103 protein-coding genes (2 of these 103 running past the window's edge) are annotated in these 112,564 nt (G+C 63.6%); 47 read left to right on the forward strand and 56 right to left on the reverse strand.

From position 1 onward, the window contains the following. The 3 genes in view from NUH88_RS04490 to rsmA are tightly spaced (at most 12 nt apart) and all read left to right on the forward strand, a layout consistent with a single transcriptional unit that may run on beyond the window. On the forward strand, window positions 1–319 hold the final stretch of the coding sequence (locus tag NUH88_RS04490; protein WP_257770212.1) for a peptidylprolyl isomerase. Its footprint begins 962 nt before the window's first position; 319 of the gene's 1,281 nt are visible here — the last part of the coding sequence; the start codon falls outside the window, past its left edge; the stop codon is at window positions 317–319. 12 nt (window positions 320–331) lie between these two features. After that, window positions 332–1,348: a 4-hydroxythreonine-4-phosphate dehydrogenase PdxA gene (gene pdxA, locus NUH88_RS04495; RefSeq protein WP_257770213.1), complete on the forward strand. Its 1,017-nt coding sequence runs from the start codon at window positions 332–334 to the stop codon at window positions 1,346–1,348. After that, complete coding sequence (gene rsmA / locus NUH88_RS04500) at window positions 1,345–2,190, forward strand: 16S rRNA (adenine(1518)-N(6)/adenine(1519)-N(6))-dimethyltransferase RsmA (protein ID WP_257770214.1); 846 nt, start codon at window positions 1,345–1,347, stop codon at window positions 2,188–2,190. Before pdxA ends, rsmA begins: the two co-directional genes overlap by 4 nt. Before the next feature lie 68 nt (window positions 2,191–2,258). On the opposite strand, the gene NUH88_RS04505 is transcribed toward rsmA, so the two are convergent. Further along, entirely contained in the window at window positions 2,259–4,847 is a 2,589-nt protein-coding gene (locus tag NUH88_RS04505; RefSeq protein WP_257770215.1) for an Rne/Rng family ribonuclease, read from the reverse strand. 544 nt (window positions 4,848–5,391) lie between these two features. Here NUH88_RS04505 and NUH88_RS04510 point away from each other — a divergent pair. From NUH88_RS04510 to NUH88_RS04525, 4 genes are all read left to right on the forward strand, one after another. Further along, on the forward strand, window positions 5,392–6,666 hold the full coding sequence (locus NUH88_RS04510; protein WP_257770216.1) for an N-acetylmuramoyl-L-alanine amidase: 1,275 nt from the start codon (window positions 5,392–5,394) through the stop codon (window positions 6,664–6,666). A gap of 133 nt (window positions 6,667–6,799) precedes the next feature. Then, on the forward strand, window positions 6,800–9,241 hold the full coding sequence (locus NUH88_RS04515; RefSeq protein WP_257770217.1) for a penicillin-binding protein 1A: 2,442 nt from the start codon (window positions 6,800–6,802) through the stop codon (window positions 9,239–9,241). Between the two features lie 44 nt (window positions 9,242–9,285). Beyond that, a protein-coding gene (gene prfB / locus NUH88_RS04520) for a peptide chain release factor 2 (RefSeq protein WP_257770218.1) occupies window positions 9,286–10,411 on the forward strand; the annotation gives its coding sequence in 2 pieces (ribosomal slippage) (window positions 9,286–9,354 and window positions 9,356–10,411; 1,125 coding nt in all). 153 nt (window positions 10,412–10,564) lie between these two features. Continuing rightward, window positions 10,565–11,287, forward strand: a complete 723-nt coding sequence (locus tag NUH88_RS04525) for a spermine/spermidine synthase domain-containing protein (protein ID WP_257770220.1) — start codon at window positions 10,565–10,567, stop codon at window positions 11,285–11,287. A gap of 21 nt (window positions 11,288–11,308) precedes the next feature. Here NUH88_RS04525 and NUH88_RS04530 read toward each other — a convergent pair whose 3' ends face one another. The 3 genes from NUH88_RS04530 to NUH88_RS04540 are packed head-to-tail and all read right to left on the reverse strand — an operon-like array spanning window position 11,309 to window position 14,086. After that, window positions 11,309–12,154 (reverse strand): CDP-alcohol phosphatidyltransferase family protein, encoded by an 846-nt coding sequence (locus tag NUH88_RS04530; RefSeq protein WP_257770222.1) that lies wholly within the window; start codon window positions 12,152–12,154, stop codon window positions 11,309–11,311. Window positions 12,155–12,191: 37 nt separating this feature from the next. Beyond that, window positions 12,192–12,902 (reverse strand): phosphatidylserine decarboxylase, encoded by a 711-nt coding sequence (locus NUH88_RS04535; RefSeq protein WP_257770223.1) that lies wholly within the window; start codon window positions 12,900–12,902, stop codon window positions 12,192–12,194. A gap of 32 nt (window positions 12,903–12,934) precedes the next feature. Then, window positions 12,935–14,086, reverse strand: a complete 1,152-nt coding sequence (locus NUH88_RS04540) for a LysM peptidoglycan-binding domain-containing protein (RefSeq protein WP_257770224.1) — start codon at window positions 14,084–14,086, stop codon at window positions 12,935–12,937. A gap of 122 nt (window positions 14,087–14,208) precedes the next feature. On the opposite strand from NUH88_RS04540, the gene NUH88_RS04545 reads away from it, so the two are divergent. From NUH88_RS04545 to NUH88_RS04555, 3 genes are all read left to right on the forward strand, one after another. Continuing rightward, complete coding sequence (locus NUH88_RS04545) at window positions 14,209–14,793, forward strand: LOG family protein (protein WP_257770225.1); 585 nt, start codon at window positions 14,209–14,211, stop codon at window positions 14,791–14,793. 129 nt (window positions 14,794–14,922) lie between these two features. Then, the gene (locus NUH88_RS04550) at window positions 14,923–16,137 is read left to right on the forward strand and encodes an NADP-dependent isocitrate dehydrogenase (protein ID WP_257770226.1); all 1,215 of its coding nucleotides are present in this window, start codon (window positions 14,923–14,925) and stop codon (window positions 16,135–16,137) included. Window positions 16,138–16,248: 111 nt separating this feature from the next. Further along, on the forward strand, window positions 16,249–16,599 hold the full coding sequence (locus NUH88_RS04555) for a DUF6614 family protein (RefSeq protein WP_257770227.1): 351 nt from the start codon (window positions 16,249–16,251) through the stop codon (window positions 16,597–16,599). Here NUH88_RS04555 and NUH88_RS04560 read toward each other — a convergent pair whose 3' ends face one another. From NUH88_RS04560 to NUH88_RS04580, 5 genes are all read right to left on the reverse strand, one after another. Then, on the reverse strand, window positions 16,600–18,924 hold the full coding sequence (locus NUH88_RS04560; RefSeq protein ID WP_257770228.1) for a DUF3604 domain-containing protein: 2,325 nt from the start codon (window positions 18,922–18,924) through the stop codon (window positions 16,600–16,602). It lies immediately after the preceding gene. A gap of 55 nt (window positions 18,925–18,979) precedes the next feature. Beyond that, window positions 18,980–20,251 carry a TRAP transporter large permease gene (locus NUH88_RS04565; RefSeq protein WP_257770229.1) on the reverse strand — a complete coding sequence of 424 codons (1,272 nt, stop codon included), beginning with the start codon at window positions 20,249–20,251 and terminating at the stop codon, window positions 18,980–18,982. 24 nt (window positions 20,252–20,275) lie between these two features. Continuing rightward, window positions 20,276–20,776: a TRAP transporter small permease gene (locus NUH88_RS04570; RefSeq protein WP_257770230.1), complete on the reverse strand. Its 501-nt coding sequence runs from the start codon at window positions 20,774–20,776 to the stop codon at window positions 20,276–20,278. Between the two features lie 40 nt (window positions 20,777–20,816). Then, window positions 20,817–21,854, reverse strand: a complete 1,038-nt coding sequence (locus NUH88_RS04575; RefSeq protein WP_257770231.1) for a TRAP transporter substrate-binding protein — start codon at window positions 21,852–21,854, stop codon at window positions 20,817–20,819. Between the two features lie 112 nt (window positions 21,855–21,966). Continuing rightward, window positions 21,967–22,749 (reverse strand): GntR family transcriptional regulator, encoded by a 783-nt coding sequence (locus NUH88_RS04580; RefSeq protein WP_257770233.1) that lies wholly within the window; start codon window positions 22,747–22,749, stop codon window positions 21,967–21,969. Between the two features lie 295 nt (window positions 22,750–23,044). Here NUH88_RS04580 and NUH88_RS04585 point away from each other — a divergent pair, with 295 nt between their 5' ends. Next, a complete protein-coding gene (locus tag NUH88_RS04585; protein WP_257770235.1) occupies window positions 23,045–23,785 on the forward strand; it encodes a sulfite exporter TauE/SafE family protein in 741 nt (246 codons plus the stop codon). Here NUH88_RS04585 and NUH88_RS04590 read toward each other — a convergent pair. Then, complete coding sequence (locus NUH88_RS04590) at window positions 23,782–24,207, reverse strand: VOC family protein (protein ID WP_257770236.1); 426 nt, start codon at window positions 24,205–24,207, stop codon at window positions 23,782–23,784. The two genes, NUH88_RS04585 and NUH88_RS04590, sit on opposite strands and share 4 nt — an antisense overlap. A 67-nt stretch (window positions 24,208–24,274) precedes the next feature. On the opposite strand from NUH88_RS04590, the gene NUH88_RS04595 reads away from it, so the two are divergent. Beyond that, on the forward strand, window positions 24,275–24,895 hold the full coding sequence (locus tag NUH88_RS04595; RefSeq protein WP_257770237.1) for a TetR/AcrR family transcriptional regulator: 621 nt from the start codon (window positions 24,275–24,277) through the stop codon (window positions 24,893–24,895). Here the strand turns inward: NUH88_RS04595 and NUH88_RS04600 are convergent. From NUH88_RS04600 to NUH88_RS04615, 4 genes are all read right to left on the reverse strand, one after another. Continuing rightward, window positions 24,876–28,214: an error-prone DNA polymerase gene (locus NUH88_RS04600; RefSeq protein WP_257770238.1), complete on the reverse strand. Its 3,339-nt coding sequence runs from the start codon at window positions 28,212–28,214 to the stop codon at window positions 24,876–24,878. The two genes, NUH88_RS04595 and NUH88_RS04600, sit on opposite strands and share 20 nt — an antisense overlap. Before the next feature lie 30 nt (window positions 28,215–28,244). Beyond that, on the reverse strand, window positions 28,245–29,855 hold the full coding sequence (locus NUH88_RS04605) for a DUF6504 family protein (protein WP_257770239.1): 1,611 nt from the start codon (window positions 29,853–29,855) through the stop codon (window positions 28,245–28,247). A gap of 103 nt (window positions 29,856–29,958) precedes the next feature. Further along, complete coding sequence (locus NUH88_RS04610) at window positions 29,959–30,441, reverse strand: PilZ domain-containing protein (RefSeq protein ID WP_257770240.1); 483 nt, start codon at window positions 30,439–30,441, stop codon at window positions 29,959–29,961. A 158-nt stretch (window positions 30,442–30,599) separates the two neighbouring features. Beyond that, window positions 30,600–31,406, reverse strand: a complete 807-nt coding sequence (locus tag NUH88_RS04615; protein ID WP_257770241.1) for an ImuA family protein — start codon at window positions 31,404–31,406, stop codon at window positions 30,600–30,602. A gap of 46 nt (window positions 31,407–31,452) precedes the next feature. Here NUH88_RS04615 and NUH88_RS04620 point away from each other — a divergent pair, with 46 nt between their 5' ends. Continuing rightward, the gene (locus NUH88_RS04620; protein ID WP_257770242.1) at window positions 31,453–31,887 is read left to right on the forward strand and encodes a PaaI family thioesterase; all 435 of its coding nucleotides are present in this window, start codon (window positions 31,453–31,455) and stop codon (window positions 31,885–31,887) included. A gap of 209 nt (window positions 31,888–32,096) precedes the next feature. Here NUH88_RS04620 and argC read toward each other — a convergent pair whose 3' ends face one another. Both argC and NUH88_RS04630 read right to left on the reverse strand, forming a co-directional pair. Then, entirely contained in the window at window positions 32,097–33,074 is a 978-nt protein-coding gene (gene argC, locus NUH88_RS04625) for an N-acetyl-gamma-glutamyl-phosphate reductase (RefSeq protein ID WP_257770243.1), read from the reverse strand. A gap of 127 nt (window positions 33,075–33,201) precedes the next feature. Then, window positions 33,202–34,107: a LysR family transcriptional regulator gene (locus NUH88_RS04630; protein WP_257770244.1), complete on the reverse strand. Its 906-nt coding sequence runs from the start codon at window positions 34,105–34,107 to the stop codon at window positions 33,202–33,204. A gap of 94 nt (window positions 34,108–34,201) precedes the next feature. Here NUH88_RS04630 and NUH88_RS04635 point away from each other — a divergent pair, with 94 nt between their 5' ends. Beyond that, the gene (locus NUH88_RS04635) at window positions 34,202–35,101 is read left to right on the forward strand and encodes a DMT family transporter (protein WP_257770245.1); all 900 of its coding nucleotides are present in this window, start codon (window positions 34,202–34,204) and stop codon (window positions 35,099–35,101) included. On the opposite strand, the gene NUH88_RS04640 is transcribed toward NUH88_RS04635, so the two are convergent. The 7 genes from NUH88_RS04640 to NUH88_RS04670 form a co-directional block, all read right to left on the reverse strand. Continuing rightward, a complete protein-coding gene (locus tag NUH88_RS04640) occupies window positions 35,011–36,195 on the reverse strand; it encodes a tryptophan 7-halogenase (protein ID WP_257770246.1) in 1,185 nt (394 codons plus the stop codon). The two genes, NUH88_RS04635 and NUH88_RS04640, sit on opposite strands and share 91 nt — an antisense overlap. Window positions 36,196–36,210: 15 nt before the next feature. After that, window positions 36,211–39,222: a LodA/GoxA family CTQ-dependent oxidase gene (locus NUH88_RS04645; protein WP_257770248.1), complete on the reverse strand. Its 3,012-nt coding sequence runs from the start codon at window positions 39,220–39,222 to the stop codon at window positions 36,211–36,213. A 220-nt stretch (window positions 39,223–39,442) separates the two neighbouring features. Continuing rightward, window positions 39,443–41,059, reverse strand: a complete 1,617-nt coding sequence (locus NUH88_RS04650; protein ID WP_257770249.1) for an ABC transporter ATP-binding protein — start codon at window positions 41,057–41,059, stop codon at window positions 39,443–39,445. Next, window positions 41,056–41,949 carry an ABC transporter permease gene (locus tag NUH88_RS04655; protein WP_257770250.1) on the reverse strand — a complete coding sequence of 298 codons (894 nt, stop codon included), beginning with the start codon at window positions 41,947–41,949 and terminating at the stop codon, window positions 41,056–41,058. Before NUH88_RS04655 ends, NUH88_RS04650 begins: the two co-directional genes overlap by 4 nt. Beyond that, window positions 41,949–42,893 (reverse strand): ABC transporter permease, encoded by a 945-nt coding sequence (locus tag NUH88_RS04660; RefSeq protein WP_257770252.1) that lies wholly within the window; start codon window positions 42,891–42,893, stop codon window positions 41,949–41,951. The genes NUH88_RS04655 and NUH88_RS04660 overlap by 1 nt, the downstream gene beginning before the upstream one ends. 117 nt (window positions 42,894–43,010) lie before the next feature. Next, window positions 43,011–44,591 (reverse strand): ABC transporter substrate-binding protein, encoded by a 1,581-nt coding sequence (locus NUH88_RS04665; RefSeq protein WP_257770254.1) that lies wholly within the window; start codon window positions 44,589–44,591, stop codon window positions 43,011–43,013. 172 nt (window positions 44,592–44,763) lie between these two features. After that, complete coding sequence (locus NUH88_RS04670) at window positions 44,764–45,390, reverse strand: cation efflux transmembrane domain-containing protein (protein ID WP_257770255.1); 627 nt, start codon at window positions 45,388–45,390, stop codon at window positions 44,764–44,766. A gap of 82 nt (window positions 45,391–45,472) precedes the next feature. Here NUH88_RS04670 and NUH88_RS04675 point away from each other — a divergent pair, with 82 nt between their 5' ends. Continuing rightward, window positions 45,473–45,943 (forward strand): MerR family transcriptional regulator, encoded by a 471-nt coding sequence (locus NUH88_RS04675; RefSeq protein ID WP_257770256.1) that lies wholly within the window; start codon window positions 45,473–45,475, stop codon window positions 45,941–45,943. On the opposite strand, the gene NUH88_RS04680 is transcribed toward NUH88_RS04675, so the two are convergent. After that, entirely contained in the window at window positions 45,940–46,179 is a 240-nt protein-coding gene (locus tag NUH88_RS04680; protein ID WP_257770257.1) for a hypothetical protein, read from the reverse strand. The two genes, NUH88_RS04675 and NUH88_RS04680, sit on opposite strands and share 4 nt — an antisense overlap. A gap of 79 nt (window positions 46,180–46,258) precedes the next feature. Between NUH88_RS04680 and NUH88_RS04685 the strand changes: the two genes are divergently transcribed. Continuing rightward, complete coding sequence (locus NUH88_RS04685; RefSeq protein WP_257770258.1) at window positions 46,259–46,963, forward strand: DUF1028 domain-containing protein; 705 nt, start codon at window positions 46,259–46,261, stop codon at window positions 46,961–46,963. A 9-nt stretch (window positions 46,964–46,972) separates the two neighbouring features. Here the strand turns inward: NUH88_RS04685 and NUH88_RS04690 are convergent, their stop codons facing one another. The 3 genes from NUH88_RS04690 to NUH88_RS04700 form a co-directional block, all read right to left on the reverse strand. After that, window positions 46,973–47,752, reverse strand: coding sequence for a hypothetical protein (locus tag NUH88_RS04690; RefSeq protein WP_257770259.1), 780 nt, complete (start codon window positions 47,750–47,752; stop codon window positions 46,973–46,975). Window positions 47,753–47,798: 46 nt separating this feature from the next. Then, the gene (locus NUH88_RS04695; RefSeq protein WP_257770260.1) at window positions 47,799–49,094 is read right to left on the reverse strand and encodes a DUF1835 domain-containing protein; all 1,296 of its coding nucleotides are present in this window, start codon (window positions 49,092–49,094) and stop codon (window positions 47,799–47,801) included. A 206-nt stretch (window positions 49,095–49,300) separates the two neighbouring features. Beyond that, complete coding sequence (locus NUH88_RS04700) at window positions 49,301–50,233, reverse strand: LysR family transcriptional regulator (RefSeq protein ID WP_257770261.1); 933 nt, start codon at window positions 50,231–50,233, stop codon at window positions 49,301–49,303. A gap of 145 nt (window positions 50,234–50,378) precedes the next feature. Between NUH88_RS04700 and NUH88_RS04705 the strand changes: the two genes are divergently transcribed. Then, window positions 50,379–51,350, forward strand: coding sequence for an MBL fold metallo-hydrolase (locus NUH88_RS04705; RefSeq protein ID WP_257770262.1), 972 nt, complete (start codon window positions 50,379–50,381; stop codon window positions 51,348–51,350). Window positions 51,351–51,357: 7 nt separating this feature from the next. Here NUH88_RS04705 and NUH88_RS04710 read toward each other — a convergent pair whose 3' ends face one another. Both NUH88_RS04710 and NUH88_RS04715 read right to left on the reverse strand, forming a co-directional pair. Then, a complete protein-coding gene (locus NUH88_RS04710) occupies window positions 51,358–52,413 on the reverse strand; it encodes a D-cysteine desulfhydrase family protein (protein ID WP_257770263.1) in 1,056 nt (351 codons plus the stop codon). Continuing rightward, window positions 52,413–54,197: a M3 family oligoendopeptidase gene (locus tag NUH88_RS04715; RefSeq protein ID WP_257770264.1), complete on the reverse strand. Its 1,785-nt coding sequence runs from the start codon at window positions 54,195–54,197 to the stop codon at window positions 52,413–52,415. Before NUH88_RS04715 ends, NUH88_RS04710 begins: the two co-directional genes overlap by 1 nt. A gap of 114 nt (window positions 54,198–54,311) precedes the next feature. Here NUH88_RS04715 and NUH88_RS04720 point away from each other — a divergent pair, with 114 nt between their 5' ends. Continuing rightward, window positions 54,312–56,105 (forward strand): AMP-dependent synthetase/ligase, encoded by a 1,794-nt coding sequence (locus tag NUH88_RS04720; protein WP_257770265.1) that lies wholly within the window; start codon window positions 54,312–54,314, stop codon window positions 56,103–56,105. A 10-nt stretch (window positions 56,106–56,115) separates the two neighbouring features. On the opposite strand, the gene NUH88_RS04725 is transcribed toward NUH88_RS04720, so the two are convergent. Together NUH88_RS04725 and purE are read right to left on the reverse strand one after the other, a co-directional pair. After that, complete coding sequence (locus tag NUH88_RS04725; protein ID WP_257770267.1) at window positions 56,116–57,189, reverse strand: 5-(carboxyamino)imidazole ribonucleotide synthase; 1,074 nt, start codon at window positions 57,187–57,189, stop codon at window positions 56,116–56,118. Then, a complete protein-coding gene (gene purE / locus NUH88_RS04730) occupies window positions 57,189–57,686 on the reverse strand; it encodes a 5-(carboxyamino)imidazole ribonucleotide mutase (RefSeq protein ID WP_257772139.1) in 498 nt (165 codons plus the stop codon). The genes NUH88_RS04725 and purE overlap by 1 nt, the downstream gene beginning before the upstream one ends. Before the next feature lie 162 nt (window positions 57,687–57,848). On the opposite strand from purE, the gene NUH88_RS04735 reads away from it, so the two are divergent. Then, window positions 57,849–59,078: an aminotransferase class III-fold pyridoxal phosphate-dependent enzyme gene (locus NUH88_RS04735; protein ID WP_257770269.1), complete on the forward strand. Its 1,230-nt coding sequence runs from the start codon at window positions 57,849–57,851 to the stop codon at window positions 59,076–59,078. Window positions 59,079–59,085: 7 nt separating this feature from the next. On the opposite strand, the gene NUH88_RS04740 is transcribed toward NUH88_RS04735, so the two are convergent. Beyond that, on the reverse strand, window positions 59,086–59,298 hold the full coding sequence (locus NUH88_RS04740; RefSeq protein ID WP_444329691.1) for a YdcH family protein: 213 nt from the start codon (window positions 59,296–59,298) through the stop codon (window positions 59,086–59,088). An 86-nt stretch (window positions 59,299–59,384) separates the two neighbouring features. On the opposite strand from NUH88_RS04740, the gene NUH88_RS04745 reads away from it, so the two are divergent. The 3 genes from NUH88_RS04745 to NUH88_RS04755 are packed head-to-tail and all read left to right on the forward strand — an operon-like array spanning window position 59,385 to window position 61,988. Then, on the forward strand, window positions 59,385–59,927 hold the full coding sequence (locus NUH88_RS04745) for a TIGR02444 family protein (protein ID WP_257770272.1): 543 nt from the start codon (window positions 59,385–59,387) through the stop codon (window positions 59,925–59,927). A 20-nt stretch (window positions 59,928–59,947) separates the two neighbouring features. Continuing rightward, window positions 59,948–60,637: a DUF2848 domain-containing protein gene (locus NUH88_RS04750; RefSeq protein ID WP_257770273.1), complete on the forward strand. Its 690-nt coding sequence runs from the start codon at window positions 59,948–59,950 to the stop codon at window positions 60,635–60,637. Between the two features lie 4 nt (window positions 60,638–60,641). Next, a complete protein-coding gene (locus tag NUH88_RS04755) occupies window positions 60,642–61,988 on the forward strand; it encodes an amidase (RefSeq protein WP_257770274.1) in 1,347 nt (448 codons plus the stop codon). 6 nt (window positions 61,989–61,994) lie between these two features. Here NUH88_RS04755 and NUH88_RS04760 read toward each other — a convergent pair whose 3' ends face one another. After that, window positions 61,995–62,675, reverse strand: coding sequence for a COQ9 family protein (locus NUH88_RS04760; protein WP_257770275.1), 681 nt, complete (start codon window positions 62,673–62,675; stop codon window positions 61,995–61,997). Further along, a complete protein-coding gene (def, locus tag NUH88_RS04765; protein WP_372743545.1) occupies window positions 62,672–63,235 on the reverse strand; it encodes a peptide deformylase in 564 nt (187 codons plus the stop codon). Before def ends, NUH88_RS04760 begins: the two co-directional genes overlap by 4 nt. A 238-nt stretch (window positions 63,236–63,473) precedes the next feature. Between def and rpsU the strand changes: the two genes are divergently transcribed. Then, window positions 63,474–63,677 (forward strand): 30S ribosomal protein S21, encoded by a 204-nt coding sequence (gene rpsU, locus NUH88_RS04770; protein ID WP_028467376.1) that lies wholly within the window; start codon window positions 63,474–63,476, stop codon window positions 63,675–63,677. A 95-nt stretch (window positions 63,678–63,772) separates the two neighbouring features. On the opposite strand, the gene NUH88_RS04775 is transcribed toward rpsU, so the two are convergent. Continuing rightward, window positions 63,773–64,477, reverse strand: a complete 705-nt coding sequence (locus tag NUH88_RS04775; protein ID WP_257770277.1) for a TIGR00266 family protein — start codon at window positions 64,475–64,477, stop codon at window positions 63,773–63,775. Between the two features lie 136 nt (window positions 64,478–64,613). Between NUH88_RS04775 and bmt the strand changes: the two genes are divergently transcribed. The 4 genes from bmt to NUH88_RS04795 all read left to right on the forward strand — a co-directional run bounded on the left by bmt (window position 64,614) and on the right by NUH88_RS04795 (window position 68,551). Next, a complete protein-coding gene (gene bmt, locus NUH88_RS04780) occupies window positions 64,614–65,639 on the forward strand; it encodes a betaine--homocysteine S-methyltransferase (RefSeq protein ID WP_257770278.1) in 1,026 nt (341 codons plus the stop codon). Between the two features lie 328 nt (window positions 65,640–65,967). Next, window positions 65,968–66,762 carry a phosphoadenylyl-sulfate reductase gene (locus NUH88_RS04785; protein ID WP_257770279.1) on the forward strand — a complete coding sequence of 265 codons (795 nt, stop codon included), beginning with the start codon at window positions 65,968–65,970 and terminating at the stop codon, window positions 66,760–66,762. Window positions 66,763–66,957: 195 nt separating this feature from the next. After that, entirely contained in the window at window positions 66,958–67,794 is an 837-nt protein-coding gene (locus tag NUH88_RS04790; protein ID WP_257772141.1) for a ferredoxin--NADP reductase, read from the forward strand. A 205-nt stretch (window positions 67,795–67,999) separates the two neighbouring features. Beyond that, window positions 68,000–68,551: a response regulator gene (locus tag NUH88_RS04795; protein WP_257770280.1), complete on the forward strand. Its 552-nt coding sequence runs from the start codon at window positions 68,000–68,002 to the stop codon at window positions 68,549–68,551. A 59-nt stretch (window positions 68,552–68,610) separates the two neighbouring features. On the opposite strand, the gene NUH88_RS04800 is transcribed toward NUH88_RS04795, so the two are convergent. After that, entirely contained in the window at window positions 68,611–70,359 is a 1,749-nt protein-coding gene (locus NUH88_RS04800; RefSeq protein WP_257770281.1) for a phosphatase PAP2 family protein, read from the reverse strand. A 429-nt stretch (window positions 70,360–70,788) separates the two neighbouring features. On the opposite strand from NUH88_RS04800, the gene NUH88_RS04805 reads away from it, so the two are divergent. Genes NUH88_RS04805 through NUH88_RS04820 form a run of 4 tightly spaced genes read left to right on the forward strand, consistent with a single transcriptional unit; the run spans window position 70,789 to window position 74,692 of the window. Further along, window positions 70,789–72,186, forward strand: coding sequence for a circularly permuted type 2 ATP-grasp protein (locus tag NUH88_RS04805; protein ID WP_257770282.1), 1,398 nt, complete (start codon window positions 70,789–70,791; stop codon window positions 72,184–72,186). Then, complete coding sequence (locus NUH88_RS04810; RefSeq protein ID WP_257770283.1) at window positions 72,186–73,127, forward strand: alpha-E domain-containing protein; 942 nt, start codon at window positions 72,186–72,188, stop codon at window positions 73,125–73,127. Before NUH88_RS04805 ends, NUH88_RS04810 begins: the two co-directional genes overlap by 1 nt. Before the next feature lie 2 nt (window positions 73,128–73,129). Next, on the forward strand, window positions 73,130–73,933 hold the full coding sequence (locus NUH88_RS04815) for a transglutaminase family protein (RefSeq protein WP_257770284.1): 804 nt from the start codon (window positions 73,130–73,132) through the stop codon (window positions 73,931–73,933). A 27-nt stretch (window positions 73,934–73,960) separates the two neighbouring features. Next, window positions 73,961–74,692 (forward strand): proteasome-type protease, encoded by a 732-nt coding sequence (locus NUH88_RS04820; protein ID WP_257770286.1) that lies wholly within the window; start codon window positions 73,961–73,963, stop codon window positions 74,690–74,692. Here NUH88_RS04820 and NUH88_RS04825 read toward each other — a convergent pair. The 5 genes from NUH88_RS04825 to NUH88_RS04845 all read right to left on the reverse strand — a co-directional run bounded on the left by NUH88_RS04825 (window position 74,664) and on the right by NUH88_RS04845 (window position 79,421). Next, entirely contained in the window at window positions 74,664–75,710 is a 1,047-nt protein-coding gene (locus NUH88_RS04825) for a hypothetical protein (RefSeq protein ID WP_257770287.1), read from the reverse strand. The two genes, NUH88_RS04820 and NUH88_RS04825, sit on opposite strands and share 29 nt — an antisense overlap. Next, the gene (locus tag NUH88_RS04830) at window positions 75,710–76,060 is read right to left on the reverse strand and encodes a VOC family protein (protein WP_257770288.1); all 351 of its coding nucleotides are present in this window, start codon (window positions 76,058–76,060) and stop codon (window positions 75,710–75,712) included. The genes NUH88_RS04825 and NUH88_RS04830 overlap by 1 nt, the downstream gene beginning before the upstream one ends. Before the next feature lie 14 nt (window positions 76,061–76,074). Continuing rightward, window positions 76,075–76,545: an MOSC domain-containing protein gene (locus NUH88_RS04835; protein WP_257770289.1), complete on the reverse strand. Its 471-nt coding sequence runs from the start codon at window positions 76,543–76,545 to the stop codon at window positions 76,075–76,077. Between the two features lie 206 nt (window positions 76,546–76,751). Beyond that, window positions 76,752–78,959, reverse strand: coding sequence for a xanthine dehydrogenase family protein molybdopterin-binding subunit (locus tag NUH88_RS04840; protein ID WP_257770290.1), 2,208 nt, complete (start codon window positions 78,957–78,959; stop codon window positions 76,752–76,754). A 3-nt stretch (window positions 78,960–78,962) separates the two neighbouring features. Continuing rightward, window positions 78,963–79,421, reverse strand: coding sequence for a (2Fe-2S)-binding protein (locus NUH88_RS04845; RefSeq protein ID WP_257770291.1), 459 nt, complete (start codon window positions 79,419–79,421; stop codon window positions 78,963–78,965). Window positions 79,422–79,560: 139 nt separating this feature from the next. Here NUH88_RS04845 and NUH88_RS04850 point away from each other — a divergent pair, with 139 nt between their 5' ends. Further along, window positions 79,561–80,523: a LysR substrate-binding domain-containing protein gene (locus NUH88_RS04850; protein WP_257770292.1), complete on the forward strand. Its 963-nt coding sequence runs from the start codon at window positions 79,561–79,563 to the stop codon at window positions 80,521–80,523. Here the strand turns inward: NUH88_RS04850 and NUH88_RS04855 are convergent. Both NUH88_RS04855 and NUH88_RS04860 read right to left on the reverse strand, forming a co-directional pair. Next, window positions 80,481–81,077: a histidine phosphatase family protein gene (locus NUH88_RS04855; RefSeq protein ID WP_257770293.1), complete on the reverse strand. Its 597-nt coding sequence runs from the start codon at window positions 81,075–81,077 to the stop codon at window positions 80,481–80,483. The genes NUH88_RS04850 and NUH88_RS04855 overlap by 43 nt on opposite strands. A gap of 39 nt (window positions 81,078–81,116) precedes the next feature. Then, the gene (locus NUH88_RS04860; RefSeq protein WP_257770295.1) at window positions 81,117–82,334 is read right to left on the reverse strand and encodes a winged helix-turn-helix domain-containing protein; all 1,218 of its coding nucleotides are present in this window, start codon (window positions 82,332–82,334) and stop codon (window positions 81,117–81,119) included. A 61-nt stretch (window positions 82,335–82,395) separates the two neighbouring features. Here NUH88_RS04860 and NUH88_RS04865 point away from each other — a divergent pair, with 61 nt between their 5' ends. Beyond that, on the forward strand, window positions 82,396–82,803 hold the full coding sequence (locus tag NUH88_RS04865; RefSeq protein ID WP_257770296.1) for a VOC family protein: 408 nt from the start codon (window positions 82,396–82,398) through the stop codon (window positions 82,801–82,803). A 102-nt stretch (window positions 82,804–82,905) separates the two neighbouring features. Here NUH88_RS04865 and NUH88_RS04870 read toward each other — a convergent pair whose 3' ends face one another. Together NUH88_RS04870 and NUH88_RS04875 are read right to left on the reverse strand one after the other, a co-directional pair. Further along, a complete protein-coding gene (locus NUH88_RS04870; protein ID WP_257770297.1) occupies window positions 82,906–83,169 on the reverse strand; it encodes a ribbon-helix-helix domain-containing protein in 264 nt (87 codons plus the stop codon). 157 nt (window positions 83,170–83,326) lie between these two features. Continuing rightward, complete coding sequence (locus tag NUH88_RS04875; protein ID WP_257770298.1) at window positions 83,327–84,964, reverse strand: GMC family oxidoreductase; 1,638 nt, start codon at window positions 84,962–84,964, stop codon at window positions 83,327–83,329. A gap of 160 nt (window positions 84,965–85,124) precedes the next feature. Here NUH88_RS04875 and NUH88_RS04880 point away from each other — a divergent pair, with 160 nt between their 5' ends. From NUH88_RS04880 to NUH88_RS04890, 3 genes are read left to right on the forward strand one after another with little or no spacing between them, the layout of a single operon-like run. Next, the gene (locus tag NUH88_RS04880) at window positions 85,125–86,147 is read left to right on the forward strand and encodes an ABC transporter substrate-binding protein (protein ID WP_257770299.1); all 1,023 of its coding nucleotides are present in this window, start codon (window positions 85,125–85,127) and stop codon (window positions 86,145–86,147) included. Between the two features lie 49 nt (window positions 86,148–86,196). Next, on the forward strand, window positions 86,197–86,964 hold the full coding sequence (locus NUH88_RS04885) for an ABC transporter ATP-binding protein (protein WP_257770300.1): 768 nt from the start codon (window positions 86,197–86,199) through the stop codon (window positions 86,962–86,964). Then, window positions 86,957–87,757: an ABC transporter permease gene (locus NUH88_RS04890; RefSeq protein WP_257770301.1), complete on the forward strand. Its 801-nt coding sequence runs from the start codon at window positions 86,957–86,959 to the stop codon at window positions 87,755–87,757. The genes NUH88_RS04885 and NUH88_RS04890 overlap by 8 nt, the downstream gene beginning before the upstream one ends. A gap of 2 nt (window positions 87,758–87,759) precedes the next feature. Here the strand turns inward: NUH88_RS04890 and NUH88_RS04895 are convergent, their stop codons facing one another. Further along, a complete protein-coding gene (locus NUH88_RS04895) occupies window positions 87,760–88,590 on the reverse strand; it encodes a DUF547 domain-containing protein (RefSeq protein WP_257770302.1) in 831 nt (276 codons plus the stop codon). A gap of 172 nt (window positions 88,591–88,762) precedes the next feature. Here NUH88_RS04895 and NUH88_RS04900 point away from each other — a divergent pair, with 172 nt between their 5' ends. The 4 genes from NUH88_RS04900 (at window position 88,763) to chrA (ending at window position 92,792) form a co-directional block, all read left to right on the forward strand. Continuing rightward, window positions 88,763–89,788, forward strand: a complete 1,026-nt coding sequence (locus NUH88_RS04900) for a C45 family autoproteolytic acyltransferase/hydrolase (RefSeq protein ID WP_257770303.1) — start codon at window positions 88,763–88,765, stop codon at window positions 89,786–89,788. A 10-nt stretch (window positions 89,789–89,798) separates the two neighbouring features. Then, window positions 89,799–90,995, forward strand: coding sequence for an MFS transporter (locus NUH88_RS04905; protein WP_257770304.1), 1,197 nt, complete (start codon window positions 89,799–89,801; stop codon window positions 90,993–90,995). A gap of 70 nt (window positions 90,996–91,065) precedes the next feature. After that, window positions 91,066–91,581, forward strand: coding sequence for a disulfide bond formation protein B (locus NUH88_RS04910; RefSeq protein ID WP_257770305.1), 516 nt, complete (start codon window positions 91,066–91,068; stop codon window positions 91,579–91,581). Beyond that, window positions 91,578–92,792, forward strand: a complete 1,215-nt coding sequence (chrA, locus tag NUH88_RS04915) for a chromate efflux transporter (RefSeq protein WP_257770306.1) — start codon at window positions 91,578–91,580, stop codon at window positions 92,790–92,792. Before NUH88_RS04910 ends, chrA begins: the two co-directional genes overlap by 4 nt. Window positions 92,793–92,857: 65 nt before the next feature. Here the strand turns inward: chrA and NUH88_RS04920 are convergent, their stop codons facing one another. The 3 genes from NUH88_RS04920 to NUH88_RS04930 form a co-directional block, all read right to left on the reverse strand. Beyond that, window positions 92,858–94,468: a methyl-accepting chemotaxis protein gene (locus NUH88_RS04920; RefSeq protein WP_257770307.1), complete on the reverse strand. Its 1,611-nt coding sequence runs from the start codon at window positions 94,466–94,468 to the stop codon at window positions 92,858–92,860. A 217-nt stretch (window positions 94,469–94,685) separates the two neighbouring features. After that, on the reverse strand, window positions 94,686–95,279 hold the full coding sequence (locus tag NUH88_RS04925) for an HNH endonuclease (protein WP_257770308.1): 594 nt from the start codon (window positions 95,277–95,279) through the stop codon (window positions 94,686–94,688). 240 nt (window positions 95,280–95,519) lie between these two features. Next, complete coding sequence (locus NUH88_RS04930; RefSeq protein WP_257770309.1) at window positions 95,520–96,173, reverse strand: alpha/beta hydrolase; 654 nt, start codon at window positions 96,171–96,173, stop codon at window positions 95,520–95,522. 177 nt (window positions 96,174–96,350) lie between these two features. Between NUH88_RS04930 and gluQRS the strand changes: the two genes are divergently transcribed. The 4 genes from gluQRS (at window position 96,351) to NUH88_RS04950 (ending at window position 100,605) form a co-directional block, all read left to right on the forward strand. After that, complete coding sequence (gluQRS, locus tag NUH88_RS04935; protein ID WP_372743561.1) at window positions 96,351–97,142, forward strand: tRNA glutamyl-Q(34) synthetase GluQRS; 792 nt, start codon at window positions 96,351–96,353, stop codon at window positions 97,140–97,142. 81 nt (window positions 97,143–97,223) lie between these two features. Next, window positions 97,224–98,078, forward strand: a complete 855-nt coding sequence (locus NUH88_RS04940) for a TauD/TfdA dioxygenase family protein (RefSeq protein ID WP_257770310.1) — start codon at window positions 97,224–97,226, stop codon at window positions 98,076–98,078. Window positions 98,079–98,352: 274 nt separating this feature from the next. After that, complete coding sequence (locus tag NUH88_RS04945; RefSeq protein WP_257770311.1) at window positions 98,353–99,477, forward strand: PAS domain-containing sensor histidine kinase; 1,125 nt, start codon at window positions 98,353–98,355, stop codon at window positions 99,475–99,477. Between the two features lie 6 nt (window positions 99,478–99,483). After that, entirely contained in the window at window positions 99,484–100,605 is a 1,122-nt protein-coding gene (locus NUH88_RS04950) for a 2-methylaconitate cis-trans isomerase PrpF family protein (protein ID WP_257770312.1), read from the forward strand. Here NUH88_RS04950 and NUH88_RS04955 read toward each other — a convergent pair. The 5 genes from NUH88_RS04955 to NUH88_RS04975 all read right to left on the reverse strand — a co-directional run bounded on the left by NUH88_RS04955 (window position 100,602) and on the right by NUH88_RS04975 (window position 105,855). Further along, on the reverse strand, window positions 100,602–101,474 hold the full coding sequence (locus NUH88_RS04955) for an EamA family transporter (RefSeq protein ID WP_257770313.1): 873 nt from the start codon (window positions 101,472–101,474) through the stop codon (window positions 100,602–100,604). The genes NUH88_RS04950 and NUH88_RS04955 overlap by 4 nt on opposite strands. Window positions 101,475–101,581: 107 nt before the next feature. Further along, complete coding sequence (locus NUH88_RS04960) at window positions 101,582–102,508, reverse strand: bifunctional helix-turn-helix transcriptional regulator/GNAT family N-acetyltransferase (protein ID WP_257770314.1); 927 nt, start codon at window positions 102,506–102,508, stop codon at window positions 101,582–101,584. A 72-nt stretch (window positions 102,509–102,580) separates the two neighbouring features. Further along, a complete protein-coding gene (locus tag NUH88_RS04965) occupies window positions 102,581–103,738 on the reverse strand; it encodes an acyl-CoA dehydrogenase family protein (RefSeq protein ID WP_257770316.1) in 1,158 nt (385 codons plus the stop codon). Between the two features lie 21 nt (window positions 103,739–103,759). Then, a complete protein-coding gene (locus NUH88_RS04970) occupies window positions 103,760–105,136 on the reverse strand; it encodes an MmgE/PrpD family protein (RefSeq protein ID WP_257770317.1) in 1,377 nt (458 codons plus the stop codon). A 17-nt stretch (window positions 105,137–105,153) separates the two neighbouring features. Continuing rightward, window positions 105,154–105,855 (reverse strand): haloacid dehalogenase type II, encoded by a 702-nt coding sequence (locus NUH88_RS04975; RefSeq protein WP_257770318.1) that lies wholly within the window; start codon window positions 105,853–105,855, stop codon window positions 105,154–105,156. A gap of 296 nt (window positions 105,856–106,151) precedes the next feature. Between NUH88_RS04975 and NUH88_RS04980 the strand changes: the two genes are divergently transcribed. The 3 genes from NUH88_RS04980 (at window position 106,152) to NUH88_RS04990 (ending at window position 109,752) form a co-directional block, all read left to right on the forward strand. Further along, entirely contained in the window at window positions 106,152–107,792 is a 1,641-nt protein-coding gene (locus NUH88_RS04980; protein WP_257770319.1) for an ABC transporter substrate-binding protein, read from the forward strand. 78 nt (window positions 107,793–107,870) lie between these two features. After that, the gene (locus NUH88_RS04985) at window positions 107,871–108,842 is read left to right on the forward strand and encodes an ABC transporter permease (RefSeq protein ID WP_257770320.1); all 972 of its coding nucleotides are present in this window, start codon (window positions 107,871–107,873) and stop codon (window positions 108,840–108,842) included. Between the two features lie 16 nt (window positions 108,843–108,858). Beyond that, the gene (locus NUH88_RS04990) at window positions 108,859–109,752 is read left to right on the forward strand and encodes an ABC transporter permease (RefSeq protein WP_257770321.1); all 894 of its coding nucleotides are present in this window, start codon (window positions 108,859–108,861) and stop codon (window positions 109,750–109,752) included. A gap of 73 nt (window positions 109,753–109,825) precedes the next feature. Here the strand turns inward: NUH88_RS04990 and NUH88_RS04995 are convergent, their stop codons facing one another. Together NUH88_RS04995 and NUH88_RS05000 are read right to left on the reverse strand one after the other, a co-directional pair. Next, window positions 109,826–111,448 (reverse strand): cytidine/deoxycytidylate deaminase family protein, encoded by a 1,623-nt coding sequence (locus NUH88_RS04995; RefSeq protein ID WP_257770322.1) that lies wholly within the window; start codon window positions 111,446–111,448, stop codon window positions 109,826–109,828. A gap of 227 nt (window positions 111,449–111,675) precedes the next feature. Then, window positions 111,676–112,564 carry the end of an ABC transporter ATP-binding protein gene (locus tag NUH88_RS05000; protein WP_257770323.1) on the reverse strand. Its footprint extends 971 nt past the window's final position, so the window shows 889 of its 1,860 coding nt (coding positions 972–1,860); the start codon falls outside the window, past its right edge; it ends in the stop codon at window positions 111,676–111,678.

Below are 112,564 nucleotides of genomic sequence, written 5' to 3' on the forward strand. Positions count from 1 at the left end.
GAGCTGCGATGACATGGATGTGCTGGCCACGGAACTGGATTCTCCGGCCGGCACCGATCTCGGCACCGTCCAGGTCGGCGAGCTTTCTCCAACGCTTCGCGAAGCGGTCGCGGGGCTGAAGGAAGGCGAACTGACCAAGCCGATCCGTCTTCCGTCCGGCTTCAGTACCATCATGATCTGCCAGCGCGAGGAACCGGAAAGCGATCTCCCCGGGCGGGACGAGATTGCCAACCGCCTCAGGGCAATCAAGTTCGAAACTTTCGCTCAGCGCTATTTGCGCGACATACGCCGCGACGCGTTCATCGACACCCGCATCTAAGGCAATGCCGTCATGCCTCTCGACGCCGCCAACGCCCCGCTTGCCTTAACCCCGGGCGAACCGGCGGGAACCGGCGCCGAGATTGCCCTGAAAGCATGGGCGGACGCCCGCTCGACCCTGCCCCCATTCTTCCTGCTTGAAGAACCGGAGCGCATGAGCCGTCTCGCGGAAAGTCTCGGCATCGGGACACCGGTGATCGAGATCGAGACGCCAAACGCCGCGCGCGAAGCCTTCCATGAGGGACTTCCGGTCCTGCCCATGGCCTTCGCGGCACCACCCGAGCCGGGCAGGCTGGATCCCGCCAACGGACCGGCCGTGATCGGGGCGATAGAACGGGCCGTGGAACTGATCCGGGCGGGCGACGCCTCGGGCGTCGTGACCCTGCCGATCCATAAGAGCGTCCTCTACGAAGCCGGTTTCAGGCACCCCGGTCATACGGAGTTTCTTGCCGCGCTTGCAGGACCGGACGTCACCCCGGTCATGATGCTGGCGGCGCCCGAGCTTCGCGTCGTGCCGATCACCATCCACATTCCGCTGAAGCAGGTCCCCGAGCTGCTCACGACCGAGATGATCGTGGAAAAGTCGAGGATCACCGCAGAGGCGCTGCGCCGGGACTTTGGCTGCCCCCGGCCGCGGCTGGCGCTTGCCGGTCTCAATCCGCACGCCGGAGAGAACGCGACGATCGGCACCGAGGACCGCGACGTCGTGGCCCCGGCGGTCGCCGCCCTGCGCGCGGAGGGGATTGACGCGGTCGGCCCGCTCTCCGCCGACACCATGTTCCACGCGGAGGCCCGCGCAACCTACGACGCTGCGATCTGCATGTATCACGACCAGGCGCTGATCCCGATCAAGACCGTGAATTTCTGGGGCGGCGTGAACGTGACCCTGGGCCTCCCCTTCATCCGCACGTCGCCGGATCATGGCACCGCGCTCGAACTTGCAGGTACGGGCAAGGCCCATGCGAGCAGCCTGATCGCCGCGCTCAGGATGGCCGGCGATATGGCTGCGGCACGGGCTGGATCGTCATGACCGACCCGGTGATCGCGGCGATCGAGGCCCTGCCGCCGTTGCGCGACGTGATCGGCCGCTACCAGCTCTCCGCCCGCAAATCGCTTGGCCAGAACTTCCTCTTCGATCTCAACCTGACCCGGCGCATCGCCCGGGCGGCCGGCAACCTCTCTTCGGGAACCTGCATCGAGGTCGGGCCCGGCCCCGGCGGCCTGACCCGCGCCCTTCTGCTCGAAGGCGCCCGCAAGGTGATCGCGATAGAGCGCGACCGGCGCGCCATCGAGGCCATCCAGGACCTCGTGGAAGCGGCGGACGGGCGGCTTGAGATCATAGAGGCGGACGCACTCAACATAGATCTGGCGAGCCTCGGCGAGGGTCCAAGGCGGGTGGTGGCCAACCTGCCCTATAATGTCGGCACGCCGATGCTGCTGGCCTGGCTTAAACAGGCCGAGGCGTTCGAAAGTTTCACCCTGATGTTCCAGAAGGAGGTGGCGGAACGCATCGCCGCCTCACCCGGAACGGAACATTACGGGCGGCTCAGCATCGCGGCGCGCTGGCGCGCGGAAATCTTCCCGCTCTTCGACATCCCGCCGCGCGCCTTCACACCGCCGCCGAAAGTCACCTCCCAGGTGATCCAGCTCCGGCCGCGCGCCGAGCCGCTCGCGGAAGCCGACCCGGAACTGCTTGAGAAGGTCACCGCCGCAGCCTTTTCCCAGCGACGGAAAATGCTGCGCGCCTCGCTCAAGAGCTTCGGCGGTGCGGAGTTCCTGGAAACGGCCGGGATCGATCCGACCGCGCGCCCCGAAACGCTCAGTATCGAGCAATTCTGCGCCCTCGCGCGCGCCCTCGACGCCCGGCGCTAGAAACATTTCGTCAAAACAAAACGGGGCGGCTAATGCCGCCCCGCTCACTATGTCGTTTTCGTTACCGATCAGGACGGGATCAGCCGGTTCCACCAGCCACCGCGCCGCGGCTTACTTTCGCCGCCATCGTCGCCGACATTGACCACCGTGCTGCCGTCATCCGGTTGCGGCTTGCTCTCGGTCGCGGCCTTTTCCTCGACCTTGTCGGCGCCGCTCTCGGAGGAAACCTCCTCGGGCGCTTCCTGAGCGGGTGCAGGTGCGGCCTCTTCGACTGCCACTTCAGGCTCCGCGGCCTTCTTCGCCCGGCTGCGGCGGCGCGGTTTCGGCGCCGGCGCCTCTTCGGCGGCCGGAGCCTCCTCGCCAGTTGCGTCGGCCTCCTTAACCTCGGCATCCGCCACGGCCGGCGCCTCGCCTTCGGCTTCGGCGGTCTTCTTGCGGCGGCTCCGCGGCTTGCGCTTCGGCTTCGGCGCTTCCTCTGCGGTCTCTTCGGGCTGCCCGTCGGCCGGAGCGGCCTCCGCTTCCGGAGCTATCTCGGCTGCGGGCTGCTCGTCCGGCACCGTTTCGCTCGCTACGGCATCCTCGGCGGGCTGCTCGGCACCTTCGGCGCCTTCCTGCGCCACGGTCTCCTCGCCGCCGCGCCGGGACCGCCGCCGGCCGCCACGCTTGCCACGGCGGCGGCGCTTGCGGCCACCTTCATCGTCGTCTCCACCGGAGGACGCGCCATCGGCCGCAGCCGAACCTTCTTCGGCTTCCGCTTCCTCGGAGACGCTCTCGCCCTGATCCTGCTGCTCGGCCGCACGCTTGTCGCCGCCACGGCGACGGCGGCGGCGGGAACGGCGGGAGCGGCGCTCGTCATCGCGTTCCTCGCCGGCCTCGTCCTCGTCTTCCTCGACGCGCGGCGCCGAGACGATCGGGGCCGCGAGGTCGAGCCGTTCGCTGGCCGGTTTCGGTATCATGCGCTCGATCCGCATGTCCGGCGGAATGAGGCTCTCGTCGGCTTCGAGGAAGACCTTGAAGCCATAACGCTCCTCGATCGCCGCGAGCGCGTCGCGTTTCTTGTTCAGGATGTAGAACCCGACATCGGACGGCACGAAAACGGCGATTTCCTTTGCCTTCTGCTTAATGCCCTCTTCCTCGACGGCGCGCAGCACGTGCAATGCCGTCGAGTCGGTCGAGCGCACCCGGCCGCTGCCGCTACACTGGGAGCAGACTTGGGTCGAAGCCTCGAAGACGCTCGGACGCAGGCGCTGACGCGACAGTTCCATCAGCCCGAAATGGCTGATCCGCCCAAGCTGGATCCGCGCCCGGTCGTTCTTCATCGCCTCTTTCATGCGACGTTCGACGGCATGCTGGTTGCGTGGCTCGTCCATGTCGATGAAGTCGATGACCACGAGACCGGCCATGTCGCGCAGCCGGAGCTGGCGCGCGACCTCGTCGGCCGCCTCGAGGTTGGTCTTGAGCGCCGTCTCCTCGATATTACGCTCGCGCGTCGCGCGGCCGGAGTTGACGTCGATCGCGACCAGCGCCTCGGTCTGGTTCATCACCAGATAGCCGCCGGATTTCAGCTGCACGACCGGATTGTGGATCGCGTCGAGCTGGCCCTCGATCTGGTAGCGGTGGAACAGCGGAACGGTCTGCTCCTTGTAAGGCTGCACGCGCTTGGCATGGCTCGGCACCAGCGTGCGCATGAAGTCCTTGGCGACCCGGTAACCGTCCTCGCCCTCGACCAGCACCTCGCCGATATCGCTCGTATAGAGGTCGCGGATCGAGCGCTTGATCAGATTGGCTTCCTCGTAAATCAGGCACGGCGCCGACGAGGTCAGCGTCTTCTCGCGGATCTGGCTCCAGAGCCGGAGCAGATATTCATAGTCGCGCTTGATCTCGGTCTTGGTGCGCTGGCTGCCCGCGGTGCGGACGATGACCGCCATGCCTTCCGGCACGTCGAGCCCCTCCACAACCTGCTTCAGGCGCTTGCGGTCGGCCACGTTGGTGATCTTGCGGGACACACCGCCGCCGCGCGCGGTGTTCGGCATCAGCACGCAGTAGCGGCCGGCGAGAGAAAGATAGGTGGTGAGCGCCGCGCCCTTGTTGCCGCGCTCTTCCTTGACGACCTGCACCAGCATGATCTGGCGCCGGGTGATGACCTCCTGGATCTTATAGCGGCGATGCAGGTTCTTCCGCGGGCGGTCGTCGTCGCTGTCGTCGGTATCGTCGCCGCCGACGCTCTCGGGAGGCGGGGCCGGAGGGCCGTCTTCCTCATCGTCGCTGTCGGCATCGTCTGAGACGGCTTCCGGCGCCTCGACATCGTCCGGCTGTTCCGCAACGGACTCTTCGCCGGGCTCTTCCGGCGCGTCTTCGGAAACCGCGTCGCCGGACCGCTCTTCGGCGAGCAACGCCTCGCGGTCTTCAACCGGGATCCGGTAATAATCGGGATGGATTTCGCTGAAGGCGAGGAAACCGTGCCGGTTCCCGCCATATTCAACGAAGGCCGCCTGCAGCGAGGGTTCTACCCGGGTCACCCGGGCGAGGTAGATGTTTCCCTTAAGCTGCTTGCGCGACTCTGTCTCGAAGTCGAAATCTTCGACACGATTGCCGCTCAGAAGGACGACCCGGGTCTCTTCCTCCTGAGTGGCATCTATCAGCATACGTTTGGACATTAAAAGCTGGCTCCTGGGCCGCGCGGGTCGCGCGCCGCACCGCGGGACTCAAACTCCCGATCGGTTTCGGCGCCGCGTTCGCGGGCATGTTCTGTTGGGGTGAAACGCATTGCGGAGCTTCGTTCACTCCGACATCGCGCTTCCGTTCGGTAATCGAAACCGTGTCCGTTCGGCCCAGTCCACAATCCCCGTATCCGATATCCCCCGCCGGGGCCGTGAGGCGGCGCCGCGCTGAATGGATCGGATTAGAACGAGTGTGTCTCACGGTCGGAACAGGTCCCGTTGTGTAGAATAGAGGCGCATTCCCGCGCCGTCAGGGAAGCCCCATACTCGCGTTTCCGAGATGTGTGAGGCAAAAATTTCGCGCGGACCGCAACGGTCCAGCACTCGCGTAACATAGTCACTTTGGAATCCCGGAACAATGTTTTCCTGCACCTGCGAGTAAATTCATGTGACGCTCAAAAACCCTCCTGCAATTGGCTGATTTCGAGGGATTTTATTGCATTGACCGCAAACCGCCGGTAAAAATAGTGGGAATTGGGGCATGACCGCGAAGCGGCGGCGGACCGCCAACCCGGGACAGATCGTGATTCAACGGATTGCACTCCTTCTGACACTCCTTATCGGTGCGCTTTCCGCAACGACACCGGCGAGCGCTATCGACGGTATCGTCGAAGACATCCGAATCGGCCAACACCCCGACAAGATCCGCTTCGTGATGGATCTTTCCCAGCCAGTCGATTTCACGGTGTTCAGCCTCGCCGATCCGTATCGCGTGGTCATCGACCTTCCGGAGCTCAGCTTCGCGCCCGGGGCACGTCTCGACGCAAAACATCCGAAAGCAATCAAGGGGTTCCGTTTTGGCCTGTTCCGCCCGGGCACCTCGCGTGTCGTAATCGACACCGCGTCTCCCTATTCCGTCGCCTCCGCCTTCAGGCTGCCGGCAAAAGCGGGCTACGGGCCTCGGATCGTGCTCGACCTGAAGCCGACAAGCCGTGCCGCTTTCATCGAGGAATCCCAGCGTTCGGTCGCCGCCTTCCAGGCAAAACGCCAGCCCCGCCTTACCGCACCGAAACCTGCTGCGCCCCCGCTGTTGACGCGTCCGCCCCGCAAGGCGCACGAGAAAATCCTGGTCGCCATCGATGCGGGACATGGCGGCGTCGATCCGGGCGCTATCGGCGTTTCCGGGATTTACGAAAAGAACATCGTGCTGAACGCCGCCCGTATCCTGAAGGCGGAACTCGAGAGCACCGGACGCTACGAGGTACTCCTGACCCGCGACCGGGACGTCTTCCTGCGGCTACGGGAACGCATTGCCATCGCCCGCCGTGCCGGGGCCGACCTGTTTCTCTCGCTGCATGCGGATTCGATCCCGAACCGGAAGCTTCGGGGTGCCTCGATCTATACGCTCTCCGAGACCGCGTCCGATAAGGAAGCCAACCTGTTGGCCGAGAACGAAAACAAGTCGGACATTATCGCCGGCATGGATTTCGGCACCGAGACACCGGAAGTCACCAGCATCCTGATCGACCTTGCGCAACGCGAGACGATGAACCACTCCGCCCGTTTCGCCGGCATGCTGGTGCGGGAGATGCGCGGCGAGGTCAAACTGCTCAAGACCGCACACCGTTTCGCGGGATTCGCGGTCCTCAAGGCGCCGGACATTCCCTCGGTGCTGATCGAGCTCGGCTTTCTCTCGAACAATCACGACGAGAAGCTGCTGCGCTCCCCCGCGCATCTGCGCAAGGTTTCCGTCTCGCTCAGGCGGGCCATCGACGGCTATTTCGACCTCGTGCAGTCGGCGGCCCGCGCGAACTGAACAACATCCCGTGTTCAGGCGTTATCCCGCCAAGAACCACATGACATTGCGCACAATCATGTCACACTGCTGATGATACTGTATGCGCGTCCCGCGGCCCTCACGCCGCGCAACCGGAGTTTCGCATCGGCCAATGCGCTGGGTATTGATCCTCTTCTCGACCGTCCTGCTAGTGGGCCTCATCGCCGTCGGTGGCGTCCTATGGGGGCTGCACCATTACGGCCGCGGTCTGCCGGACTATAAGCAGCTCGCCGATTACGAGCCGCCGGTGATGACCCGCGTGCATGCCGGCGACGGCCGCCTGCTCAGCGAATATGCCCGTCAGCGCCGTGTCTTCGTGCCGATCGAGGCAATGCCCCGCCGGGTGATCAAGGCCTTCCTTTCCGCCGAGGACAAGAATTTCTACAGCCATCCGGGCATCGATTTCCTCGGTCTCGCCAAGGCGATGCTCGACAATGTGAGGAACTACGCCCAGAACCGCCGTCCGCGCGGCGCCTCGACGATCACGCAACAGGTGGCGAAGAATTTCCTACTGACCAACGAGGTCTCGATCGAACGCAAGGCAAAGGAAGCGATCCTCGCGCTCCGCATCGAACGGGCGATCAGCAAGGACCGGATCCTCGAGCTTTATTTGAATGAGATCTATCTCGGCCTGCGCTCCTACGGCGTGGCCGCCGCTGCGCTGAACTATTTCGACAAGAGCCTCGACGAGCTCACCATCGCGGAGGCGGCCTATCTGGCCGCCCTTCCGAAAGCACCGAACAACTACCACCCGGTGCGCAGGCACGACGCCGCCGTCACCCGCCGCAATTGGGTAATCGCCCAGATGCAGGAAAACGGCTTCATCACCGCCGAAGAGGTGGAGAAAGCGCAGGCCGAACCGCTGGTGGTGCACCAACGCTCGGTTACCGAAGTCGCGGAGGCGGACTATTTCGCCGAGGAGGTCCGGCGCTGGCTCGTCGACCGGTTCGGCGAGGACGGCCTCTACGAGGGCGGCCTCTCGGTTCGCACCACGCTCGATCCGAAGCTGCAGCGCATAGCCGACGCCTCCCTGCAATGGGGCCTGATCTACTATGACCGCCGGCACGGCTGGCGCGGCCCGCTCGGACGGATCGAGATCGTTGCCGGCTGGGGCGACGCGCTCGCAGACTTCAAGATTCCGACCACGGCTCCGAAGGAATGGCGCAAGGCTCTCGCCCTTATCGCCGAGGACAAGCGCATCCAGATCGGCTTCGAGGACGGCTCCTTCGGGGAGATCCCGCGGGCCGAACTGAAATGGGCCCGGGAATGGCGCGAGAAACAGCGGCTTGGCCCCAGCGTCAAGAAAGCCTCCGACGTGCTTTCTCCCGGCGACGTGATCTTCGTCGAACCGGTCGAGAAGGACGACGACGGCAAGACCTACCCGGCAAACACCTATACGCTCCGGCAGATCCCCGATGTCGACGGCGGTATCGTCGCGATGGACCCGCATACCGGCCGCGTGCTGGCCCTATCCGGCGGCTGGAGCTTCAAGGAAAGCCAGTTCAACCGGGCAACCCAGGCCGAGCGCCAGCCCGGCTCCTCCTTCAAGCCCTTCGTCTATCTCGCAGCGCTCGACAACGGCTTCACACCGGCGACGCGGATCCTCGACGCACCTTTCGTGATCGACCAGGGCCCGGGGCTCGGCAAGTGGAAGCCGGCGAACTACACGAAGAAATTCTACGGCCCGAGCCCGATGCGGCTCGGCATCGAGAAGTCGCGCAACCTGATGACGGTGCGCCTCGCTCAGACCATTGGCATGGATCTGGTCACCGACTATGCCCGGCGCTTCGGCATCGATGACGACATGCCGAAACATCTCTCCATGTCGCTCGGCGCCGGCGAGACCACCCTGCTCAAGATGACCACCGCCTATTCCATGCTGGTCAATGGCGGAAAGCGGGTGGAACCGAGCCTGATCGACCGGGTTCAGGACCGCAACGGCCATACGATCTACGAGCACGATACCCGAGACTGCGCGGGTTGCGTCGCCCATCGCTGGCGCGGCGAGCCGGTGCCGTCGGTGCCGGACACCCGCGAGCGCGTCGCCGATCCGGCCTCGGCCTATCAGATGGTCAGCATGCTTGAAGGCGTGGTGAAGCGCGGCACCGGCCGGCGGATCTCGACCATCGGCAAGCCGCTCGCCGGCAAGACCGGTACCACCAACGACAATGTCGATACCTGGTTCGTCGGCTTCACACCCGATCTCGCGGTCGGTGCCTTTGTAGGCTTCGACCAGCCGAAGACGCTCGGGCCGCGCGATACCGGCTCCAACGTCGCGGCGCCGATCTTCAAGAAGTTCATGGAACAGGCGCTGGTCGACGAGCCCTCGATCCCGTTCCGGATTCCGCCGGGAGTCCGCAATGTTCGCATCAATATCGCCACCGGCGCGCTGGCCCAACCCGGCGAGAAGGAGGTGATGGTCGAGGCCTTCAAGGCAGGGACCGAGCCGACGGGCGAGAGCGAGATCGTCTTCGGCGGCGATGCCGCAGGCTGGGATGCGCAGGGTCCCGGCAATACCGCGCCTGTTGCGGGACGCGGCTCCGGGCTTTATTAAGAGCGCCCACGAATTTTCCAATCCGTTCAAGGAGTGCGTCGGCCATGCGCGCCGAGATCACCGCAACCGCCGAAGAGATCAAGCAGTCGATCGAGCTGCTGAGGAGGCATCTTTGACTGGGATGCGTCCCATGTCCGCCTGTCCGAACTGAACGCCCTCGTCGAGGACCAGAGCCTCTGGGAGGATGCCGACCGCGCGCAGAAACTGATGCGCGAGCGCACCCAGCTCGAAAAGAGCCTTAACGACGTCAAGCAGCTCGAACAGGATCTGGCCGATGCGCTGGAACTGATCGAACTCGGCGAGATGGAAGAGGATGCCGACGTCGTTGCCGAGGCCGAGCAGACCCTCTTTTCCCTGAAGGAGATCTGCGAGAAGCGGCAGATCGAGAGCCTGCTCTCGGGAGAGGCCGACGGTTTCGACTGCTATCTCGAAGTGCATGCCGGCGCCGGCGGCACAGAGGCGCAGGACTGGGCCTCCATGCTGCTGCGTATGTATACCCGCTGGTGCGACGCGCACGGCTACAAGGTCGACTGGCTGGAAGAGAGCGCCGGCGAAGAGGCCGGGCTCAAATCCGCGACCATCAAGGTCAACGGCCACAACGCCTATGGCTGGCTGAAGACCGAGAGCGGCGTGCACCGTTTGGTGCGGATCTCGCCCTATGACAGCGCCGCACGCCGCCATACGAGCTTTTCCAGCATCTGGGTCTATCCGGTGATCGACGACAGCATCGACATCGTCATCGAGGAAAAGGACCTGCGCGTCGATACCTACCGCGCCTCCGGCGCCGGTGGTCAGCACGTCAACCGGACGGACAGCGCGGTGCGCATCACCCATATCCCGACCGGGATCGTGGTGCAGTGCCAGAACGACCGCTCCCAGCACCGCAACCGTGCCACCGCGATGGACATGCTGAAGGCGCGTCTCTACGAGGCGGAACTGCAGCGCCGCGAGGAAGAGGCGAACGCGGTCGAGGCGACCAAGTCGGATATCGGCTGGGGCCACCAGATCCGCTCCTACGTCCTGCAGCCCTATCAGATGGTGAAAGACCTGCGGACCAACGTGGAGACCTCCGCGACCCAGGCGGTTCTGGACGGCGATATCGACCAGTTCCTGGAAGCCTCTCTGGCCCAGAAGCTGGGCGACGGGGAACAGGACGCGGCTGCGGGGTAAGCGGGCGCCGGCGCCTGCATTTAACCTCGCATACCCGCCGTCATCCCCACGCAAGTGGGGACCCAGTGAACGCAGGGCGGCGACCGGGACCCTGGGTCCCCGCTTTCGCGGGAATGACGACCTTTTTGGGGCAATAAAGATGCGGATCATCCCATGAGCGCATTCTTCGAGGAACTGGACTACCAGCCGACCCCGATCGGCCCCGTCAGCCTCCGGCGCCGCCGCGAGCTCCGGCTGGATGTCGACGTGTTCGAGATCATGCTCGGCGACGAGCACCTCATGTCGAGCCTGTTCACCGCCTCCGAGGTCGCCCTCGCCCGCCTCGGTCTCGCGGCGCTGGATGGTGACGGGCTTGAGGTTCTCGTCGGCGGCCTCGGGCTTGGCTACACCGCGGAGGCCGTACTGGAGCAAGACAAAGTCGGCTCACTTCTCGTCGTGGACTATCTGCAGCCGGTCATCGACTGGCACCGCACCGGCCTCGTGCCGATGGGCACGGCACTCGCGGACGATCCGCGCTGCCGCTTGGTGCAGGAAGATTTCTTTGCGGCCGCGGCCAGCGAGAGCGGCTTCGATCCCGAGGCTCCCGGCCGCACCTTCGATGCCATCCTGGTCGATATCGACCATTCTCCCGACGCCCTGCTCGACGCGCGCAGCGAAAGCTTTTACGGGGCCGAGGGCCTGGCGAAGCTGGCAAGGCACCTGAAACCCGGCGGTATCTTCGGCCTCTGGTCTGACTACGAGCCGGACGAGGCCTTCACAGAGCGGCTTTCAGGTGTGTTCGCAAAAGCCTGGGCCGAGCCGGTGACCTTCCACAACCCGCTGCAGGACCGGCCTTTTACGCAGACTGTCTATTTGGCGCGCACGACGACTGCCTGAAAACCTGCGAACTAGGGAACCTCAGTTTTCGCCCTTGGCCTTGCCGAACGGCGTGACATTACCGTCAGCATCGGACGTGCCGTCTTCCGGCTCGCCATCACCCTCTTCTTCCACTTCCACCGTCCGCTGCAGCCGCAGGTAGGACCGGTAGCTGAAGGGCAGCGACACCAGATAGGAGAACAGCAGCGCCGAGAAGAACTGCCAGGGCGCGCTGACCAGCCAGGCGACGCAGAGGCCCATGACGATCAGAAGCGGCAGGGCGAGCTTCTGCGGCACCCGGGCGCCCTTGAAGCTGTAGGTCGGGATCTGCGAGACCATCAGCAGGCCGACCACGACCTGCCAGCCGGCGAGGAAATGCGGCTGGTGCAGGAAGCCGAGATCGACCTCGAAGCTGAGGATCAGCGGCAGCAGGCCGAGCCCGGCAGCGGCCGGCGCGGGCACGCCGGTAAAGAAACGGTAGGTGAAGGGCGGCAGGGTCGGATCGTCGGTCTTTGTGTTGAACCGGGCGAGACGCAGAGCCATGCAGGTGGAGAAGAAGAGCGCGGCCATCCAACCGAAGCTCTTCAGGTCCTGGGTCGACCAGAGAAAGAGGATCAGCGCCGGAGAGACGCCGAAGCTGATGAAATCGCCGAGCGAGTCGAGCTCGGCGCCGAACTTGCTCTGCCCTTTCAGCAGACGCGCCATGCTGCCGTCCAGGGTGTCGAGAATGGCGGCGACCGCGATGGCACCGACCGCCAGCGTCCACTGCTCGTTCAGTGCGAAGCGCACGCCCGATAGGCCGGCGCAGAGCGCCATGACCGTGATCATGTTCGGGATCAGCTTGCTGATCGAGATCACCGGTAGCCGGCGCCGTCTGCCCTTGATCATCCTGATATCCGTTTCCCGTTGCCGGACCAGAAAGCCCTCAGCGGATCTCGCCCTTGCGTGCCGCTTCGCTCGCATTCAGGTCGGCGATCACTGTCTCGCCCGCCACCGCGAGCTGACCGACCGCGACCAGCGGATTGACGCCCTGCGGCAGATAGACGTCGACCCGGCTGCCGAAGCGGATCAGGCCGAACCGCTCGCCAGCCTGCACCGCCTGACCTTCCTGAAGGTAACAGATGATACGGCGCGCCACCAAACCGGCGATCTGCACGAAGGCGACTTTGCGGCCGTCCTTCATCTCGACGGAGACCAGCTGGCGCTCGTTCTCCTCGCTCGCCTTGTCGAAGGCGGCATTGACGAACTTGCCCGGCACGTAGGCGAGCTTGGCGACCTGGCCGTCCACCGGAATCCGGTTCACGTGACAGTCGAACACGTTCATGAAGATGGAAACGCGGCACATCGGCTCGTCGCCCATCTCAAGCTGCTTCGGCGGCGGCGCGTCGACGATCATCTGCACCACCCCATCCGCCGGGGTGATCACGAGTCCTTCGCGGCTCGGCGTCACCCGGTCCGGGTTGCGGAAGAAATAAACGCACCAAAGCGTCAGCACGATACCAACGAAGCCGAGCGGCTCCCAGACCGCATAGAGCAGCAGCGTCAGGACCGCGAAGGCGGCGATGAAGGGATATCCCTCGCGCGCGACCGGGACCAGAACGCCCTTCAGAACGCCGTCGTCCTGCTGATTCAACATGTCATGTCCGTCCGTATGGGTTTAGAGGCGGCTCAATTGACGGCCGGAAGCCCGAAGACCTGCCCCGGATAGATCAGATCCGGATCGCGGATCTGATCGCTGTTCGCCTGGTAGATCTCCGTATAGCGGAAGCCGGAACCGTAGACCCGGCTGGCAATCCGCCAGAGATTGTTGCCGGGCTGTATAATGACAACCGAGTCTTCCGGCAATCCCGTGAAGGGGACGGCGCGCACGAAAGGCAGCTCGATCCGGGCCAGCACCTTGCCGCCATTGGAGATCTTGTCCACCCGCACCTGGTGCGTCCCCGCTTCGATCCTAGTTTCCGGCTTGGCCGACCAGTTGCCCGCAGCGTCCGACGTCGCCCGCGCGACCAGTTTGTTGTCGACATAGACTTGAACTTCTGTGTCTGGCTCGGTCTTGCCGCTGAAAACGACTTCGCCCTTGTCGTCATAGTCGATCACGTCCAGCGAGACACCGCTTTCGGCAGTGGACGCGTCCACTGCCGGTGTCTCCGGAAAGGACTGCGCCTTCGGAGCTTCCGACGGCGGTGCGGCGCTGGCAACCTTCGGCACCTGAAGGACTTTTGTCGGTGCGCTCGGCGCTTCCTCGCGCGGCACAACCATGGCCAGTGGCTTCTGCGGCGCCTGGCTCTGTTGCCCTGCGATGTCCTTGCCCTTCTCAGGAATGACCACGACGACCGCGTTGCCGGACTTCTTCGGCGCCTCGCCGCTCTCGGACGGCGTCTCCAGCGTCAGAACGCTGCTCCCGGACGGAAGTTTCTCTTCCGGCAGGAAGACCCAGTCGCCCTTGTCATCCGCCTGCACCTCTCCGATCTGCCGATCGCCGTCCATGATCCGGACGGTTGCGTTCGGCAGAGCCTTTCCGGCGATCACCGTGTTGCCCTCGGGGTCGACACGGACCACATCGAAGCTCGGCTGCGAGAGGTCCGGCTTGTCACTGCCGCCTTCCGACGCCGCTTTCGGCTCCGGCGCGGTGCTCGCCGCCGCGGGTGCCGGCGCCTCGACGGTCTTCGACGGCGCGGGCGCAGGAGTTTCCGCAGGTACCGTCGCGGTTTCGGCGGGGACCGGCAGCACGTCCTCCTCGGACGTCACGTAGAGCAACCCGCCCGCCACTGCGAGCACCAGGGCTCCGGCGGCGCCAATGAGGTACGGCTTCGTCAACATGATCTGGGGGCTCCTACACGCATTCGGCTGACAATAAACCCTTACAAACGCGGGTGCAATGCGAGCCGCACCGCCGTTTTAAGCCGCTTGACCGGACTCAAACGGGGTGGGATAGACGATCCATGAGCGAGAAAAAATCCATCTGTGTCTTCTGCGGTTCCTCCGGCAAGGTCGACGAGACCTACCGCACCGCCGCAACGCGTTTCGGAACCCTGATCGGGGAGCGCGGCTACAACCTCGTCTATGGCGGGGGACGCGTCGGCCTCATGGGACTGACGGCGGACGCCGCACTGGCCGCCGGGGCCGACGTCGTGGGCGTGATCCCGAAATTCCTGGAGGACTACGAGGTCGGTCACCAGGGCCTGAACGAGCTGATCATTACGGACAACATGCATGACCGTAAAAGGCTCATGTACGAGAAGTCGGACGCCTTCGTGATCCTGCCCGGCGGCCTCGGCACCATGGACGAGACCTTCGAGGTGGTGACCTGGACCCAGCTCGGCCTGTCGCGCAAGCCCGTGGTCGTGGTGAATGTGAACGGCTTTTGGGACCCTCTGGTCGCGCTGTTCGACCACATGGTCGCGACCGGTTTCGCGCGGCCCGAGAACCGCACCATCCTGCAGGTCGCCGAGAGTGTCGAGGACGTCTTCCCGCTGCTGACCGGCGTCGCCGTGACCCACGGCAAGGTCGAATCCAAGTGGGTCTGACCGCCTGAAATCGGTTAACCATCCGGCGGCGCCCGGTACCTTGGGCGCGCGCGCGTCTTGCATTGCAGCGCCCACCTGATATTTTGCCGCCGCTGCTCACAAGATCCCACCCACAAAGGAGCCAGGAAGATGGCCAAGATCAAGGTCAAGAATCCTATCGTCGAGCTCGACGGTGACGAGATGACGCGGATCATCTGGGAGATGATCAAGGACAAGCTCATCCTCCCGTACCTCGATGTCGATCTCAAATACTACGACCTCGGCATGCAGAAGCGCGATGAGACGGATGACCAGATCACCATCGACTCCGCGAACGCGATCAAGGAATACGGCGTCGGCGTCAAATGCGCGACCATCACGCCGGACGAGGCCCGCGTCGAGGAATTCGGCCTGAAGAAGATGTGGCGCTCGCCGAACGGCACGATCCGCAACATCCTCGGCGGCACCGTGTTCCGCCAGCCGATCATCTGCAACAACGTCCCGCGCCTGGTGCCGGGCTGGACCCAGCCGATCGTCATCGGCCGTCACGCCTTCGGCGACCAGTACCGCGCCACCGACATGGTGGTGAAGGGCCCGGGCAAGCTGACCATGACCTTCCAGCCGGCCGACGGCGGCGAGCCGATCACCCACGAGGTGTTCGATTTCCCGGGCGGCGGCGTGGCGATGTCCATGTACAACCTCGACGATTCCATCCGCGGTTTCGCCCGGGCCTGCATGAACTACGGTCTCGACCTCGGCTGGCCGGTCTATCTCTCGACCAAGAACACCATCCTCAAGGCCTACGACGGCCGCTTCAAGGACCTGTTCCAGGAAGTCTTCGACGATGAGTTCAAGTCCAAGTTCGAAGCCAAAGGCATCATCTACGAGCACCGCCTGATCGACGACATGGTCGCGGCCGCGATGAAGTGGTCCGGCGGTTTCGTCTGGGCCTGTAAGAACTATGACGGCGACGTGCAGTCCGACACCGTGGCGCAGGGCTTCGGCTCGCTCGGCCTGATGACCTCCGTGCTGATGACCCCGGACGGGAAGACGGTCGAGGCGGAAGCCGCCCACGGCACCGTCACCCGTCACTACCGCCAGCACCAGCAGGGCAAGGAAACCTCGACCAACCCGATCGCCTCGATCTTCGCCTGGACCCGCGGCCTTTCCTACCGCGCCAAGTTCGACGAGACGCCGGAAGTGCTGAAGTTCGCCGAGACCCTGGAAAAGGTCTGCGTCGACACCGTCGAGGACGGCGACATGACCAAGGATCTGGCGCTGCTGATCAGCCCGGACCAGCCTTGGCTCACCACCCAGCAGTTCCTGTCCAAGCTGGACGAGAACCTGCAGAAGGCGATGAGCTGAGCCACGGTTTGACTGTGGATGCAGAGCGGGCCGCCTTCGGGCGGCCCGTTTTCGTTTCGGATAGCCTTATGAAAGCCGGGCAAACCGGCGCCGACAGGAGAGAATGAGAATATGGATTTCTACCACATCTATTGCGACCTGAAGCCGGGTGTGAAGGACATGGACTTCGCCGAGTCCGTTCAGCGCTATTTCTCTTATCTGAAGGATCAGAGCCTGATCGAGGGCTCCCGCATCACCCGCCGCAAGCTCGGACTCGGTCCCGATGACGGCACCGAGTTCCATATGTGGCTGGAGACCCGCGACCTGGCCCAGCTCGACGCTGCCTTCAACCACGTCTCGAGCCGCAGCGAGCCGGTCGAGAGCTTCCATCACGCCGTGAACTCGAAGGTCCAGAACGTGCGCTTCACGCTCTACCGCGACTTCCCCGACCCGGAGCGCAAGCGCGGCGAGGAAAAGTTCTAGTCAGCGGTATACATAGATCGGGCTGGTCCAGGCGCGCGTGCCGTCCTCCTGCTCGACCCGGATGAAGATCGGGTTGTCGCCTTCCGGTTTCAGCCCGATTTTCCGGCTGAAGGAGAAGGACGTGTGCGGGTTCGTGTCCGGAAGCCGCGTAAGTTTCAGGAAACGCGGCAGCTCGCCGGACGCGTCGAAGACCATGTCCTCGCAGCCGATCCGCGCGATCTCCACCTCGGTTGAAACGAGCGGCGTCTCCACGGCGAGACTGCCTGCGTCCCGTTCCGCGAGGTGAATATCCGCACCTCCGAAATTGCCCGTGGTCAGAGCCTTCCAGGCCAGTTCGGTTCCGCTTACATGATCGAGTGTCTTGTCCCGGTTGAGGAAATTGACCGGCACCGCGCGCTCAACCGCATTTCCGGTGAGCCGCGCCGTCCCGTCCCAGATCACCTCGCGGAAACGGCCGCGATATTCCGCGCCCTCCCAATGCAACCGAATGCGGGATCCGAGATCGTTCTCGGCGTAGGGCCGCACCGTCTCGACCAGATCGAGCCCGTTGAAGATATCGACCCGGAGGATCGGCGAGTTTGTGTCGACCGAGACGGAGAGCTCCATTCCGCCCTGGGGCAGATGAACGATATCGCCCATCGACGCCTCGTGGGTGAGGTTTGGCGTACTGTCCATAATGAGCGGGTCGTCGTGATATAGTGCGCCCTCCCCTTCAAAACGCGCGCCGAGCCGGATCACCATGCGTCCGCCGTCGCCACCCGTGGTCCCGTAATGCCGGCGCTTGCGCATACAGTCGAGCAGTGCCGCGCGGCTGAGTTCTTCCGTGTTGAAGCAGGTGAGCCCGCCGATCGCGCCGAACTTGCCCGCGCCGGGATAACTCGCCCCCGGCCGCCCCTTGTGGCCGTCGGAATTGCAGACCACGCCTACCCGGTAGCCGAGCCTAAAGGCATCCTCCAGCAGCCACTCGAAGGTGCCCCAGGAGGAATGCACCTCGACCGACTTCTCGAACCGGCCGTCATGGGCAACCGCGATGTCGGCATAGCGGCCGCCGCAATGGGCGTAGCAGACGACGTCATGCTCCCCGTGTTCGTGGAACGCCTCGAACAGTTTTCCGGCCGTCGTACAGTCTGTATGGGCGGTGCTGCGATCCTCTATCAGCGCATGTGACGACCGGCGGATGGTCCGTCCCTCGCTCGGAAAGAAGACGTTACGGTCGCCGCCGAGCGCGGTGTTGCCGGACCATTCATAGCCCGGCATGGCGACGAAGCGGCCCGGCTCGTCGAACTCGGCCGTGATGCGGTTCAGCTCCCCCCAGAACTCGTCGGTGATCTGGAAATCGTTGCCCTGATGGCCACAGGCATCGACCCAGGCCTTGTCGCGCGCAAAGGCGAAATAGTCCCGCGCGCTGCCGGTGCCGATGGTCTCCTCCGACTGGCCATGCATGTCGGCCCAGTAATGCACGAGCTCGGTCTGCTCGACGATCAGCGGATTCGTGCGGGCGACCACCTCGCCTTCCGCGTTTTTCACAGCGACGGAGACCCGGCCGGGCGCGGTCGCGCAAAGATCCGCGACCGTGGTGGTGAAGCAGCCTTCAGTCATCTCGACCGTTGCCGGCAGCCCTTCTATGGCGCCCTCGGCTTCAAGATGGAACGTCCCGGAACATTTGTCCGACGGATTGCCCCATTTGTCGTTGCCTTTGATCTTCAGATCGAAGCGCTCGCCCGGGCGGCGCAGGGTCGGCAGGGCGGCGGAGTAGCTTTCCGGCTTGCCGGGCACGATCGCGATCTCCGGCTGCACCGGAAGGGTCTGGAAATTGAAGGTCGCGATCGGGTCCACCAGCACACGGAACTCGAAACTTTTCTCGCAGAAGGTCTGCAGCCGCATTCCCGGCCCGCCATGGTCGGTGACGCCGAAGCGGATGGTGATGGTGTCGCCTTTCTCCAGGAACCCCTTCACCACCTTGATCCAGAGCGTGCGGTCCCAGGGCCGGACATTCGCCTTCGGATCCCAGCGCACCTGCAGCACCGCGCCGTTGGAAGCCTCGACTGTGCAGTAATTCGCGCCTTTCGGATCGTCGAATTGCGGATTGCCCTGGTCGGAGGCGAAACGGAAGCAGACGCGCAAGCTGCCGGAATCGTCGATGCCGAAGGTGCCTGCGGTATAGACGAGCGTGAAGGAGGCGTAGGAACCGGCCTCGAAGTTTCCGCGCGGCGTGATCGCGGCACTGCCGAGATCGCTGTCGGCGATCGGCGCGAGGATCACGCCGCTGTTCATGTCCTCCCACGGGCGGTCCTGGGTTCCGGTGTTTTTTGTCTGCTCAGTCATTGGACGCCTTCTTGTTTCTGGGCCCTCTCGGGGGCGGAGCGGTTCGGCTCGAAGCCTAGCGGAAAATCTGGACGAGGAAGGTAGAGATCGGCGGCACGTAGGTGATCAGCAGCAGGTCGGCGATCAGCACCAGAATGTAGGGCCAGATCATCACCACGATGCGCTCGATCGAGACCTTGGTCACCGCGGAGGCGATGAAAAGGTCGACGCCGAGCGGCGGGGTCACCGTGCCGATGCTGAGATTAACCGCCATCACGATGCCGAACAGCACCGGATCGATGCCGAAACTCATCGCGGCGGGATAAAGGATCGAGGTGAAGATCACGATCGCCGCAGCCGCGTTCATGATACAGCCGACGAACAGCAGGAAGATGTTCACCAGCAGCAGATAGAAAACGGGGTTGCCGGCCGTCTCGGCGAGGTATGCCGAGATGCTCTGCGGGATCTGGTTGATGGTGATCAGCCAGGCGAAGACACCGGCGCAGTTCATGATGAACATGACAACCGCGGAGGAGATCACCGCGCGCCTGAAAGCCCGGAGCAGATCGGCGAAGGTCAGCTCCCGGTAGGCCATGCCGACGATGAGGCCGTAAAGCACCGCGACGATGGCCGCCTCGGTCGGCGTGAAGACGCCGCCATAGATCCCGGACAGGATGATGACTGGCATCAGCAGGGGCCAGAAAGCCTCCCGGAAGCTGCGCCAGATTTCCGAAACACCCTGGAACTCGGTCCGCGGAATCCCCTCGCGGCGGACCAGCGCCCAGTTGAGCACCAGCATGCTGATGCAGATGACGATGCCGGGAAGCAAACCCGCGAGAAAAAGGTCGGCGATCGAAACGCCAGTCACCACCCCATAGAGGATCAGCAGGATGCTCGGCGGGATAATCATGCCGGTGACGCCCGCGGCGGCGATGGTGGCAGCTGTATATTGCGGCCGGTACCCCTTCTCCTCCATCGGGGCGTTCATCACGCCGCCGATGGCCGCGACCGTGGCCGCGTTGGAGCCGGACAGCGCGGCGAAGAAACTCGAGCCGAGGATCGCGACCGCGCCGAGCCCGCCCGTCAGATGCCCGACGAGGGATCCCGCGAAAGTGACCAGCCGCCGCGACATGCCGCCGGTCGACATGATCTCGCCGGCGAGGATGAAGAAGGGAATGGCGAGCAAAGGGAAGGAATTGTTGGTGGAGAGCATGCGCTGCGCCGCGATCTCCAGATTGATGTCGCTCAGCAGCAGCCCGACGGCGCTGGAAAGGCCGAGCGCGACCGCGATCGGCACGCGCAGCAACATGAAGAGAAAGAGGGATCCGAAGATGGCGGCGGTGATCATGTCATGTCATCCGGTCGGCGAGCCCTAGAGCCCTTCCGCGAGCAGTTCGTCCGCCGGCGCGGTGGCCAGGCGCAGGATCAGCTCCGCGGCATAGACGATGAGGAAGGCCATTCCGGCCGGGATGGCGCCGTAGACCCAGGACATCGAGATCTCCAGCGCGGGCGAGATCTGTTCCTGAACCCGGACCGTCAGTCCGACGCCGTAATAGAAGAGCATCGCGAAGAACACGCCGCTGAGCAGCGAGGAGAGGATTAGGGCCCCGCGCCGCAGGACTGTGGGCAGGCTCGAGACCACCAGTCCGATCGCCGCATGCATGTTGCGCCGGAAGGCGACCGCCGAGCCGAGAAAGATCATCCAGACGAAAAGGTAGCGGATGAGCTCGTCCGGGAAGGCGAGCGAGCTTTCGATGACGAAGCGGAAGACCACCGTCGCGATGCCGAGCACGAACATCGCGGCGAAGGCGGCGCTGCACGCCACCGCCAGGACGGTTTCCGAGAGATCGAGAACCTTGCTGAGAAAAGACATTTTCCGTGTCCCTGGCGGTGGGTGCCGAGATCGGGAGCGCTTATTTCGCGCTCACCGCCGCGTCGATCAGCTCGGCGCCGATCTTGCCGCGATATTCCGTCCAGACCGGCTCCATCGCCTTCTGGAAAGCCGCCGCCTGCTCGGGCGAGAGACGGGTGACGGTCATGCCGCCCGCTTCCATCTCCTTCAGGTACTGACCCTCGACCGCGTTCAGCTCCGCGCGCTCCCAGTTCTGGGTCTCGATCGCGACCTCCTTGAAGAGGGTCTTCACCTCCTCCGGCAGGTCCTTCCACATCTTGTCGTCGGCGAGGAACATGATGCCGGCCCACTGGTGATGCGACAGGGTGATGAATTTCTGCACCTTGTCGAAGCCGAAGGCCTTCACATTGCCGACCGGATTGTCCTGGCCGTCGACGGTGCCCTGCTGCAGGCCGGTGAAGACCTCGGAAAGCGCCATCGGCGTCGGATTGGCGTCGAGTGCCTTGAAGGTGGCGACGTTCAGGGGGTTGTTCACGACGCGGAACTTGATCCCCTTCATGTCGTCCGGCATCGCGACCTTGGTCTTGGCGGTGGTGATGGTGCGGAAGCCGCTCTCATACATGGCGATGGTACGGATACCGGTCTTGGCGAGCAGTCCGTCATAGAGCTTCTGGCCGACCTCGCCGTCGGAGACCGCATAGGCATGCGCGCTGTCGCGGAAAAGGAACGGCAGATAGAAGATATCGAGCGGCGGATAGAAGCTCGCGACGTTCGTGGTCGGCACAAGGGCGAACTGCACGACGCCGATCTGGATCGACTCCACCAGCTCGCGCGAGGAGCCGATGGTGCTGTTCGGGAAAACCTGGATCTTGATGTTGCCGCCGCTCTTCTCGGCGACGATGTCGGCGAATTTCTGCGCGCCTTTGGCGAGCGGATGATTCTCGTTATAAGGATGGCCGAACTTCAGGGACATTTCCGGCATGGCGGCCGCGGCGGATCCGGCGGCCACGGCACCGACGATCAGGGCAGCCGCGGCGGAGCGCAGGCCCCGGAGCGCACGGCGGGTGAAGGTCGGTTGAAGACTGAGACGTGACGTCATAGTGAAGCACTCCTGTTCGTTTATGGTTTTCCGCCCTCCCAAGCGGATTCCGAAACGATGGGCTTGAGTGCCCACTCTGTTTGGCGGCTGCGGCAGGACTGCCGCCGCCGTATCAGGTAATCTCGCGCACGACCGGACGGTCGCGTGTCGCCGCCGGAACGATCTCCAAAACGCGGTCGCTCGGCGGCACGAAGATCCGCTGCCAGGTGATCGGCACGTCGCGATAGCTCATGCCGCAGACGGTCCAGACCATGCCGAACTGTCCCGGCGGCACATCGAGGCAGCGGGTGACGCGCGGCGGCAGGGTCTGGCAAACCATTGTCTCGCGGGTATTCAGGGTCGGCGCGTTGAACCTTTCCGCAAGCATGTCGCGGAAGGAAACGCCGTTCAGCGTCGTCTCGCTCATCCGGGCAAGTTCGGCGAACCGTTCCTCCGGGAGGTAGACCTCGCTGAAGACGTCGAACTCCTCGTTGACCGACACCAGCCGCTGGATGTGGATGTAACTTTCCGCCTCGGGGCCAAAGAACTGGCTCCAGGGCCCGGCCTCGCGCGTGGTCTCGATCGAAAGGATCTTGAAATAGACCGGCAGGAGCTGTTCCCCGCCTTCCGCCATGAAGCGGAAATGGCGCAGCTGCTCTTCCTGGGCACGGGCCCCGGAGACGTAGGTCCCACTGCCGTGCCGGCGCTCGACCACGCCCATCTGCACGAGGCTCCGGAGGGACCGCCGCACAGTGCCGAGACTGGCGCCCGTCTCCGTCGCGAGCTGGTCCTCCGACGGCAATCGCTCGCCCGGCAGCCAGCGTCCGGCCTCGATCGCGGTCAGAATCTCTTCTGAGATCTGCCGGTGCTTCGCCTTTGCGGAACTGCTGACGGGCCGGAGCCGGGTGACGGACATTGCCTGATAATCCTATCTAGGAATTTCATCTGAAACGCTAAAACCGCATGAATATGCCGTCAAGTCCTATATAGGACTTTGCATTCCGTAGATGCGAATGTGGAAAAGCATCCTGATTTCAGGGACTTCTAAGCCGCGGGGAGAAAGATCCCGTCCGGCGTGAAGGGCGACGCGAATATCCTATGGCGGCGTTCGGCTTTTCACCTGACGGCCGACGCGGCGGTGGCGGAAGCGCCGGGCGCGTCCTACAAGTGGCCTCCCATTCCGTTCCGGCATGCCCTGGGAGCGCCCGATCGTGGAACATGAACTTGCCTATTACGGCATCGTCGCCCTTGGCGCCCTCGCGGGTGCCCTGGCGACCGGGCTTGCCGGTTTCGCCTTCGGGATCACCTCGCTTGGAATCTGGGCGCATGTGCTGAGCCCGGCCGAAGCGGCGCCCATGGTGATCATCTGCTCACTACTGATCGTGCTCGGGACCATCGGCGCGATCTGGCGGGCGATCGATTTCCGCTCGGTCTGGATTTTCCTGGTGGGCGGCCTGATCGGCGTGCCGGGAGGCGTCGCCCTCCTGCCCTATGCCGATCCCGGACCGTTCCGGATCTTCGTCGGCGCGACGCTGATCCTCTATTGCGGCGCGTTCATTATCGCCGGACGCATGCCGGCGATCACCGGCAGGTACCGGGCGATCGACGCGGCGGTCGGCTTCGGCGGCGGTGTGATGGGCGGGTTCTCTGGTCTTTCCGGCGTTCTGCCGACGATCTGGTGCAGCTTGATGAAATGGCCGAAGGACCGCCAGCGCGGGACCTTCCAGCTCTTCAACGGCGTGATGCACTCCGCCAGTCTTACGCTGTACATCGCGCAGGACCGTCTGCCGGAGAACATCCTGCCGTTGCTCGGCGCGTCGGCGCCGGCGATGATCGTCGGCACCGGTATCGGCTTCGCGCTCTATCGCCGGATCAATGACGCCCAGTTCAAGAAGATCCTGCTCTGGATGCTCGGCGCCTCGGGCATCGGACTGCTGCTCCCGGCACTCTAGGCCGGAACGGCATCCGGCGCGTATTGCGCAAGGAACTCCGGGCTCGGCGGGATCGGCGTGATGACATCGATGAGCACACCGTTCGGATCGCGCGTGATGAAGTGACGCTGCCCGAACGGCTCGTCGCGGAGCGGCAGGAGGATCGGCAACCCCGCCGCTTCGGCCCGCGCATATTCCGCATCCACGTCCTCCACCTCGAAATTCAGGATCAGCCCGGCCGTGCGGCCTCTTCCGCTTTCCGGGACGGTTTCATGTTCGCCGCTCAGGATCGCGATGTTCACGCTCTCATCCTCCGCGGACTGCAGATGGACATACCAGTCGCTTTCGAATGCCGTCCCGAACCGGAAATGCTCCCGGTAGAAATGCGCCGTCTCCGCGACCTCGCCGGTCAGGATCACCGGATAGAACTGCGTGCACCTCATGGCTTTCTCTCCCGCTGCAATTTACATACACTATGAATGCAAATGAATAAACATACAGGCTGTATGCATGCAACAAAAACCCGCACGCCGTTCGAACCGCGAGCGCACCGAGGAAACCCGCTCGGCGCTTTTGGCCGCCGGACGGACGCTGTTCATCGAGAAGGGGTATGCTGAAACCGGCACGCCGGAGATCGTGAAGGCGGCCAACGTCACGAGGGGCGCGCTCTATCATCACTTCCGGGACAAGGAGGATCTGTTCCGTGCGGTCGTCCGGCAAGAAGCCCGTGCGGTCGGCGAGGAGATCGAGGCGAGCGTGACAGAGACGATCGCGCCTCTGGAGGCTCTGAAAGACGGCTCGGCGGCCTATTTCAATGCGATGGCCATCCCCGGCCGGGCGCGTCTGCTGCTGCTGGACGGCCCCGCCGTACTCGGACCGGAGGAGATGTCCCGCATCGACCGGGAGACCGGCGGCGGCTCGTTGCTTGAGGGCCTGGCGGCATTGCGCGGCAACGCAAGCGATCAGGAGACGCGTGCTCTCGCGGACATGCTCTCCGCCGCATTCGATCGGGCCGCGCTCGCCATAGCTTTCGGTGAGTCGCGGACGGAATACGAAGCGGCCATGGGAATCCTTTTGGAGGGCCTCTTCGGGACCGGGGAAAACGCGTCTTCTAATGGAAATCCCGGCTGACGACGCGCAGGTCCGGTTTCATGTTGCGCGGGTGGGTATGGAGCGGCCGGGATGGCTTGATCTGCTCAGGATTGGGCTTCGGTGCGGGCGGCAGTTTCGGGCGAGGCGGTTTCTGACGGTAATCTTCCTGCCCGCGTGCGACCTCGTCCGCATTGGCGATCGCCTTGCCGAAGCCGGCCTCGTCGACCGTCCCGTCGGTCAGCCAGCCGAGGCGGTAGGTCAGATCCTCCAGCTTTTCCACCACGACATGCACCACCCGCCCCTCGCGTTGCACCAGACCGGTAACGCCAAGAAACTTGGCGCCGAGCACGATGCGCCGGAAAGTTTCGAACTTGTCCGGCCAGACGATCAGGTTGGCAACGCCGCTCTCGTCTTCAAGCGTGATGAAGATGACGCCCTTCGCCGTGCCCGGCCGCTGACGCACCAGCACGAGGCCGCCGAGCCGGATCCGGCGCCCATCTCGGCTGCGATCGAGATCCTCGCAGCGGATGCAGCCATCGCCGTCGAGGCTGGGGCGCAGCAAGGCCACGGGGTGAGCTTTCAAAGAGAGATGGAGCGCGGCGTAATCGTCCACCACCTGCTCGCCGAGCGGCGCCTCGGGCAACAATATTGCCGCCTCCCTTTGCGTGAAAAGCTTTTGCTCGCGCGCCTCAGCGGCGAGGAAGAGCGGCAGGCCGTCGCGGTACCGCTCCGCGCGCACCGGACCGGTCACGGCGCGGGCGAGCCCCCGCACCGCCCAGAACACCTCGCGCCGGGCGAGGCCCATGGAGGAGAAGGCATCGCCGCGCGCCAGCACCTCCAGCACCGCCGGCGTGATCCCGGCGCGGCGCCAGAGCTCCCCCGGATCGCCGTACCCCCGCCCCCGGCAGGCGGCGATCAGTTCCGCCTCCTCCTTCCGCATACCCTTGATCTGCCGGAGCCCGAGACGGAGCGCCTGCCCGCCCCGGCCGTCCGGCTCGAGATCGCAGTCCCAGCCGCTCTTGTTCACATCCGGCGGCAGCACGGTGACGCCATGCTCACGGGCATCGCGCACGATCTGCGCCGGCGCGTAGAAGCCCATCGGCTGTGAATTCAACAGGGCCGCGGCAAAAACCGCGGGATAGCGCCGCTTGAACCAGCTCGAGACATAGACGAGGAGCGCGAAACTCGCGGCATGGCTCTCCGGGAAACCGTAATTGCCGAAGCCCTCGATCTGCCGGAAGCAGCGTTCGGCGAACTCGCGCTCGTAATTCCGCGCAACCATGCCCTCGATCATCTTGTCGCGGAACTGGCCGATCTGGCCAGTCTTCTTGAAGGTCGCCATGGCGCGGCGCAGCCGGTCCGCCTCCGATGGCGTGAAGCCAGCGGCGACGATGGCGATCTTCATCGCCTGCTCCTGGAAGAGCGGCACGCCGAGAGTCTTGCCGAGCACGCCGCGCAATTCATCGGACGGGAACTCGACCGGCTCGATGCCGTCCCGGCGGCGGAGATAGGGATGCACCATGTCGCCCTGAATTGGTCCCGGGCGCACGATCGCGACCTCGATGACGAGGTCGTAGAAACAGCGGGGGCGGAGGCGCGGGAGCATCGCCATCTGCGCCCGGCTCTCGACCTGGAAGACGCCGAGACTGTCGCCCCGGCAGAGCATGTCGTAGACGCCGGGATCCTCCGGCGGGACGGTCGCAAGATCGTGGGCGACGCCGTAATGCCGCTCCAGCAGGTCGAACGCCTTCTTCACGCAGGTCAGCATGCCGAGCGCCAGCACGTCGACTTTCAGCATGCCAAGGGCGTCTAGATCGTCCTTGTCCCATTCGATGACGGTGCGGTCCTGCATTGCCGCGTTCTCGATCGGCACCAGCTCGTCGAGCCGGCCGCGGGTGATGACGAAGCCGCCGACATGCTGGGAAAGATGGCGCGGGAAGCCCATGAGCTGCCGGGTAAGGTTCATGGCCATGGCGAGCCGCCGGTCGGCGGGGTCGAGCCCGACCTCGCGGATCCGCTCGTCGGCCACTGCATCGCCGTGCCGGCCCCAGACCTGGGAAGAGAGCAGGCCGACCACGTCTTCCGACAACCCCATCGCCTTACCGACGTCCCGGAGCGCGCTGCGCGAGCGGTAGCTGATCACGGTCGCCGCCAGCCCGGCCCTTTCACGTCCGTACTTCTCATAAATGTACTGGATCACCTCCTCGCGCCGCTCATGTTCGAAATCGACATCGATATCCGGCGGCTCTCCCCGTTCCTCGCTGACGAAGCGCTCGAAAAGCAGGTCGGCGCGGGAAGGATCGACGGCGGTGATGCCGAGGCAGTAGCAGACCGCCGAATTCGCCGCCGAGCCGCGCCCCTGACAGAGAATGTCCTGGCTGCGGGCGAAGCGGACCATGTCGTAGACGGTAAGGAAATAAGGCGCGTAGGAGAGCCGCGCGATCAGGGAGAGCTCATGGCGGAGCTGGGCCTCGACCTTCGGCGGCACCCCGTCCGGGTAGCGCTCCGCCGCCCCCTCGAAGGTCCGGAACTCCAGTTCCTCCTGCACGGGCAAACCGTCCGGCGAGATCTCGTCGGGATATTCGTAGGCCAGCTCGTCGAGCGAGAAGCGGCAGCGGGCCGCGATCTCGATTGTGCAGGCGACGGCCTCCGGCCAATCGCGGAAGAGCCGCGCCATCTCTTCCGGCGGCTTCAGGTAACGCTCGGCATTGGCATCGAGGCGCCAGCCCGCCTCGTCCACGCTGCAATGCTCCCGGATACAGGTCAGCACGTCCTGCAGCGGGCGGCGCTCCGGCACGTGGTAATGCACGTCGTTGGTCGCGACGAGCGGCAGACCGGCCTCCGCGGAAAGCACGGCGAGCTGCCGGAGCCGTCCCGCATCGTCGCCATGGTAGAGCATGGAAGCGGCAAGCGAGACCCGGCCGGAAAAGCTCCTGGTCCAGAGAGCGAGGTTTGAGGCGGAAAGTCCAGTGAGGTCGGGAGGCGGCAGAAACACCAGATCATGGCCGGCGGCATGGTCCGCGACATCGGCGCGGCGAAGCAGGCACGCGCCCTTCTCCGCCCGTCTTTTACCGATGCTGAGCAGGCGGGAGAGCCGCGCATAGGCGGGGCGGTCATGGGGGAAGGCAAGCAGCTCCTCGCCGTCCTCCAGCACCAGGCGGGTGCCGACCAGAAGCTTTATGCCATGGCTCTTCGCGGCGATATGGGCCCGGACCGCACCGGCGAGGCTGTTGCGGTCGGCGATGGCCACGGCGGCATGGCCGAGACGGGCCGCGCTCTCCACCAGCTCCTCCGGATGCGAAGCGCCCCGGAGGAAGGAGAAATTGCTGGTGACCTGAAGCTCGGCATAATCCGCCATGACGCCATCGCGGGTTTCAATCAGCCGGGCTCAGGAAAACAACCCGTGCAGGAACCATTTCGGCGCCTCTCCGCGTTCGGCGAGCCCGTCCCGGTAGAGCCAGAAACGCCGGCCCTCGCCATCCTCGAGACGGAAATAGTCCCGGGTCAACATCTCCGCATCGTCATTGCCCGCACGCCACCATTCCGGCGCGATCCGCTCCGGCCCCGCGGCATGGGCGACGCGATACTCGGCGCCGCGCCAGCGGAAGCGGGCCGGCGGATGATCCGGCAGGAGCGCCGTCGCCTCGACCGGCTCCGGACGGCGCATCAGGCGCACCGGGCGGGCAGCCCGCTCCGGCGCCGGAGGACGGATATTGGTCCAGGTGAGCCCCTTGCGGCCCGGCCGCCCGGCGGCCCTCTTCTCGGCCCGCTCCGGCAGATGGCTTTCCACCGGCTGCAAGCGATGCACTGCATCGGCGCCGAGGCGATTGGCGAGACGGTCGCCGAGATCTGTGACCGCGTCCCGGTCCCGCATCTCCGTGCTGCCGAGCGCGGCCTGTACGCCTGCCGCCCGGTCGCCTTCCAGCATTTCCGCCAGCACCATGTCGATGCCGAAACCGGGATCGATCTTGTCGAAATGCTGCGCCAGAAGGCGGAACAGAGTGTCCGCGTCGCGGCAGGCCCGGCTGGTGCCGGCGCTGACCTGCAGCACCTCGCCGTCGACCCGGAAGAAGCGGAGCCGCACCCGGCGTGCGCCCGCCTGCTCCCGCTCGAGGCGGCGGCAAAGCGCGCCGAGCGTGCGGCGGGCCGACGCTTCGAGGTCTTCGCGGAGCGCGATCGGCTCGGCGAAGGCGATGCGTTCCTGGAACGGCGCCTCCGGCAGCCGCATGTCGAGCGCCGCCGAGAGTTCTCCGAGGGCGCGGTCGAGCGCCTCCACGAGCGCAAGACCGAAGCGGTTCGCGAGCGGAGCACGCGGCTGACCGGCCAGCTGCGCGATGCGGCGCAGCCCGACCCGGTCGAGCGCCTCGACAGTCGCCGCGGCAATGCCGAGAGCCGCCACCGGCAGCGGTTCGAGCGCCATGCGGAGCTTGCCCTCCGGCACCAGGGTCAGCATAGGGGCGGAGAAGCGGGCGACGGCCCGGGCGGCATCAGGGGCGTCCGCCACCGCGAGCCGGGCGGCAAAGCCGAGCCGTTCGAGGGCTGCAAGGCAATCGCGCCCGAGCGCCTGCTCCTCCGTTGCGAAATCCTCGGCCCCGTCCTGCCGGAACAGATGGGCGCAGCCGGTAATGTCGAGAATGAGGCCGGCACTGCCGCCCTCCCCGGTGAAGGGCGCGGCCTTGTCGTCGAGCGCGACCATCGGCGTATAGCGGTGGCACCAGGCGCGGAGCCGTTCCAGCCGTTTGCGGTCCGCCGCCGGATCGGCCTCCAGCACCGTGAGGCCCGGCATCATGGCCCGGGCATCGGCGAGCGTCCGTCCAACGGCGATTCCCTGCAACGCGGCCGCCCCGTTCACAGCGGCGATCACTTCGGTGCCAACCAGACGACGCGTCAGAACTGCGGGCGCATCCGGCGCCGCAGTGCCTGCCGCTCCGGTCGCCTCCCGGCCGCGCCATTCGAAAGCAAAGTCCGGAATGTAGAGATAGAGGAACCGCCGTGCCATGATCCGTCTCCCGTTGTGAGCGAATGCATGATGTTCCTGTTTTGTTCTCATTGCCAACAGGACATTGATACAAATGATCAACCTGTTGAAATATAGGAAAAAATCAGCTTCCGTTCAGGCCGAATTGCCAGACCAGCCAGAGCGCGGCGAGGATGCTTGCCCCGGCGACTCCCCAGAGGGCCAGCTTGCGCAGCAGGATACGGCGCATCGCCGCGCGTTGCTCGCCTTCGATCCGTTCGCGCCGTTCGGCTTCGATGGCGCTGAGAAAGCGCAGCAGGGTATCGATGGACTCGCCCTCAAGCGCATGGAACTGGGCGGCGACACTCTCCCCGCTGTCCAGCCGGCGCACGATCTCGGCACTGAAGGGGAACTCGATCAGCTCGCGGCTGCCACGCCAGTAGATTGTACCTTCCAGGGGAGAGGAAACGTCACCGCCCTCGCCCGGCAGTCGGGCGAGAAAGCCGCCGATGGAGATATCGATGAGCGGAAGTTTGCGGCCCTGGACGGCGGCATAGGCACCGCTCACGGACCAGCGTCCGTGCCGGCGCCGTTCCTGTCCGATCGCTGCCTCTGCGACAGCATTCATCCCCAAGCCTCCTCTGTCACGGTGGCAGTCTACATCATTACCGCCAAGAAAACCGCAAGCGATGATCTTTACCACATCGGGGCAAGGAAACAGCCGCGGCGCCGTTTTCAGTAAAGAATCAATAGTTACGGCAGACAGAGGCAAAAGTACATATGGGGTTACGCGGCAGCGTTCCGCTCCGCACCGGGCTGCGTTTTCGGAGACCGGCCCGATTGACCGGAAAATGCTTCGCGGTCGGAGAATCGGCCCCGGACCGCATCCCACCGGAGCAGCCAGGCGGCGGGCTGGCCGCCGCGCAGACGTTCGAGAGAGATCGCCCAGGACGGCTGCAGGGTACCGCCGGACGGTGCCGCGGCGATCCGCCAGCGGCTGTCAGCCGCTCCCGAGGATACGGACGTCGCAAGAGGCCTGAGCAGAAGCCCGGTCACTCCGCTCGTCTCCGCAGCGAGTTGCAAGCGCCGTTCCGCGACCCGCCCTGCCTCTCCCGGCCGGGCCGAACCAAGTTCCGCAACGACACCGGCAAGGCCGCCGCAGCGCAGCCCCTCCTCCATCGCCCAGAGCCTTTCGGCCTCGTCCCGGGCGCGGACGAAAAGCACCCGCTCCGGATCGAGACCAAGGGCCTTCAGCCCCCAGCCATAGGGCATCCCGCCGAACATATTGGCTTCCCGGGCACACCAGAGGATTTCCCCGCCGCGTCCGTCGGCCAGCAAGCGCGTCAGCAGCGCTGCGGCAAATCCGAAAACGCTGCCGTCCCGAAGCTCGCCGCGCGCCTCGCCAACCAGCTCGTGGACCCGTCCGAGGGCAAGACCGCCGCCCAGATGCGTGTCCAGCGCCGGCAGGCCGAGTGAAAACCGCGCGATCCGCGCCCCGCCCGCACTGCCGCGCTCAATGGCCCGGACCTCCGCACGCAGAGATGCCAAATCGGCCCGTTGCCCCGTTTCGTCCCTGTGCTTAGGATCGCCCATCCAATCACCTGAATGTTCTCTTTTTGTTCTTAAGGTATCCCTGCTTATGAGTCAATCGGACGACGTGACCGCCCCGTCCCTCGAAACCATGCTTGGCTTCAATGCCGATATCGGTTTCCGCCTGACCGAATGGGCCGACGGTTACGCGAAACTCGAACTCGACCTGACGGAGAAACACCTCAATCGCAGCGGCATCCTGCATGGCGGCGTGGTCGCCACCATGATCGATGCGGTCGGCGGCTATTGCGGTGTCTGGGTCCCCGAGGGCGCCGAGAAGAAACGCGCCCTGACCCTCTCCCTGACGACGAGCTTCATGGGCACGACCAAGGAAGGCCGGATCTACGCGACGGCCAAACGCCGCGGCGGCGGTCGTTCCGTCTTCTTCGCCAGTTGCGAGGTCTACAGCCCCGAGGGCGTGCTGATCGCAATGGGCGAGGGCACCTACAAGGCACTCGTCAGCAAGGTGACATCCGCCGGCTGAGCCGATCGGGTAATTACACCCAGTCGTCATCCCTACGTAAGTGGGGACCTAGGGAGCGTCGAATTGTGCATGTGTTCCCTGGGTCCCCGATTTCGCGGGAATGACGATCACAGATTGTCCCGCTACCAGCCGCCCGAACGGGCACGCAGGAACGCGATGAAGAGCCGCAGCATCTTCAGGCATCGCGTTTACTCGCCTCCCCAGAGACCTCACGGCCAGACGGGTACGCCGTCCAGCCCCGTGGTTTCCGGCAGGCCGCAGATAAGATTCGCATTCTGCACCGCCTGACCGGCCGCTCCCTTGCCGAGATTGTCGACCACGCCCATCGCGATCACCAGATTGCGCTCCGGATCGGCCGCATAGCTGACGAAGGAAAGGTTCGAACCGGTCGCCCATTTGGTCTGCGGCGGCTTGTCGGTCACCCGCAAGAATGCCCGCCCGGCATAGAAGCTCCGCGCCGCCTCCATGCATTGATCCGTCGTGGCACTGCCGCGGCAGTATATGGTGACAAGCACGCCGCGGGTCATCGGCACCAGATGCGGCGTGAATACCAGCCCGTCCGCGCTGCCTGCGCTCAGCCGTTCGATCGTCTTCGCCATCTCGGGCATGTGGACATGCTTGAGCAGGCCGTAAGGCACCAGGTTCTCGTTGCTTTCGGCATAACCGAACTTGCTGTCCGCGCCGCCCCGGCCGGCACCGGAAATGCCGGTCTTGGCGTCGATCACGATGTTACCGGGTTCGATCAGTTTCTCGACCAGCAGCGGCGCCAGCGCGTTCAGCGTCGCCGCGGGAAAGCAGCCGGGATTGGCAACGCGGGTCCTCCCCTCGATCCGGTCAGGCCAGACGTCGGCCAAGCCGTACGCCCAGCCCTCGGCATAGCGATGGTCGCCGCCGATATCGACGATCTTCACGTCGCTGGAGACACGCGCCAACGCCTCGGCGGACGCCCCCGTCGGCAGCGACGCAAAGAGCACGTCCAGCTTCGGCAGGTTCGCCGGATCCCATTTCTCGATCACCAGCCCTGCGAGCTTGTCCGGTACACCGGGGAAGCGGTCCGCCAGCCGGCTGCCGGCACTGCCCTCGCCCGCAGCGTAAACCAGCTCGAAAGACGGGTGTCCCGCGACGAGGCGCATCGCCTCGCCGCCGCCAAAACCGCTGATCCCGACAATGCCGACACGAATGCTCATGATGGTGCCCAACTTCTGGAGGAAACGAACAGATTCATTGAAACCGGCACGCCAGAGCGCCGATCCGGCATCAAGCTGACATGCGATCAGAATGGTTAATCCCTATGTCTTAAGGCATCTCAGCCCACTAAGCCACACCACCGAAAGAACGCGTGCGCAGGAAATCGACGAAGAGACGCAGCAGCTCCAAGCGGCGGTGTTGCTCGGGATAAAAGATGTAAAAGGGCGGATGCTCGATCGTGTAGGTGTCGAGCACCGTCTCCAGCCTGCCGTCGCCAAGTTCCTCCTCGACAACCCGGCGAAGCGACCAGCCGATACCCCTTCCGTCCCGCGCCGCCTCGATCACGGCGCGGAAATCGTCGAACATGAGATGCGCCGGCGGATCGACTGTCACGCTCCGCCCATCCACCGAGAAAAGCCAATCGGCCACGCGCCGCGTGCTGACGAAACGGTAACGGATGCATTTATGGGCCAGCAGATCGCCCGGCCGCTCCGGCCTGCCATGCGCCGCGAGATAAGCCGGCGAGGCCGAATAGGCCGCCCGTAGGGGCGGCGTGAGCCGGGTCGCGATCATCCCGTCGGCCAGCCGGTCGCCGAGCCGGAAACCCGCGTGAAAACCTTCCCTCACGATATCGACCAGCGCCTCGTCGAAGGACATTTCCAGCCTGATTTCCGGATAGGCCGCCTGGAACTCCGCCAGGACAGGCGCGACGACGATCTTGTAGGCGCTCCAGGGCACGGTGAGGCGCAAGGTCCCGCTCGTCGCCCGGCCGGCCGTGCGCGCCTGCTCGACCGCTGCCGAGATTTCGTCGAACGCGGGACCGGCTCCGTCGAGCAGCACGCGGCCGGCCGGCGTCAGATCGAGCGAGCGCGTGGTCCGTGCGATCAGCTCCACGCCGAGTTCCCGTTCCAGCGCTTTCAGCCGGTGACTGACCGCGGGCGCCCCGACGCCAAGCGCGCGCGCCGCCGCGCTCAGCGATCCGCTGCGCACAATCTCCAGAAAGACCTCGATGCCGCCGGTAACGTCCGTCATTCTTCAATAAATTTCATGAAAATGATCAATTCTGCAAAACTACTCGAATAATAGCGATGTTGCTAGCAAGGCGTGAGCAATGGGGAGCCATGCCTTGAAATCGATTCCGGTATCCATCGAAAGCCGTAACCGCAACCTTTCGGGAGCGGCGCTGCTCTCCGGCTCCGTCGCGCTGATGGCGCTGCAGGACGCACTGATCAAGCTCATGAGCACGGCCCTCCCGCTCGGCCAGATCTTCCTGCTGCGCTCGATGCTCGTACTGCCGCTGCTCGTCCTCGTCGCCCGGGCGAACGCCAAGGACCTGCGCGCTGCGCTGAGACCGGCTCCGATGCTGCGCGGACTCTGCCTGACGCTGATGTATCTCTCGCTCTATTCCGTCCTGCAGGTCCTGCCGCTCGCGACCCTGGCCGCCGGGTTCTATACCGGGCCGCTCTTCATCACCCTGCTGGCCGCCCTCGTCCTGAAGGAACCGGTCGGTATCCGCTCGTGGACCGCCGTCGGGATCGGGTTTGCCGGCGTTCTCGTCCTGCTGCGTCCGGGAAGCGGATCCTTCGCCGCGGCCGCCCTGGTCCCGGTACTGTCCGGCTTCTGCTACGCGGTCGCGGCCATCCTCGCCCGCAGCAGGTGCCGCACCGACGCACCGGTCTCTCTGGCCCTTGCCCTGAACCTGAATTTGCTCATAGCCGGCGCCCTGATGCTCGGGGCCGGGACCCTCGGACCGAAGATGAACCCGCTCCCCGGCTGGACGGAGATGTCCGCCGTTGACTGGCAACTGGTCGCCATGCTGGCAGTGCTCATGGTCGGTATCGGAATGGGCCTCGCAGCGGCCTATCAGCACGCGGAACCATCCGTGGTCGCGAGCTTCGATTACAGCTACCTGATATTCGCAAGTCTGCTCGGCTATTACCTGTTCGCGGAAACACCCGACATGCCGACCTTCGCCGGTATGGGACTGATCGCCTCTGCCGGCCTGCTTTCCATCGCAAAGACCTGAGGGGTCCGCCGCCTGCTCCAGAACGGCGCGTCGGGCCATCTGTTTTCCGCGCCGTAAGCCACGGCAAGATGCCGCCGGTAGAACTGCTCGATCCGATCGAGGTCTTGCCGGTAGTCCGCAAAGGTATCGGCGTCTCCGCAGAGATGGTCATGGCAGGCGGCGGCCGCACTCCAGGCCGTGTAGAGCGCATTGAACAGCCCGCGCGAAGCGAGTGGATCGAAACTGAGAGCCGCGTCGCCGATGGCGAGCCAGCCGTCTCCGGCCACGGTTTCCAGGACCGTCGAATTGGCTGCTGTAAGGGTCGCCGGGCCGTCGCTCCGGAAGTCTGTTGCCGCCAGAGCCGGGCCGACCCCCGGAAGCGTCATTGCCGCGTTCTGCAAAAAGCCGGGCGCACGGCAATCGGGCGGCATAAGATCGCTGTCGGTATGGAACGACAGCACCCGCGCCCTGCCGGGCAACGGCGCCGAATACCACCACCCCCCCGCCGTGCTTTCCACCATGCTGAAACCTGCCGTGACGCCGCTCTCTTCCGCATCGGTCCCGCGCATCCAGCACGCCGTCAGGCGATCTCCATGCCGCCGCGCCACACCAAGCCGTTTGGCCACAATAGCGGAGCGTCCGCTCGCATCGACCACAAGCCGGGACCGCACTTGCTCCCCTGGGCCGCCTTCTCCCGTCTTCAGGGTCAGTCTCCACCCACCGCCAAGACGTTCAATCGAGGCGAGCCGACCGGGCGCGACAAGCCGCGCGCCCCTGCTGCATGCCGCAGCACGCAGCATTGTCTCGAACCCGGCGCGGTCGAGATGCCAGCCCGGCCCGTCGGGATCCTTCAGGAAGTCTGTAATGTGCGCATCGCCCCCGCCCCACCAGGACAGGTTTCCGAAATATCCCGGAAAGCCCCCGGCCTCGAATGCGTCGAGGATGCGCATATCGTGCAACAGGCGCCGTGCCGCCGGTATGAGCGACTCCCCGATCCGTTGACGCGGCGTGGCGTCTCTGTCGATCAGCAGCACGGAATGGCGCGGCGCCAGCGTCAGTGCCAGCGCCGCTCCCGCCGGCCCGGCCCCGACAACGGCGATATCCGCTTCGATCACTTCGTCTCGCCCGGCCTAGCGGGACCGGCTTCGAAGCAGGCCATGCGGGAACCGGTTCACCTTTTCGATGCTCGAGAGATCGGTCGGCGCGGAAACGCCGTCCGGTCCCGCCTCCGCGTCCGGCCTGCTGGCCGTAATGCGCGCGCCGAGCCGCTCTTCCGCCCGCCAGTCTTCAGCTTCCGTCTCCACATTGGCCCGTTTCCAGACCTCGGGTTGCGGCTGGTCGGACACCTGCATGACCGCCGGGAAGTCCGGATCGTCCGGCAATCCGGACCGCACCTCCACGACACCCATCTGATCGAAATGGTGAATCATGTGGTTGATCTGATGGGTATAACCTTTCTCAAGTCCCAGCGGCTCGAGCCAGTTTGCCCTGTTCGCGAAGGCCTGCAGGCGTTCGCTCCGGGGCAGGCTTTCGTTCATCACGATCTTGTAGGCTTCCTCCCCCATCACCTGGTTCGGAACGCGCGCCGGCCAGAAGGTCGGCAGATACGGATCGTAGGACGGCACGTAGCCGGCACGGCAGGACGAGGTGTCAGTTTGCCAGGGCACCGCCATCCAGCGGGTGATCGAGCCGGGGCTCTGCCCACCGTCAAGCGGACCGTCCGGCAAGCTCAACGTGTCCGGCGTCAGTTCCGCTCCATAGGAAACCTCAGGATTGTCGCGCTTGCGGTGTTTGAGCCGGAACGGCGCCATATACATACCGGAATGGCGCATGGGCCAGGTCATCTCGCAGCCGGGATGAAAGGCGTCGGCGAGACAGAAGTCCATCGCCGCGCGGGTCAATATGTCCGGCTGATCGGCGACCGGCACATCGTCGATCGAACAGGGAGGTACCTCGTCCGGATCGTAATCGGCATCGAAGTTTCCGATCGCCCACTGTTCCAGCGCCCAAAGCTGCAGCTTCGAGAGTTCCGCATTCTGGCGCGGGGTATCCGCCGGCGGGACGTTCATCGCGTCGCCATAGAGCCATGGCCAGGGAACCGGAGAATTTCCGTCAGTGTCGAAATGCCGAAAGTTGTTCTTCAGGACACGGCGCATTTCGAGGTTGGCGGGGCTCGGATCGCCCAAACGCTCGAGCCACGCCCTGGAGGAGAAATCGAACGGGCTGCCGAAACCGAAGCCGCCTGCGAAGCCCTGGTTGACCCATTGCAGCGCGCTCATCCGTTCGAAGATCGGCCGGATATCTCTCTGGAATGACGGCCGCTTCGGATGGGGCAGCGTGCCGGCCTCCACCGCGACGTCCCTCATCAGGTCCCACATCGTCCGCACGGATTTCTGTTGCGGACCGTAGTTCGGCGGAGCGCAAACCACCCAGGCCGGCGCCACCTTCAAGGGCACACCCTTGTAGCTGACCTTCGCGATCACGGGGCCGTCCGAGGTGTCATCGTGCCAGCCTTCGTTGTTCGCGAAGGTCACAGCGCGGCCGCCATCGTAGGAGGAGGATTTTCCATGTCCGCCAAGCACGATCAGACGCCCCTCCTTGTCCGTGCGCAGTTCGCCGAGATAAACCCTCTCGCCCATGAACCGGCCATCCGCGAAATGGTATCTTTTCCCGGATCTGTTCTTTCCGGAAATGCGCCGTTCACCCGGGGTTATCCGCAGCGCGGACCGGTCCGAAACCGTCGAGTTCCGCAGCAGGGACGGATCGGCATCCGCCGCCTCGGGAATGTCGAGTGCCAGTTGGAACTGGTACCAAGCCGATTTCTGGTTCTCGAGCGTGACCTTCCACTTGATCTCGGTATCGCCGTCCGGCAGCAATTCCCTCACCGGCTCGCCCAGTGCGTTCAGACCATAGATCCGGAACCGCGCCGCCTCCCGTTTCAGGCGGCCTTTGGAGTCCCGGTAGTCACCGGGCTTCAGAGGGGCGGGATCGGGCACTTCCGGTCCAATGTAAAACTCGTTGGGACTGTTCCCGACCCGGCAGACCCCGATCGGGGGATAGATCGCCGCAGTGACGATACAATCATCCGGAACGGGGCCCGGCGCCTCCGCCGGGGCCGGCGTTTCCGGTTCCGTCAGGGTCACGCCATTGGCAAGCCGCCGCTGGTCGGCACTTCCCTGATAGACGACCTTTCGCGCGGCCGCGATCGAGCCCTGCGGCTCCTGTTCCGGTGGGGTGCGCCAGATGTTGAAGGCAAGGTTCTCTCCGTAAGACGACTGGCCCCGCCGCTCGATATCCTGCTTTGGCAGAACAAGGTCCGCGATGTGGATCCAGTCGCCGCTCCAGCGCACCGTCGCCTCGTCCAGCGGGTCGTCCTTGGGCTTGCCGCGCGGCTGGATCATGAATTTGAAGACGGCCTGGTCGCGGCGCAGGCGGCTGGCCAGATCGACCGCCAGATAGTCGTTCTCGTCGAACGGCTCGCCGACCTCCTGCCCGACGGGCTCGAGCCTGTATTTGACGTAACGCTGTTCGCCGTTGCCGTCGGTTCCGAATCCGAAAGGCAAGATCGCCCAATAGTTCGCGGTCAGGCAACTCGCCTCCGCCTTCTCCATTTCGTTCAGAATATGGGCGGTCTTGGGATGGTCCCGAAGGTAGCGCGGATAATTGCCGTCGACGACGCCGGCGGTTGTGAACTCGCAGAACTCCGTTGCGTTGTCGACGAAGAAAACATCGTGGTTCTGCATGATGAAGTCGGCCGTATCGCTCACCCCGAGCAGCTTCGGCCCCGGCACGTCGAAAAGCTTGATCCCAATCCCGAGCGTGGAATGAAGATCCGGCGAGGTCGGCTGCGTATCGCTTGAAAAACGGACCCAGCAGGGCAGTTCCCCATGACTGAAGGTTCCGATTTTCCACTCCGCCGGCAGTTTCGGGAGCGGTTTGAAGAATCCATAGGCAACGCCATGCTGCTTGAGAAAAACGGTCCTCCGTGCCGGCGTCTGCCCCTTGGCGATCCGTTCTCGCTGGATCAGATTGACGAACATCTCTTCCAGACGCTCGGTCGCGTTTTGGCTGCAATCCCAACAGGCAACGTCGTTCGCCGACTTTCGCCTGTTATTCTCGGCTTCGATTTTCTTGTCTGCCATGCGTCCTCTCCCATCAGAAATTATCTCTACTTTTACTATTAATTTTCAGAGCTTCATATTTCTCATAATTGAGTCGTTTTCTGAATTTCGACGCGCTCCTCGGGAAATAGCCAAAGCTAAGCCCGTGCGTCGCCGGCGGGCTCGCTCCGACTTAAGGTCCGGAAACAGAAAAGCCGGCCGTGTCTCCACGGCCGGCTTTCATCCGAGCAACCAATAGCGCTTACTTCGCGAAGGCGACATCCCGGCCAGGAGCGGCCGCCAGAAGCGAGCGCGTGTATTCGTGCTGCGGATCGGCGTACACCTTTGCGGTTTCGCCCTCCTCAACCACGACGCCGTTCTGCATCACCATGATGCGGTCGCAGATCTGCGCCGCGACACGAAGGTCGTGGGTGATGAAGAGCATGGCGAGATCGTAGCGCTCACGGACATCGTCGAGCAGGTCGAGCACCTGCGCCTGGACCGAGACGTCGAGCGCCGAGACCGCCTCGTCTGCGATCAGCACCTTGGGCTGCATGGCGAGCGCGCGGGCGATGCAGATGCGCTGGCGCTGGCCGCCGGAGAACTGGTGTGGAAAACGGTCGAGCGCCTCGGCGCTCAAGCCCACGATCTCCATCAGCTCCTTCGCCCGCGCTTCGGCCTCTGCCTCCGGGACACCGAAATTCATTGGCCCCTCGACGATCGACTGGCCGACCGTGCGGCGCGGATTGAGCGAGCGGTACGGGTCCTGGAAGACGATCTGGATGTCACGGCGATGCGGCCGCATCGCGCTCTCGGAAATCCGCGCGATATCCGCGCCCTCGACCTCGATATGGCCCGAGGTCGGGTCCTGCAGGCGGACGATGCAGCGCGCCAGCGTCGACTTGCCTGAGCCCGACTCTCCAACCACGCCGAGAGTCTCGCGCCGGTGTACGACGAGGTTCACATCCTTGTTCGCGTGAACCTCGCGCGTCTTCTTGAAGAGTCCCAGCCCGCCGTAAGTCTTGTTCACGCCCTGGGCGATCAGCGCCGGCGACGCCTTGTCGATCTCGGCCCGGTGGCTCGGCTCCATGGAAGGCACCGAGCCGATCAGCATCCTGGTATAGGGATGCTGCGGGCGGAGCAGGATCTCGTCGCGGGTGCCCTGCTCAACCACCTTGCCCTTCTGCATCACCACGATGCGGTCGGCGATTTCCGCCACCACGCCGAAATCGTGGGTGATGAAGAGGACGCCGGTACCGTGGCGGTGCTGGATATCCTTGATGAGTTCGAGGATCTGCGCCTGGGTGGTGACGTCGAGCGCCGTGGTCGGCTCGTCGGCGATCAGCAGGCCCGGCTCAAGCGCGAGCGCCATCGCGATCATGATGCGCTGGCGCTGCCCGCCGGAGAGCTGGTGCGGATAGCTGTCGTACATCTTCACATGGTCGGGAAGAGAGACGTCCTCCATCACCTCGAGCACGCGGGCCTTCTGATCGGCCAGCGAGAGATCGGTATGGATCTCCAGCATCTCGCGGATCTGCTCGCCGACCTTGATCACCGGATTGAGCGCGGTCATCGGCTCCTGGAAGATCATCGCCATCTTCTCGCCGCGCAGGCGCCGCATCTCGGCGACAGATTTCTTCAGCAGGTCCTCACCCTGAAGCACGATCTCGCCTTTGACGGCCTTCACCTCCTTCGGGTTGAGGCCCATGGTGGTGAAGGCGGTGACCGACTTGCCGGAGCCGGACTCGCCGACCACGCAGACGATCTCCTTCGCGCCCACGGTGAAGCTGATATCCTCAACGGCGAAAGGCCGATCGGCGCCTTTCGGCAGCGCCACCGAGAGATTGCGGATTTCGAGAACGGGAGCGGAGCCGGTCATGCGCGCATCTTTCTCGCAATACGGGGGTCGAGCGTGTCGCGCAGACCGTCGCCGACGATATTGACCGAGAGCACGGTCAGCGCCAGCGCGACACCGGGATAGAAGATGATCCAGGGCGTGAGCTGGAAGTAGGTCCGGCCCTCGGACATGATGTTGCCCCAGCTCGGGATCTCCGGCGGGATGCCAGCACCGAGAAACCCGAGAATGGATTCCGTCAGCATCGCCGCACCGCAGATATAGGTCGCCTGCACGATCATCGGCGCGATGGTGTTCGGCAGGATATGGCGGATCAGGATCGCCGGCAGCCGCGTTCCCGCGGCGATGGCGGCCTCGACATAGGGCTCCTCACGCACGGTCAGCACGACGGAACGAACCAGGCGGACAACCCGCGGCACCTCCGGGATGGTGATCGCGATAATGACCGTGGTCAGCGTGGCGCCCGAAATCGCGATCATGGCGATGGCCAGCAGGATTGCCGGGATCGCCATCAGCCCGTCCATCACCCGCATGATCGGCGCGTCGAGCCAGCGGATATAGCCCGCGAGCATGCCGGTCACGAGACCGATGACGGTGGCGATCACGGCGACCGAGATCCCGACGACAAGCGAGACCCGCCCGCCATGGATCACGCGGGAGAATATGTCCCGGCCAAGGAAGTCCGTTCCGAACCAGAAGGCCGCGGACGGCGGCTTCAGGCGGCTGATCACGTTCTGCTCGGTCGGGGCCACGGTGAAGAACGGCCCGATAATCGCGACCGCGACCATCGCCAGCAGCAGCAGCCCGCCCCAGAAGACGGCCTTGTTGCGCAGCACCAGCGACAGGGTGGAGGGCTGGGTCTTCTCCGGCAGCTCCGCGTCGGCGGAGAGTTCCGGTGTCTCTGCGGCGGCCATCAGTACCGGATCCTCGGGTCAAAGAGCGTGTAGGAGAGATCGATGATCAGATTGATCAGGATGTAGATGAAGCTGAAGAACAGGATCAGCCCCTGGATCACCGGATAGTCGCGGGCCAGCACCGCATCGAGCACCAGCCTACCGAGCCCGGGAATGTTGAAGACGGACTCGGTCACCACCACACCGCCGATCAGCAGCGCGATGCCGACGCCGATCACCGTGACGATCGGCACCGCCGCGTTGCGCAGCGCGTGATGGATCAGGATCTTCCATTCCGACTGCCCCTTGGCACGGGCAGTCCGGACGTAATCCTCCTCCAGCACCTCCATGACGGAGGCCCGGGTCATGCGCGCGATCAGGGCGATGAAAATGACGGAGAGCGCCAGGACCGGCAGCACCATGTGCCTGAGGAAGGTCAGCAATCCGTGATCGAAAGGCGACTTGTAGCCTTGCACGGGCAATATCTTCAGCCACATCGCCAGCACGTAGATCAGACAGTATGCGAGGACGAAGACGGGAACAGAGAAGCCGCCGACCGAGAACAGCATGACGATGCGGTCGATGATCGAGCCGGACTTCCAGGCGGCTATGGTGCCGAGCGGAACCGCGACGGCGACGGCGAAGACGATGGTGCACAGCGACAGCAGAAGCGTCGGCTCGATACGCTGGCCGATCAGTTCGACGACCGACTTCTTGGAGAAGATGGCGGTCCCGAGATCGCCCGAGGCGAGCTGCACCAGCCAGTGCCAGAGCTGCACGGGGATCGGATCGTTGAGGCCGAGCTGGGTACGGATCCGTTCCACGTCCTCCGCGGTCGCGTAATCGCCGGCGATCACGGCGGCAGGGTCGCCCGGGGCAAGCCGCAACAGCATGAAGACGAGGACGGCGACGATGGCCATCACCGGAACGGTCGAGAGAATGCGCTTCAGCACATAAGTCAGCATGGAGAAATCAGCTCCTCAAAGCACCCGCGCACGGACTGCCCGATTGGCCGCCTGAACGGGAGCATTGCAGAGGCACCGCCCGGGGCCAACCCCGGGCGGCTCTTTTCGAAAGGAAGGTCAGTCGACCGACAGGTTCCAGAAGAACTGGACCGGCGACTTGATCAGGCCCTTCACGTTGTTCCGGTAGGCGACCGGCACGAAGAACTGACCGAGCTGGCCGGACGCGCCGATCTTCCAGAGGCGCTCCTGCACCTTGTGGCCGGCGGCGAGCTTCTCTTCCTGGCTCGAGGCGTTGGCGAAGGCGGCGCGCGCCTTTTCCAGCTCCTCGTCCGTCGGCCAGCCGAACCAGCCCTTGGCCGGATCGCCGGAGAAGGCGATCGCCATCGGGTCGATCACGTCGGCACCGATCCACCAGGTATGGAAGATGTTCCATCCGCCCTCGGAGACCGGATCGCGCTTCGCCCGGCGGGAGGTCAAGGTGGACCAGTCCATCGCCTGAAGGTCGACCTCGAAGCCGGCCTTGCGGAGCTTCTCGGCGGTGATCAGGGTGAAGGCGGAGAGCACCGGAATATCGGTCGGGTGCATGATCACGACCGGAGTGCCGTCATAGCCGGCGGCCTTGAGGGCGGCCGCGGCCTTGGCGGTATCGCCGGTCATCATGTTCTCGGCGGCGATTTCCGAGGCGAGCGGCGTGCCGCACGGATAGACCGAGTAGCAGGTCTTCCAGAACTGCGGATCGCCGATGGCTCCGGCCAGATAATCGTCCTGCTTCATGGCCATGATCGCGGCCTGCCGGATCTCGACCTTGTCGAACGGCGGCAGCAGGTGGTTGAAGCGCGCGAAGCCGATATTGCCGAGCGGGTCATTGACCTCAACGGTCACGCCTTCCGCCGCGGAAAGCAGCGGCATCAGATCGGTCGAGGGCTGCTCGAAATAGTCGATCTCGCCCGCGATCAGCGCGTTCATCGCGGTCGTCTGGTCCGGGAAGTAGGTCCAGACTACCTTGTCGACCTTGGCGACCTTGCCGCCGGACGCCGCCGACGGTGCCTCGGAGCGCGGCACGTAGTCTTCGAACTTGGTGTAGACCACGGTCGAGCCGGGCACCCACTGGTCGGCCTCGAACTTGAACGGGCCGGAGCCGACATATTCGGAGATCTGCTCGAAAGGATCGGTCTCGGCGATCCGCTTCGGCATGATGAAGGGGACGTTGGAGGAGATCTTACCGATCGATTCCAGGACCAGGCCGTAAGCCGTCTTCAGCTTGAACTGGAAGGTCTTGGCGTCCACCGCGACCATCTCGTCCATCTGCTCCATGAGCTTCTGGCCCATGCCGTCGCGCGCGCCCCAGCGCTTCAGCGAGGCGATCACGTCCTCTGAGGTGACGTCGGCACCGTCGTGGAACTTGAGCCCGTCGCGAAGCTTGAAGGTCCAGACCTTGCCGTCGGAAGAGGTCTCCCAGGTGTCGACCATCTGCGGCTTCGGCGTGAAGCTCTCATCCATCGCAAACAGCGTGTCATAGATGAGATAGGCGTGGTTCCGGGTGATGTAGGCCGTCGTCCAGATTGGATCGAGGTTCTTCAGGTCCGCGTGCGGGATAACCCGCAGCACCTTCTCTGCGCTTGCCTCGGTCGGCGCGCCCGCCAACGGCAGAGCCATGGCGACGAGCGCCAGAAGGCTGCGTCGTGTCCAACGAATCATGTTTGAAACCCCTGTTCGGTTATTTTGGTGAGCGCGGGATTGATCCCGTCTTTACCGTCTTGAAGGCGCAAATTTTTGCATCGCACCATCAACGAGTCAACGAACACAGGCGCTTATGGATGGTACCCGAAAGGAAATAATCTGATCGCGCGCCGGCACCATGGCCAGCAGGTCAGGCCGCCGCAGCGCGAATCTCGCCGACGCCCTGGCGCACGATCTGGAAGGAGGACCAGCAGAACAGGCCCGCCATGATCGCGGCGACGATGAGATCCGGCCAGCCGGTCCCAGTCTGCCAGACGCCGGCCGCGGCGATCACCACCGCAATGTTTCCGATCGCATCGTTGCGCGAGCAGAGCCAAACGGAACGCACGTTCGCATCCCCGTCCCGGAACCGGTAAAGCAGCCCGACGCTCGCCATGTTCGCGACGAAGGCCAAAACCCCGACCGTACTCATGATCGAAGCCTCCGGGACGCCGATCACCAGCACCTGATAAGCGGTAGAGCCAAAAACCCAGAAGCCCATGAGGGCGAGCGAAATCCCCTTCAGCAACGCCGCGCTCGCGCGCACCCTCGCCGCCTTGCCGATGACGTAGAAGCTGAGGGCGTATGTCGCGGTATCGGCGAGGAAGTCGAGCGCGTCCGCCTTCAGCGCCATGGATCCGGCGCCGAACCCGGCTGCCATCTCGATGAAGAACATCGCCCCATTGATCAGGATCACCGCCCAGAGAGCCCGCCGGTAGGCCTTCGACATGCCCTCGAAGACGACGTCGTCACTTCCGCAACCGCAACAGCCGGACATGCGTCCGCTCCTCGACATTTGCTTCGATGAGGCCAATATGGGAGCTACAGCGACTGTAGGTTCAAGAAGGAATTTCTCGGCCATGGAGCACGGCACCCCGAACTATCCGATCGGCGATCTGGCGAAACGCACCGGAACGAAGGTGCAGACCATCCGCTATTACGAGTCCATCGGCCTGCTGCCGGAACCGGCGCGCACGGCGGGCAACCAGCGCATCTACGGCCAGGACCAGCTCGACCGGCTCGCCTTCATCAAGCATGCCCGCGATTTCGGTTTCCCGCTGGACGCGATCCGAGAGCTCCTGGGGATGACCGACCGTCCCGCCGCCTCCTGCGCCGAAGCCGACGCCATCTGCCGCCACCACCTGACCGAAGTGCGCCGCCGGATCGGTCGGCTGCAGGCCCTCGAAGGCGAGCTGGAGCGAATGGTCGAAAGCTGCTCGCACGGCTCGGTCGCCGACTGTCGGGTGATCAACGTGCTCTCCGACCATGAGAAATGCTGCGCCGACGCACATGAGCCGGTCGAGACCATGCCCTTCAAGACGCCTGCTTAGCGATCGTCTTCCGGGTCGATCTCGCGCTCGTCGTATCCGTGTTTCGAGCTGTAGAAGGCGAGCCACATCAGCCCGCCGCCGAGCAGCAGGGTGAAGATCGAGCCGGCGGCGAGCGCGATGAAGCCGTGGATGCTCATCTCCACGTCCTCGACCGCGAACCAGAGTTCCCAGACGCCCCAGAGCGCGGCGCCGAGCAGCGCGAAAAGGGAAACAGCGAGAAGGATGACATTGCGCATCGCGGAGAGCCCGTGCGGATTTGACCAAAGTCAGTTACCGGCGCACTCTCGCGCGAAACAGTCAATACGGGAACCGGTCATGACGTGGTCTATCGTCGCACGCGAGCCCGAGACGGGGCGTTTCGGCATCGCCGTCTCCACCTGCGCCTTCGCCGTCGGTGCGATCTGCCCCTGGGCGCGGGCCGGAATCGGCGCTCTCTCCACCCAGGCGCATACCAACCCGATGCATGGCGCGCTCGGGATCGAGCTGATGGCGAAGGGGCTCAGCGTCGGCGAGGCCCTCTCCATGACGCTCGGGCACGATGCGGGCCGCGACATCCGCCAGGTGCACGGGGTCGACGGCAAGGGCAAAACCTTCACCCATACGGGGAGCTCCTGCGTCGATTGGTGCGGCCATGCTTCCGGCGAGAACGTCACCGTCGCCGGCAACATGCTGGCCGGCCCCGCGGTCGTCGCCGATACCCTGGCACGCTACGAGGCCTCGGCCGGTCTCGAATTCGGCGACCGCCTGCTGACCGCCCTCGAAGCCGGCGAAGCGGCCGGCGGCGACAAGCGGGGCAGGCAATCCGCCGCGCTGATCGTCCAGGGCGCCGAGCCCTACCGGGAAGCCGACATCCGCGTCGACGACCACCCGGAACCGGTCGCCGAACTGCGCCGGCTGTTCACGATCTATGCCGACACGCGCAGGGCCTACATGCAGACGATGGGGAACATCCAGGATTTCGCCGGGATCGTCGACGATGCGGAGCGGGAGGCCTATGTGCAGAAGCACCGCGGACGCTGATCGCCACGGTCACCTTTTTGGAAAGGCCTCATACCCTTTCACCCGGTGCGTCACCGAATGATGCCGGTCGATTTCGCCGAGCGGGCAAATCTCCCAGTTCCAGCTTTCGCCGCCATCCGGCAGTGCCACGTCATGGAGCGCCGAGACCGTCGCGGTCTCGCTTCCGGTGCTGTCGCGCACGATCCGCGCCTCATCGGTGATGAGCGCCACCGGACAGGAGAACGCGGCCAGGTAATCGAGATGCGCGCGGATCAGCTTGCGCCCGAGCTCCTCGGCCGCGGCGTCGCTTTGCCCGAACCGCTCTTCCAGATACTCGTTCGGCACGATCGGAAGCTGGGAGAGCACATTCGCGGAGACGACGAGGGAGATCGTCGGATCGTCGAGATAGGCCGGCGGCGACCCCACCTCCGTTCGGCCTTCCGCCAGCGCCGCCAATGACGCGGTCACATCGAGCGTGACGAGCTCCAGGCGGGGATTCTCCCGCGCGGCGCGCCGGGCCGGCCCCATAAAGAGCAGATCGGCCAGTATCACCTTGTCGAACCGGCCGAGCAAACCGGAAAGCGGCACGTCATAGAGCAGCCCCGCCCCGAAAATCAGCACCGTGTCCCGGCTTTCGCAACGCTCCGCCGCGCCGAGGATCAGCTTCCGGCTTCGCTCCAGGTGCGGCGCCCAGTTGGACCTATTGCGGCGGTAGCGGCTCTCGATCCCGACGCATTCGCGCAAAAACCCCATGCGCCGGTACGGTGCCGGGCATGGGGTGGTGAGATAGGTGAGCCATTCGCGGATCATGGAGCGATGCTAATGCGGCATGTCCGGCGCACCAAGTCCGCGAGGCTCAAGCGCGCCGGACCTCGCCCGCGTCCTCGTCCCAGCGCCAGGCGGAACGGCCGGGCCGAATCTCGACACCGCCTACCCAGCGCGATCCGCGCTGGATCGCGACATAGTCTTCTTCACCGGCAAGCACCCGCCTTCCCGAATCCCGGAGCGAGAAGACCCGTTTGGGCCAGGGCTGCCCCGCGGTCTCCGGGTCCATCAGGATCACCGGATCGGTACTCTTCGCAAGATCGGTCAGCACGTGCCAGAACATCAGATCGCCGAGATAAGGCAGCGGCTCGCGGCGGCTCATCAGGATCTGGAAAATCTGCCCCGCCGACATGTCACCCATATCGTCGAGGATGGTCAGCGAGAGATGCTGTGTGAGGCCGAGACCGGTCTTCGGATGCGGCAGCTCGCGCAGGTGACGCCGTAGCGCTGCAGCCATAAGCGGCAGCTCGGGCGTCCCGTTCGCGGCGATCGCCGCCAGAGCGTTCGGATCAGCGTCTGTGATGGCGTCCCAGACCCGCGCGCCGAGCGCAAGCTGCGCCTCGGTAACCTCGTGCCGCTCGTACTCCCAGAGCCAGAGCAGCACTTCCGGATGGAGCTGGCCGAGACCGACGAAATCCCGCACGCCGGGCACCTGGCCGACGCAGATCATCTGCAAATCCGGCCGTTTTTCCATGCGGTGAAAGACCGAGAGCAGATAGGCCAGGATCAACTGGTCGTAGCTGTCATGCTCGAACCAGAGCACGACCGGCGCGCCCTCGCCGAGGCTGTCGACCGCCTTGTATTGCTCCTGCAGCCCCTTCTCGGCCTCGGCCTGATCCCGGCCATAGCCGCTGGCGATGAAAGCCGCGCGGCGGGAGATGAACTCCGCCTTCGGCACCCGCGGCACCGGTCCCTGGCAGTAAGGGTCGGAAAACTCCAGAAACCGGCCCTTGAACCCGCCGACCTCGAGGCTGTGGCGGATATCCTCGCCGCAGCGGATATGCGTGGTCGCCGGCGTGTCCGGGATGTCTGGCTTACCGGCTTCGATGCGCAGCCGGTCGAAGCGCAAACGCTCGATATGCGCCTTCATGCGCGGCCAGCTGAGAAACCCGTTTTCCCGCGCGACAACCAGTTGGGCGTCGGCCAGTTGGAAAGCATCGGGGTCGGCGTTGGAGTGATGCGCTTCAACCCGTCCACGGGCCTGCGGATCATCATCGCGCACGAGCTCCAACAGCTCTTTCGCGCGCTTGCGTTGTTGTTCGAGATTGAGCCGTCCGCCGAAAAACTCGCGCGGACCGGCGGAGGCCGGTTCGTTTGACTGAGACATACGATTCCCTCGTCATCTACCGCCTGTGTCCGCCAAACAGGCGAGGAAATCGATCAGATGACGATTACTCGGATTTGGGCGCAGCCCTTTCCGCGGACAGGACGCCGTGAGGCGTTACCCATATTGTAGCGATAGACTTGCTCAATGCAAGAGTCTGAAAAAGCGTATAAATTCTTTGAAAAGGAGAGCAACCGGACAGCTTGACGCTACTCCGCCGCACTGAGCTCAGGCGATGCATTCTCAAGGATATTCTGCTCTTTCAGAAACCGGGTAAGCCCGTCGACGAAGCGCCGGACCTTTTGGGGAACGAAGCGGTTCGACGGATAGACGACATGCACGTTCTGCCTTGGATAGCGCCATTCCGGCAGGACATGTTCGATCCCCCCGTTGGCGATCATCTGCCTCAGGAACGGCGTGTGAACCAAACAGATGCCGAGCCCTGACAGCAAGGCGTGATGAAGCACGCTCTTGTGGTCGGCACTCAGAACCGGCCGGACCCGCGTTTCGAAGAGCTGGCCGTCGGGTCCTTCCAGCGTGACCATCTCTCCGGAGCGGATGTGCGTATAGAGAAGATAGTCGTGCATCGGCAACTCGCTCGGATGCTTCGGTCTTCCCCGCCGGTTGAGATAGTGCGCGCTCGCCGCGAGCGACCTGCCGATCTCTCCGAGCCGGCGCACGATCAGGCGATCGTCTTCCAGATGTCCCATACGGATCACCACGTCGAGACGCTCCTCGATCACGTCCACGAAGCGATCGGTGAGAGAGACTTCGAGCAGGAGTTCCGGGTAATCCCGTTTGAAGGCGGCGAAATACGGCGCGAGGATATCCGAGCCGAACCCGACCGGTGCGCCGACGGCCAGCCTTCCGGTCATCGCAACATCGATACCGGAAACGGACCGGTCTGCCGCGTCGAGGCGCTCGAGGATATCGCGGGCCCGGTCGAGGTAGCGCAGCCCCTCTTCGGTCGGAAGCACCTTGCGGGTCGTACGGTCAAACAGCCGGACGCCGAGATGCTGTTCGAGAGCCCGGATCTGCTGGCTGACAGCCGGCTGCGTTAGCCCGAGTTCGCGCGCCGCCGCCGAGAAACTCCCGTTCTCGCAGGCCCGTACGAAGCTGTTCAGCGCTGATAGCCTGTCCATATCAGCTCCCGATGGAAGAAGATCAATTAATAAAATTCGCTAATGATAGATATAACTTCAGCCCCGATTTCAAAGCAAATACGGATAACTAATTTCCTGTCTCATGACCCGGCCACGCACGGCCGGTTTAGACAGGAGACAGTTCATGCACCTCAATCGACGGACCCTTCTTGCGGGAACGGCGCTTGCCGCTTCGGCCGGTATTCTCCCGGCCGCTCCCACCGCCAGCGCGACCGAAACGCGGTCGGAGCAACTAGCCGGCGCCGGAGCGCTGCGGCAAAAAATCGGAGCGGTCTCAGTCACCGCCCTGCTCGACGGCTATCTTGATGTCAGCGCGGATCTGATCCTCGGCCACGATCCGCAAATTGCGGAAAATCTGGCCAAAGCGGCGTTCCAGGCGCCGGGGCCGCAACGTATCCCGGTCAACGCCTTCCTCCTTGAGACGCAAGGCAAGCGCATCCTGATCGACGCCGGAACCGGGGATGCGCTCGGCCCGACGCTCGGACGGCTCGACGCCTCTTTGGCTCTCGCAGGTTATGCGCCGGACGATATCGATATCCTCGCGATCACCCATCTGCACCCGGACCATGTCAGTGGCGCGGTCGGCAAGGACGGACGCCCGCTCTTCGCGAACGCGGAATTCGTGGTCTCGGAGACGGACCACCGTTTCTGGCAGGATGACGGCCGCATGAACCAGGCGCCGGAGGCCGTGCGCGGTTTCTTCCTCGGCGCGCGGGCGGCGACGTCGGCTTATGCCGACAGGCTGCGGCTGGTTTCGGGCGGTGCCGAGGTCGCACCGGGGGTCACGGCGCGCGCGCTACCGGGGCATACGCCCGGACATACGGGCTATCTCATCGAATCCGGCACGGAGAGCCTGTTGATTTGGGGCGATGCGATCCATGTCGCCACCTACCAGTTCGCCCGACCGGACTGGGGGATCGCCTTCGATATCGACCCCGACGAAGCGCGGCAGACACGGCTCCGCCTGCTGGATGAGGCGGCCAGCGACCGGATCGCGGTCACCGGCATGCATTTGCCGTTTCCCGGTTTTGGACACGTGGCCAACGAGGGGGATTCCTACCGCTTCGTTCCGGCGGAGTGGCCTTACGCGCTTTGATCCGTCCTCAGTCCGGGTGGATCACGGAGCGATAGGCGAAGAGCCCCGGCAGGCCGCCGGTATGGATGTAGAGCACGTTGCCCATGCCGTCGAACGCACCGGCGCGGGTCAGGCCGATCAGGCCCGCGAAACTCTTGGCCGTGTAGGTCGGATCCACAATCAGCGCCTCGAGGCGGCCGGCCAGGTCGATCGCCTCGTGCGTGCTCTCGACCATCTTGCCGTAGCCCGGACCGAGCCAGTCGTCGCGGCAGATCACCTCGTCGTCCTCGATGACCGAGCCGCTGGCCAGCATCTCCTCGGCCAGCCGGACGATCGAGCGCACGCGCTCGGTCTGGCTCTCCGCATCGCGGCGCACGCAAATGCCGTGGACCGGCCCATCATAGCCGGCAAGCCGGAGGCCGAGCAGGGTCCCGACATGGGTCGCCGCGCTGCCGGTCGGTACGACGACCGCATCGAAGGAAACCCCTTCTGCCGACGCCTGCTCCAGCACCTCGATGGCGCATTGCATGTAGCCGAGCGCTCCCGTCGGCTTGGTCTCCGGCGAGAGAGTGAAGAGATACGGGTTTTTTCCCTCCCCCTTCAGACGGGCGGCGATGCGGGAGAGATTGGTGTCGGCCGCCTTTTCGTCCTCGCCGAGCGGGAAATGATGCATCCGCGCGCCGAAAATACGGTCGAGCAGAACATTGCCGGACTTGTGATACTCCTCGCCCATGCCTTCGACCCGGTTCTCGAGCTGGACATGGCATTCCATGCCGAGCTTGGCGGCGAAGGCCGCGGCGGTGCGCATGTAGTTGGACTGGACCGCCCCGGTGATGACGGCAGTGTCGGCCCCGGCCGCCTTGGCCGCGCCGAAGGAATATTCGAGCTGGCGCGCCTTGTTGCCGCCGGTGGCGACGCCGGTGCAGTCGTCCCGCTTGACCCAGAGCGCCGGAAGCGCCTTGCCCAGCTCCTCCGAGAGATGCGCGCCGAGCCGCTCCATCTTCTCCAGCGGTGTCGGAAAATGCCCGAGGCGGACGCGCGGAAAGCCGTTCAGCCGGTGCTGCAACGCCTCGGGCGTCCGCATCACTCCATCCCCTCAAGCTCGGTGATGAAGCCCTCGATGACGCCGAGCCCCTTGGACCAGAAGGCCGGGTCGCTGGCATCGAGCCCGAAGGGCGCCAGCAGTTCCTTGTGCCGGAGCGTGCCGCCGGCCGAAAGCATCTCAAGATACTTCTCGGCAAAGCCCTGCTCGGCGTCCTGGTAGACCGCATAGAGCGAGTTCACCAGACAGTCGCCGAAGGCGTAGGCATAGACGTAGAACGGCGAGTGGATGAAATGCGGGATGTAGGACCAGAAGGTCCGGTAATCGTCGTCGAATTTGATCGCCGGGCCGAGACTCGCCTTCTGGGTCTCGATCCAGATATCGCCGAGGTCGTCCGGCATCAGTTCGCCGTCCTGGCGGGCGGCGTGGACCCTGGTCTCGAACTGATGGAAGGCGATCTGCCGGACCACCGTGTTCAGCATGTCCTCGACCTTGCTGGCCAGCATGGTGCGGCGCTGCTTCGGATCCGTCTTCGAGGCCAGCACGGCACGGAAGGTCAGCATCTCGCCGAAGACGGAGGCCGTCTCGGCGAGGGTCAGCGGCGTGTCGGACAGAAGCTGGCCCTGCTTGCCGGCCAGCACCTGGTGCACCCCGTGGCCGAGTTCGTGCGCCAGCGTCATCACGTCCCGCGTCTTGCCCTGGTAGTTCAGCAGCAGATAGGGATGCGCGCTCGGCACTGTCGGATGGGCGAAGGCGCCGGAGGCCTTGCCGGGCCGCACCGGCGCGTCGATCCAGGCATTGTCGAAGAAGCGCTTGCCGACCTCGGCGAGCTCCGGCGAGAAGGCGCCATAGGCGTCCAGCACCGTTTTCGTGGCCTGGTCCCAGGTGATGGTCGTGTCGTCGTCGTCCGGCAGCGGCGCGTTACGGTCCCAGTAATTCAGCGCCTCGACGCCGAACCACTTCGCCTTCAGCGCGTAATACCGGTGCGACAGCCGGTCATAGCTGCCGGTCACCGCGTCGGAGAGGGCCTGCACCACCTCGTCCTCGACCTGATTGGCAAGGTTGCGGGCGGAAATCGGCTGCGCATAGCCGCGCCACTTGTCGTCGATCGCCTTGTCCTTGGCGAGCGTGTTGGTGATCAGCGCGAAGAGCCCGACATTCTGCTTCAGCACGCCGGCGAAGCTCTTCGCCGCCTTCTCCCGGACCGCGCCGTCCTTGTGGCTCAGCTTGTCGAGCACCTCGGCCGAGGTCAGTTCCTTACCGTCGAACGGGAAACGCAGCCGCGCAAAGGTCTCGTCGAAAAGCCGGACCCAGGCGGACTTACCCGTCACCGCCTTCTCGTGCAGCTTCTCCTCGATCTCGTCGGAAAGCTGATGCGCACGGAAAGCGCGCACGTCGCGCAGCCAGGGCTTGTAGAAAGCCAGTTCCGGCGCCTTCAGGCGCTCCTCGATATCCGCTTCCTCGATCCGGTTGATCTCCAGCGTGAAGAACAGCAGGTCGGTGCCGGCGGCGTTGATCTTCTCCTGCATCGACTGGAAAAAGCGGCCGTTCTCGGCACTCCCCATGTCGCCCGCATAGACGAGGTAAGCATAGGACATGACGCGGCTCATCACCTCGTCCATGCGCTCGTAAGCCTGGACGGCCTGGCCCAGCTCGGTTCCACCCAAGCTGTCGATCTTTCCGGCATAGCGGTCCTTGAACGCCTTGGCATCCGCCGCCAGTTTCACCAAGTCCGCTTTCAGGGCATCGGAGTCGGGTCCGGGATAGAGATCGGAGAGATCCCATTCGGGGAGAGCGCCAAGTTCGGATTGTGTGGCTTCGGCCATATCGGTATCCATTCAAGAAAGAGTAGAGCACACAGCTCACCCATGTCGGTCGCCGGCATGTCGTGTCCAGTCCCGCGGGGGGGAAACCGGGACTGAGGGAGGAGACCAGTCAATATGGACTACAAGGCGATACGCAATCTCGCAACTTCGTTCTTCGACCAGTCCGAAAGGCTGGCGGACCGCCCGTTTCTCTGGGCGAAACAGGACGGTGCCTACCAGTGCCTGACATATGGCGAGACGAGGACCGCGGTCCAACGCTGCGCACGTGGTCTGCGCGCCATTGGGATCGCGAAAGGCGACCGGGTCCTGCTGCTGTCCGAAAACAGGCCCGAATGGGTGATCGCCGATCTCGCGATCATGGCGGTCGGCGCCATCGCGGTCCCGGCTTATACGACGGCGACTACCGACGACATCCTCTTCGTTCTCGACCATAGCGGCTCGAAAGCCGCCATCGTCTCGACCGAGCGCCTTGCAAAGAAACTCATGCCGGCGGCACGCAGTGCCGATGCCTGCGAGACGGTGATCTCGATCGAGGCCCCGGGCGAGGCCACCCAGGCCGGCGTTACCGTTGTCGGCTGGAACGATCTCATTTCCCGCGGCGAAGCGGTCGAGGGCGATCCCGCCGCCTGGGCCGCCGAACTGGAGCGCGGCGAGGTCTGCAGCCTGATCTATACCTCCGGGACCGGCGGCCGGCCGAAAGGTGTCATGCTGACCCACGGCTCGCTGCTCGCGAATTGCGAGGGGGCGCACGACCTGCTGGACGAGCTCGGCCTCGAGCACGAGGTGTTCCTTTCGCTGCTGCCCCTCTCCCACTCCTACGAACATGCCTGCGGGCTGCATTTCCCGATCTCCATCGGGGCCGAGATCTACTATGCGGAAGGTCCCGAGAAGGTCGCGCAGAATCTCGGCGAGGCGAAGCCGACGATCATGACGGCAGTCCCGCGGCTCTACGAAGTGCTGCACGACCGGATCCGACGCGGCGTGGACGCCAAAGGCGGGCTCAGCGCAAAGCTGTTCCACCGCGCCGTCGTCCTCGGCACCAAGGCCTATCGCGATCCCTCCAGCCTTTCCCTGAAGGAACGCGCCGAAAACGCGCTTCTCGACGCCCTGGTGCGCCGCAAGGTCTCGACCCGCTTCGGCGGCCGCCTGAAGGCCTTCGTCTCCGGCGGCGGCGCGCTTAATCCCGACATCGGGACCTTCTTCCTCTCCCTCGGCGTGCGCATCCTGCAGGGCTACGGCCAGACCGAGGCCTCGCCGGTGGTGAGCTGCAATCGCTGCAAGAAGGTGAAGATCCACACCGTCGGGCCGCCGCTGAAGGATGTCGAGGTGAAGATCGCCGACGACGGCGAGATTCTGGTGCGCGGCGAATTGCTGATGAAGGGTTATTGGCTCGATCCCGAGACCACCGCCAAGACCATCGTCGACGGCTGGCTCTATACCGGGGACATCGGGAAGATCGACGAGGATGGCTATATCGTCATCACCGACCGCAAGAAGGACATCATCGTCAATTCCGGCGGCGACAACATCTCCCCCGCCCGCGTCGAAGGCCAGCTCACGGTCGAACCGGAGATCGGCCAGGCCATGACCTACGGCGACAAGCGGCCCTATCTGGTCGCGGTCCTGGTCCCTGACGCTTCTTTCGTCGAAGAATGGGCGAAGGACAACGGGACAAATACCGATCTCCTCGCACTTGCCGCCAACGAAGACTTCGCCAAAGCGATCGCCGGTGCGATGGAACGGGCAAACGGACGTCTGTCCCAAATCGAGAAAGTCCGTCGCTTCGTTCTGGCGGACGAGCCCTTCACCACCGAGAACGCGATGATGACGCCGACTCTCAAGATCCGGCGGCACAAGATCCGCGAGGCTTACTGGGAGCGTCTCGACGCGCTCTACGGCCGGAGCTGACCGGCCGGGCTCAGGCGCGCTTCATCATGTTGACGTGCCCCATCTTGCGCCCGGGACGCGCCTCGGCCTTGCCGTAGAGATGCAGCTTGGCGTCCGGCTCGGCGACGATTTCCTCCCATTGCTCGACCTCATCGCCGATCAGGTTATGCATGACCGTCGGGAACAACACGTCCACCGGGCCGAGCGGCAAGCCGGTCACCGCGCGCACGAACTGCTCGAACTGGCTGGTGGCGCAGCCGTCCTGGCTCCAGTGACCGGAATTGTGCGGGCGCGGCGCGACCTCGTTGACCAGCACCTTGCCGTCCGGCGTGACGAACATCTCGACCGCGAGCAACCCGACGAGGTCGAGCCGTTCGGCCAGCGCCTCGGCGACTGTTCGGGCGGCGGCTTCCGTCTCCGCCGGGATCGCCGCCGGAACCGTACTGGTGCTCAGAATGTGATCCACATGATGATTTTCGGCCACCGGGAAGGCGCGCGACGTGCCGTCGAGACCGCGCGCGACGATCACCGAGATTTCCATCTCGAAGGAAACGAAACCCTCAAGCACCGCGTCGTCGGTGTCGAGCGAGTTCCAGGCTTCTTCCAGCTCGGTTCTGTCCGTGATCTTGACCTGGCCCTTGCCGTCATAGCCGAACCGGCAGGTCTTGAGCACCGACGGGCGCCCGATCTCCGCAACGGCGTCGCGCAGTTGATCGAGAGTCGTCACGTGTCGATATGGCGCGGTTCCCGCCCCGGAATCCCGGGCGAAGTCCTTCTCCGCGACCCTGTGCTGTGACACTGCCAGCACGCTGGGACGGGGACGCACGGGTGCAAGCTTCGAAAGCCTCTGCACCGTATCCACCGGAATATTTTCGAACTCGTAGGTAATCACGTCGACGCTGGCGGCGAATTCGGCAAGAGCCGTCTCGTCGTCGTAAGGCGCGACCGTGGTGCGCTCTGCGACCTGCGCGGCCGGACTGTTCTCCTCAGGCGTGTAGATATGGCAGCGGAAACCGAGAGGGGCAGCGGCGAGCGCCGTCATCCGGCCGAGCTGGCCGCCGCCGATAATCCCGATCACCGCGCCGGGCGCCAGGGTCTCCGCCATCAGGAATCCACCGGAACGTCGCCGACGGAACCGGTCTGGGTCTCGCGCCAGGCCGCGAGGCGGGAATGCAGGGCATCGTCCCCGTTCGCCAGAATGGCGGCAGCCATCAGGCCCGCATTCTTCGCCCCGGCCTTGCCGATGGCAAGCGTGCCGACCGGGACCCCGCCGGGCATCTGGACGATGGAGAGCAAACTATCCATGCCTTTCAGAGCCTTGCTCTCGACCGGCACACCGAGTACCGGCAGTGTCGTCTGCGCCGCGACCATGCCTGGAAGATGCGCCGCGCCGCCGGCACCTGCGATGATCACCTGGAGGCCGCGCCCCTTGGCTGCGGCCGCGTATTCGGTCATCCGGGCCGGCGTGCGGTGCGCGGAGACGATGCGGGTCTCGTGCGGGACGTCCAGAGCTTCGAGAATGAGAGCGGCTTCCTTCATGGTCTCCCAGTCCGACTGGCTTCCCATGATGATACCGACAAGTGGTGTCGCGGCCTCGGCCATATGCGCCATCCTGCTTCCATCGGCCCCTCGATTGCGGCGGGGCGGGTCAAAGAAGCGCGGCATTATAGGAGCGGCGCTTGCAGTTACAAGCGCGGACTGACGGCTTTTGCCGGGCCGCCATTCGTGCTTGAGTCGCAAGGAACTAAGCGAGGGGACCCGGCCGTGAAAGACTCCATCTGCGAACGGGATGCCGCCGCCTTCCTCCGGCAGGCCGGCTCGACGCCGGTAACGCATGCTTTCACCGCCTGCGAGGGTGCCTGGGCGGTTGACGAGAGCGGACACCGCTTTCTCGATTTCCACGGCAACACCTGCCACAATATCGGCTACGCGCATCCGCGCATGATAGCGGCGCTGAAAGAGCAGCTCGACGCTCTGAGTTTTGCACCGCGTCTTTTCACATCCGAACCCGCCGTCACACTCGCCGAGATGCTGGCCGCCCGCTGGCCCTATGGAGACGCCCGCGTCCTCTTGGGGACCTCGGGCGCGGACGCCATCGAAATGGCGCTGAAGATCGCTTTTGTGGCGACAGGGCGCACACAGACGATCGCTTTCAACGGAAGCTGGCACGGCGCCGCGCTCGGTGCGCTCTCTGTCGGCGGAACCGCATTGGAACGTGAAGAGTTTCCCGCACTCGAAGGCTGTCATCACGTCCACGCGTACTGGCCGGACGGGAAAGGCGAAACGGCGGAAGCGGCGGCCCAGGCCGCGTTCGAGGCGCTCGAATACTATCTGAAGGGCCGCGATATCGCGGCCGTGCTCTCCGAGCCGATCCGTGCAACGCCGCATTTGCCGCCGGCTTGGTTCTGGCCGGAAGTGCGCGCGCTCTGCGACAATACCGGGACGTTGCTGATCTTTGATGAAATTCCGACCGGACTAGGTAAGACCGGCCGCTTTTTCGCCAGCCAGCATTTCGACGCAGCGCCCGACATCACCGTACTCGGCAAGTCTCTTGGCGGAGGCATCCTGCCGCTTTCGGCGGTGATCGCGCGAGCCGAGCTGGATGTCGCCCCGCATCTCGGGATCGGCCATTACACGCACCAGAAGAATCCGATGCTGGCCCGCGCCGGGATCGAGACGCTACGGATCATCGAGGACGAAGGTCTTGTCGCCGCCGCACAACGCAAGGGTCGAGACGCCCTCGACATACTCTCCGAGATGGTCCGGAACGGTGCGGCCTACGACGAAGCGAGAGGGATCGGCCTCGCCATCGCAGTTGCCGTCGGCAACCCGGAAAGCCTGATGGAAATGAAAGAGACCTGCTACCGTCTCGGCCTGAATACCGGCGCCGCAGACGGCCGATTTCTAACACTGTCCCCGCCGCTGACCACCAGCGAAGCGGAACTGTCGGAGGCCGCCGGCATCCTCGCTCGGGCCGCCACAGCCTCCGGCTGAACCGGGCTCAGGCGATAATGTCGGGAAGCAGCTCGCTTTCGAGCCGGATCATCTGATCCTTGAGAAGCAGTTTGCGCTTCTTCAGACGCTGGATCTGGAGCTGATTGAACGGCCCGTCTTCCGCCAAGCGCGCAATGACGTCGTCGAGATCGCGGTGTTCAACCTTGAGCTCTTCGAGCCTGCGCGACAGTTCTTCGCGGTCTGCTTCCAACGCGTCAATCCGTAGCCGTTATGGTCTTGAGAGGGATTGTCATATCGCAAAGCGTTCCCGTTTGGTAGGGCGCTTTTGCATGCTAGACATGAGCGATGCGCACCCTTGAGAACCCGTTCTGGAGCTACTCCCTCTCGACCTATGCAAGGGAGAACGTCGCCGCTGAATGCCTCTCACTCCAGGATCGGGAAGGTCTCGACGTGAACCTGCTGCTGCTCTGCTGCTGGCTCGGGTCCCGGGGTACGGAGATGTCGGCGGAGGACATACGGCGGGCGATCACGGCTGCTGGCGATTGGTCGCTGCCGGTGATCGGCCCCATCCGTGCCGTCCGACGGCACCTGAAGCCGCTTGCCGAGGATGAGCAGATCGCCGCCTTCCGCAAGCAGGTCGCAGCGCTCGAACTCGCCGCAGAACAGATCCAGCAAGCCCAGCTTTTCGCCGAGACCCGCGCGTTGGCCCCTGGCAAGACCGAACCGGCGATAGCTGCCGCCGCCAACCTCCGTCTTTATGCATCCCTCACCAAACCCGGCAGACACGCCGAGATTCAAGAAAGTCTTTTGAAACTGCTTTGCGCCGCCTTCCCCGATGCGATGGAAGTGGATATCGTTTCCACTCTTGCCGATCCGGCATCCGAATAACGTAATCAGGGATACGGCTCATGCGCGATGGCGCCACGGTAACGCTCCGCTTCGAAAAGCCCGACGGCGGCATGCTTGCCGTCAGCGTCTCAAACCTTGTCGTCGGCGGCTGGAGCGGCCGCGACAGCGCGGCGCTGCAGCACCATATCGACGAGCTGAAGGCAATCGGCGTCGAGCCGCCGAGCCAGACCCCGCTGTTTTATCGCAATGCCGTCAACGTGCTGATGCAGGAGGACGCGATCCAGGTCGTCGGCCCGGATACTTCCGGTGAAGTGGAGGCGGTGCTGATCGCCAGCGACGAGGGGCTCTGGGTCACCGTCGGGTCTGACCATACGGACCGCGCCGCCGAAACCTATTCCGTCGCCGCCTCGAAACAGATGTGCCCAAAGGTTCTCGCCCGCGAGGCCTGGCCGCTAGAGGACCTGCTGGAACATTGGGACCAGATCCGGCTGCGCGCCCATGCCACCATCGATGGCGAGGAAGTGCTCTACCAGGACGGCACCCTCGCCGCGATCCACCGGCCCGAGACCATGATGGAGAAATATGCGGATGGAACGCTCGCGCCCGGCACGGTGATGCTGCTCGGCACGTTCGCCGCCATCGGCGGGATCCGCCCGGCCGACCGCTTCGCGATGGAGATCGAGGACCCGGTTCGCGGCGCCACCATCGCCCACGCCTACGACATCCACACCCTGCCACATGTGAGTTGAGACCATGTTCGCCCCGCTGAAAGACCTTGCTGCCGACCTCGCCGCCGGGAAGACGACCTCCGAGAAACTGACAGAAGAGGCGCTTGAGCGGATCGCCGATCCGGCAGGAGAAGGCAAACGCATCTATACGGAAGTCTTCGCCGAGGCCGCGCGAGCGGAAGCGAAGGCGAGCGATGCGCTGCGCGCCGCCGGAATCGTCCCCTCGCCGCTGGCGGGCATTCCGATCTCGGTGAAGGATCTCTTCGATATCCGGGGCAAGGTCACCATGGCCGGCTCTGTCGCCCGCAAGGACGAACCCGCCGCTGGGGCGGACGCACCGGCCGTCGCCCGCCTCCGGGCCGCCGGAGCGATCATCCTCGGACGCACCAACATGACCGAGTTCGCTTTCTCGGGTCTGGGCCTCAATCCGCATTACGGTACGCCGAAGAACCCCTACGACCGGGCGACCGGGCGCATCCCCGGCGGGTCCTCCTCCGGTGCCGCAGTTTCCGTGACCGACGGCATGGCCGCGGCCGGCATCGGCTCCGATACCGGCGGCTCGGTGCGCATCCCCTCGGCCCTGAACGGCCTCACCGGCTTCAAGCCGACCGCGCGGCGGGTGCCGACCGACGGCGCCTTCCCGCTCTCCTGGAGCCTCGATTCCATCGGCCCGCTCGCCCGGACGGCTTCCTGCTGCGCCCTGCTCGACGCGGTGATGGCCGGAGAGACGCCGAAACCGGTCGCTCCGCTGCCGGTCAAGGGCATGCGCCTCGTCGTGCCCGGCACCATCGTTCTCGACGACATGGACGAGCATGTCGCGAAGACGTTCGAGGCGGCCCTGGACAGGCTCTCGAAGGCGGGCGCGATCCTGGAAGAAAAGAGCTTCGAGTGGCTGTTGGAGATCCCGGCATCGAACAAAGCCGGCGGGTTCGCCCCGACCGAGGCCTATGCGATCCACCGGGAGCTGCTGTCGCGCAAGGAAGCGGAATACGATCCGCGCGTCGCGACCCGGATTCAGGGCGGCGCCAAGATGCTGGCGGCGGATTACGTCATTCTGGAAAGGCGCCGGACGGAGATCCAGGCTGTCGCCAACGCGGCGACGCGGGACTATGACGCGGTGCTGATGCCGAGCGTGCCGGTCGTGGCACCGAGCATTGCCAGTCTTGAGGCCGACGAGCATCTCTATCACACGACCAACCTGCTCATGCTGCGCAACCCGTCGCTCGGCAACTTCCTCGACCGCTCCGCCGTCTCCCTGCCATGCCATGAAGCGGGAACGGGCCCGGTCGGCCTGATGGTCGTCGGCGAAACCATGGGCGATGCCAAGACCCTCGCAGTCGCCGCAGGGATCGAGGCCGCGCTAGCGGGCTGAGATCGCCTAGCGAGCCCCTGCGAAGGGACGGCGCTTCGGGGCGCAGGATTTCAGCGCCTCGAACGGATTGGTAAATTTCGCTGCGGCGTCCTTCAGACGCCCGGTCAGTTTCGGGATCTCCATGACGTTCTGGATCCGCCGGTCGAGGAAGTCCCAGGTCTCGACATGGTCCTCGGACGTGTCGTTCAGCCAGAACAGCAGGGTCGAACTGTAGACCGCCGCGAGCAGCCCGCGCTTGGTATAGAAATTATAGTCGGTCGAGGTGTCGCCCGCCGCTTTCCAGATCGCGTCGACAGTCCGGTAGAGACCGCGGGTTCCGAGGCCGCCCTGGCCCGGAACCGCCATATAGGCAAGCGTCCGGCGCACCGCTTCCTTATGCGGCGCAGCCTGTTCGAGACGGATACGTACCGCCGCCGCGATCTTCTCGCGCACCTTCATCTGCGCCGGATTCCGGCGCTGGAATTCGAGCACCATCTCGCGGTCGGCCCGGTCGAGGAAATGCCCGATGCAATCCGGCACCCCGGCCGGAAAGAGCCTGTCCAGATCGGATGCGGAGATCCCCGCGTCCTCGGCACCGTGCTTCAGCGCCTTACGGCTCCAGCCGTCGAACATGACGTGCGGCAGGATACAGTCCAGCACCCGGTCGCGCTCCGCCTCGCGCTTCTCGAGAACGGTTTCCTTGCTCATTTCCCGTCTCCCCGTTCGTTCACCGGCGGGACCTCCGCCGCCGCCCGCAGCAGCTCCTCGCCATAGCCGAAGCGCCGCATGTCGGTCATGCGCTCAGGATAGAGAATCCCGTCGAGATGATCGACCTCGTGCTGAATCACCCGTGCGTGAAAGCCTTCCGCATGGCGCAGGACCTTCTCGCCGTTGAGGTCGTAGCCTCTATAGAGAATCTTCCGGTAGCGCGGGACCTCGCCCTTCAGTCCCGGAATGGAGAGGCAGCCCTCCCAGCCGAGTTCCATCTCGCCCGAGAGAGGCTCGATCACCGGATTGACCAGGACCTGCAAGTCGAGGGGCCCGTCATTAGTCTCCGCAGTAGCCCGGTCCGCGGGTACCTTGAAGACGATGATCCGCCGCGAAATCCCGATTTGCGGCGCGGCGAGCCCGACCCCACCGGCCGCCGCCATCGAGTCGGCCATGTCCGCGGCAAGCGCCGCGACCTCCTCTGACGAGGGATCCTCGATTTCGCCTGCCCGCTGCCGGAGCACCGGGTCACCCATCCGTACGATCTGCTGTGCTGTCATGCCTTGGATATAGAGCGCTCTTATTGTTCGGTAAACCGGCAGAGCGACGGTTCCCGGCCGGTCCCGGGTATCCGGTCGGCATGCAGGGCCGCTCTGCAAATCGGCGGTAAATTTATGCAAGCCAGGCTTTGCATGCGGCGGAGGGTTGTGATACATACCCGCCTCCTGCCCACGGGGAGCGGATTCCCGATGGGTATATTGCGTTCTAATTCGCACATTGTTTTGGAGGTCGGGTTTCGTGCATGTAACGGTCCGCGATAACAACATCGATCAGGCCCTGCGCGCGCTGAAGAAGAAGATGCAGCGCGAGGGTGTCTTTCGGGAAATGAAGCTGCGCCGCAATTTCGAGAAGCCGTCGGAAAAGCGGGCGCGCGAGAAAGCCGAAGCGGTGCGCCGCTATCGCAAGCTCATGCGCAAGCGCATGGAGCGCGAAGGCTTCTAGAGCCCTTCGGGCTTTTGCCGCTTCGGCAGCAGTCTACCCGTCCAAAACACGGAACCGCCCTCGTATGCCGAGCGGCGGTTTTTGTGTTTGTCGCGTCAGTCGCCCTCTTTCGGCATCAGCCGCGCCAGCGACATGGCGAGCTCGGCGATCGGCTGGGTCTGCACGATGACCCGGCCCGGACCGGTCACGTGGGTGACGAAGATCCCCTCGCCGCCGAACACCAAATTCCTGATCCCCTTCTGGAAGGCGATGTCGTAGTCGCAGCTTCCGGAGAAGCCGACAAGACACCCGGTATCGACGGTGATCCGCTGTCCCTCCGCCAGCTCCCGCTCGATCAGCGTGCCGCCCGCATTCAGGAAAGCCAGCCCGTCCCCCTCCAGCTTCTGAAGGATGAGCCCCTCGCCGCCGAAGAAACCCGCCCCGAGCCGTTTCGTCAGGGCGATCGAGACATCGACGCCGCGGGCACTGCAGAGATAGGCATCGCGCTGGCAGTAGAAGAGACCGTCGCTCTGGCTGAGATCGATGGCCCGGATCTGCCCCGGCATCGATCCCGCGAAGCAGGCATCCTGCCGCTCGTCCCCCTCGTTGATGAAATAGGTCAGGAACAGGCTCTCACCGGAGAACTTGCGGAACAGCCCGCCGAGCAGACCGCCGGAGAGTTCGGTGGTCATTCTGATACCCTGATCCATCAGGACCATGGCGCCGGCCTCGGCCTGCACGGCCTCGCCCGGATCCAGCGTCACGGTCAGCAGCGGGGCATGATCCCCCTCGATCTTGTAGTCGATGACGTCGGCGGCCATGGGAACTCCCGTTGCTGAGGTAATGTCGCGGTTAAGGACACTTGGTGTCGCCCGGCAGGCAATCAACATGATTGCATTGCGCTACTTAGCCTCATATTGCTGCGCTGACGTGACATTGCCAAATGCGGTTTCTCAGATGACCAACCTGCTCACCGAACTTCTCGCCGAAAAACCCTGGCTGCTGACCGACGGCGCCACCGGTACCAATCTCTTTGCGCGCGGCCTCCAGCATGGCGATGCTCCGGAACTCTGGAACCTCGAAGAGCCGGAAAAGATCCGCGCCCATTACCGGGATTTCATCGAAGCGGGCAGCGACATCGTGCTGACCAATACATTCGGCGGAACGGCGAACAGGCTGAAGCTGCACAAGGCAGAGGACAAGGTCTACGAGATCAACAAGGCCGCTGCCGAACTGCTGGCCGCCGAGATCGCGGAGAGCGGGCGGAAGATCGTCAATGCCGGCAGCGTCGGCCCGACCGGCGACCTCTACGTGCCGCTCGGCCCGCTCACCGTCGAGGACGGGAAGAATGCGTTCGCGGCGCAGATGCGCGGGCTCAAGGATGGCGGCGCCGATGTTGCCTGGATCGAGACCATCTCCTCGGAAGAGGAACTGACGGCGGCGCTGGACGCGGCGGACGAGGTCGGTCTGCCGGCGGTCTGTACGCTCTCCTTCGACACCAACGGCCGCACCATGATGGGCCTGACGCCGCAGCGGCTGGTCGAGCTGGTGCATGCCCGCCCGGTCCGTCCGGTCGCTTTCGGCGGCAATTGCGGTACCGGCGCCTCCGACCTGCTGGTCGGACTGCTCAGCATCGCGGAGAAGCTTGAGAACGGCGACGTTCTGATCGCCAAGGCCAATTGCGGCATCCCCGTCTTCGAAGAGGGCGAGGTCCGCTATACCGGCACGCCGGAGCTGATGCAGGCCTGTGCCCGTCTCGCGGTCAATCTCGGAGCCCGGATCATCGGTGGCTGCTGCGGCACCACGCCGGCGCATATCCGCGCCATGCGGGACGCCCTCGACGCCCATACCAAGGGCGATGCGCCGGACATGCCCGGCATCATCGCCGCCTGCGGGACGCTCACCGGCTCGACAGCGGAGCTTCTCGGCGGCGGAGAGGGCAAAGAATCCACTCGGCAGCGCCGGGGCCGGAGACGGAATTGATCCGCCGGACGCCGATCCGGGAACGGTTCGGTTTATTTGACTTTCCAGCCATTTCAACACGTTGACCCTGCAAATCCCGATCCCTACCTTCAGCATCGGAAGGGATGACCTTTCCCGCGGGATTTGACAGGGCAGCTTGCATCCGCGTCACCAACTGCTAAAGCGCCACGGGTGCGTTCCCGTGGGCCCGAACCGACTGGCGGGCATGCCGCGCGAGGCGCGGTCTTGCATCACCTCGACGATGGACGAGGCGGACGAAAGTCCGTCAACGGGCGAGCCTGCCCGGTCGCCGGGGACCGCCGCCTAATGCGAAGAGGGTGAACCGAGCATGACGCAAGCAATCGAGCAGGCACATTCCAGCGGGCGGGACCGTGCTTATACATCCCGCTCCGTGCAGGAGATCGAGACGGAGGCGCTGCATCGCCGTCTCGTCGAAGAATACGCGGATCTGGACGAGGTCGCCTTGCTGCGCGCCCTCACCCGGGAGGAGTTTCCGGGGCGCAGCGCCGTTATTGCCTCCTTCGGCACGGAATCGGCCGTCCTTCTGGATCTGGTCGCCTCGGTGGACCGGTCGACGCCCGTGATCTTCATCGATACCGGCAAACATTTCGCCGAAACCCTCGCCTATCGCGACGAGCTGGTTTCCCGCCTCGGCCTGACCGATGTACGCAACGCAACGCCGTCGACCGCGCTGATCAAACGGCAGGACCGGGACGGCACGCTCTGGCAGAGCGATCCCGATGCCTGCTGCCATCTGCGCAAGGTTATCCCCCTGCAGCAGGCGATCACTCCTTTCGGACTCATCATTACCGGCCGCAAACGCGCCCACGGCGGGCTGCGAGCGGAAATCGATCCGATCGAGCTGTTCGGAGGACGCATCCGGGTCAATCCGCTCGCGGATTGGGACGAGGCGCGGATCGACGCGGAATTCACCGTGCGCGATCTTCCGCGCCATCCGCTCCAGGCCTCGGGCTACCGCTCCATCGGCTGCGCGCCCTGCACGGATCCGGTTTCCGCCGGCGCGTCCCAACGATCGGGCCGCTGGTCGAACCGCGCTAAGACCGAGTGTGGCATCCATTTCGACAAGAACGGCACGGTCCGCCGCGATCAGGCAGCGGCCTAGCCGCAACCCACCCACAGAGCCTTGCACGGGCGGGACCGATCGCCGCGCCCGGCAGGGAAAGATTGAACCAGAAGGCCGCCGGGGCTAGAAAACGGCGGTCAATGGCCCGGCGAGGCCATCGACATCAACAACCGCCCCCGAGCGGGCGGTGCCGGCCCCGTCCGGCCCTCTCAACAGGAGAGCAGGTAAGTGAACATGATGGATAGTCACGCCAAGACCGCAGAAAGCGCGCAAGAACGAGGCACTGGTGGGTTCCCGGTTCCGGACGGCGTGTTCGCCGAGACCGTGACAGAAGTGCAGCATTATACGGACCGCTTGTTCCGCTTCCGCATGACGCGCCCTCAGAGCTTCCGCTTCCGCTCCGGCGAGTTCGTGATGATCGGCCTGCCGAACGCCGAGAAGCCGGTCTACCGCGCCTATTCCATCGCCAGCCCGTCCTGGGACGAGGAGCTCGAATTCTTCTCCATCAAAGTGCCGGACGGCCCGCTGACCGAGCACCTGCAGAAGGTTCAACCTGGCGACACCATATTGATGCGCAAGAAGCCGACAGGCACGCTGGTCAACGATGCCCTGCTTCCCGGCAAGCGCCTCTACATGTTCTCCACCGGCACCGGCATCGCGCCTTTCGCCTCCGTGATCCGCGATCCCGAGACCTACGAGAAATTTGAGGAGCTGATCCTTACCCATACCTGCCGCCAGGTCGACGAACTGACCTACGGCAAGGAACTCGTCGCGTCTCTGAAGCAGGACGCGGTGTTCGGCGAACTGGCCGGCCCGCAACTTACCCTCTATTCGACCACGACGCGCGAAGAGAGCGAGCAAATGGGACGTATCACCGATCTCATGGAGAGCGGGAAGCTCTACCAGGATCTCGGCGTTCCGCCGCTCAATCCCGACACCGACCGGGTGATGATCTGCGGTTCCATGGCGATGCTGAAAGACGTCAAGGAACTCTGCGAGAAAGCCGGTCTGAACGAGGGCGCGAACAACAATCCCGCCGAATTTGTCGTCGAGCGCGCTTTCGTCGGGTGAATTCACGCGCAGCAATCGGCGCCGGTTAAGCCGGCATTAAGAATCCTCCTGTATTTTCCTCAAATACCCGCTAAGCTGACGCATACGTTTCGGTGTCAGGACGGCGGGTAAGGAAATGAGCGTCCATGGAGTCAGCTTGCCCGCTCGGGCCAAGCGTCGCACAAGATGGAGCATATCGGCCGAGTACGGCCTTCGGAGGAGCATGATGGCGTCGCAGCAAGGACTGTGGACATCGGGCGCCCCAGGCGCGCCGGCTTCAGGAGAGACCGAATCCGACACCGATGCGCTCGTCTTCGTGGACGACCTTCCTGGCGTCGACGAAGACGAGAGTGTCGCGGCTCAACTCCCCTGGCGCGTTCTGATCGTCGACGATGACGAGGCCGTCCACCAATCGACCATCTTTGCCTTGGGCGGGGAAACGGTGCTCGGCCGGCCCCTGCATTTTCATCAGGCCTATTCCGGAGTGGACGCGTTCGACGTGCTCCTCAGCTGCGACGGTTTTGCACTTGTCCTGCTCGATATCGTGATGGAGACGCCGGATGCCGGGTTCGAACTCGCGCGGCGCATCCGCGAAGAACTTAAGAACAATGAGATCCGGATTGTTGTCCGTACGGGACAGCCGGGACTGGTCTCCGAGAAGGATGCGAGAGCGACGACGGACATCAACCGCTATGTGCTCAAATCCGAACTGACGCAACCGGTCCTGCTCGACGTCGTGAGTTCGGAAATCCGCCAGTTCAGCGACCAAACGAACTGATCCCTAAAAGCATAGCGGCCCGCCGATCGTTCGACAGGCCGCTTCCCTTCCGATGGTAGTTACCGTGCCCCGACACGTACGACGTCTCCGTCGAATGTCGGAACGCTGAGCACGAACGGATCTGTCCGGTAGCAAAGCGCCTGCTCCTCAAGAATTCCGAGGGCCACTTTCTCCCCAAGGCGCACGCTGTCGTAGTAGTCGGCGAAGTAGTGCACGCCGCCCATGTTCCGCCCGATCGAGATGTTCGCCGCGAGCTTGTTCAGTTCCGCCTCAAGCGAGAGGAACGGACCGTCGCAAATCTCTTCGAGCGCGCTCCCGTTGGCATTCGGCACATAGTGTACCGGCTGGTCGCCGGCCTGATAACGGGCGAACATCACCTTGTCGCCGCGCCGAAGGAGCACCGCGTCCGTGTCGAAGAATGCCTTAAGCATGGTCACACATGCCCCGGCGACCGCGGCATGGCCGGCACCGTAAGAGGGATGCATCGGAGAACCTTCCTGAAAGGCCATCGGCAGGAGTGCTTCGTTGCTGGGATTGATCGCACGCACGGCATCGACGGTCTTCTCGATCGCGGTTACGAGCGTGCCGAACCTGCCTTCGGTCACCGGAAAAGCGCTGTCGATGGCAGCGGCCTTCTCGATCCGAGCTGCGAGCGCTTCCGGTCGAAGCCGCATATGGGTATTGAACTTCTGGAACCGCACCGCCTTCAGCGCCCGGGTCGCGACTTCCGTCACCAAGGTAAGAATGTGCGGGCCCCCGAAGAGAGCGAAGCCGCCCGCCGCCCATGGATGACTTTCGAGCGAGTCGTAATTGTAGGAGGCCAGGCTGTTCATGAAGAGATTACCTTCGCCCGACAGACTTTCGAAAGACGGGTCGAACGGCGCACCTCCGTCACTTTTCATCCCCAGGAGAATGAGGCAAGCATTCAGATAGGCCTCGTAGAGCGCGTCGTCATGCACATAGGTTGCGAGATCGCGCGGAACGCAGATGAATCGGCGCCCTCCCGCGAACAGCGTGCTGTTGTTCCGCACGTCCTCTCCATTCTGTACGCATAACCAGTCATTCCAGGTGGTCATCCAGTTCCGGTCTGCCGCGATCGGAACCTTCTGATCGATCTGCAGCGCGCCGTATTGGATAATGCCGTCTGCCGGGCCGCCGCCGTCTTGCCGGGTGTTGCCGATCAGCATGAATTGCGAAAGATACGGGCCGACCCCGACCCCCGGGGAAGATCCCCGGAACGCCGTTTGCGGCGTCACGTCGCCATCGACATTCAATCGCGGCCGGTCCGGATAGCCGGCCTTTGCATAGGCAAGATGGTTCAACCGGTCGAGCGATGCCAGCAGCTCCGCATTTCCGCTGCCGTCTCTGAATGCCGTCAGCGGCACGTCCCGCAGGACCGCGAGCTCGTAGACCTCCGCCATCTCGTATGCCAGTTCGTCCGAGCCCAGCGCAGGCGCCGGCGGCATCGTGACTGCTTGCGCATCGGGGCCTTCGAGGCTGTAGACCACACCCGCGGTCGGCGCCTCCCAGGCGCGCTCTTTCTTGCGAGCCGCACGGACTTCGGTGGTGAACGGCACGATAAATCCGTTGTCGACGGCTCTGCGAAACCCGACGAAATCCTCGCCGCGCTCGATCAATCCGGTGCCGGACGAATGTTCGAGCCCCTTTGTGAAGCTCATCGCATAATTTGCCGACGCGTAACGCTGCTCGTCACCATTCGCCTTTTGCGCGGGGTGAACCCTACCCTTCGCCTTCTCGGCGGCACTCACCCGTACGCGGAATGCTTCTTCTCTTCGGTTGCTGGTCATGATGGCCTCCTTCAATTTGTCCATGGCGAGGCGGCGCGGTGCCGCCCCCCCGTCATTCCCGCCAGCTCTCCCACGCAATGCGTCATGCATGTGCCAACAGGCACGAGAAACACTTATTGATTGATTATTTTTTGGATCTGAAATTCACAAAACACCGAGCTCCGCAACGAACAAGATCATCAATACTTTATTTTTTAGGAATTTATTCGGGATGTGAGCGCACGCACATTTGGCGCAACAGAAGATGACTCACACGCAATAATAGTTATTATTATTCGAAAATTTCTTCCCGGGCACTCTGCATACCGGTACCGTCGGAACGGGTTCCAGACCCGGCGTCACATGCCTGAAATCTTCGCACTTGCGAAAACATCGGAGAAATTGCTCTAATTTGTATCCATGGGAGCAGGCTCGAACGATTACGATGAAATGTTTGGCGTCGACGGCAAGGTTCGCGAGCCTTACCGCGACTATCACAACTGGATCGACCAAGAAGATCCGGCTCAACTTCTGAAAAAGTCCGCCGAGGCGGAAACCTTTTTCAGGCGCACCGGGATCACCTTCAACGTCTATGGCGATGCCCAGAACACCGAGCGGCTGATCCCGTTCGATGTGGTGCCCCGGGTCGTGTCTGCCAGGGAATGGTCGCGTCTCGCCCGCGGGATCGAGCAGCGCGTCCGCGCCATCAACGCCTTTCTGCACGATATCTATCACCGCCAGGAAATCATCCGTGCCGGCCGCGTTCCGGAGAGGCTGATCGCCGAGAACAGCGCTTTCGAGCCAAAGATGATCGGCGTGTCCCCTCCCGGCGGCGTCTACACTCATATTGTCGGCATCGATCTTGTCCGGACCGGCGACAATGAGTTCTTCGTTCTCGAAGACAATGCGCGCACGCCGTCCGGCGTCTCCTACATGCTGGAAAACCGGGAGACGATGCTGCAGATGTTCCCGGAACTCTTCTCCAAGATTCCGGTACAGAGCGTCAGCGATTATCCGAAGAACCTTCGGCGGGCTCTGGCAAGATCGGCGCCGCGCGCCTGCGGCGGGCGGCCGGTCATCGCGGTTCTGACCCCGGGCATTCACAATTCCGCCTATTTCGAGCATTCCTTCCTCGCCGACCAGATGGGGGCCGAACTGGTCGAGGGGCACGACCTGCGCGTGATCGACGGCCGCGTCGCCATGCGGACGACCAAAGGCTACACGCCGATCGACGTGATCTACCGCCGCGTCGACGACGAATTCCTCGATCCTCTGAACTTCAATCCGGACTCCATGCTCGGCGTGCCGGGTATTCTGGACGTCTACCGGTCAGGCGGCATCACGCTCGCCAACGCGCCCGGAACCGGGATCGCCGACGACAAGGCGGTCTATTCCTACATGCCCGAGATCGTTCAGTTCTATACGGGCGAAGCGCCGATCCTGAAGAATGTCGATACCTGGCGCTGCAGCGAACCGGACTCACTGGCCTATGTGCTCGAGCACCTGGAAGAGCTGGTGGTGAAGGAAGTGCACGGATCGGGCGGCTACGGCATGCTGATCGGCCCGACCGCGAGCAAGAAGGAAATCGCCCGGTTCCGCAAACTCCTGAAGGCAAAGCCCGGCAACTATATTGCCCAGCCGACGCTCGCGCTCTCGACCGTGCCGATCCTGACGAAGGCGGGCCTGGCCCCGCGCCACGTCGACCTTCGTCCCTTCGTCCTGGTCTCGCCGGAGAGCATCGACATCACCCCCGGGGGGCTCACCCGGGTCGCTCTCAAGAAGGGCTCGCTCGTGGTGAATTCCAGCCAGGGCGGCGGCACCAAAGACACCTGGGTACTGGACGACTGATGCTGGGAAAATCCGCAGGCGGCCTTTACTGGATGTTCCGCTACCTGGAGCGGAGCGAGAATCTCGCACGGCTTCTGGAAGCCGGTTTCCGGATCGCGCTGACCCGGTCTTCGGCCGCAACCAGCGAATGGCAGTCCGTCGTTGCGACGGCAGGGGTCACGGCCGGATTCGAAGCCAAGCACGACGAATACACCGGCGCCAACGTCGTCGATTTCCTGCTGCGGGACCGGGACAATTCGTCGAGTGTCCGCGCGGTAACCGATCAGGCCCGCACCAACGCCCGCATGGTCCGTACCGCTCTCACCAGAGAGGTTTGGGAGGCCACAAACGAGTGCTGGATGGTGTTGAACCAGATCCTGCAGCGACCGATACGCGAACGCGATCTCCCCGAGATTCTTAGCGTTATCAAGCAGCAGAGCACGCTGGTGCGTGGAACCATGTTCGGCACGATGCTGAGGAACGACATCTACAATTTCTCCCGGCTCGGCACCTTCATCGAGCGGGCGGACAACACGGCCCGGATACTGGACGTCAAATACTACGTCCTGCTGCCGTCGCTCTCCCATGTCGGCTCGTCCCTCGACAACGTACAGTGGGAAACCATCTTGCGCTCGGTCTCCGCCAACCGGTCCTATCGCTGGCTGAACGGCGAGGACATCAATCCGAGCAGCATCGCCGACTTTCTCATTCTCGACCGCAGCATGCCGCGCTCGCTGGCCCATTGCGTCCAGGAGATTCTCGTCAACTTGAATCAGCTCGCCGTCGCCTATGACGAGCGCAAGCCATGCCATGAATGCGCCGAGAAAATCTTCGAGAAACTCGACAAGCGATCGATCGATTCCATTCTCGCGTCTGGCTTGCACGAATTCTTAAAGAATTTCATCCAAGGTATGAGTGAGCTCAGCAGCCAGATCGAACAGGACTACAGGTTCTACAGCTAGCCATGCGCCTCAGGATTTCACACAGGACGAGCTATCACTACGACGCTCCGGTCCCCTTCGCGCTTCAGCAATTGCGCAAGACGCCGCGCTCATTTGCCATGCAGTCCGTCTTGGACTGGCAGATCACGCTGGAAGGCGCGAAGGAAGAGCTGAGCTTCACCGATCAGCACGGCAATCACGTCATTCTCAGCAGCATCGAGAGCGGCAGCGAGGAAATCACCATCCTCGTCGAAGGCGACGTCGAGACCCACAACACCCATGGCGTCCTCGGCGAGGAAGGCTTTCAGCCCCCGTTCTGGTACTACCTCCGGGAGACCCCCTCGACGGCTCCTGGCCCGGAAGTGCGGAAGCTGCTGAAAGGTCTTGATCCGGAACCGGATGGCGATATCAGCCAGCTGCACGCGTTAAGCGCACTGATTCGCGATAACGTAGCCTACGAAACCGGAATGACCGAGGTCACCACGACCTCGGAAGACGCCCTGAAGGCGGGTCACGGCGTATGTCAGGATCACACGCATATCATGATCGCCGCCGCCCGGACGCTCGGCTACGCGTCCCGCTATGTCAGCGGTTACCTTATGATGAACGACCGCGTGCACCAGGACGCGGCACACGCGTGGGCGGAAATTCACGTCGCCGATATCGGCTGGGTCGGCTTCGACGTCTCTAACGGGTATTCGCCCGACGAACGATATGTTCGTGTCGCCTGTGGTTTGGATTATAAAGAAGCGGCGCCTGTTTCCGGGGTGCGGTTCGGCGACAGCGCCGAATCCCTCTCCGTCAACCTGCAGGTGGAACAACAGTAACCGCATCCTTCGGAGTCTTCGGAAACCATGACCTACTGTGTCGGCCTCAGGCTGGAGAAAGGTCTCGTTTTCATGTCCGACACCCGCACCAACTCGGGTGTCGACAATATTTCCCAGTTCAAGAAGCTGTTCACCTGGGCGCAGCCGGGCGAGCGCGTGATCACCATGCTGACCGCCGGCAATCTCGCGACGACTCAGACCGTGGTCAGCCTGATCGACGAGCGGACCAAGGCCCCCGAAGACCGCAATCCCTCGATCCTTGAGGCGCCGTCCATGTTCGACGTCGCGCGTCAGGTCGGCGCGATGCTCCGAGACGTGATCCGGACCGCCTCGCCGACGGGAGAGCGCGCGGATTCGAAATTCGACGCGACGATCATTCTCGGCGGCCAGATCCGCGGCGGCGCCCCGCGGCTCTTCATGATCTACCCTGAAGGCAATTTTCTGGAAGCGTCCGAGGACACCCCCTTCTTCCAGATCGGCGAGACGAAATACGGCCGGCCGATCATCCTGCGCGCCTACGAGCCGACGATGAGCTTCGAGGAGGCGGTTAAGCTGCTCTTCGTCTCCTTCGACTCCACAATAAAGGCCAATCTTTCCGTCGGCCTGCCGCTGGATCTCCAAACCTACGAGTCGGACAGTTTCGAAATCGGCCATCAGCGCCGGGTGACGGCGGACGATCCCTATTACATGTCTGTCTCGCAAGGCTGGGGCGACGCCCTGAAGAGCGCCTTCAACGCGCTACCGGACTTTCATTTCTGAGCGACGGCTCTAGTCCGGCCGCGGCAGGTAAAGCTTGCGGTCTAGCCGCCCTTTCGAATTGCGCTTTCATTTCTTTGCACGCCCGAACAGCGGCCTCTAAGTCGGTGAAGATTACCGTCAGAAGCGCTTTGGCCCTAATACCTCCTGACTTCAACAAACGGCGCAAAAAGAAGCTCTCGTGGGCATGAAGGGAAACCAGACACCCTTTCCCAGCATAGAACTCGATCTCATGGCCCGTCATTTGGTGGTCAGACGACGTCGGAACTTCAATCGCCTCTGTATCCGAAGGAAGCTTCAAGATCGTGGCGTATCCGGTGAACCTGACAGCCATTTTTTTGCGGTACCATGGTTTGCGTCCGATCTGGAGGGGAATGCAATGGAATTTTGCCCCGTCTTGCGCGTAGCAGAACCCGTCTTTCGGTACCGCGGCCACCATTTCGTTCCGGCCTGCGCAGCCAATCTCTCTCAGAAATTTGCCGAGGTTTCCACCGGTCCACTCGCTCAGGACTCGCTTGTCACATTCAGAAACATGTTCCGCGCGCCGGAGTATTGGCATGACCAACCGCTCCCGTATTCGGCGCCGGTACTTCCGGATCGCCATTCCTGAGGCGAAAATCAATCCTAGCCCCGTCAGTTTCCCGAGCCATCGGGCCGAGACAAAGCTTAGGCCGAATTTCGATAATCCCGCTTTCAACAGTGCGGTCACCTTCGCGAATTTCGCAAATGCCCCAATAGCGCCGACGAGAAGCAGTAGTTCCGCCCAGAGGGCCGGCCCCCAATAGATGATTGCCAAAACAACGGGCAGCGCGAGTGCGAAACCGCCCAGCCACACAAGCTCTTTATTGTTCGAATTCGTTCGCTCGCTATCCAATGACCGCAGTGCTTCCGGATCGACATGCTCAACGACGCGCGCACCCAAAATGCTCTCAAGAGGAAGGCTATCGCAGGATTGAGGCAGTTGCCCGCTCTCGCTTGTTTCCGGACCGGCATAGTCCGTTCGGCTTTCTTGATCTGGCATCAAAGGTGGGTCAGCACGTTGACGAGGCGGCCTTCCGGATCGCGGAGATAGAACCGGCGGACGCCCCATGGCTCGTCCGCGGGGCCGTATTCGGTCTCGTAGCCGGCACCCCGGACCTTCTCGACCATAGCGTCGAGGTCGTCCACCTCAATCGAGATATCCGGCACCGGCGCGCCCGAGCCGCCTTCGCGCATCAGGCTGAACTGGACGCGCATGCTCTCGTCCGAGCCGAGGGTCGCGATCCAGCCGAGGTCCATCTTGAGCTCGAGCCCGAATAATTCCTTGTAGAACCGCGCGGTCTTCTCCACGTCCGGGGCGGCGATGTTCGCGACGATGCGTTTCACGGTCATGGCCGGCGCCTCCCTCACTCCATGGACCGGACCGTGTCTCCGGGCCGGATTACCCCGCCGTCGACGATCTCGCAATTGAGGCCGGAACGGTTCAGCAGCAGCTTGAAGAGCTTCTTGCCGAGAAGATCGTCGAGATACTGGCAGGGCGTGTTCAGCCGGCCGCCATAGAGGACGGTTTCGCCGACGCGGAATTTCTTCCCGACCAGATGGTTCAGCGGCACGCCGGTGACGGTCAGGTTCCGCCGGCTTTCGACCGGCGTCAGCTCCATCTCGTGATCGCGGGCAAGCGCTTCCAGCGTCTCGCTCTCGATCAGGGTGACCTGGCGGTCGGCCGCCGGCTTGTCCGAATAGGTTCCGGTCCCGAGGAAATACCGGTCGCCCTCGATCCCCTTGCCGGCGACGAGTATGGCCTCGTCGAGTTCGATCATATCCTCTGATCCCTTGGCGCAGATATGGATGTGATCGAGACGGCCTGTCCACTGCATGCGACGCTCCCCGGATGTTTGAAGAACGGTAGCATGCCCTTTGCTTCTTCCCCACCACACTTCGTCATTCCCGCGAACGCGGGAACCCAGGGAACCAAAGCGCGTTCCATGCCCCCTGGGTCCCCACTTGCGTGGGGATGACAATGAAAAAAAAGCCGCCGCCCCAAAGAGAGGCGGCGGCGTTCGGAGTGGGCAGACGCGGGCGATCAGGCCGACTTGAACCCCTTCTCGAACGGCAGGGTCCGAACCCGCTTGCCGCTGGCGCGGAACACCGCGTTGGCGACGGCCGGGCCGATCGGCGGGACACCGGGCTCGCCGATCCCGGTCGGCGGTTCGGTGCTCGGCACGATATGCACCTCGACCTTCGGCATACGGTCGATACGGAGCGGCAGATAGCCGTCATAGTTCCCCTGGTCGACCTCCCCGTCGGTCAGCGTGAGTTCCTCCTGCAGGACGGAGCCCAGACCGAAGCCGATGCCGCCCTCGACCTGGGCCCTGATCACGTCCGGATTGATCGGCGTGCCGACATCCACGGCCGCGACCACCCGGTGCACGATCACCTCTCCGTCTTCGACCGAGACTTCGGCAATCTCCGCGACATAGGAGTGGAAACTCTCATGCACGGCCACGCCCCAGTGGTGCCCGTCCGGGAGCGGCGTGCCCCATCCGGCCTCCTCCGCCGCGAGTTTCAGAACCCCCGCGTGGCGTGGATGGTCCTTCAGAAGGTCGAGACGGAACTGCACCTGATCGGCGCCGATCTCGGCGATCACCTCGTCGAGAAAAACCTCGGTCGCGTAGGCCGTGTGGGTGGAGCCGACCGAGCGCCACCAGAGCACCGGCACTTTGGACTCCGTCGTTGTAAGCCCGACGCCGAGATTGGGAATGGCGTAGGGCAAGGTCGATGAGCCTTCCACCGACGTCGCATCCACACCGTCCTTGATCAGGCCGGAGAAGAGCGTGTTGGCGACGATGGACTGGCCGACGATGTGATTGTCCCACGCCACCAGCTTGCCGTCGGCATCGAGCCCTGCCCGCATCCTGTGGACATAGGCCGGGCGGTAACGGCCGCCCCGCATGTCGTTTTCGCGGGTCCATTGCAGCTTCACCGGCGCCTTCCAGCCGATCGCCTTGCCGATCGCCGTCACTTCGGTGATCACGTCGGCGTCCGGCGTGGCCCGCCGGCCGAACCCGCCGCCCGTCTTCATGACGTGCATGCGGATATTTTCCGGCGGGATGTCGGCGGTCTTGGAGGCCATCTGCTGGTAATAGTCCGGCATCTGGTGCCCGCCCCAGATCTCCAGCACGCCGTCCGCATTCATGGCGGCCACCGCGTTCAGGGGTTCCATGGCGGCATGGGCGAGATAGGGGAACTCGTAGCTCGCCTCGATCACCTTGGCGGCCGAAGCCATAGCACCTTCGGGATCGCCGTCCTTGCGGGCGACGGCCATCGGCGCCTTGACCGCGAGATCGTTATAGGCCGCCATGATCTCGGCGGAGCCCCGCGTCTCGGCTTCGCTCTCGTCCCATTCGACGGTGACGAGATCTCGCGCCTTCAGCGCGGTCCACATGTCCTTGGCAACAACGGCGACGCCGCGATGAATGGCGACGACATCGCTGACCCCCTTCACCGCCTTGGCATCGGCCGCGTCGAAGGACGCGACCTTGGCACCGAATTTCGGCGGATGGATCATCACCGCCGTCAGCATGCCGGGCAGTTTCACGTCGATGGTGAAATCCTGCGCACCCCTGGTCTTGCCGACCCGGTCGTAGCGCTTGGTTCCCTCATTGCCGATCTCGGTCCATTCCGAGCGGTCCTTCAGCTTGATGTCGTCCGGGATCGAGACCCCGGCTGCCGCCTTGGCGAAGGCCCCGAAGCCGGAGGACTTTCCGGAGCCGGCATGGGCGACGACGCCTTTCTCTACCGCGATCTCCGAAGCGGGAACGCCCCATTCCCGAGCCGCCGCTTCCGCCAGCATCATGCGTCCCGCTGCACCGGCCTTGCGGTAGCGGTCCCAGGACGAGGTCATGGAGGTCGACCCGCCGGACCCCTGGAAACCGCCGCCCCAGGCCATGTTCCCATAGTGGGCGAGATTGCCGGACGCGCCCTCGACGCGAACCTGCCTCCAGTCGGCGCCAAGCTCTTCCAGCACGAGCGTGGCGATCCCGTGATAGGAGCCCTGCCCCATATCGAACTGGGAGGAGTAAATCGTGACGGTGTCGTCTTCCGAGATCGCGATATAGGCCGCAAGGTCGCCGCCCGTCTTGGCGGGTTCGGTCGCCGCAAGCCCGGCCAGAGGCCGGAAGCCAATGGCGACACCCGCCGACGTAGCGGCAGCGCCGAGCAGGAAGCCGCGGCGGGAAACCGGATCGGTCTTCGCCCGTGCGGCCATGGCATTGAGTTTCTGTACCAGCATCGATCAGGCCTCCAGACGGTCGGCCGCTTCGTGGATCGCGGCGCGGATGCGTTGGTAGGTGGCGCAGCGGCAGAGATTGCCGCTCATCGCCGCGTCGATATCCTCGTCCGTCGGCTTCGGCGTCTCGGCGAGCAACGCCGCCGCGGACATGATCTGCCCGGACTGGCAGTAGCCGCATTGCGGCACGTCGAGATCGGCCCAGACCGTCTGCACCGTCTCAGCCACCTTGCCGTCGATGCCCTCGATGGTGGTCACCTTGGCGCCGGCGACATCCTCCAGGTACGTCTGGCAGGAGCGGACAGGAACCCCGTCGACATGGACCGTGCAGGCGCCGCACATCGCCATGCCGCAGCCGAACTTGGTGCCCGTCAGACCGGCATGGTCGCGGATCGCCCAAAGCAACGGCGTATCGCCGTCGGCGTCGAGCTGATGCTCGGTGCCGTTCAGATTGAGTGTGATCATCTTCTGCTCTCCCACACGTGCGTGAGACCGTCCGGCGCTTCCCCGCGCCGCTCTCATCGCCGTTGCGAAAAAAGATGGGGACTCACGCGGAAATGACACCCGCCCTTGAACCGCAAGGATTATTCAATATTTCTCAGCAATGAGCCGAGACCTTCTCCCCCACCTCCCCGTGATCCTCGCCGTCGCGCGGCGCGGCGGGTTCGCCGCCGCCGCTAAGGAGCTTGGAATGAGCGCCTCCGCGGTCAGCCATTCCGTCCGCATGGTGGAGGACCGGCTCGGCCTGCCGCTCTTCGCCCGCACCACGCGGAGCGTCTCGCTGACCGACTGGGGCCAGTTGCTGGTCGACACAGCCGGGCCGTCCATTTCCGGGCTGGATGACGCGCTGGAACGATTGAAATCGGCGCAGGGCAGCGTCTCCGGCCTGCTGCGCCTCACCGTTGCCCAGCCCTTCACCTCAATGGCGATCACTCCCGTGGTGAAGGAAATGCTCCGGCGCTATCCCGATCTGAAGATCGAGCTCGATTCCGACAAGCGCTTCGTCGATATCGTGGCCGGGGGCTTCGATGCCGGCGTGCGGCTCGGCGGCAGTATCGACCAGGATATGAAAACCTTCCGCCTGACCCCGCCCTTCCGAACCATCATGGCGGCAGCGCCTTCCTATATCGAACGCCGCGGACTTCCGAACTCGCTTGAGGATCTGGCGAACCACGATTGCATGTCCTACCGGATGCCGTCTGGCGGGATCTATGACTGGGAGCTGGAATCCGGCACCGGCGAAGTCCGGGTTCCGAGTTCGGGCAGCATCATCGTCAACGACTGGTCGATCGCGCTGGAATTCGCGCTGGAAGGGCTCGGCATCATTTACATGTTCGAGCCCATGCTGGCGGACGAGCTGGCCGGCGGCAGTCTCGTCGAGGTGCTTCCGGAAGCCTCCGTCGAGGAGACCGGGCTCTTCCTCTATTACCCCGAGCGCACCGCGAACAATCCGAAGCTGCGCGCCTTCATCGACACGGCGAGATCGGTTCTCCGCCGGCGGAGCGCCACCGGAGCCCCGGACCCTCAGGCCTCGATAAACCGCTCTCGGCCTTCCGCAAGCTCATAGAATCCGTCTTGCGGCTCGTCATAACTCATGAATTCCTCGGGCGGCGCGCCAAGGATCAACCCCCTAAGCACCCGGTTCGCAAGGCCATGCGCGACCAGGATTGTCACCTCTCCTCCACCTTCCAAGCCCGAGTGCTCATCGATGAAATCCTGCAGCCGCTGCGCAACATCGCGATAGCTTTCCCCTCCCGGCGGCGCAACCGTCCATCGATCAGCAAGACGAGCCTCCCAGCAGGAGGCGTGGGCCCGGACCACCTCGTCCATAAGCAGCCCACCCCAGCTCCCGAAACTCGCCTCCCGAAGTCTCTCATCCGTGTCGATCCCGTGTGCGTCGAGATCAAGCACATCCGCGATGATCGCCGCGGTCTGCCGGGCGCGGCCGAGCGGGCTCGACACGAAGCGGGCGACCTTCCGGCCGTCGAGCTCCTTCAGGATACACTTCCCGATACGTTCGGCTTGCCGCATACCTTTCAGTGTCAGCGGTGAATCGAGAGTACCCTGGAGTCGCCCGGCGCGATTCCAGACGGTTTCTCCGTGGCGCGAAAGATAAATCATCGTGAGACGGTCATTCGTGTGGCCATTGAAGGGGATACTCTAGAGCGCCACCTCAAACCCGTCGCCCTCGGCCCGCTCCAGACCGAGATATTTGAGCCAGCGCACCAGCTCCGCCTCGATCCGCGCCTTGCGTTGAGGCGTCAGCGACAGCCGCGGCTCCAGCCAGAGCTTGCGGATCCGGAGCACGCCTGCCGCCCGGTCCGCCTTCATGTCGATCCGGCCGGAAACCCGGTCGCCCTCAAGCAGCGGGAAGACATAGTAGCCATATTGCCGCTTTTCCTCGGGCACGAAGACCTCGATCCGGTAATCGAAGCCGAAGAGCCGCTGCAGCCGCTTGCGGTCGCGCAGCGCCGGGTCGAACGGACTGAGGAAGCGGATGCGTCCGGGCGGCGGCGGGACCTTCGCTGCGAGGTCGAGCGCGTCGGGTCGGGCCAGATGCCGGCGCGCGGTGCCGTCCGCGTTCTCGATATCGACCGGGATCGCGGTCGCGTGATCCTGCCGCTCCGCCCATTGCTTCGCCTCGCCGGGCGTGATCGCGTCCCAGTAGGCCGCCAGCTCGCCCGGCGTCGCGAAGCCGAGCCGCTCCAGCGCTGAGCGGCAGGCCCAGTCGATGAATTCCTCGTCATGCACCTCCGCCTCGAAATGCTCCGGCGGCACGACCTTCTCGACCAGATCGTAGACCTTCTGGAAACCCTCGCGGGCACAGATTGCGAGCTGGCCTGTCCGCCAGAGATGTTCCAGCGCCGATTTCGACGGTTTCCAGCCCCACCAGGCCTTGTTCTCGTCGCTGCCGTCGTGATGGCTTTCATCCGCCGTCAGATCGCGGGAGCGAACGGGACCGTTCGCCTCGATATGTGCGCGGATCCGGGCACAGGTCTCCTCGTAATCCTCGCCCAGCCGCTCGCGCCACCAGTCGAACCGCAGGAGCCGGTCGCGGGTCCGCCGGAATTTCGGTTTCCAGTAGGGAAAGAACTCGACCGGGATCACCGAGGCGTCATGGGTCCAGTTCTCGAACAGGGTGCGTTCGCGCTCCAGGTGATGGTGCAGCCAGTCCGGCTTGTAGGCATTGGCTCTGGAAAAGAGGATGTGGTGATGCGCGCGCTCGACCGTGCGGATGCTGTCGACCTGCACGAAGCCGATGCGCCGGATCAGCTCCGGCACGTCCTTGCGCCGGAACGCCCGGCCGGGAGAGTCGCCGAGGGCGTGAAGGTGAAGGAAGAGGCGGCGCGCGTCGCGGTTGGGAAGTTGATCGACCATGGACTATGCTTAATGGAGACGGGAAGAAACCGAAACATAACGTGAACAGAAAGAAAAGCCCATGGCGCTCAAAACCCTCGATCACGTGAATATCCGCACGAAAAATCTCGACGCGATGGTCGCTTGGTACGGCCGCGTGCTCGACATGCATCCGGGCGAGCGCCCGCCCTTCCCCTTCCCGGGCGCCTGGCTCTACGCCAACGGCGCCGCGATGGTGCATCTGGTCGGCGTGACCTCGGATCCCGCGCCCTACCGGCCTGACGCGCAGCTTGAGCATTTCGCCATTCAGGCCGAAGGCCTCAGTGATTTCCTCGTCCATCTAAGAAAGGAAAAGGTCGCCTATCGATGCGGCGTGCTACCGGAAATGGGCATCCAGCAAGTCAATATCCATGACTATGACGGCAACCATATCCATGTCGATTTCGCGCCCGGAGAGAAAGCGGACCTGACGGATTACGACGGGAGCTAGCGAATTCGTAAGGCGTGATTCGAACGAGCCGAAAAGAAGCCTCGCCACTACTTAAGGCCTACTCGACCGGCAGGCATCTGAAACTGTCTGTGGAAGGTCCGTTCAGTGAACGGAGTTCGGATCGTCCGCCTTGGCGCGGAAGTGCTCCAACAGGAACATACGGACCGCCGCAGTACGGCTCATTTCCGGGAAAGCCTTTTCCGCATCGGTCACGATCGTGTCGATGCAGAGTTCGCGGTCATGGGCGCATTCTTCGAGGGCATCCCAGAAATCTTCTTCCAGAATGATGGACGTCCGGTGACCGGCATAGACGTTCTTGCGCGATTTCGACGAGCCCATGTTGCCCCTGTGAATATCCAGAACCATGGTTAATTCCTGCAAATACTAAAACAAGTTGTATCAGATCAACAACGTGGAACGCTCGAAACACATTCAAGACAGAAAAACATTAATTCTTGTTTAACAAATTTTGACCGAATTCCGAGAAAATCGCCCCCCGGTTCTTGCGTCAAACGCTATTCGCTCAATCATGTAGCGTGACCGCGGCAGCGGCCGGACGACCAAGAACCAGATCCGATGCCTTCTCGCCGATCATCATTGTCGAAGCATTGAGGTTTGCCGACGGCATCGTCGGCATGATGGAGGCATCCGCGACCCGGAGCTTTTCGATCCCGCGCACGCGCAACTGGTCGTCGACAACGGCGGTCGTATCGCTGTCGGGTCCCATGCGGCAGGTCCCCATCAGGTGGAACGTCGTCGTCGCGCGCTCTCGGGCAGCGGCCAGCAACTCGTCGTCCGTCTGCACGCCCGGGCCCGGATAGATTTCTCCGGCAAAGAAGGGCTGCAGCGGCTCGGTCTGCAACAGCCGGCGCGCGAGCTTCATGCCGGAGAGCAGGACCTGGCGGTCCGTCTCGTCGGCAAGATAGTTTGGCTGGATCGCGGGCGCCTCGAACGGGTCGGCGCTGCGCGCCCGGATATAACCGACGCTCTCCGGACGCTGCTGCCAGGAGGCGATGGTCATGCCCGGTTCGTCGTCGAGCTTCGACTGCACTCCTTCCTTATAGCTTGCCGGCGTAAAGGTGAACTGGAGGTCGCTGTTCCGGGCCGCCTCGTTCGAATGCCAGAAGCAGTAGACCAGCGTCGGGCTCAGCCCGAGGATGCTCTTCTGCCCGGTGAAGTATTTGAAGACCTCGCCCCAGAGCCGCGGCCCTCGCGCGAGTTCGTTGATGCTGCTCGAATTCTTCACCCGGGCGGTAAAGCGCGGCGCGTAGTGATCGCGGAGGTTTTCCCCGACCCCGGGCAACGCATGGCGCACTTCGATCCCCAGCCCGCGCAGCAGCTCCGGATCGCCGATGCCGGAGAGCTGGAGGAGCTGCGGCGAATTCACCGCCCCGCCCGAGAGGATCACTTCCCGGCGGGCACGTATCTCGGTCGGAATGCCGTGACGTCCACCATCGCTATAGCGGACGCCGGTCGCGGTCTTCCCGTCGAGCAGAATCCGCGTCGCATGCGCATTGGTTCGCACCGTGAGATTTTTGCGTTTCATCGCGGGACGGAGATACCCCCGTGCCGTACTCATCCGGCGCCGGCCGTGGATCGTCCGCTGGGCGTAGGAAACGCCTTCCTGGGACTGTCCGTTATAGTCCTTGTTGTGCGGGATCCCGAGGCTGACCGCGCCGCGGATGAAGGCGTCGCAGAGCGGGTGCTGCCAGTCGATATCGGTGACCGCCATGTTGCCGTCTCGGCCGCGGAAGGTCTCGTCCCCCTCCCCGATCCGGCGCTCGGTGCGCTTGAAATACGGCAGCACGTCGGCATATCCCCAGCCGCGATTGCCGCGCTGTGCCCAACCGTCGAAATCGAGCCTCTGACCACGATTGTAGATATGCCCGTTGATCGAGCTGGACCCGCCCAAGGTCTTGCCGCGCGGCGCTGCGATCGAGCGGCCGCCGGTCCAATAGCTCGGCTCGCTCTGGTAGAGCCAGTTCACCGAGGGATCGACCAGGGTTTTCATGAAGCCGGCGGGGATATGGATCATCGGATGATAATCCGGCGGCCCGGCCTCCAGCAGACAGACAGTGACGGAAGGGTCGGCACTCAGACGGTTCGCGAGCACGCAACCGGCCGAGCCGGCGCCGACGATGACATAATCGAAGCTGTCCATTTGGAGGCGTTTCCAGAGGTTGGTTTATTGGAAGCTATCTTTGCGCAGGGAGGCCGCATTGCGCAAATTGGTTTCCTCGGCTGGGCGAAGCGACTAAGAAAGCCTCTGTCTTTCGGCGGCAACGGACCCGCCACTCAGAACAGTTTCGGGAGGAACAAGGATGAAGCAGCTCTTCACGCGCCGCGCCATTTTGGCGGGCCTCGCCGCCATCGGACTGACCGCCGCCACCTTCGCTCCGGCGCTCGCCGCGGACAAGATCACCGTCGGCGCACTCCGCTTTACCTCCCATTCCGGCGGCTTCGTCGCTTTCGAGAAAGGCTATTTCACCGAGCAGGGCCTTGAGGTCGAGTTCAAGTTCTTCCAGGCGGCCCAGCCGATGGCCGTGGCGATCGCCTCCGGCGACGTCGATTTCGGCGTGACCTCGATCACTGCCGGCCTCGTCAACCTCGCCGACAAAGGCGCGGTCAAGGTGATCGGCGGCGTGCTGCAGGAGGAGAAGGGCATCGACGGTTCCGCAATCCTCGCCGGAACCGCGGCCTACGAGGCTGGCCTGACCAGTCCGGCAAAGCTTGCGGGCCACAGCCTCGGCATCACCCAGACCGGTTCCTCCTTCCACTACATGGCCTCGCAAGTCGCGGCGAAGGAAGGCTTTGCCGCTTCGGAAATCTCAATGAAGCCGCTGCAGAAAGTCGGTGCCATCATCGGCGCGCTGAAATCCGGTCAGGTCGACGCCATGATCATCGTGCCGCACATCGCAAAGCCGCTTTCGAAAGGCGGCGCGGCAAAGATCATCGGCTGGATCAACGACTATGACGACTATCAGGTAACCACCGCTTTCACCTCGGCGAAGAACGCCGCCGAGCGGCCGGAGCTGGTGAAGCGCTTCGTCGCCGCCTACGCCAAGGGGGCAGAGGACTTCAACGCGGTGATGGTGGACAAGACGAAGGGTAACGCCGCCATCGAGGAGATGACCAAGCTGATCCACAAGTACGTCTATACCAGCCGCCCCTACGAAAAGGCCGCCCCGTCGATCAAGAACGGTGCGATGCGCCTGCAGCCGAACCTGAAGCTGAACCTCACCAACGTGAAGAAGCAGCTCGCCTGGTTCCAAGCGGAGGGCCTCGTCGGCAAGGACATCGCGATCGACGTCCTGGTCGACACGCAGTTCGTCGAAACATACTGAGCGTCCGGGCCCGGCCTTGCCGGGCCCCCACGCACCCAACAGGACTTCCATGCACCTCACCCTCGACGGCATCAGTCACCATTACGGCGGCATGCCCGTGCTGAGCGGGATCGAACTCTCGATCCCGGCAGGCGAAATCGTCTGTATCGTCGGCCCCTCCGGCTGCGGGAAATCGACCCTGCTCCGACTGATCGGCGGTCTCGAGCGCCCGGACGAGGGAGCGGTGCTGGAACATGGGGGAGCGCCAGCGGACAGTCTCAATCCGCTGACCTACATCTTCCAGGATTTCGCCCTGCTTCCCTGGCGCACCGTCGCCGGCAATATCTCGCTGGTGCTCGAGGATCACGGTCTTGGAAAGACAGATCGCGATGCGATCATCGACGACGTTCTGGCGCGCACCAAACTCTCCGACTTCAAGACAGCGCTGCCGCGCCAGCTCTCCGGAGGCATGAAGCAGCGCGTCGCTATCGCCCGCGCCCTCGCCGTCCGCCCGGCGGTGCTGCTGATGGACGAGCCGCTCTCCGCCCTCGACAGCCAGACCCGTGAGCTCTTGATGGACGATTTAGTCGGCCTCTGGTCGAAGACGCCCTTTACGGCGGTCTATGTCACCCACAATCTCGAGGAGGCCGTCCGGCTCGGCCACCGCATCGTCGTGCTCTCCCGGCGCCCCGGCAAGATCCGCGACGTGGTCGAGATCGACATGCCGCTCGCCGAGCGGCCGGGCCGTGCCGCGGCACTGTCGGAAGCACGCGAGCGGCTCTGGTCGCTGATCCGCGACGAAGCGGCGGCCGCCGACATGGAGCTGGTCGATGCCTGAGGCGAACGCTCCCAAGCCCGTTCCGTTTCGCGGCGGTGGCTTTAGCCCGAAGCCGCGCGTCTGGGTCGGGTTTGTCGTCCTCGTCGTCGTGATCGCCGTCTGGGAGACCGGCTGCCGGACCGGTATCATCCATCCGCTCGTGCTGCCTGCACCTAGCGAAGCCGCGCAGGCTTTCCTCGATCTCTACAATAGCGGCCAGCTCTGGAAACATCTCGGCGCCTCGCTTTCCCGCCTGGTCATAGGCTGGACGGCCGGCACCCTTCTCGGCATCGCCGTCGGGTTCGCCATAGGACTCTTCTCCCTCGCCCGTGCGGGGCTTGTGCCCATGGTCGCCGCAATCTTCCCGATCCCGAAGATCGCGCTGCTGCCGCTCTTCATCATCTGGTTCGGTATTGGCGAAGGCTCGAAGGTCGCGACGATCCTATTCGGCACCTTCTTCCCGACCGTGGTCGCGACCTATGGCGGGGTGGACAACGTGGACCGCGGCCTGATCCGCATGGGCCAGTCCTTCGGGCTCTCCTGGTTCTCCATCGTGCGCAAAATCATCCTGCCGGGCGCTCTCCCGGCGATCCTTCCAGGCTTCCGCATCTCGGCGGCCATCGCCATCGTGCTGCTGGTTGCCGCAGAGATGATCGGGGCGGAATTCGGCGTCGGCGCCTATATCCTGCTCGCCGGCAGCCTGATGGCAATGGATCAGCTCATCGCCGGCGTCGCCATCCTCTCCGCCATCGGGCTGACGGTTTCCTGGATCATCGGCCGGACGGAACGCCTGCTCCTGCGCTGGCGGACCTGATTCTATTTCGCCACGTCGTTCAGCCGCCAGTCGTATTCGTCGTCGGATATCCGGCCGACGCTCCGCAGAGCGTCCGCAAGCGTGCCAGTGGCATAGCGTTTCAGATGCGCGATTACGCCCGCGTCATCACCGCCGAAATCCTCGTCGAACCAGTCGTAGATGCTTGAAACAATCAGTTTGCCGCTCTCGACCCGCGCGCCCCGCGGGTGATTGATATAGGCACTGGCCCCGTGCTCCAGATAGCGCTCCGCATTTGCCGCCGTCATCGCGCGCGGCTGCAGGTTGGGGCAGCCAAGCGAGGCGCAGTTGACGGCATAATGGATGCGCGGATCGCGCCAGACGGGGCGCAGGATCCGGTGCTCGATATCGTCGAGCGAGATCTCCTCGCCCTCCACCGTTGCCAGCTTCTTCCCCCAGGGCCCGTCGGCGAACAGGCCGGGAGAGATATCGATGTCGCGGATCGAGTCGACCGGATAATGCTCAAGCACCACTCGCACGGTGAGCGCATTGTAGAGATTGACCCAGTAGGGAAGCTGCTCGCTCCGGGAGAGACTGGTTACCGGAATCGCCTCCAAGGAGGTGACATAATCATACAGCGCGGCTCGATCTGTCTCGGTGACGGCGCCATAGTCCACCCGTGCGATTCCGTCCGTACCGCCCCGCACGTAGCGCGTCAGGAACATGTCCCAGGCAGAATGCGTCAATGTCACCGCCCCCCCGGGGGCGTGCGCCTCCCAGCGCCCCCAGAGTTCGGCCTTCGGCGCGGCGAAGGCGGACGTGGCGAAAGCGGTGACGGCGATCAGCGAGGCAGCGATCCGACAGCCGAGGGACATGGCGATGGCTCCGTTTCCGATGCCGCGGCGGCGGCGCTGGATTCGCCCTTGAATGTGCGTATGGTAGAAGCTCGCGGCAACGCTCCATGCTCTCACCCGCCTTCACGTTGCCGTTTGCGGGCCACCTGTGCCCGCTTCCTGAAGAAGAAACGGCAACGAAGACATACGCACCATGGACCAGATTATCGCCAGCGGCACACCCTACGATCTCGGCCAGGCCCTTGGCCGAAAAGGCAGGCAGGCCATCGCGGAAGCTTCCTTCGCCACGCCGCAGTTCCGCGCGCTGGAGCAGTGGCTCGGCTCCGAAAGGCTCAAAGGCCTTGAAGTATCGGCCCGGACCAGTTTTCCCGAATTCGTCCGCGAGATCGAAGGCATCGCCGACGGAGCAGAACAGCCGTTCGAGAAGATTTTCCTCTGGAATTGCCGTGGCGACCTGCGCGATCTGGTCCGTAGCGACGAGGATGCCTGCACCAGCCTGATGCTGCCGGCAGCGGACGGACGCCCGGCCCGGCTCGCCCATAACGAGGACGGGGCGCCGGAACTGGCGGGCCAGGGCTTCATCGCGCATTTCGAGCCGGACATCAGCCCGGCATTCGATGCCTATTGCTATCCCGGCATGCTGCCCGGACATGCGTTCGGCTGGAACGCGGCCGGCATTGTGCAGACCATCAACAATATCCGTCCGCACGACCTCACGGTCGGCGTTCCGCGCCACGTGATCACGCGCGCTGTGCTCGCGGCCGAAACGATTGACGAGGCGCTGGAACTGCTGAAGCGCACGGACCGGGCCTCCGGTTTCCATCACAACCTGGCCGACGGAAGCGGCCGAATGGTCTCGGTCGAGGCCCCGGCAAGCGGTTTCGTCGCCGAGGAAGTCTCCGCGCCGCATGCCCACGCCAATCACTTGATTCGCGGCGGCCTCGCGCATGTCGAGCAGACGATCTCGGAATCCTCGCGCCAACGCCAGGAACGGGCGGATGCAATGCTTGCGGCGGGGGAGCGCGACCCGCTGACCATCCTCTTCGACCGGACGGTTCAGGACAATCCGATCCTCTGCCGCGCGGAACGCGAGGCGAGCGACAGCTATACGCTGGCGACCTTCGCCTGCAGCTTCGGCTCCGACGGTATGGAATGGGGCATCTATCATGGGCCGGACCGGAAACCGGTCCTGCGCGGCGGACTCGACAGAGCGGCCTGAGACCCCTCCGATGCGCGTCGATCCGGCCATCGCCACACTCGCCATTGCCGAAACAATCGTCTGGGCCGGGCTCTATTACATCTTTCCGGCCCTGCTTGTGCACTGGGAGGCGGATCTCGGCTGGTCGAAGACCGAGCTGACCGGCGCCTTCTCGGCTTCGATCGCTGTCTCCGCGCTCTGCTCGCCCTATATCGGCAGGTTGATCGATCGGGGACACGGCGTGCTGGTTCTGTCCGGGGGCGTTCTGGCGGGCGGCATCCTGATCTCGCTCCTGTCGCTGGTTGACAGCCTGCCGGTCTTCTTTCTCGTCTGGTGCGGCCTCGGCGCCGCCATGTCAGCTTGCCTCTACGAGCCCTGCTTCATGCTGGTGACCCGGACACGCGGCGTGTCCGCCAAGCGCGGGATCACCCTGATCACTTTGGTCGCCGGGTTCGCCGGCACGGTCTCGTTTCCGACAGCCCACGCTCTTGTAGAGCTTTCCGGATGGCGGCTTGCAGTACAGGTCTCCGGTCTCACGGTCTGCCTCGTCGGTCTGCCGCTCATGCTCTACGGTGCAAGGGCGCTGGAGGCGGCGCGTCTGACACATGTGCCAGACGAGAAAAAACCGGACTCGCACAATGATGCCCCGGCAAAGCCCGCCCACTTCCTCTCCAATTCCTCCTTCTGGCTCCTTGCGACCGGCTTTGCCCTGATGGCGATCTCGCACGGTGTCGTCATCAACCACCTGCTTCCGCTCCTGAAGGAGCGCGGTGTCGAGGCCGGGGTCGCGGTCGCTGCCGCCTCGATGATCGGGCCGATGCAGGTGCTCGGCCGCGTGGTGATGATGTCGGTGGAACGCTATGTCTCCAATTTCGGCGCCATGATCTATTGCTTCCTCGCGGTCTCCGTCGCCTGCGCTCTGCTCGCAGCCGGGTCCTCGCTGTGGCTGCTCGGCGCCTTCGTCTTCCTGCAGGGCAGCGGGTACGGGCTTACCAGCATCATGCGGCCTGTCGTCACCCGGGACATCATGGGGCAGGAGAATTTCGGCGCCATTTCCGGCGCCATGGCGCTGCCCTATCTCGCCTGTTTCGCCGGCGCCCCATTCCTCGGCTCCCTGCTCTGGGAGGTCGGCGGCTACAATTTCGCGCTGCAGACGGTCGTTGCCACCAGCGTCGCCGGGCTGCTCTGCTACCTCCGAGCCGCGATGCGCGCCCGCAGGACGAGTTAGAGGACTTGACCTCCGCCACCGGACCGATAGAACCGTTCCGACGCTTCGTCCAACCGCTGGGGATGCCGCCATGGCGATCGGGTCCGTGACAAGCTTGCTCGAAAAGCGCCCGGCGTGGCTGGTACCGGCAGCCGTTTCGGCCTTTGCCAGCGCCATGCTTGGCGGCGCCTTCGCTTTCCAATATCTCGGCGGACTGGCGCCCTGCGTGCTCTGTCTCTACCAGAGATGGCCGCATGCTGCGGCGATCCTGCTCGGCCTCCTCGCGCTGATCCTGTCCGCAAGAAATCCTGCCGCCAGCCGCTGGCTGACGATCCTCGGCGGGCTCGCCCTGCTGACCAGCGCCGGCATCGGCCTTTTCCATGTCGGCGTCGAACAGCTCTGGTGGGAGGGCACCGCCGAATGCGGCGCGACCGGCACGCCGGACAGTCTGGACGCACTCAAACAGCAGCTCATGGCGCAGCCTGTCGTCCGCTGTACCGATATCGCTTGGGAAATGTTCGGCATCTCCATGGCCGGTTACAATTTCCTGCTCTCCGCAGGTGCAGGCCTCACCGCCATCGCGCTTAGCCTGCCGGGCCGACGATGAGCGCGGGCGAGACGACGGAGCGCCGATCCTGGGTCGAGATCCTGCTCGTCTTCCTCCGTCTCGGCTGCACGAGTTTCGGCGGGCCGGTCGCGCATATCGGCTATTTCCGCGAGGAGTTCGTCAACCGCCGCAAATGGCTCGACGACCGGGCCTATGCGGACTTGGTGGCGCTCTGCCAGTTCCTGCCCGGCCCGGCCAGCAGCCAGGTCGGTTTCTCCATCGGTCTGACCCAGGGCGGTCCGCTCGGTGCTCTCGCGGCCTGGGCCGGCTTCACTCTGCCCTCGGCGATTCTGCTGGCCGCATTCGCCTATGGGGTCGACATTGCCGGCGGCGCCGAAGGCGCCGGCTGGCTGCACGGGCTGAAACTGGTCGCGGTCGCCGTCGTCGCCCAGGCCGCACTGCAGATGGGACGCTCGCTTTGCCCGGATGCGCCGCGTGCAACGCTTGCCGTCCTCGCCGCCGCGTTCATGCTGGTCGCAGCGCCGGCTTATGGCCAACTCCTCGTGATCCTCGCCGGAGGCATCTTCGGCCTCCTCGCACTGAAACAGGACGAAGCGGGCGAAACACCCGCCGCCTACGAGACACGCGTCGGCCCCCGGACCGCACTGGTCCTGCTCGTACTCTTCGTCCTCCTGCTCGTCGGTCTGCCTCTGATCGTGGCGGGCACGGACAATCTCGGCATTCGGATCGCCGACACCTTTTACCGGGTCGGTGCGCTGGTCTTCGGCGGCGGGCATGTGGTGCTGCCGCTGCTGGAAGCCGAAATCGTGCCGCAAGGCCTGGTAGACAGGGACACTTTCCTCGCCGGCTACGGTATGGCGCAGGCGATCCCGGGACCGCTCTTCACCTTCGCCGCCTACCTCGGCGCTGCCGCCGCGCCGGAGGGTAGTGAGATCGCCGTCGCCGCAACGGCGCTGGTCGCTATATTCGGCTCGACTTTCCTGCTGGTTCCGGCGGCCTTGCCATTCTGGGCCAAGCTCCGCGCCAACAGACGGGCGCAGTCCGCTCTCGGCGGCGTCAATGCGGCGGTTGTCGGGCTTATCCTGGCAGCGCTCTACGATCCCGTCTTCACGGGCGCAGTCGCCGCGCCGGTCGATTTCGCATTGGTGGCACTGGCCTATCTGGCCCTCGCGATCTGGAAATTGCCTCCGTGGTTCGTTGTGTTGCTCGGCGCCATCGCCGGCTGGCTTCTTCATTTCTCCGGCGTCTAACCCGAAATGCAGACGGGACGGCCCAAGACCGCCCCGCCTGAAGTGCACGCACCGGCAATCGGCGGTCAGGAACGAATGCCGGCAAGGAACGAAGTCGCCTTGTCCCGCATCTCTGTCACAACGCCCCCGAGCTTGCCGGCGAGCTCGTTGACTTTCTCGGCATATCCTTCGGTTTGCGAAGCCGACTGATTGAGATTGTCGACCTCGCTCGCCACGCTGGCGGCGCCATCGGCCGCAGCTTGAACATTCTTCACGATCTCCTGGGTCGCGGCACTTTGCTCCTCGACGGCGGAGGCCAGCGAACTTCCCACTTCGTTGATCTGCGAAATGACCTGCTTGATCTGAGCGATCGCCTCCACGGCGCTTGATGTCTCGGACTGTACGCTGCCGATCTTTTCGCGAATGTCATCCGTTGCCTTCGCGGTCTGGCTCGCGAGATTTTTGACTTCCGATGCGACGACGGCGAACCCCTTGCCCGCCTCGCCCGCGCGGGCCGCTTCGATGGTTGCGTTGAGCGCGAGAAGATTGGTCTGCTCCGCAATATCGCTGATCAGCGCGACCACTTCTCCGATTTCGTTCGCGGATACCTCAAGGGATCCGACAATCTTGTTGGTCGCTTCCGCGCGTCCGACAGCATCGCCTGAAATCGTTGTCGCCTCATTCGTCTGACGGCTGATCTCGGCGATTGAGGACGTCAATTGCTCCGCCGCCGTCGCAACGGAATTGACGTACTCGGAGGCCTTGTTCGTCAAACGCGCGGCGTTCTGGGCCTGCTCGGTCGTGCGCGTGGCTACCTCCTGCATGTCACGGGCGTTGCTGGACATGTCCCGCGCCGTCGCGGACACCGTTTCGGTTGCCCCGCCGAAGTCGCGCTCGAACTCATCCGCCATGGCTTCACGGGCGCGCTGCTGCTCGTCCCGGCTACGTCGTTCGGTCTCCTCCTGCTGAGCCCGCAAAGCGTCTGCCTCGGCCACCTTTTCCCGCAGGACCATTAACGCTTGGCGCATTTGCTCGATCTCGCGAACCGACGACGCAGCCAGGTCTTTGAACTTGGTGTTACCCGATGCTACGGCCTTCAGGCCGCCATTGATTCCGTCGATGTCCCTGCGCAGACGTAAGATGAAGTAAAATAGAAGCGCACCGATGACCGCGCAGATCGCAATGGCCAGAAGAACCTGCTTGATCAGCTCGGCGTTCAAACGCTCATCGAGATCGTCGAGATAGATTCCGCTGGCGAGGAAGACATTCTGCCCCGGAACCGGCCGCGCATAGGAAATCTTCGGCCTGCCGGATCGTGTCGAATACTTGTAGGCTCCCCCGCCTTGCTTTGCGGCCTTCCAGAGACCGTTGCGGCTGTCGGATTTTGGCGAACAGGTGCCTTCGTCCTTTGGCTTGACCGGGTACAGGACGAGGCAGAACTTGTCGTCGACCAGATACGCGTAGTTTCCGTCGTTGAAGCGGAAATTCCGGATCACTTCCTTCGCTTCGTCGAAGCTCTTCCCGGCCTCCATCTCCTTCGTGAGAATCGTTAGAGCCCCTTCCGTAATGTTCGCGGCCTGATCGATTCTGGCTTGTGTCAGCGCTTCACTCTGGGATCGGAAGTTCACCGTTATGATGCCCACGATGGCAAGGAGTATCGCGCCAACAAGGATGGCGATCAGATAATTGAAGCGCATGCCGGTACACTCTCTGAAATCAGCGGAAAGGGAGCTGTCTGGATGAGTCCGCCCGTCGAAATCGAGCGGATTATTCGTTTAGTGCCCGTGCCTTACCAATAATTATAACAATAAAAAAGCGGTCTTTAAGGAACGTCTACCGTGAAAAATGATCAAGCGGATTTTAGGAAAATAGAAGAGACGCAAGATACTTTAAGAATAAAGCATCCGATCTTTCTCAGAACGCCGGTGCGATCTCGAACTCGTCCTGTTCCAGCTCGCTGTCCCAGTAGAGATAATCGCGCCAGCTTTCGTGCAGATAGTTCGGCGGGAAGGCCCGGCCGTTTTCCTGCAATAGATAGGTCGAAGGCTGAACCGGCTTCACGATGGGCATGAAACCTTTCGGGGTCGGCATCCTGTCGCCTTTGCGGAGATTGCAATGGCCGCAGGCCGTCACGACATTTTCCCAACTCGTCCGGCCACCGCGCGACCGCGGCACGACATGGTCGAAGGTCAAGTCGTGAGTCGGGAAGCGCGCCCCGCAATACTGGCAGCAGAAACGGTCGCGCAGGAACACGTTGAAGCGCGTGAAAGCCGGGCGCCGCGACTGCGGCACGAACTCCTTCAGCGCGATCACGCTCGGCAGCTTCATCTCGAAGCTCGGAGAGCGCACCACATGATCATATTCGGAGAGAATGTTCACCCGCTCGAGAAACACCGCCTTTACGGCGTCCTGCCAGGCCCAGAGGGAGAGCGGGAAGTAGCTGAGAGGCCTGAAGTCTGCGTTCAGGACGAGGGCCGGAGAGGGATGAGCGGCTGATAATGCGTTCACGCGTGTCTCTCCCCGAGGCCTACCGTTTACCGACTAGGGCGCCGGCGTGGGAGTACCGCGACCGGCCACAACATATTGTGGGGTACTACGATGTCCATTGGTTCGCCGACCTCTGTTTCCAACGTGTTGCGCCCAAGCGGCAATGGCTAGATATCAATATATTGTTACGGTTTTTATAACTTGTCACCGGAGAATTTCCCGGTCTCCGCGCCATCTGCCGAACAGCCTTGGTTTCCGCCGTTATTGAGGTAGGACGCGCTGCAGAAAAGCAAGTCCGCGGCGTAGCCCCTCTTCGTCGATCCCATGCCCGAGACCGGGCCTCGCAAGTGATTCGACCTCGATACCGGCACCGGCGAGGGCGGCTTCCGCCGCGGGCATCGCGCCGAACGGCACGACCTCGTCCGCCTCGCCATGGACCAGCGAGACGGGCGGCTTGCTTGCGAGCTCGCCGTCGAGCAGATCGTCGCCGACGAGAGCCCCCGAATATCCGACGACCCCGGCCACCTGCTCCTTCAGGCGCGGCGCGACATGAAGGGACATCATCGTGCCCTGGGAGAAGCCGACCAGCGCGAGACGGTCCCAGCCGAGGCCGTGACGCTCCAGTTCCTGCGCGAGGAAGGTCTCAAGGATCGGTGCCGCCTCCCGCACGCCCTTCAGGATCACCTCTTCGGTCCGGACCTGCAGGCTGAACCATTGCCGTCCGAACGGCGCCATATCGCAGGGGAACGGCGCATGGGGCGAGGAGAAGGCGACATGCGGCAGATGCGGCGCCCAGACCGGCGCAAGGCCGATCAGATCGTTGCCGTCGGCTCCGAGGCCATGCAGCAGCACCACGAGTGCGGTCGCCTGCCCGCCGCCAGCCGCTTCCATGCGCGGGCCATCGAGTTCGGTCATGTCGGTCTCCCTTACACCGGCCGGGAGACAGGTTTTGCTCCCGCAAAGACTACGCTACCTATAGCAGGAACAGCGTCCCGCCAAGTTTGGAGCCCCGTCCTGCCTTTCCCGCCGCGCCCCACCTCCGGTCACGGGACCGTCACCCGCTTCGCTCCCTCGCCGACCGGCGACCTGCATCTGGGGCACGCCTATTCCGCACTGTTTGCGGCGGCCGAGGCGGCGCGGGCGGGCGGCACCATGCTGCTGCGGGTCGAGGATATCGACGTCACCCGGTGCAGACCCGAATTCGAGGCACGCAATCTTGAGGTTCTGCGCTGGCTGGGTCTGACCTGGCCCGAACCGGTGCGCCGCCAGTCCGAGCATCTGGACGACTATCAAGCCGCGCTCGACAGGCTGAAGGAGATGGGACTGCTTTACCGCTGTTTCCTCTCCCGACGCGAGCTCAACGAAGCTCTGTCCGCGCCCCATGGCGCACCCGAAGTGGCCCCGAAGGATACCGATCTCCTGCTCCCGGAAAAGGAACGGCTAAAGCGAGAGGAGGAAGGCGCGCCCTTCGCGCTCCGCCTGCGCATGGCCCGCGCCATGGAGCGTGCCGGAGCGCTGACCTGGCACGACCGCGCCAGAGGGAAACAGGACGCCCGGCCGCAGATATTCGGCGATGTCGTCCTCGCCCGCCGGGACATTCCGACCAGCTATCACCTCTCGGTCACGGTGGACGATGCCCTGCAAGGTGTCACGCTGGTCACGCGCGGCGAGGATCTGTTCGACTCGACCCATATCCACCGGCTACTGCAGGCCCTGCTCGGACTGCCGGTGCCGGACTACCACCATCACGGCCTGCTCCGGGACGATGCCGGAAAGCGTCTCGCCAAGCGCTACCAGTCGGCGGCGCTCCGCGATCTGCGCGCAGACGGTCACAGCGCGGAAGACGTCCGCCGGATGGCCGATCCGGACCTTACCGTGGAATAGCCATCTCCACTGACTTGCGCGCTTACGCCTGCACGGGATTAAATTGCAGTAACGCATGTCAATTGCGGCTGGGAGGACAAGATGGCTCAATCGAGGAAAGCAGAGTCGAAACTCGACATACGCCCTCTGGCGGGTGCGCTCGGCGCGGAAATTCACGGACTCGACATCTCGCAGAATCTTGACGGCGCAAGCGTGGCCGCGCTTCGGCAGGCCTTGCTCGATCATCTGGTGATATTCCTGCCGGCCCAGGAACTGACGCCGCAGCGCCAGCTCGCTTTCGCCCAACATTTCGGCGAGCCCGTGAAATATCCATTCGTGAAGGGACTGGAGGATTGCCCGGAGGTCATGCAGATCCTCAAGACCGAGACGGATCAGGTCAATTTCGGCGGTGTCTGGCATTCCGACACCTCCTACAAGGACCATCCTCCAATGGGCACGATGCTGTACGCCGTCGAACTGCCCCCTTTCGGCGGGGACACCATGTTCGCGAACCAGTATCTGGCCTTCGAAGCGCTGTCGGACGGCATGAAGGCATTACTCTCGGACCTCAAAGCGATCAACGTCTCCGGCAAGGACCGGGTCCAGCAGACCCGAAGCGGCATGATACAGCGCGCGCCGGTCGGGCAAACGCCGGACGAACTGAGTGCGTGCCACCCGGTTGTCCGCACCCATCCCGAAACCGGGCGCAAATCGCTCTACGTCAATATCGCCCACACCACCCGGTTCGACGGAATGACCGAAGAGGAAAGCGCGCCGCTTCTGAACTTCTTGTTCCAGCATCAGATTCAACCGGAATTCACCTGCCGGTTCCGCTGGAGTCCGGGTGCGCTCGCCTTCTGGGATAATCGAGCGGCGATGCATTACCCGATCAACGACTACCATGGATACAGACGGGCCATGAACCGCGTAACCTTGGCGGGAGATCGGCCATTCTGAGGCGAGATTATTGCCGGAACCACCACTCCAAATTGAGTACAATTTCGCTAAAGGCACCACTAAATAAAGTGGATCGAGATCCGTTTTGCACTTAGTCTTGTGATGTGGCGGCAAAGAATGGCCGTCGGCCGCTTGTCCGGAGGGGGGGATGAGCGTGGCCGAATCTGTTCAGAGAAATCAGCCGGGAACGACCACATTGCCTTATTCGCGCCTCCGGGGCCAAGGTAACTTGGGGAACGACTCAGAGCCGCCGTTCGGTTCAACCGCGGGAGGGTTGAACCATAATGACCTGCCGATTCCGATCGACGCGGTGCCGGATGCGCTTGTCGTTTTCGATTCCGAGGGCATCATCCGCGGCGCCAACCGTCTGCTCGGCCAGCTTCTCGGATACAAATCCTCTGATCTGATCGGCCAGCAGGTCGAAATGCTGTTCCCCGATGCCGACCGGGCAGCCCACAGCTCGATCCGCCAGAGTCTCCTGAAACGCCCGCCCGAGGCTTCGCCAACCCTGCACCGTGAGGTCTTTGCGCGTCTGCGCCAGGGCACGCTGATCCCGATTGAGCTCTCCATGATGCGCGTGCCGACAGAGGTCGGCACCATGTTCACCGCCTCGATGCGAGACAGCTCGCGCCATGTCGAGATCGAGAAGGCATTGACCGAAGCGGTCGACGAGGCCGACGCCGCCAATGTCGCGAAAAGCCGGTTCCTCGGCACCATGAGCCACGAGCTGCGCACTCCGCTGAATGCCATCATCGGCTTTTCCGAGATGATCCAGCACGAGACGCTCGGTCCGATGCCGCATGCGAAATATGCGGATTACGTGAAGACCATCGGGGTCTCCGCTCGCCACCTGCTCGACCTGATCAACGAGTTGATCGACCTGTCGCTCATCGAGGACAACAGCCTGCGCCTGAAGCTTGAGCGATGCGATCTGAAGGAAATTCTCCGCGAGTGCCGCTCGGTGATCGAACCACGGGCCGCCGCCGAGAAGCTCAAAATCCGCCTGTTGTTGCCCAAGGAGAAGGTGCACCATCCGGTCGACCAGCAGCGCCTGCGCCAGGTGCTGCTGAACCTGCTGAGCAACGCAGTGAAATTCACCGATGCGGGCGGCACCATCACGCTCGCGCTCTGGAAGGATGCGACCGGCGTTCGGGTGCAGGTCGTCGACACTGGCACCGGCATCGCGCCGGCGGTACTCGCCAACATCTTCGAGCTCTATGTGCGCTCGGAAGCCAAGCGCAATGTCAGCGCCGGCGGCCTCGGCATTGGCCTCCACGTCTCCAAGCGGCTGACCGAAGCCATGGGCGGAACCATCGGCGTGGAAAGCGAACTTGGCCACGGCACCACGGTGACGCTATCCTTTCCGCCCACGACAGCTTTACCCGCCAATGAGAGATAGACGCAGATGACAAGCGCCCGGATCCCAGCCTGTTTCTTCCGCGGCGGCTCCAGCAAGGGTGTTTTCTTCACCGAGACCGATCTTCCGGCGGCGCGTGCGGAATGGGATCCGCTCTTTCTCTCCGTCATCGGAAGCCCCGACCCCTACGGCCGGCAACTCAATGGAATAGGTGGCGGCGTCTCCTCAGTTTCCAAAGCAGCCGTGATCACCGCCAGCCTGCGCGAGGAAGCGGATCTCGATTTCACTTTCGCCCAGGTCGCGGTCGGCGAGGCGCTGGTCGACTACAGCTCCAATTGCGGCAATCTTTCCTCCGCCGTGGCTCCCTTCGCGCTCGAACGCGGCCTGATCCGGCTTGAGGACGGCACCCGCTCGGTCCGGATCTTCAACACGAATACGAACAAGGTTCTGATCGCACATCTTGAGGTCGCGGAGGGCCGCGCCGTCGAAACGGGCTCCTTCGCCATTCCGGGCGTCGCCGGAACCGGCGCGCCGATCCGGCTCGAATTTCTCGATCCCGCAGGCGCAGGCACAGGACGGCTGTTCCCGACCGGTAACCTCAGGGATCAGATCGCAGCCGATGTCGGCCGCACTTTCGAAGCCAGCCTGCTCGATGTCGGCAATCCCTGCATCTTCATCGATGCGGGCGCCGTCGGCCGCACCGGGAACGAGAGCATCAAGGACCTCGAAAGCGATACCGCCCTGATGGCGCTCCTCGAAGACCTTCGCCGCAAGGCCGCGGTGCTGATGGGCTTGGCGGAGGACGAGCACACGGCGCCGGCCGCCGTGCCGAAGATAGCCATCGTCGGCGCCCCTCGCCCGACAGAAGACCTGGCCGGAAACCCGATCGATCCGGCATCTGCCGATCTCGCGGTCCGCATGCTTTCGATGGAAAACGTGCATCGGGTCCTGCCGCTGACCGGCGCCATGTGCGCAGCTGTCGCTTGCAGCATTCCCGGCACCGTTCCGGCGGAACTTACGAAATCTCCGGACGGCGATGTCCGGCTCGCCAATCCATCCGGAATTCTGCCGGTGGGCGCGGATGTCAGTCTCGACGGCGCACCCACGGTGCGTTCCACCACCGTGATCCGGACATCACGTCTGCTGATGAGCGGTGAGGTCGCGGTCTAGCGGTTCAGCGCGATCAGCGCCACCGACCCGCAGACGATAAGCACCGCCAGCGCGATCCGCATGGTCAGCACCTCACGACGGAAGATGACGAGACTGAGGATCATGCTGAAAATCGGCGCGGCGGCGATGATCGGGACCACTGTGACGACTTTGCCGATCAGCAGCGCCTGATTGAGACAGACGACGGCGAAGCCGAAGGTCAGGCCCGCGAAGGCGAACCATCTCGGACCGGGCGCATTCCAGACGAACGGCGTGTCCGACTTCTTCACGAAGCGCGCACCGGTCGCCAGCACCGCCGAGACGGAAAAGCCGACCAGGGTCGCGAAATAGGCGTCCGGCACGAACTCCATGCCGACCTTCGAGAGCACATGCGCCGCCGCCCGGAGCATCGCCGCGCCGAGCGGGAAGAGCAGCGCCCAGACGGGCCAGGTGTGCGTGGCCGTCGCGCCGCGCCGAGACAGCAGCAGCACGCCTGCGATAATCCCGACCGTGCCGAGGCCGGTCTGCAATGTCAGGAATTCGCCGAGCAGCAGGATGCCAAGCGCCAGCCCCCAGAGCGGCGACGTCGAGGCGAGTGTCGAAGCGAGCGTCGGCCCGAGATAACGGATACCGATCACAGACAGATTGGCCGACAGCGCCGGGCGGAACAGCCCGACCGCGGCGAAGATCAGTACGGCCGGATGCAGCCAGGCCGACCAGTCCATGAAAACCGGCGCAGCTACCCAGTACATCAAGGCGGAGAATGTGATGGAGACCGCCGCACCGGTGCGCGAGTCGAGAGTTTGCACGCCGAGATTCTGGAACTGCCCGCCGACGGCGAAAAGGAAGGCCGCGAAGAGAGCCAGCAAGGGTGGTGCATACTCGATCATCGGTCGCCCCGTCGGCAGAAATCACATGACGGACCGACAAGGCGCCCCGACTGTCTGATTTTCCAGCAGTTTTCCGAAGCGTGGAAGCGCCGATCGCGGCACGAATGCTATGCCAGATCGCGCCGCCAGTGCTGCTCGACAAGCGATTGGCCGAAGACCTCGTCCGGCTCTTCGCGGCACAGCTCGAAACCGGCCGCCTGATAGACCCGTCGTGCGGTCGAAAGCACGCTGTAGGTCGAGAGCACCATCTCGCGGTACCCCTGTCGGCGGGCGAAATCGATGCTGGCACCGACCAGCTTGTGGCCAAGACCGAATCCGCGCGCCGCAGGCTCGACATAAACGATCCGGAGCCGTGCTGTTTCCGGCCCGTCCCGCACGACGGCGGCCGACCCCGCGATCCGACCGTCATGCTCGGCGATCCAGAGACAATCGTCGTCGGGATTGTAGCGCTCGACGAAATCGCTCCCGATCTTCAGAAGGAGACGCTCGAATTCGCCGTCCCAGCCATACTCCCCTTCGTAAAGTGCAGCCTGCCGCGCCAGGATCCAGGAGAGATCTCCAGCCCTGTGCGGCCGGATCACCGGCACGACGGATGCGGTCTCGCATGCTAGGAGGCGCTCCGCGGCCTTCAGATTGTCGACCAGTTCGCGCTGCTTTTCCGCATCGAGCGGCGCCAAGACCTCGCCGATTTCCGACCGAGAGCGGACGATAAGCGTCTCGACCGCCTCTCTGCCGCTACCGGTCAGGGTCAGGATCTGACGGCGCCGGTCTCTTTCGGAGACCGCCTGCGACACGAATCCCCGGCGCTTCAATCCGCCGAGCAGCCGGCTGAGATAGCCCGGATCGAGCGCCAGCATGTCCGCCAGATCGCGCGCCGTAAGGCCGTCCTGATGACCGAGCTCGAAGATCACCCGCGCCTCGGGCGGGGTGAAGGCGCTGTCCAGCAGGCGCTCTTTCAGGACGCCGACCTTGCCGGTGAAAAAGCGAGTGAAATGTCTGACCGCATCGACCGGGTCATGTTCCGGGTCCACCATGCACACCTCCCTTGAGGGCTACATGGTGGATCAGATAATTGCTTTCGGCAATCAATTAGGTGCTAACAGCAATTATTTTGCTTTGGGCGCGCGCTGCGAGAAACGTTTGCCGAACACGCCTTCGGCGATCCGGTTCTTCATCATCTCCAGGCTTCCGCCAGCGATCTGCCAGCCACGGGTACGGCGCCAGCAATACTCGACCAGGCTCTCCTCGGTATAGCCGAGCGCTCCGAGCACCTGCATCGCCTCGTTGGCGGCGTGGAAGCCGGCCTGGTTGCAGAGATATTTGGCGATCGCCGTGTCGTACGCGGAGGGCAGGCGGTCCGCCGCCTCGCTGGCGACCTTGTAGAGCATGAGCTGCGCTGCCTCGATTTCGGCGGCGCATTCCGCGAACTTCCATTGGATGCCCTGGAAGTCGGCGAGCTCGCGGCCGAACTGCTTGCGGGTCAGGGCATGCTCCTTCGCGATCTCGAAGGCATGGCGCCCGAAGGCGAGTGCGCGCGAGGAGTTGCCGATCCGCTCGACATTGAAGGCCGAAATCTGCTTGCGGAATCCGCCCTCGCCCAGCAGCACGTTTTCAGCCGGAACGTAGACATTGTCGAAATAGAGCTGGCACCAATGCTCGCCGCCGACATAGCGAACCGGCTCTCCGCGGGTGAAGCCCTCCTGATCACGCTCCAGAATAACCGATCCGATACCGTCGATACCCGGCCCATAGCGAACATAAATCAGGAACAACTCGGCATCCGGACTATGGGTGGAAAAGACTTTCGAGCCATTGACCCGGAAGCCGTCGCCGTCCGGCGTCGCACTGGTGACCAGATCCGTCGCCGCGGAGCCCGCTTCCGGTTCGCTCATCCCGAGGCAGATACAGATCTCGCCGGCCAGCAGCCGGCCGAGCCATTTCTCCTTCTGCAGAGGCGTCGCATATTCGGCGAAAGTACGGATAGGTCCGAAATTCCCAGCCTGGATCACATCCGCGCTCCGGGGACAGACCTCCGCCACCGCCTGGATCGCGAGCACCGCATCCATCACGGTCCCGCCCTGCCCGCCATCCGCCTCGTCCATGGTGATGCCCATCAGCCCCTGTTCGGACATGAGCTTCGCCACCTCGAAGGGAAAACCATCCTCGTGTGCCCGTGCGAGCGCGCCTTCCTTCAGATGACGTTCCGCAAAGCCGCGCACAGCATCCTGAAAGAGACGCTGCTCCTCACTCAAACTGAAATCCAAGATATCCTCCCGTTGGTGCGGCTATTCCGCCGCGGATTGAGTGGCCGCCCGGCCGAGCGGGAGCTCGGCAAGGGACGCCAGCCTGTCGATCTTCCAGAGCTTGTCGCCCAACGCCGCCGTACCAGCCCCGAGCTGATCCGACACAAGCTCCACGAATTTCTCATCGAGCTCTGCATCGCTCAGCGGCGCGTCCGGATCGCCCTTGCGGGTCGGCGCATAATGGCTGAAGCGGCGCCCGTCCGCGGTCTCGATCGTCACCCGCGCAGAGCGCCTGCCGGGGAACGCGGCATCGCATTCCGGATCGACCTTGTGCGCGACCTTCGATGCGAGCGTCCGGATCCTTTCGTCCCCGAGCGCCTCCGGCGAAAACGCCGCGATGCGCACCGCGCCGGTGGCAATCACCGCGCCTACACAATACGGCAGAGAGAATTTCGCCTCGAACGCTGTCTTCGGATCGGCATTGCCGCAAATCTCAAGCGACTTGCCATAGGATCCAACCTCAATCCCGGCGATATCCTCCGCCGCCAGCCCGTTCTCCGTCACGATCTGACGCGCCGCATCGACCGCGGCATGTACGTGTCCGCAGGCGGCATGGTTCTTCTGCGTCGTGCGCTCGATGGTCCAGTCTTCACCGAGGCCGGCGACCGCCTTTTGCCAATCGACGTCGCGGCTCATCGCGGCACCGAACCCTGCCGCGCCCTCCAGAATATCGAGCACGCCGGTGACGCCCGCCTCCGCCATCCGCGCCGCGAGCACGCCGCCCTCCGCGGCACGGCCGGCATGAATTGGCTTGCTCATCGCCTCCGCACGGAACGCCTGCTGCAGGCCCGCAGCCATCGTGCCCGCGCTCGCCAGAGCATGGGCCGCCTGCGGCGGATTGAGGCCGAGAATGACGGCGGACGCCGCCGTGCCGCCGAAGAACCCGATTGTCGCCGTGGTATGCCAGTAATCGTAATGCGCGGGATTGACCGCCGCAGCGATCCGGTTGGACACCTCGTATCCGGCAATGACCGCGCGCAGGAACAGCTCGCCCGGTGCACCGGTATCCTCCGCAAGCGCCAACGCCGCCGGAATGACCACCACGCCCGGATGAAACAGGCCGTCCCTGAAAATGTCGTCGAATTCGACCGTGTGGGACGCCGTACCGTTGATCAGGGCCGCCGTGCGCGCCGTGGCAAAACGGCCAGACGGCACAAGCCGTGAACGCCCCCGGTCAAGATCCTCGGCGAGTGCGGTCTCAAGCAGTGTCGCCGGCGGCAGGACGCCGCCCGGAATGGCGGCGGCGAACCAGTCCAGCACGCACCGCCGCGCGTGATGCCGTGCGTTTTCCGGCAATGCGGCGGTGCGCATTCCCGAAATGAATTCCCCAAAAGTCTCTGTCGGGCTCTTTATGGCCATTCCGTTTCCTCCTTCTGTCAGCAGCCAAGCTGATCGGCGACGCCCTCCATCGAATCAGCAATCACGTCGTAGTCATGCTCGGCCTCGAAATCGACTTTCTGCTCCGGGCCGTATTCTGTCGGCCGGGCGATAAATGCGGTCTTCAGCCCGAGATCGCGGGCCGCGACGAGATCGCCGTTATGAGCCGCCACCATCATGCAATCCTCCGGCGCCAGATGCAGCAGGCGGCAGCCGGTAAGATAGGTCTCGGGTTCGGGCTTGTAGGTCCCGGCGAGTTCGGCGCCGAGAATCATGTCCCACGGCAGGCCGCCGTGTTTCGCCATATTGATCATGAGCGCGACATTGCCGTTCGACATGGTCGCGAGGATGAATTTCTTCTTCAGCCGGGTCAGGCCCGGGACGCTGTCCGGCCACGGCGCGAGACGGTGCCAGGCCCGGTTCAGCTCGTCAATTTCCGTCTCGGAAAGGCCATCGATGCCGAATTCCTCAAGCACCTCGATAAGATTTTCCCGGTGCAAGGTATCAAGTGCCACGAAACCGCGCTCTCCGCTTCGCACCACTTTCATGGCCGGGACATAACGCCGTCTCCAGGCAAGGGCAAAAGCCTGTCCGTCAAGATCGAGACCCTTTTCTTTTGCCAAACGGTCAAATTCGACAGCAATGCTGTTGCGCCAGTCGACAACTGTTCCGAAGACATCAAAGAAAAGCGCTTTAATCACCAGCCGTTTCCCCACTGCTTAATTTTGTTGCGTTCCCGTACTCCGGAAAAGCGGCGCCTCTAATGCACAGTTTTCTTGACCAAAAATCGAAAGCCGGGACAATGGTATACAGTTCGTATGGCTGAAAGACCGGAAAACAACGGTTAGCAGACCGACGAAAGGGTAGGCGAACGGAGGAACGTCAGACAACGCTCCAAATGGCAAAGAGTGTCTTCTTCGCTGTGCGAGGAAGCGTTGTTGCGCGTGACAACCGCGCCTTCTCAATAAATTCCGTTATTAGGGAAGGAGTTACGTCCATGAAGAATTTTTGGCGGTCGACAGCCACCACTGCGCTGACCGTCGGTATCGCGGCCCTCTTCGGTCCTGCCGCCGCGCAGGCCGAAACACCGCAATACGGCGACGAACTGCGTATCGTGGTCGGCTCGAAGATACCGTCTTATGACGGACACATCGAGTCCACGTTCGGCATGATCCATCCGATCCGGCCGTTCTACAGCCTGCTGATCCGGGTCAATCCGGACAATCCGTCCTCGCCGACCGATTTCGTTTGCGACGTCTGTGAAGGCGACGTCCCGGCGGCAACCGACGGCGGCACCAAATACACCTTCAAGATCCGCGACGACGTTAAGTTCCACGACGGCACGCCGCTGACGGCGCATGACGTCAAGGCGACTTTCGACAAGATCGCGTTCCCGCCGGAAGGCATCGCTTCCAACCGGCAGGCTTACTTCAAAACCGTCGAGTCAATTTCGGCACCGGACGACCGGACGGTCGTCTTCAAGCTGAAGAACCCGACCGGGACTTTCCTGCCTTCGGTTGCCATGCCGTACAACTTCATCTACGCGAAGAAGGACCTGGACGCGCACGGCTACACTTGGCACCAGAAGAACATCAACGGCTCCGGCGCGTTCAAGTTCGTCGAACATGTTCCGGGCAGCCACGTGAAGGGCACCAAGTACGAAGGTTACCATCACAAGGGCCAGCCCTATCTCGACGGCTACACCGCGATCTCGGCACCGAAAATGTCGGTTCGCCTGCAGGCGATCCGTGGCGGTCAGGCCGATATCGAGTTCCGCGGTTTCCCGCCGAAAGCGCGTGACGATCTTGTCAAAGCCCTGGGCGATGACATCACCGTGCAGGAAAGCGACTGGAACTGCGTTCTTATCGTGACGCCGAACCACAAGGTGAAGCCGATGGACGACCCGAAGGTCCGCAAGGCCCTGTCGCTCGCCATCGACCGCAAGGGCGGCTCCCAGTATCTGTCCAAGATCGCGATCGTGAAGACGGTCGGCGGCGTCGTCTTCCCCGGCCACCCGCTCGCGGCGACCGAGGACGAGCTTAAGCAGCTTGCCGGCTACGGCGACGACATCGAGGCCAACCGCGCGGAGGCCAAGCGGCTTCTGAAAGAGGCCGGTCACGAAAACCTCAAGGTGACCCTGCACAATCGCGGCGTCGACCAGCCTTACAAGGTTGTCGGCACCTGGCTGATCGACCAGTGGAAGAAGATCGGCGTGCAGGCGGATCAGTGGGTCCAGCCGACCACTCCTTTCTACGCCACGTTGCGTAAGAAAAAGGACTTCACCATCTCGCTCGACTTCAACTGTCAGTCGATCGTCAACCCGATCGCCGACATTTCGAAGTTCCTGCCCGGCGCCGGCAACAACTACGCCGAGTTCCAGGACGAGCAGCTGATCAAGTGGTATGACGAACTGCTGGCGGAAGGTGACCAGGCCAAACAGCGCGAGATTATCCGCAAGTACGAAAAGCGGGTGCTCGACGAGCTGTCGTCCCAGTTCATCACGCTGTGGTGGTACAAGATCAACCCGCACCGTTCCTATGTGAAGGGCTGGAAGATCGCGCCGAGCCACTATCTGAACCAGGCGTTGGATAACATCTGGATCGATCAGGCCGAGAAGAAGCGCCAGCTCGGCGGCTAATCGGCAAAAATTGATGTCGGCCGTCCCGCTCCGGTGGGGCGGCCGTCCTTTTCACACAAAGGTAATCGACGGCAAGGCATGTACGGATACATCGTCAAACGCATGCTCATGCTGCTCCCGACACTTGTCGGAGCGGCCATCCTCGTCTTTCTTCTCCTCAGACTTGTTCCGGGCGACATCTGCCTGATCAAGTTCGGCGGCGAGGGAGCATACGCGGACCCTGAGCAAATCAAGCAGTGTCAGATCCAGCTCGGTCTGGAAAACCCGATCTATGTGCAGTTCTGGGATTACATGAAGGGCTTCTTCGTCCTCGATCTCGGTACTTCGATGTGGACGGGCAAGGACGTGACATATGAAATCGGCGTCCGCTTCCAGCTATCGCTCCAGGTTGCGATCATGGCCACACTGACATCCGTCATCATCGCCATTCCGCTCGGCGTGATCTCGGCCGCGAAGCAGAACACCATGGTCGATTACGTGGTGCGCGGTTTCAGCATCGCCGGCATTGCAATGCCGTCTTTCTGGCTCGGCATTCTCATTATTCTCGGGCTTCTGATCGGCAGTCAGGAAATGTTCGGGCGTCCCTGGATGCCACCGATCAACTACGAACCGATCTGGGTCGATCCGGCGCACAATCTCTCGCAGCTGATCTGGCCGGCTCTTGCCACCGGGTACCGCTATTCCGCGGTCGCCACCCGCATGACCCGCTCCGCCATGCTCGAGGTGCTGCGCGAAGACTATGTCCGCACCGCGCGGGCCAAGGGACTGATCGAGAAGGTCATCGTGAACAAGCACGCGCTCAAGAACGCGATGCTTCCGGTGGTGACCATCGTCGGGATCGAATTTGCCTTTCTTATGGGCGGTCTCGTCGTCACCGAGCAGGTGTTCAACCTGAACGGTCTCGGCAAGCTGTTCGTCGAATCCGTGACCCAGTCCGACTACACCCTCACCCAGGCTCTCGTGATGCTGGTCGTGATGATCTTTGTCGTCATGAACTTCGTCGTCGACGTCCTCTACGCGTGGCTCGATCCGCGCATCCGCTACAGCTAGGGGGGAGATGCATAACATGAGCACCATGGAAGCAAGTCCCGAAACCAATACCGGCTTCAAGCGCACCTCGATCATGGACCATGTCGGTCGCCTGATCCGGCGCCAGCCGCTCGGCACCGGCGGAGCCGTCGTGATCATCGTCATGGTCGTGATGGCCCTCTTCGCCGATTTCATCGCGCCATACGATCCCGAAGCGAACAGCTTCGAACATATGCTGGTCCCGCCGAGCCTGGACTTTCTGCTCGGCACCGACCAATTCGGACGGGATCTGTTCTCGCGTATCGTCTACGGTGCCCGGACCGCCCTCTTCGTCGGTTTCGCCTGTGCCATCATTGGGGCCTTCGGCGGCTTGATACTTGGCGTGGCGAGCGCGTATTTCGGCGGCTGGTTCGACCTGATCATGCAGCGGATCATCGACGTCTTCATGGCGTTTCCGCTCATCATCATGGCGCTGGCCATCGTCGCGATCTTCGGGACCGGCACGGACAAGGTGATCATCGCCATCACCATCCCGTTCATCCCGCGCTGCGCCCGGGTCGTCCGGTCGAGCGCACTGGCGGTTCGTGAAATGCCCTATATCGATGCGGCACGGTCGATCGGTTACGGCCATTTCCGGATCATCATGAAGCATATCGCCCCGAACGTGGTCGCGCCGTTCCTGATCATGCTGACGGCCTTCCTCGGCGAGGCGATCCTGCTCGAGGCCTCGCTCTCCTATCTCGGGCTCGGGGTGCAGGAACCGACGCCAGCCTGGGGGCTGATGCTGCAGGGCGGAGCCGAGGAATATGCCGAAAGCGCGCCCTGGGTTCCGGTCTGGCCGGGGCTCGCGATTACCATCGCGGTGTTCGGCTTCAACCTGTTCGGCGACGCGGTCCGCGACATCCTGGATCCGAAGCTGCGGACGCGGTAAGCGCTCAAAACCAAAATTCGAAAAGCCCCGCCAAACCCGGCGGGGCTTTTTATATTGGGTGACATGCAGAGCATCAGACGAACGGGATTTGGTTCCAGATCGGGTCGTCTTTTTTTGCCGACGATAGTTTTGCCTGCGTTGCTCCGAGCGGATTGAGAACTCCTCGTTTAGCCAGCGCATCCAGAAACTCATTGCAGTATTGGAGTCCCGCGTAGACTCCCTGCGCAATGCCGTTCGCACGCGGCCATAGCGTCCCGATCAACTCGCGATGCGGCACTTCCATCCGCTTCGATACCGGCAGAGCATTGGCCAATGAGGTGGCGTAATGTTCCGTCGCAGCGTCGGGAAACAGCTCCATTTTCTTTTGGATAAAGAGTGGCAGGACCGACAGTTCATCGGTATAGGCGGTCTCCGCGCCCTCACCGAACAGAAAGTCGATGATATTCCGCTGGGCGGTTTTGTCGTCCGGGTTCTTCTCGGCCTGCGCCACAGCCTGTTCCATCATGCTTTCTAGGAACGAAGCGACGGGATAGTTCGATCCGGATTGCCAGTTGTACAACCCGCAATTGTTATGCCCCAACCTGAGTGCGCTCTTACGCTTGCCGGAGGCCGAGATGTTCGGATCGTCCTGGCCAGATACAACTTTGATATTCCGACCGACGGTCGTGATGTATCCGGAGCACATGTAACAGGGCTCCAGTGTCGTATAGAGATGCGCGTATTGCGGAAGTTCGTTCAGATTCTGGCTTTCCAGATACTGCTGAATCATTAGGGTTTCGCCGTGAAAAGTCGGGTTGAGCCCTTTGAAGTTGAGCCCCCAGGCAACGATCTTCATGTCGGAGCCATTGTTCAGGTTGGCCACCGGCTGAACCAGCAATCCCCCTATGTTGTTCCCATAAGGGCGCGGGGGCTCGACTGAGCGCGCATCTTTCGAGACCGGAGCTTGCCAAGCGCCCCCGACCAATGCGTATGCGGACAGCATGAACAACGAGTCGTAACATTTCTCCGAGATTTCGGTAGCCACGCCGGTTAACGGATCGTCATAGCCGTCATTGTAATTCGTGCTTGCATAAACAGGGGCCGACTTTGTGAGAACCGGCATTGAAAGGTCCGGCGCCTTCACACCCTTGTCCGTTGCCGCCTCTTGCAGGCTCACTCTCTCCTTGGCCGGCAAGTTATCCGGCTTTGCAAGATCGGTCGTGAAACGCCCCGTATATAGGGCTCCGGTCCCGTCGAAGCCGATGCGCGGGAACTCGCCGACAAGACTTTCGCCTGGATCCAGCCTCACGACCGCCAGATTTGCCTGCAGATCGCCTTGTATGTCACGAGATGTGGCTTGATCAGCCCCGGACAGCACCGGATAAACGATGCTCCGGATCTTTGCTCGCCAAGCCATTCCAATATCAAAGTCGGTGGGGACATAGTTCAGCCAAAGGTCACAATCGGGCACGTCGTCTGGCAAGTTTTGGCTTATTTTCACACCCGGGCTGTTGTCGTGCCGGGCCTCGTTGTGAAGCTGATTGGCCCAGCCGAAGGGAAGATGGCCTGCCTGCGCACCGCTATAACCTTTCAGGTAATCGTCCGTCCTTACGAGAACGCCGAGCCTGTAGTCCGTACCGGCGGCATTGACGATCGTCACGTTCCCGCAATTTTGTTTGAGCGTGCTGATGAACTGATCAAGCAACTGGAGTTCCATCCGGCTATCCCTCCATTCCGTGCGTCATGCATGTTCCGACCCAGATGAAGACGTTGCGGAATGAGTTACGTGAACCGATCAAAGATGGCTTTGCGCCCATTTCAGTGAAGGAACCTTACTTTCGCGGCACATGAATCCACTTCGGCCGGCGCTCTCTTAAGAGTACGTGAAACGAAAAACGGCGCCCGAAGGCGCCGTTTTGAAATTGTGGGACCGTTAAGGTCAGGTCACCCCTCCAGGACGAAATGCCCCTCGCCGACCTGGCGGTATTCCCGCTTCGGCGGCTCGTAGCCGATCGGTTTCAGCGGGCTCGGGATCTCGTCCGTCATCAGGTTAAGGTCCCGCTTGCGGCGCGACGGATCCGCGACGGGGACCGCCGACATCAGCTTCTTCGTATAAGAATGCTGCGCGTTCTCGAACACCGCCTCGCGCGGACCGATCTCGACGATTTCGCCGAGATACATCACCGCCACCCGATGGCTGACGCGTTCGACGACCGCCATGTCATGGCTGATGAAGAGATAAGCGAGGCCGAATTCCTCCTGCAGATCCATCATCAGGTTCACGACCTGGGCCTGGATCGACACGTCGAGCGCGGAGACCGCCTCGTCCGCGATGATCAGCTTCGGCCCCAGCCCGAGAGCGCGGGCGATGCAGAGACGCTGACGCTGACCGCCGGAGAATTCGTGCGGATACCGCTCGGCATGCTCGGAGTCGAGACCGACGCGGCGCAGCAGGGAGACGACCCGTTCGTCCGCTTCCTTGCCCTTGGCGATGCCGTGCACGATCATCGGCTCCGCGATCGCCGAGCCCGCCGTCATGCGCGGATTGAGAGACGCGAACGGGTCCTGGAAGATCATCTGCATGTCGCGCCGGAGCGGACGCATGTCTTTCGGGTCGAGCCCCATCAGCTCGGTCCCCTCGAACTTGATGCTGCCGCTGTTCGGCTCCACCAGCTTGATGATCGAGCGGCCCGTGGTCGACTTTCCGCAGCCGGACTCGCCGACCAGAGCCAGCGTCTCGCCCGGCTGCAGGCCGAAGGAGACGCCCTCGACCGCATGCACGCGCGCCGTCGCCGAACCGAACATACCTTTACGGATGTCGAAACGCGTGGTC

The sequence above is a fragment of the Nisaea acidiphila genome (genome assembly GCF_024662015.1).
Lineage (GTDB): Bacteria > Pseudomonadota > Alphaproteobacteria > Thalassobaculales > Thalassobaculaceae > Nisaea > Nisaea acidiphila.

What these genes read in the sequence shown, in the direction of transcription:
- pdxA (WP_257770213.1), top strand. Translation starts at nt 332, where the DNA reads ATGCCTCTCGACGCCGCCAACGCCCCGCTTGCCTTAACCCCGGGCGAA.
- rsmA (WP_257770214.1), top strand. Translation starts at nt 1,345, where the DNA reads ATGACCGACCCGGTGATCGCGGCGATCGAGGCCCTGCCGCCGTTGCGC.
- NUH88_RS04505 (WP_257770215.1), bottom strand. Translation starts at nt 4,847, where the DNA reads ATGTCCAAACGTATGCTGATAGATGCCACTCAGGAGGAAGAGACCCGG.
- NUH88_RS04510 (WP_257770216.1), top strand. Translation starts at nt 5,392, where the DNA reads ATGACCGCGAAGCGGCGGCGGACCGCCAACCCGGGACAGATCGTGATT.
- NUH88_RS04515 (WP_257770217.1), top strand. Translation starts at nt 6,800, where the DNA reads ATGCGCTGGGTATTGATCCTCTTCTCGACCGTCCTGCTAGTGGGCCTC.
- NUH88_RS04525 (WP_257770220.1), top strand. Translation starts at nt 10,565, where the DNA reads ATGAGCGCATTCTTCGAGGAACTGGACTACCAGCCGACCCCGATCGGC.
- NUH88_RS04530 (WP_257770222.1), bottom strand. Translation starts at nt 12,154, where the DNA reads ATGATCAAGGGCAGACGGCGCCGGCTACCGGTGATCTCGATCAGCAAG.
- NUH88_RS04535 (WP_257770223.1), bottom strand. Translation starts at nt 12,902, where the DNA reads ATGTTGAATCAGCAGGACGACGGCGTTCTGAAGGGCGTTCTGGTCCCG.
- NUH88_RS04540 (WP_257770224.1), bottom strand. Translation starts at nt 14,086, where the DNA reads ATGTTGACGAAGCCGTACCTCATTGGCGCCGCCGGAGCCCTGGTGCTC.
- NUH88_RS04545 (WP_257770225.1), top strand. Translation starts at nt 14,209, where the DNA reads ATGAGCGAGAAAAAATCCATCTGTGTCTTCTGCGGTTCCTCCGGCAAG.
- NUH88_RS04550 (WP_257770226.1), top strand. Translation starts at nt 14,923, where the DNA reads ATGGCCAAGATCAAGGTCAAGAATCCTATCGTCGAGCTCGACGGTGAC.
- NUH88_RS04555 (WP_257770227.1), top strand. Translation starts at nt 16,249, where the DNA reads ATGGATTTCTACCACATCTATTGCGACCTGAAGCCGGGTGTGAAGGAC.
- NUH88_RS04560 (WP_257770228.1), bottom strand. Translation starts at nt 18,924, where the DNA reads ATGACTGAGCAGACAAAAAACACCGGAACCCAGGACCGCCCGTGGGAG.
- NUH88_RS04565 (WP_257770229.1), bottom strand. Translation starts at nt 20,251, where the DNA reads ATGATCACCGCCGCCATCTTCGGATCCCTCTTTCTCTTCATGTTGCTG.
- NUH88_RS04570 (WP_257770230.1), bottom strand. Translation starts at nt 20,776, where the DNA reads ATGTCTTTTCTCAGCAAGGTTCTCGATCTCTCGGAAACCGTCCTGGCG.
- NUH88_RS04575 (WP_257770231.1), bottom strand. Translation starts at nt 21,854, where the DNA reads ATGACGTCACGTCTCAGTCTTCAACCGACCTTCACCCGCCGTGCGCTC.
- NUH88_RS04580 (WP_257770233.1), bottom strand. Translation starts at nt 22,749, where the DNA reads ATGTCCGTCACCCGGCTCCGGCCCGTCAGCAGTTCCGCAAAGGCGAAG.
- NUH88_RS04590 (WP_257770236.1), bottom strand. Translation starts at nt 24,207, where the DNA reads ATGAGGTGCACGCAGTTCTATCCGGTGATCCTGACCGGCGAGGTCGCG.
- NUH88_RS04595 (WP_257770237.1), top strand. Translation starts at nt 24,275, where the DNA reads ATGCAACAAAAACCCGCACGCCGTTCGAACCGCGAGCGCACCGAGGAA.
- NUH88_RS04600 (WP_257770238.1), bottom strand. Translation starts at nt 28,214, where the DNA reads ATGGCGGATTATGCCGAGCTTCAGGTCACCAGCAATTTCTCCTTCCTC.
- NUH88_RS04605 (WP_257770239.1), bottom strand. Translation starts at nt 29,855, where the DNA reads ATGGCACGGCGGTTCCTCTATCTCTACATTCCGGACTTTGCTTTCGAA.
- NUH88_RS04610 (WP_257770240.1), bottom strand. Translation starts at nt 30,441, where the DNA reads ATGAATGCTGTCGCAGAGGCAGCGATCGGACAGGAACGGCGCCGGCAC.
- NUH88_RS04615 (WP_257770241.1), bottom strand. Translation starts at nt 31,406, where the DNA reads ATGGGCGATCCTAAGCACAGGGACGAAACGGGGCAACGGGCCGATTTG.
- NUH88_RS04620 (WP_257770242.1), top strand. Translation starts at nt 31,453, where the DNA reads ATGAGTCAATCGGACGACGTGACCGCCCCGTCCCTCGAAACCATGCTT.
- argC (WP_257770243.1), bottom strand. Translation starts at nt 33,074, where the DNA reads ATGAGCATTCGTGTCGGCATTGTCGGGATCAGCGGTTTTGGCGGCGGC.
- NUH88_RS04630 (WP_257770244.1), bottom strand. Translation starts at nt 34,107, where the DNA reads ATGACGGACGTTACCGGCGGCATCGAGGTCTTTCTGGAGATTGTGCGC.
- NUH88_RS04645 (WP_257770248.1), bottom strand. Translation starts at nt 39,222, where the DNA reads ATGGCAGACAAGAAAATCGAAGCCGAGAATAACAGGCGAAAGTCGGCG.
- NUH88_RS04650 (WP_257770249.1), bottom strand. Translation starts at nt 41,059, where the DNA reads ATGACCGGCTCCGCTCCCGTTCTCGAAATCCGCAATCTCTCGGTGGCG.
- NUH88_RS04655 (WP_257770250.1), bottom strand. Translation starts at nt 41,949, where the DNA reads ATGGCCGCCGCAGAGACACCGGAACTCTCCGCCGACGCGGAGCTGCCG.
- NUH88_RS04660 (WP_257770252.1), bottom strand. Translation starts at nt 42,893, where the DNA reads ATGCTGACTTATGTGCTGAAGCGCATTCTCTCGACCGTTCCGGTGATG.
- NUH88_RS04665 (WP_257770254.1), bottom strand. Translation starts at nt 44,591, where the DNA reads ATGATTCGTTGGACACGACGCAGCCTTCTGGCGCTCGTCGCCATGGCT.
- NUH88_RS04670 (WP_257770255.1), bottom strand. Translation starts at nt 45,390, where the DNA reads ATGTCCGGCTGTTGCGGTTGCGGAAGTGACGACGTCGTCTTCGAGGGC.
- NUH88_RS04675 (WP_257770256.1), top strand. Translation starts at nt 45,473, where the DNA reads ATGGAGCACGGCACCCCGAACTATCCGATCGGCGATCTGGCGAAACGC.
- NUH88_RS04680 (WP_257770257.1), bottom strand. Translation starts at nt 46,179, where the DNA reads ATGCGCAATGTCATCCTTCTCGCTGTTTCCCTTTTCGCGCTGCTCGGC.
- NUH88_RS04685 (WP_257770258.1), top strand. Translation starts at nt 46,259, where the DNA reads ATGACGTGGTCTATCGTCGCACGCGAGCCCGAGACGGGGCGTTTCGGC.
- NUH88_RS04690 (WP_257770259.1), bottom strand. Translation starts at nt 47,752, where the DNA reads ATGATCCGCGAATGGCTCACCTATCTCACCACCCCATGCCCGGCACCG.
- NUH88_RS04695 (WP_257770260.1), bottom strand. Translation starts at nt 49,094, where the DNA reads ATGTCTCAGTCAAACGAACCGGCCTCCGCCGGTCCGCGCGAGTTTTTC.
- NUH88_RS04700 (WP_257770261.1), bottom strand. Translation starts at nt 50,233, where the DNA reads ATGGACAGGCTATCAGCGCTGAACAGCTTCGTACGGGCCTGCGAGAAC.
- NUH88_RS04705 (WP_257770262.1), top strand. Translation starts at nt 50,379, where the DNA reads ATGCACCTCAATCGACGGACCCTTCTTGCGGGAACGGCGCTTGCCGCT.
- NUH88_RS04710 (WP_257770263.1), bottom strand. Translation starts at nt 52,413, where the DNA reads ATGCGGACGCCCGAGGCGTTGCAGCACCGGCTGAACGGCTTTCCGCGC.
- NUH88_RS04715 (WP_257770264.1), bottom strand. Translation starts at nt 54,197, where the DNA reads ATGGCCGAAGCCACACAATCCGAACTTGGCGCTCTCCCCGAATGGGAT.
- NUH88_RS04720 (WP_257770265.1), top strand. Translation starts at nt 54,312, where the DNA reads ATGGACTACAAGGCGATACGCAATCTCGCAACTTCGTTCTTCGACCAG.
- NUH88_RS04725 (WP_257770267.1), bottom strand. Translation starts at nt 57,189, where the DNA reads ATGGCGGAGACCCTGGCGCCCGGCGCGGTGATCGGGATTATCGGCGGC.
- purE (WP_257772139.1), bottom strand. Translation starts at nt 57,686, where the DNA reads ATGGCCGAGGCCGCGACACCACTTGTCGGTATCATCATGGGAAGCCAG.
- NUH88_RS04745 (WP_257770272.1), top strand. Translation starts at nt 59,385, where the DNA reads ATGCGCACCCTTGAGAACCCGTTCTGGAGCTACTCCCTCTCGACCTAT.
- NUH88_RS04750 (WP_257770273.1), top strand. Translation starts at nt 59,948, where the DNA reads ATGCGCGATGGCGCCACGGTAACGCTCCGCTTCGAAAAGCCCGACGGC.
- NUH88_RS04755 (WP_257770274.1), top strand. Translation starts at nt 60,642, where the DNA reads ATGTTCGCCCCGCTGAAAGACCTTGCTGCCGACCTCGCCGCCGGGAAG.
- NUH88_RS04760 (WP_257770275.1), bottom strand. Translation starts at nt 62,675, where the DNA reads ATGAGCAAGGAAACCGTTCTCGAGAAGCGCGAGGCGGAGCGCGACCGG.
- def (WP_372743545.1), bottom strand. Translation starts at nt 63,235, where the DNA reads ATGACAGCACAGCAGATCGTACGGATGGGTGACCCGGTGCTCCGGCAG.
- NUH88_RS04775 (WP_257770277.1), bottom strand. Translation starts at nt 64,477, where the DNA reads ATGGCCGCCGACGTCATCGACTACAAGATCGAGGGGGATCATGCCCCG.
- bmt (WP_257770278.1), top strand. Translation starts at nt 64,614, where the DNA reads ATGACCAACCTGCTCACCGAACTTCTCGCCGAAAAACCCTGGCTGCTG.
- NUH88_RS04785 (WP_257770279.1), top strand. Translation starts at nt 65,968, where the DNA reads ATGACGCAAGCAATCGAGCAGGCACATTCCAGCGGGCGGGACCGTGCT.
- NUH88_RS04790 (WP_257772141.1), top strand. Translation starts at nt 66,958, where the DNA reads ATGATGGATAGTCACGCCAAGACCGCAGAAAGCGCGCAAGAACGAGGC.
- NUH88_RS04795 (WP_257770280.1), top strand. Translation starts at nt 68,000, where the DNA reads ATGGCGTCGCAGCAAGGACTGTGGACATCGGGCGCCCCAGGCGCGCCG.
- NUH88_RS04800 (WP_257770281.1), bottom strand. Translation starts at nt 70,359, where the DNA reads ATGACCAGCAACCGAAGAGAAGAAGCATTCCGCGTACGGGTGAGTGCC.
- NUH88_RS04805 (WP_257770282.1), top strand. Translation starts at nt 70,789, where the DNA reads ATGTTTGGCGTCGACGGCAAGGTTCGCGAGCCTTACCGCGACTATCAC.
- NUH88_RS04810 (WP_257770283.1), top strand. Translation starts at nt 72,186, where the DNA reads ATGCTGGGAAAATCCGCAGGCGGCCTTTACTGGATGTTCCGCTACCTG.
- NUH88_RS04815 (WP_257770284.1), top strand. Translation starts at nt 73,130, where the DNA reads ATGCGCCTCAGGATTTCACACAGGACGAGCTATCACTACGACGCTCCG.
- NUH88_RS04820 (WP_257770286.1), top strand. Translation starts at nt 73,961, where the DNA reads ATGACCTACTGTGTCGGCCTCAGGCTGGAGAAAGGTCTCGTTTTCATG.
- NUH88_RS04825 (WP_257770287.1), bottom strand. Translation starts at nt 75,710, where the DNA reads ATGCCAGATCAAGAAAGCCGAACGGACTATGCCGGTCCGGAAACAAGC.
- NUH88_RS04830 (WP_257770288.1), bottom strand. Translation starts at nt 76,060, where the DNA reads ATGACCGTGAAACGCATCGTCGCGAACATCGCCGCCCCGGACGTGGAG.
- NUH88_RS04835 (WP_257770289.1), bottom strand. Translation starts at nt 76,545, where the DNA reads ATGCAGTGGACAGGCCGTCTCGATCACATCCATATCTGCGCCAAGGGA.
- NUH88_RS04840 (WP_257770290.1), bottom strand. Translation starts at nt 78,959, where the DNA reads ATGCTGGTACAGAAACTCAATGCCATGGCCGCACGGGCGAAGACCGAT.
- NUH88_RS04845 (WP_257770291.1), bottom strand. Translation starts at nt 79,421, where the DNA reads ATGATCACACTCAATCTGAACGGCACCGAGCATCAGCTCGACGCCGAC.
- NUH88_RS04850 (WP_257770292.1), top strand. Translation starts at nt 79,561, where the DNA reads ATGAGCCGAGACCTTCTCCCCCACCTCCCCGTGATCCTCGCCGTCGCG.
- NUH88_RS04855 (WP_257770293.1), bottom strand. Translation starts at nt 81,077, where the DNA reads ATGATTTATCTTTCGCGCCACGGAGAAACCGTCTGGAATCGCGCCGGG.
- NUH88_RS04860 (WP_257770295.1), bottom strand. Translation starts at nt 82,334, where the DNA reads ATGGTCGATCAACTTCCCAACCGCGACGCGCGCCGCCTCTTCCTTCAC.
- NUH88_RS04865 (WP_257770296.1), top strand. Translation starts at nt 82,396, where the DNA reads ATGGCGCTCAAAACCCTCGATCACGTGAATATCCGCACGAAAAATCTC.
- NUH88_RS04870 (WP_257770297.1), bottom strand. Translation starts at nt 83,169, where the DNA reads ATGGTTCTGGATATTCACAGGGGCAACATGGGCTCGTCGAAATCGCGC.
- NUH88_RS04875 (WP_257770298.1), bottom strand. Translation starts at nt 84,964, where the DNA reads ATGGACAGCTTCGATTATGTCATCGTCGGCGCCGGCTCGGCCGGTTGC.
- NUH88_RS04880 (WP_257770299.1), top strand. Translation starts at nt 85,125, where the DNA reads ATGAAGCAGCTCTTCACGCGCCGCGCCATTTTGGCGGGCCTCGCCGCC.
- NUH88_RS04885 (WP_257770300.1), top strand. Translation starts at nt 86,197, where the DNA reads ATGCACCTCACCCTCGACGGCATCAGTCACCATTACGGCGGCATGCCC.
- NUH88_RS04890 (WP_257770301.1), top strand. Translation starts at nt 86,957, where the DNA reads ATGCCTGAGGCGAACGCTCCCAAGCCCGTTCCGTTTCGCGGCGGTGGC.
- NUH88_RS04895 (WP_257770302.1), bottom strand. Translation starts at nt 88,590, where the DNA reads ATGTCCCTCGGCTGTCGGATCGCTGCCTCGCTGATCGCCGTCACCGCT.
- NUH88_RS04900 (WP_257770303.1), top strand. Translation starts at nt 88,763, where the DNA reads ATGGACCAGATTATCGCCAGCGGCACACCCTACGATCTCGGCCAGGCC.
- NUH88_RS04905 (WP_257770304.1), top strand. Translation starts at nt 89,799, where the DNA reads ATGCGCGTCGATCCGGCCATCGCCACACTCGCCATTGCCGAAACAATC.
- NUH88_RS04910 (WP_257770305.1), top strand. Translation starts at nt 91,066, where the DNA reads ATGGCGATCGGGTCCGTGACAAGCTTGCTCGAAAAGCGCCCGGCGTGG.
- chrA (WP_257770306.1), top strand. Translation starts at nt 91,578, where the DNA reads ATGAGCGCGGGCGAGACGACGGAGCGCCGATCCTGGGTCGAGATCCTG.
- NUH88_RS04920 (WP_257770307.1), bottom strand. Translation starts at nt 94,468, where the DNA reads ATGCGCTTCAATTATCTGATCGCCATCCTTGTTGGCGCGATACTCCTT.
- NUH88_RS04930 (WP_257770309.1), bottom strand. Translation starts at nt 96,173, where the DNA reads ATGACCGAACTCGATGGCCCGCGCATGGAAGCGGCTGGCGGCGGGCAG.
- NUH88_RS04940 (WP_257770310.1), top strand. Translation starts at nt 97,224, where the DNA reads ATGGCTCAATCGAGGAAAGCAGAGTCGAAACTCGACATACGCCCTCTG.
- NUH88_RS04950 (WP_257770312.1), top strand. Translation starts at nt 99,484, where the DNA reads ATGACAAGCGCCCGGATCCCAGCCTGTTTCTTCCGCGGCGGCTCCAGC.
- NUH88_RS04955 (WP_257770313.1), bottom strand. Translation starts at nt 101,474, where the DNA reads ATGATCGAGTATGCACCACCCTTGCTGGCTCTCTTCGCGGCCTTCCTT.
- NUH88_RS04960 (WP_257770314.1), bottom strand. Translation starts at nt 102,508, where the DNA reads ATGGTGGACCCGGAACATGACCCGGTCGATGCGGTCAGACATTTCACT.
- NUH88_RS04970 (WP_257770317.1), bottom strand. Translation starts at nt 105,136, where the DNA reads ATGGCCATAAAGAGCCCGACAGAGACTTTTGGGGAATTCATTTCGGGA.
- NUH88_RS04980 (WP_257770319.1), top strand. Translation starts at nt 106,152, where the DNA reads ATGAAGAATTTTTGGCGGTCGACAGCCACCACTGCGCTGACCGTCGGT.
- NUH88_RS04985 (WP_257770320.1), top strand. Translation starts at nt 107,871, where the DNA reads ATGTACGGATACATCGTCAAACGCATGCTCATGCTGCTCCCGACACTT.
- NUH88_RS04990 (WP_257770321.1), top strand. Translation starts at nt 108,859, where the DNA reads ATGAGCACCATGGAAGCAAGTCCCGAAACCAATACCGGCTTCAAGCGC.
- NUH88_RS04995 (WP_257770322.1), bottom strand. Translation starts at nt 111,448, where the DNA reads ATGGAACTCCAGTTGCTTGATCAGTTCATCAGCACGCTCAAACAAAAT.